This is a genomic window from Bacillus sp. BPN334 (assembly GCF_008368885.1).
Lineage (GTDB): Bacteria > Bacillota > Bacilli > Bacillales > Bacillaceae_G > Bacillus_A > Bacillus_A wiedmannii.
Genome location: NZ_QOZW01000005.1, coordinates 345,817 through 461,159, shown reverse-complemented (window position 1 = coordinate 461,159; position 115,343 = coordinate 345,817). Strand labels below are relative to the sequence as shown.

Below are 115,343 nucleotides of genomic sequence, written 5' to 3'. Positions count from 1 at the left end.
ACACGACTTACTTCGGCAATCATTCCTTTCTCATTCCTTCATCAATGCCACTACATCTCCTGAAACGATACTCTTAATGATTGCAACCTCTACCTCACCGAGATACGAATGAGGATTTAAATATTAAATTAACGTCTTTAAGAGTAACAAATGAATTTTTATACGTCAATGGATATAGTAATAATCAGATTATAGAGAAGAGTTTGTGATTAGGAATGGATAATTATTTGATATAAAAAGAAGCTGATCTAAAACTAGATCAGCTTCTACATATAGGATTAAACTAAGTTTAATACAGTTACTTTTTCACGTGTCATAGACTCAAGGCTCTTACGAATACCTTGTGCGCCCATACCTGAACCTTTTACACCGATGAATGGGAAGTGGTCAGGGCCGCGCTCTGTGCGTCCGTTAATTTGAACAGAACCAGTTTCGATTTTGTTAGCAATTGCAAATGCTTTGTTAATGTCTTTTGTGAAGACACTTGCTTGCAGACCGAACTCTGATTTGTTAGCAATCTCAATTGCTTGCTCATCTGAAGAAACACGGATGATTGGAAGGATTGGGCCGAATGGCTCTTCCCAAGCAACTTTCATTTCTTCTGTTACGTGGTCGATTAATGTTGGATAAATTAAGTTACGCTCACGTTTGTTACCGATAACAATTGTTGCACCTTTTTCAACAGCGTCATCAACTAAACCTTGAACGAAGTCAGCAGACTTGTCGTCGATTAATGGAACGATTGTGCTGTCTTGTTCTGGAGATCCAACTGATAGCTCAGCTACTTGCGCTTTTAATAAGCCAACAAGCTCGTCTGCTACGTTTTCGTGTACAAGTACACGTTTAATAGCTGTACAACGTTGACCAGAGTAAGAGAATGCACCGCTTACGATATGGTTTGCAGCATCTTGTAAGTCAGCATCTTCACGAACGATACCAGGGTCTTTACCACCAAGTTCTAATACAAGTGGAATCATTGCAGCTTTTTTCGCTAAATGTTTACCTGTGTTTGTACCACCTGTGAACGATACCATATTGATACCTTCGTGCTCTACTAAGTAGTCACCAATTACAGAACCGCGTCCTGTAGCTACGTTTACAAGACCTTTTGGAAGGCCAGCTTTATGAAGTGCTTCAACCATTTTAATACCGCTAATTGCACCTTGAGTTGCTGGTTTGAAAATAACAGCGTTACCCATAATTAATGCTGGTGCAAGTTTTGCAGCAGATAAGTTTACTGGGTAGTTAAATGGTGCGATTGCTAATACAACACCAAGTGGTGCGCGTTGGATGATCGCAAGTTTCGATTTCGTTCCGCCAGGGAAGCTATCGCCCATCATGCTTTCTCCGTGCATATGAAGAGCTTCTTCAATTGTGTAACGAATGAAATCAGCTGTACGAACAACTTCTTTCTTCGCATCTTTATATCCTTTACCGACTTCTTTCATAATGATATCGGCAATTTCATCTTGCATATTTACGAGCTCATCAGCCCATTTATATAAATATTTTGCGCGATCTTGTAGAGAAGCTTCCGCCCATGATTTTTGAGCTTCTTTTGCAGATGCAATTGCTTCATCTACTTCTCCGCGAGTAATTGCTTGTACTTGTCCAATTACTTCGTGTAAGTATGGAGATGGAATTTCGATTGTTTCTCCTGAAGAGCTTTCTCTCCATTCTCCGTTTAAATAAAATTTGTACGTATTGCTAGTTGTCATGATTAGTCCTCCTAAAATAGCAACTTGTAAGAGTGAGTATAAGGTGATTGTAGGGTGTTTGATAACATTTTTCAAATGAAATGTTTGTGAAAACGATTTCTTATTCTTTTTTTGTTTTGTATGCCCTTTCTTACAGAATATTCCCTTATTTCAAAATGATGTAGCGTATATTTTTATTCGGTTTGCAAAAAAAATAATTGACAGAATACTCAATAAAGTTGTAAGATTATAAATGGAAAATAAATGAAGGGGGTGTGCGTAATGATTGTAATCGTAAATGTAATGGGCTTAGCTCTGTTAAATGGCAGAAAACATTCATATCATTACGCAACCCGTACGGATATATAGGGCATCTTTGTCTTATGAAAAGCGTATGTTGCGTATATCGTAACGTACGCTTTTATGCATTTTTGTGCATATCGTCAAGCGGCGGTATGCTTTTTTTTTGTTTATTTTCCCTTGTTTGGTTCCGATAAAAAACTTTGGAAGGTGGAAAAATGTGATGAGATTGTATGGGTTACGAAATGTAAATGTGATGGGTCTAGATAGTGGATAAAGAAATGGGAGTGAAACGAGAACGAGAGGGGAGAGGTTACATTGTTATCAGTATTACTAAAGTTAAAATGGTTTTTTAAAGAGCATTGGAAGAGATATAGTATCGCCATTGGAGCTCTTTTAATTGTAAATATAGTTGAAGTCATTCCCCCGAAAGTGTTAGGGGTTACGATTGATAATATAAAAACAGGAACGTTAACGAATGCGGCGATTATACAATTTATTCTTATTTTAATAGGGGTTACGGTAATTGGATATGGTCTTACTTTCGTTTGGCAACATCAGCTGTTTGGGGGAGCATTCGTACTGGAGAAGACGATGCGCTCCAAATTTATGGGGCACTTACTTAAAATGACACCGACGTTTTATCATAAAAATCGTACGGGTGATTTAATGGCGAGAGCGACAAATGATTTAAAAGCAATTGCTATGACAGCTGGTTTCGGTATATTAACGCTCGTGGATTCGAGTTTATATATGCTTACGATTGTCTTTATGATGGGATTTACAATCAGTTGGGAGCTTACATTTGCGGCGCTTATACCGCTTCCGATTATGGCGTATGCGATGAACATATATGGAAAGAAATTGCATGAGAGATTTACCGTTGCGCAAGATGCATTCGGAGATATGAATGATAAAGTACTTGAATCGATCGCTGGCGTGCGCGTTATTCGTGCATACGTACAAGAGAATGCAGATGAGGGAAGGTTTCATCAGTTAGGAGATGACGTCTACGAAAAAAATATGAAGGTAGCAAGAATCGATGCATTATTCCAGCCGACTGTGAAAATGCTTGTCGGTCTTAGTTATTTAATTGGTTTAGTGTACGGCGCGTATCTTGTATTTCAATCAAAGGTAACACTTGGCGAACTCGTTTCATTTAACGTGTATTTAGGGATGATGATTTGGCCGATGTTTGCAATTGGCGAATTAATTAATGTTATGCAAAGAGGAAATGCATCATTAGACCGTGTGAATGAAACGTTAGCGTATGAACCAGATGTCAAGAATCCGAAAAATCCAAAGCTTGTACAAGAGCCGGACTATATTCAGTTTGAGGATGTTTCCTTTTCATATCCTTCATCGACTGGAGAAAATTTGAAAAAGGTTTCGTTTACATTAAAACAAGGGGAAACGCTTGGGGTTGTTGGAAAAACAGGAAGCGGAAAAACGACGCTCGTACGTCAGCTTCTTCGTCAATATCCGCTTGGAGATGGGGATATTGCAGTCTCTGATGTGACGTTAGATAAAATAACGAATGAAAATGTACTCGGGTGGATTGGGTATGTACCTCAGGAACATATTTTGTTCTCCAAAACAGCGAGGGAAAATATTTTATTTGGAAACCGAGAAGCGACGGAAGAAGAACTCGAGAAAGCGATTGAAATTGCGGCGTTTACAAAGGATTTAGAGTTTTTACCAGAAGGGTTAGAAACGCTCGTCGGAGAGAAGGGTGTTTCTTTATCAGGAGGGCAAAAACAAAGGATTTCAATTGCGCGAGCTGTTATTCAAAATCCGGAAATTTTAATTTTGGACGATTCTTTATCAGCTGTTGATGCTCGTACGGAAGCAGCGATCATCGAGAATATAAGAACAGAAAGAAGCGGAAAGACGACGATTATTACGACGCACCGTTTATCTGCCGTACAACACGCGGATTGGATTCTCGTTATGGATGAAGGTGAAGTAATGGAAGAAGGTACGCATGAACAGCTTATTCAAAGCGGAGGCTGGTATGCGGAGCAGTTTGAAAGACAACAAGGGGAAAGTGAAAGTGCGGATAGTGGGGTGAAAATATGAGCGTATCAAAACGATTGTTTCAATATGCGATGAAAGTAAAAGGGACGATTTTTGCAGCGATGCTAATGTTATTTATTTTCGTCATCGCAGAACTTGCTGGTCCTTTCGTCGCGAAAACGATGATTGACGATCATATCGTCGGGATAGAGAAACCTTGGTATGAAACAGAAAAGAGTGAAGAGGCTGTTTCGTATAATGGCGCCTTTTATAAGCGAAGTGATCGCTTCCAGGAAGGTGAGAAAAAAGGAAAAGAAGTACGCGTAATGCAGGTCGGTTTTCAATATTACTTTGTGCCAAATAAAGTGAATGCTGAAGGGTCACGTACTGTAAAAGGTGATATGATTACCGTTCAAAATGGTAAGGCGGTGCAAGTGTATAAAGCGAAAGCATTAACGAAAGAAGAAGTGTTTGCTTTTTATAAACCAGAAATAAACCCCCTATTATTACTTGGTGGTGGCTACTTCGCTTTATTAGTAGTCGTTTCATTATTTGCATACGGAAAGCAATTTTTCCTACAGAAGGCAGCGAACAAAATTATTCAAATTATGAGGGAAGATGTCTTTTCTCATATTCAAACGTTGCCGATTCGTTATTTCGATCATTTACCAGCAGGGAAAATTGTATCACGTGTTACGAATGATACGGAAGCCATTCGTGATTTATACGTAACGGTACTGGCGACATTCGTTTCTAGTATCATTTATATTATCGGGATATTCGCTGCGCTATTTTTACTCGATGTAAAATTGGCGACGTTATGTTTACTTATCATCCCGATTTTAATTGTGTGGGCGATTCTTTATAGAAAGTATGCATCTGTATACAACCATAAAATGCGTTCACGTTTATCTGATATTAATGGAACAGTTAATGAATCCATTCAAGGTATGCCAATTATTCAAGCGTTCCGTCAAGAGCGTGAAACGAAAAAAGAGTTTGAAGAATTAAATGGCGATTATTTTAAATATCAAAATAAAATTTTGAATTTAAATGCAGCAACTTCTCATAATTTAGTGTCTGTATTAAGAAATATAGCTTTCACAGGTGTGATTTGGTACTTCGGTGGCGCTTCATTAAGTGCTTCAGGCGTCATTTCTCTAGGGATACTATATGCGTTCGTTGATTATTTAACACGATTGTTCTCACCAATTACAAATATGGTAAATCAGCTTGCTAACTTGGAACAATCGCGTGTTGCATCAGAACGTGTTTTTGAATTGTTAGAGGAAAAAGGGGAAGCAGTAGAAGAGGAACGTATGCCTCGCTTACAAGGAAATGTAAAGTTTGATAATGTGTCGTTTTCTTATAATGGAAAAGATGAAGTACTAAAAAATATTTCTTTTGAAGCGAAACAAGGCGAGACAGTGGCACTTGTCGGTCATACTGGATCAGGAAAAAGTTCCATTATGAATGTACTCTTCCAGTTTTATGAGTTTGAAAAAGGGAAGCTTACGATTGATGGTCACGATGTAAAAGCGATGCCGAAACAAGCAACGCGTGAACATATGGGAATCGTACTGCAAGATCCGTTTTTATTTAGCGGGACGGTCGCTTCTAATGTAAGCTTAGAGAACGAAAAAATTTCAAAAGAGCGCATCGTAAAAGCATTGCGTGATGTTGGTGCGGAACGGTTTGCGAACAATATAAATGAAGAAATTACAGAAAAGGGAAGCACGCTTTCCACTGGAGAACGTCAGCTTATTTCGTTTGCTAGGGCACTCGCTTTTGACCCAGCCATTTTAATTTTAGATGAAGCAACGTCTAGTATTGATACAGAAACAGAGGCGATGATCCAACAAGCGTTAGAAGTTGTGAAAAAAGGAAGAACGACATTTATTATCGCTCACCGTCTTTCCACAATTAAAAGCGCAGATCAAATTATTGTACTTGATAGAGGAACAATTTTAGAAAAAGGCTCTCATGATGAACTAATGAAAAAGCGTGGGCGTTATTACGATATGTACAAAACGCAAATGGAAGGAAACCAGAGCGCCTAATATGTATGGAGGAGAACTTGCGATTTTTGCAAGTTCTTTTTTTAGTGAATCATGACAGTTAAATAAGAAGTATTGTTTTACCTTTTTATCTATAAATGCTATATTAAAAAATGTTACTTATTTTTTGTATGTAGCGTTATTTTCCCCTTTTGTTTGATTATGAAGAAAAAGGATAAACTAAATAAGAACATTTTCATTGAAAAATTGTTCAAGATTGCATACAATCAATATAGTTTTTAAATTCCTATCAGAATACTTGGAGGATTACCATCATGAAAAAATTATTTTCAGTTCTTGCAGTAACTACTTTAGCGATCGGGATTGTAGCAGGCTGCGGCAAAGAAGAGAAAAAAGATACAGCTAGTCAAGATGCGTTACAAAAGATAAAACAAAGTGGTGAACTTGTAATTGGAACAGAAGGTACATATCCACCGTTCACATTCCACGATTCAAGCAATAAATTAACTGGATTTGACGTTGAATTAGCAGAAGAAGTTTCAAAACGTTTAGGAGTAAAACCTGTATTTAAAGAAACACAATGGGATAGCTTACTTGCTGGTCTAGATGCAAAACGTTTCGACATGGTTGCAAACGAAGTTGGTATTCGTGAAGATCGCCAAAAGAAATATGACTTCTCTAGCCCATATGTTTCATCTTCAGCGGTATTAGTTATTGCGAAGGATAAAGATAAACCTGCTACATTTGCTGATGTAAAAGGATTAAAAGCAGCACAATCTTTAACAAGTAACTATGCAGATATTGCTAAGAAAAATGGTGCGGAAATCACGAATGTAGAAGGATTTAGCCAAGCGGCAGAATTATTAAATACTGGACGCGTTGATTTCACAATTAATGATAAGTTATCAGTATTAAACTACTTAGAAACGAAAAAAGATGCAAAAATTAAAATTGTAGATACAGAAAAAGAAGCGTCACAAAGTGGATTCTTATTCCGTAAAGGTAGCGACAAGCTAGTACAAGAAGTAAATAAAGCGTTAGAAGATATGAAAAAAGATGGTACGTACGATAAAATAGCGAAAAAATGGTTCGGTGAAAATGTATCTAAGTAGTGCGCTGGTTTCAGATCGATTGTCTACTTGGATAGATATTATGCATTCTTCCTTCATGCCTATGCTGAAGGAAGCTGTATTTACGACAATTCCATTAACGCTTATTACATTTATTATCGGGATTATACTTGCGACGTTAACGGCGCTTGCACGTATTTCAGGTAGTCGTATTTTACAATGGATTGCTCGTATCTATGTATCTATCATTCGCGGAACGCCACTTCTTGTACAGTTATTTATTATTTTCTATGGTCTTCCAACTCTTAATATTGAAGTTGAGCCATATACAGCAGCAGTTATTGGATTCTCGTTAAATGTTGGTGCGTATGCATCTGAAATTATTCGTGCTTCTATCCTTTCAATCCCGAAAGGACAGTGGGAAGCAGCTTACACAATTGGGATGACATACCCGCAAGCATTAAAACGTGTTATTTTACCGCAGGCAACGCGAGTATCTATTCCGCCGCTTTCGAATACATTTATTAGTTTAGTGAAGGATACTTCATTAGCATCGTTAATTTTAGTAACAGAAATGTTCCGAAAAGCGCAGGAAATTGCGGCAATGAACTACGAGTTTTTAATTGTTTATTTCGAAGCAGGTCTAATTTATTGGGCAATTTGCTTCTTATTATCTATTGTGCAACAAATATTAGAAAAACGTTCAGAACGTTACACTCTAAAATAACCCTTTCATAAAAGGAGTTTTTGTTTTTATGATTTCAATTCAAAATTTACAAAAAAGTTTCGGAGATAATACCGTACTAAAACATATAGATTTATCAGTTGAGAAGGGGGAAGTTGTTGTTATTATCGGGCCATCGGGATCTGGTAAAACGACATTCCTGCGTTGTCTCAACGTGTTAGAAACGCCGAACGCTGGTAATATTCGCATCGGTAATAAAGAGCTCGACTTCTCTCAAAAAGTATCGAAGAAAGATATTGTCAATCTTCGTACGCAAACAGGTATGGTATTCCAGCACCATAATCTATTCCCTCATTTAACAGCACTTCAAAATGTAATGGAAGGGCTCATTACAGTGAAAAAGATGGGGAAAGAAGAAGCGAAGAAAAAAGCAAACTATTTCCTTGAAAAAGTTGGTCTTGCGGATAAAGTAGACTTATATCCGTTCCAATTATCAGGCGGACAACAACAGCGCGTTGGAATTGCTCGCGCGCTTGCGATGGAGCCGGAAGTATTACTATTTGATGAACCGACGTCAGCACTTGATCCTGAACTTGTTCAAGAAGTTCTGAAAGTAATGAAAGAACTTGCTAAAGAAGGCATGACGATGGTGATTGTAACGCACGAAATGCGTTTTGCGCATCAAATTGCGAACCGCGTTATTTTCATGGATGGCGGTGTCGTTGTCGAACAAGGTACACCAGAAGATGTATTTACAAATCCAAAAGAAGAACGCACGAAGAAGTTTTTACAAATGTTGCAGTAAATGAAGGAAGGTCTCAAGGCATATGCCTTGAGACCTTTTTGCCATATATATTTATTTTTGGAATCCGCCAAGGCTTTGCTCAGCCATTGCAACTAGACGTTTTGTAATTTCTCCACCAACAGAACCGTTAGCGCGAGCCGTAGAATCTGCCCCTAATTGTACACCAAATTCTTGAGCGATTTCGTACTTCATTTGATCGATTGCAGCTGTTGCTCCTGGTACTACTAATTGATTGTAAGAACTTTGGTTTGCCATAGGAATATATCCTCCTTAGAGTTAGAAAAATTTTTTTTGGTTGGACTAGCTGGATTTGAACCAGATTATCGCCCCGTTTGGCGCTAATCCATCGGTAATTAAGTTTGTACTCATAGTATGGATGTTACCTAGAAAGATATACGAAATAATAATTTGTAAATTTTGTAAAAAAATCTTAGTGATTTCGTAAATTATGAAATAAGAGTAATCGTTGTATTTTTTAGAAAGAAGGCTAAACTAAGAGCGATATGAAATATGGTTTTCTTTTTGTATCCCGCTATTGTGGGGCAAATCATTAACTTCTTATTTATGACTTACTAAAATTAAATCGGTAGCAATTTTATAGTTCTATTTTAAGTAGGGGGACAGGACGCTCCTATGCACGGCTAGATGCTCTCTTCAATCTGCTTGTAAATGATAACGTATGGAGGAATCGTGATGGGAATTTGCCCGCTTTGCAACGCATTAGAATCACAAACATATTCTTGTCAAAATTGCCAAGGTATACTCCAAGATTATGGGAAAACTGTAGATTACATAGACGATTATAGTGCGTATATGGATCAAGAATTATTAAGTGCAGTAGATGGTTTAACACATAGTAATTCACAAGAGTACTGCAATCATGTTTTTTATTGCGGGATGTGTAATGTGGAAACAGAGGTTGTAGTGAAACTTGTGTAAATAGAAAACTTCCACCTTATGAATGAGGTGGAAGTTTTTGTTTTCGTATTTGTGAGTGAATCATAGGGGATGGGATATGTTCGGTGTTTGATGGAGTTCCGGATTTTATTTGAGCCATTTTTTCTTTTGCATCGCGCAAAGAATGTTCAGTTAAGTAGATGGCATATTCGTAAAATAATTGGCGCGTCAGTTCACTTTGTTCTTTTAACTTTTCATCTTGGAATACAGTTCGCCCAGGTTTAGAGTTTGCTTCAAAGAGCCACGGGTTTTCTTGCGTGTCTAAACCGATATCAAAACCAATCTCTCCAATATTTCCGGTTACTTGTTCATCGAGCGCGTAACTGATTTGTAAGGCTGTATGTTTTAATTTATTTTCAATTTGAACTTGTTTCGTTGAATCCGGAAAAAGTTCTTGCAGTAATTTTGTATCGCCACCGCTATTTACATGCGTTGTTAAGCTACCTTTGCCAGCAATTTTTGCAACGATTGCACTGACCATCCATTGGCCAAAATGATTTTTATTTGTGTGAATGCGAAAATCAACAGGTTGCCCATCGAAGCGAAGTAAGGAAATACCTTGTTGTACGATAAATTTTTTTAAATCATGTCCTTTTAATACATGGTTCAGAAGCGTTTCTAATGATTGGTACTTTCTTAGTTTATTTTCTTCATTTTCGCGATAACGACAGTAGTAGCAATTCTCTGTTTGAGAGTAAAATATTTGATGAATGTTTCTCCCGAAGCTACCGTGTATCGGTTTCATGTAAACAGATTTATACGTGCCAAGAAAGCGTTCTACTTGTTCGAAATGTTGAAAAGCTTCCGTGTTTGGTAATAAGGGAATAATGGATTCATCTTTCATAAGAAGTTGATGCACTTCCCATTTATTGAAAAAGCCTGGATTAAACCATGGAATAGCATAGTCATGCTCTAATTTTCTTTTTGCTCTTACGATCGGTTTATAATTTTCGGCTTTCCGATTTGGTAATCGATCATAAATGACATTCGGTAAAGGGACTTTTTTCTTAATCCACTGTTCCTCTTGAAAGAAATACCCTTCAATTGTTTCGTCTGCCCAGTTTATATGTTGCACACCAAAAACAAATACAAATGGTCGCAAGGTGAATGGCGGCGTTAGTAACTCACTGAGAGAAGTTGAACGGTTTCCTAAAGGATTAGAAGAGTCATCGTTAAAACCAGTTGTGAAAATCCCGATTAACGGTCCGAAAATAATGGTTTCATTTTGCGTGAATGCATGGATAGTAGTGGAATGAGGAAGTAAAAGTTTCTCTGCAATTTGTTTTCCGATAATGATTTCGCGAGTAAAGGAATAATGAATTTTCACCTCTTCACTTGCAACATGGCGTACGCCGAAGGAAAGAGATGCAATTGGTGGTGTAATGGAAAAAATATAAGGTAAAGTAATACTATTTGGATGCTCATCTGAAATATTTAATGTATATATGTGCTCTTTCAAAATGGTGTTACCTCCTTTCATTATGGTGTGAAGCGACTAAACTTTAGTGGTCCGTGATATATTTTTTCGGCTAGTGCATCACTATGACGAATGTAATGTTCGTACGGGGGAATCGTGTTGACATACATAAGCCAAATTGCCCCTTTTTGATCCATAATGGTGGAAAGCTCTAGCTCGAATAACGAAGAATAAGATTCATCTAATGTTTGAAACACTTCATTTATAATGTCATGTAAAGCGTCTTGTAATAATTGTACACCGGTACTAGATAGTACGTATTTAATTTTTGAAAATGAATGCAGCGAGGAATCATCTGTTGCTGAAAGTAAAAGTTGATTCGGAAATGAGCTTTTTTGTATAAATTGGCCGATAGCAGTCCACTTCTGTTCTTTATTTTTTTGCAAAATGGTTCGAATATGAAGCGGGTATGTTAATTGATTTGGTGGTTGCAGCATTGTATGGGTGATGTAACGTGCTGATCGTATGTTAGATTTGTACCAAGATATAAATTCATCTGTCCGTTTGATTGGAGTAGAAGTATGATAGTCATCATTTATCGTATCGATATGAAACGTTTTATTTTTATAAGCGATCCGGTACAGACTTTCATTGGAATGTGTGTTAGTAGGCCGTATAATAATATCTTTTGTTTTTAATAACAGTTTGAAAATGTTTTGTATCGTTGCTATTTCGAATTTTGGTATATAAGGAGATAATTTTTTATTCGTGAGAAATAAATCATGTAGTTCGCTCAAGTCAATGAGTGTGTTATTTAAAAAGGTAGTGGAAGCACGGTTGTGTAATGAATGAATAATTGATTTTGCTTTGTCGAAGTCAGTTTCCTCGTTAAAAGAAGAACGATCGTAAATATAAGAAGGAATAGGGAATATTTGCTCTTTCCATTTTCCTGTATCTGTATCATAAATCAGACCAGAGACAAGATCTGTTTTAGGATCAATACCAAATGGCGTAAACTGGGCAACGACATTATGATAAAACCGAGCGCGTTTAGCGATTTCGGTGTAATACATTTGCTCATAATGAGGGTGAGAAGTTAAAATACCGAGAACCAACGAAATCACTCCTTTACTAACAAAATGTTGACATAATAGGCATAGCTATATATTGCAAATACGTTTTTATACCATTATACTTTTGTCCGTATGATGATATGCTATAGTTTTGGAGAAGCGAAAGGTTGATTGTAATGAATATATGGTTAAGCATGTTAACGACGACAGGGCTCGGAGCGATTATTGGAGGATTCACAAATCATTTAGCGATAAAAATGTTATTTCGTCCTCATCGCCCTATTTATATTGGAAAGTTTCAAGTTCCATTTACACCAGGGTTAATTCCGAAGCGCCGCGATGAACTTGCTGTTCAATTAGGAAAAATGGTTGTCGAACATTTGTTAACGCCAGAAGGAATCGGAAAGAAATTAACAAATGAAGAGTTTCAAAAAAGTTTAATTCAATGGACACAAGTAGAAGTGGATAAAGTAATTACGAATGAACAGTCGTTACGACAAATGTTAGAAAAATGGAACGTAGCGCATGTAGAAAAAGAAGCAACCGAGAAAATCGAACATGTGATTACAGAAAAAATAGAGGCATTTTTAGCAGAGTATTATACATATACATGGGAACAGGCTTTACCTCATTCTGTTCATGAAAAAATAGAGAATGCGATTCCAAATGTCTCGGCTTTTATTTTAGATCGAGGAATTCGTTTTTTTGAAAGTGAAGAAGGGAAAGCACGTCTTTCAAAAATGATTGATGATTTCTTTGCTTCTAGGGGAACGCTGCTTAACTTAGTCGGAATGTTTTTAGGAAATGTAAGTGTAGTGGATCGTGTACAGCCAGAAGTTATTAAGTTTTTAGGGCAAGATGGCACAAAGCAGCTTTTAACTGATGTACTGCAAAAAGAGTGGGAAAAGTTAAAAGGAAGAGATGTAAAAGAATTAGAAACGTTTGTAGAAAAAGAAATGATTGTAAGCTCCATATTGTCAGCAGTTAAAGTTGAAGAAACAGTGAATAAGTTTTTAAATCAATCTGTGCAGCAAGTATGTGAGCCAGTTCGAGAAACAATTATTGAAAAAGTGCTTCCAAGTGCAGTAACAAAAGGCTTGAAGTGGGGAACAGAAAACGTAGAGAGTATATTAAACAATCTCCACCTTGCGGAAATTGTCCAGCAAGAAGTGTCTACGTTTTCAACAGAGAGACTAGAAGATTTAGTGCTGTCCATTACGAAAAATGAACTGAAAATGATTACGTATTTAGGAGCACTATTAGGCGGGATGATTGGGCTCTTGCAAGGACTGTTACTGTTGTTTCTTAGATAATAAGGTGAGTACATAGAAATAAAAGTGAAATTTCTTCACATCTCTTGCATAGTTTGATATGGTAAGAAGAGGTGCGTATGTAAATGCACTTAAAAGGCAGTGTGAGCGAAAAGCGCTAGCCTTCTAAAGGAGGAAAAATAAAATGACAAAAAACATTCATGATGTTGCATATGAATTACAAAAAGCAATCGCTGAAAACGAAGATTTCCAAACATTAAAAGCAAGCTACGCAGCAGTTCAAGGTGATGCGGCTTCAAAGAACTTATTCGATGAGTTCCGTACAATGCAACTTGGCTTACAACAAAAAATGATGCAAGGTCAAGAAATCACTGAAGAAGATAACCAAAAAGCACAAGAAGTTGTAGCTCGCATTCAACAAGATGCTAAAATCACAAAGTTAATGGAAACTGAACAACGCCTAAATATCGTTATCACTGACGTTAACAAAATTATCATGCAGCCACTTGAAGAATTATATAACGCGCAACAACAAGCGTAATAGTGGAAGACGCTCCTGGTATGGGAGCGTCTTTTTTGTTTGTTATTTGTGGAAATACTCAGTCTCAATCTTCTTTTCCTTTAAAAACTTTTCAATTTCTTTTTGCTTCCTACCATTAACTTGCTCAAAGCGTTTTGTAAAAGAAAAATCAGTTTTGAATAAGTTACCATCTTGCGCGATTTTGTCTAATTCTTGCTCTAGTTCTACTGAAAGTGCCGTAGACGCTGAAATAAAATCATGAATTTCCTTCGAAGGCTGTTTGTAATCATCAGGGATCGTATTGTTACTAATAAAATCATGGAAATTCGCATCATTTTGTTTTGCTAAATCTACTAGTTGTTTTAATTTCTTTCGGTTGGATTCCGTGACTTCCTCGTCAGACATGGCTGATGAAAGTGGAACGATATTTTCGTCTAACTCCCCGCTATAATCTAAATAAGTTTTTATATTTTGTTTCATTTCGTCTTCGTTAATCGTTACATTCTTTTGTGAGGAAGTGAATATAGTTTCTGGAATTTTAATCGTTACATCTTTAATAGATTCTATATCGTTTTCTTCCGTAGGTTGTGCACTGTTTGAACAAGCTGATAGAAATAAAATTGTAAGTAACATGAGTAGATATAAAGTATACTTCTTCATTTTAATCTCCTTTTATATTCATTATTATCTTTGTAAAATAGCTATATTCCATTTCAAATACTTTACTAAAGTTGCGTATAGATGTTTTACCATTTGGTAAGATATGACGGATATGAGCAAACCGCTGCAAAAAGCGATGAACACATTATAAACATCGGAATAACTAATTTGATGAAACCCTTTGGAAAATCCTAATCCTATTAATAAAATAGGTGAAATAATTAATAATGGAGTAGCAATGATAAGTGCTAGAAGGATCGGTAATAAAAAGAGTAATACGAAAAAGGCGATAATGATAAAGGTAAAGTTTAAAACACTTAAGCTCATAACAGAAAATAGTGCAGTTATCATATTTTTAAAGCTTCGTTTATTGTCAGCATTGCTTATTGCATAGGAAACAGTAAGTTCTTTCGCGATCGTTTTAGGGTTTCCTAGTTTTCTAGCAATTTCTTCTTCACATTTCCCATCTTGTTTACCACTGATAAAATGAGTTTCATACTCCGAAATAATATCTTTCTTTTCTACATTAGGCATATTCCGCAGGGAAGAACTAAGTTGTTCCAAAAATTCACTTTTGTTCATAACAATCACTTTCCTTTATAAAATGATGAATTACAAAACACATTCCAATTGCTGGGTATTCCAATATTTACAAATATATCATTTAGTAGTGTTCTTTGCAAGGTACTGTAATGTTTTTAATACTGTGACTAGATGAAAGTTTTTCGTGCATTTTTAGATGAGATATAAAATTATTATTCTAGGATAAACAAAGGGTTGTAAGCGTATTCCTTAATGGTTGTCAAAAAACTGCCAAATTCATATTGTTGGAAAAATAATGCATTTGTAATATAATGATAAATAATACTTCACTACATTAATTAACTAGGTGAAATTAAAAATCTTTATTACACACATTATGAAATAAAGGGATGATTAGTTTGAGTACAGGTGTAAAAGCAAACGACGTGAAAACAAAAACAAAAGGAGCAGATCTTGTTGTTGATTGTTTAATTAAACAAGGTGTGACACATGTTTTCGGTATTCCAGGAGCGAAGATTGACTCTGTATTTGATGTACTGCAAGAAAGAGGACCAGAGTTAATTGTTTGTCGTCATGAACAAAACGCAGCATTTATGGCAGCTGCTATTGGTAGATTAACAGGGAAACCGGGTGTATGTCTTGTAACTTCAGGACCAGGGACATCGAATTTAGCGACAGGTCTTGTTACTGCGAATGCGGAGAGTGATCCCGTTGTTGCTTTAGCTGGTGCAGTTCCACGTACGGATAGATTAAAGCGTACGCATCAATCTATGGATAATGCTGCACTATTCGAACCAATCACAAAATATAGCGTAGAAGTAGAGCATCCTGATAATGTGCCAGAAGCACTTAGTAATGCATTTAGAAGTGCGACTTCCACAAATCCAGGAGCTACTTTAGTAAGTCTTCCGCAAGACGTTATGACTGCGGAAACGACTGTAGAGTCTATCGGTGCGCTTTCTAAGCCACAGCTTGGAATCGCTCCCACACATGAAATTACATATGTAGTAGAAAAAATAAAATCAGCGAAATTACCAGTTATTTTACTCGGTATGAGAGCGAGCACGAATGCAGTAACGAAAGCGGTTCGTGAATTAATTGCTGATACAGAACTTCCTGTCGTTGAAACATATCAAGCAGCTGGCGCGATTTCACGTGAGTTAGAAGATCATTTCTTCGGCCGCGTTGGATTATTCCGTAACCAACCAGGTGATATTTTACTAGAAGAAGCAGACCTTGTTATTTCGATCGGTTATGACCCAATTGAGTATGATCCGAAATTCTGGAATAAACTTGGAGACAGAACGATTATTCATCTTGATGACCATCAAGCGGATATCGACCATGATTACCAACCAGAGCGTGAATTAATTGGCGATATCGCTTTAACTGTAAATAGCATTGCAGAAAAATTACCGAAACTTGTATTAAGTTCGAAATCAGAAGCAGTGTTAGAACGATTACGCGCGAAATTATCAGAACAAGCAGAAGTTCCAGACCGTGCTTCAGAAGGTGTTACGCATCCGCTTCAAGTTATTCGTACACTTCGTTCTTTAATTAGTGACGATACAACTGTGACATGTGACATCGGTTCACATTCTATTTGGATGGCAAGATGTTTCCGTTCTTATGAACCACGTAGATTATTATTTAGTAACGGTATGCAAACGTTAGGTGTTGCACTTCCTTGGGCGATTGCCGCTACTTTAGTTGAACCGGGCAAGAAAGTTGTTTCCGTGTCAGGTGATGGTGGTTTCTTATTCTCTTCGATGGAATTAGAAACAGCGGTACGTTTAAACGCACCGATCGTACATCTTGTATGGAGAGACGGTACGTATGATATGGTTGCGTTCCAACAAATGATGAAATACGGTAGAACATCAGCTACAGAGTTTGGCGATGTCGATCTTGTGAAATATGCAGAAAGCTTCGGTGCAAAAGGTCTTCGCGTTAACACGCCTGATGAATTAGAAGGTGTATTAAAAGAAGCACTAGCAGCAGACGGCCCTGTCATTATTGATGTTCCAATTGACTACCGTGACAACATTAAATTAAGCGAAAAATTATTACCAAACCAATTAAACTAATGGAGGCATGATTGAGATGACTGTTGCACAATTCATTGATATTGATGCAAAAAGAACGAAAACGAGTAATGAAGTATATCAAACATCTACAATGCTTGCGCTATTAGATGGTATATATGATGGTGTGATTAGCTTTGAGGAATTGAAAGAACGTGGTGATTTCGGCATCGGCACATTTGATCAATTAGATGGTGAAATGATTGCGTTTGATAACGAATTTTATCATTTACGTTCAGACGGTTCAGCAGAAAAAGTAGAACCGGAAGAAACAACACCGTTTGCGACTGTAACGTTTTTTGAAAAAGAAATGAGTTATACAGTAGAGCGCCCGATGAATCGTGAAGAAGTTGAGGCATTATTACATGAATTAATGCCAAGTAAAAACTTATTTTACGCTATTCGAATGGACGGTACATTCCGTGAAGTAAGAACGAGAACTGTTCCAAGACAAGAAAAACCGTATACACCGCTCGTTGAAGTGACGAAATCACAACCAATCTTTTCATTTAAACATACAGAAGGTACGCTAGCTGGATTTTGGACACCAGATTATGCGCAAGGTATTGGTGTAGCTGGTTTCCACTTACATTATATTGATGATGAAAGAAGCGGAGGCGGACATGTTTTCGATTATGTGGTAGAAAACTGTACGATCCAAATTTGTCAAAAGGCTCATATGCATTTAGCACTTCCAGAAACAGCTGACTTTATGGCGGCTGAATTATCAAGAGAAAATTTAGAGGATAATATTGCGACTGCGGAAGGCGCGGAGTAAAAAGGGAGAGACTGTTCCATTTTGGAACAGTCTTCTTTTATGAATATTTTTTGTTGAATCGTTTATTTCTTTGAAACAAACGGATGCCCTTCATAATAAAAACGCCACGGATAATGTACAGCTTCTTCTGCATAGTCGATGTTAATACGAGGACCTGCTGTTATTTGATATTGTGATGACATGTGTTCTTCTTCTCGGACGAGTTCAATATGTAATGTGTCACTTTGTAACGATACGCCGCGTTCTTCTAAAGTAATTCCGAGTGCACGGCATAGTTTGCCAGGACCGTTTGTTAAATTTTTATATTGTGCCTTCGTAACGTCTGTTTTGTTGTAACGTGCTAGTTTTATTTCTTCAATCCCGTCTACTGGTTCAAGGGCTCGAATGAGAATGCCTTGCGGGGTGCCAACTGGCGCTGTAATGACGTTAAAACAATGATACATACCGTAAATCAAATATACGTAAGCATGCCCCGGTGCGCCAAACATGACTTCTGTACGGTCCGTTCGTCTGCCGCCGTAACTATGCGCGGCTTTATCATCGGGACCTTTATATGCCTCTACTTCTACAATGATTCCGCTTCGTTTTATTCCATCTACAATATGTACAAGTTTTTGTCCAAGTAATTTCTTTGCTACTTCTAACGTATCGCCTTCATAAAAGGAAGGTGGTGCTTGCATTGTACTATCTCCTTTACTGAGTGTATATGTATATAGTAAACCAAATTTTCAGTAGTAATTCTAACTCGTTCTATTTGCTACATTTATTTCATAAATTATGGATAGAGTACAACAGCGAAGAGGGGGAGTGCGACATGATTTATCGCTTACTAGCTCTTAATATAGATGGGACACTACTATACAACAACGGAAAAATTGCAAAAGGATTAAGAGAAACAATTGAATTTGTGAAAAGAAAAGATGTATACGTTACATTATTTACGAGCCGTAATTTTCAATCCGCTCATAAAGTAGCAAAGGCGTTAAAATTAGATTCTATATTAGTGACACATGGCGGTGCTTTCGTTTCAGCAACTTTAGATAAGCCGTACGTTCAAAGAAGATTATCGGAAGAGAAGACGTTTAACATTGTGCAAGTGTTAGAGCACTTCGATTGTAACGTCCGCATTTCTCATGAACGGTTTTCAATTGGAAATCGTGAGAGAAATACACCAAACTTAATTGCGCGTACTGTATTATCAAGCGCAGATCCGTTATTTTATCCGGTTCAATTTGTAGACTCGTTAGGTGATGCACTTCGTGATCATCCAGTAGCGGCACCAAAAATTGATGTTATTTTCCAAAGTAAAGGTGAAAAAGAACGAGGGATAAATACATTAAGAAAAGCATTCCAAGATATAGAGTATGTTGATTGTGATTCAAAGCGAATAGAAATTTTGCCGCAAAATGTATCAAAATTACGCGGATTACAATTGCTTGGAGAGCATTTAAATATTTCGCTAAACGAAATGGTTGCGATTGGAGATAGTTTAGAAGATCTAGAAGTAATTGAAAATGTGGGGCTTGGTGTAGCAATGGGGAATGCACCTGTAGAGTTAAAACAAGCAGCTGACTGGATTACACGTTCGAATAGTGAGAACGGCGTAGAGTATATGATTAAAGAACATTTCCGTAAGCAATTCCCGCTTCCGTTTTTGAAGAATCATAAAAATACACCGAAACGATGAAAGAAAAACGTAGCTTTTGGCTACGTTTTTTTATTAGTTTTATTCGAAAAATGAAAACGTTTTACCGAATAAATTGTGTCTGAAGTTCATACAATTCACTTGAATCATTTAGAAAATTGTTGTAAAGTGGTTGATGTTGACAAAATAGTTACACCACATGAAATATTCTCCAGATTAATTTTATTGAGCTCCATATGCAAAAATACTTCCGCATGATAGTTTCGTTCACGTATTATCTCAAAAATGAATTGTAGTAATTTTATTGATCAGTTGTAGAGTTTCTTGTTTTTATTTAAATGGATGATTTTAAGTTATTGTGAGTAAGCCTTGGTACATATGAAAGGTGCTTTTTTGTTTGGTTTTAGGAAGTTTAAAAGGGGGAATGAATTTCTTGAGGAAATCATTTAATCAAAAAATAAAAAAATTAAGTAGTAGTTTTATAGTTATGTTACTAGTATGTATGAATTTTTTAATCCATTTACCATATAAAGCAGAGGCAGCTACAACAGAATTAAAAGGTTTAGGTGATGTATCTTATTACAATGCAATCATTTTTGGAGATCATAGTGCAACGAGTGCGGATATTGAGGGTGCGATGGCTGTTCAAAAAAATATGAACGCATCAAGTTATACAGTCTTAGCGGCTGCAACGGGAGCGCATAACTTAGCTGGAGCAACATGGGTAGATGAAGGATATCCATCATTATTACTAGGTGGTCAATTTACGAAAGCGGGAACAGGACAAGTAATTATTCAAGATGGAACAGTGGCAATGACAAAAGACGGTGACCCAGAAGGTGCAATGAAATCATCATATGACCGTATCTCTTATAAAGAGCAAGCGGAGATTGATGCTAAATTTAAAGAATTTAGAAAAGACGTTGATAGCGTAATTGAGGATGCGGGCCAATTACATACGGATAAACCAAAATCGGGTATGACCTTTGGGATCGGTGAAGATGTAAATAATCCTAATATTTATGTTTCTTCCGGACAAAATGGAAAGAAAACATTTGATGTAAAAGACGTTTTTCTTCCGAATGTAAGTAATAAAGACTTTATGGTTATTCATTCAGATGCGGAAGAAGTTAATTTTGGTGGCGGTGCAATCCTGTATGATACAACAGATAAGGGCGGGTTCACATTAGTTAATACATCTCAAGCATATGACCCTAATTCCTTTTTTACTGAGTTAGCTAGTAAAGTCATTTGGGTGTTCCCTAATGCTACAAAGATAACAACTAAAGGATATGGTGTAGTAGGAAGTATATTTGCGCCTAATGCAGTTGTAGAGACAAAGGGTGGTTCAATTAACGGACAAGTCTATGTTGGTGGCTTACATCAAAGAGATGGATTTGAGGTTCATAATTTTAAATTTAATTGGCCAAAGTGGAAAAAGCCGGCAGCTGAAAAGGGAAATTTACAAATTAAAAAAGTTGATGAAAACGATGAAAACATTGTTTTAAAAGACGCAAAATTTGATGTTATAGACAAAGATAATAATGTTGTGGCTACTGTTACAACAAACGAAAAGGGTATTGCGGAAGTTAAAGATTTACCATTTGGTGATTATTTTGTAAAAGAAATTAGTGCACCAGAAGGATATATAAAAGTTGATACACCAGTAAAAGTAACAATTGATAATACAAACATAATTGAATTTGTTATGAAGAATACGAAAAAAGTAGAAAATGGTCAATTTAAATTATTGAAAAAAGATAGTGAATCTGGTCAACTTTTACCAGGTGCAAAATTTGATGTTATAGATAAAGATGGGAACATTGTCGAAACAATTATTACAGATGGTAAAGGTGAAGCTTTATCAAAACAACTTCCAGTTGGAACATATACATTAAAAGAAGTTGAAGCACCAAAAGGTTACGAACTATCATCTAGTTTAGTTCATGTTGATGTAGCTGCTAATAAAACAGTGACTGTAGATGTGTTGAATAAAAAAATTGTTGAAAAAGCTACAGGTCAATTTGAAATCGTAAAAGTGGATGCAGAAGATAAAGCGAAAGTATTATCAGACGCAGAATTTGAAGTGTACAAAGATGGTAAAAAAGTAGAGACGTTACGAACAGATAAAACAGGTAAAGTAATCTCTCAGAAATTAGAGCCAGGAACATACACATTAAAAGAAACGAAAGCGCCACAAGGATATACATTATTAAAAGAAGAAATTGAAGTCGTTGTGGAAGCAAACAAAGTAGTACAAGTACAAGTAGAAAACGCAAAAGAACTAGGAAGCTTACAAGTAATCAAAAAGGATGCAGAGAGTGGAAAAGTTCTAGAAGGCGCAGAATTTAGACTAAAGAACGAAAATGGTCAAGTAGTTGGAGAAGCGAAAACAACGAATAAAGACGGTGTAGTACAATTCAAAAACTTAGTACCAGGTAAGTATACTTTAGAAGAAACGAAAGCGCCGGAAGGCTATAAAGCAGTAGAAGTAACAGTCGAAGTAAACGTAGTAGCAAATGAAGTAGTAAAACAAGAAGTTATGAATGAAAAATTAACAGGTCAATTTGAAATTGTAAAAGTAGATGCGAATGATAAAGCGAAAGTATTATCAGGTGCAGAATTTACAGTATATAAAGATGGTAAAAAGGTAGCGGAACTGAAAACAGATGAGAGTGGAAAAGTGATGTCACCAAAGTTACCATTAGGTGAATATACAGTGAAAGAAACGAAAGCACCAGAAGGTTACAAGCTTTCAAATAAAGAATGGAAAGTAACAATACAAAACGAGAAAGAAGTAGTGAAAGTAGAGGCGGAAAACGAAAGAATCTTAGGTTCTCTACAAATTATTAAGACGGATGATAAAGATCAAGCGAAACGTTTAGCAGGCGCAGAATTTACATTGAAAGATGCGCAAGGGAATGTTGTAAAAGAAGGAATTACAACAGATAAGTCTGGAATTGTTAAAGTAGACGGACTAGTGCCTGGTGAATATACGTTAGAAGAAACAAAAGCGCCAGAAGGTTATGAGTTAACAAAACAAGTAATTCATGTAACAGTTGATGGGGAAAAAGTTATTGATGTAAAAGTAATGAACAGTAAGAGCCTTGGTCAATTTGAAATCGTAAAAGTGGATGCAGAAAATAAAGCGAAAGTATTATCAGATGCAGAATTTGAAGTGTACAAAGATGGTAAAAAAGTAGAGACGTTACGAACAGATAAAACAGGTAAAGTAATCTCTCAGAAATTAGAGCCAGGAACATACACATTAAAAGAAACGAAAGCGCCACAAGGATATACATTATTAAAAGAAGAAATTGAAGTCGTTGTGGAAGCAAACAAAGTAGTACAAGTACAAGTAGAAAACGCAAAAGAACTAGGAAGCTTACAAGTAATCAAAAAGGATGCAGAGAGTGGAAAAGTTCTAGAAGGCGCAGAATTTAGACTAAAGAACGAAAATGGTCAAGTAGTTGGAGAAGCGAAAACAACGAATAAAGACGGTGTAGTACAATTCAAAAACTTAGTGCCAGGTAAGTATACGTTAGAAGAAACGAAAGCGCCGGAAGGCTATAAAGCGTTAGAAGTAACGGTAGAAGTAAATGTTGTTGCAAATACAGTAATAAAGCAAGAAGTATTAAATGAAAAAGTGAAAGAAAAAATTACAGGTCAAATAGAAATTATAAAAGTAGATGCTAATGATAAAGATAAAAAATTAGCGGGCGCAGTGTTTGAAATTTTGAAAGATGGAACAAAAATAGACACATTAACATCAGATGAAAATGGTAAAGCAACTTCGAAAGAATTAGAGCCAGGAGATTATATTTTAAAAGAAGTTCAGGCACCAGAAGGATATAGTTTATCTGATAAGGAAATTGAATTTACGATTTCTAATCAAAAAATTGAAGTAGTAAAACTTCAAATTACAAATGAAAAAGAAACAAGCAAAGGTCCAGAGAATCCAGGTGAAGAAACAGGAACACCGGGTGAAGAAACAGAAAAACCAGGTGGAGAGATAGAAAAACCAGGTGAAGAAACAGAAAAACCAGGTGGAGAAACAGAAAAGCCAGGTGAAGAAACAGAAACACCGGGTGGAGAAACAGAAAAGCCAGGCGAAGAGACAGAGAAACCGGGTGAAGGAATGGTAAACGTAGATAAAGAACAACCAACCTTACCAGAAAAAGGACAAGATGCATCTCATGCACAACGCCTTCCAGCCACAGGACATGATATGAATTATCTTCCATTCGTTGGTTTTGCCCTTGTTTTATTAGGAATACGACTTAGATTTATGATTAAAAATAGTTAATAGTTTTATAAAAGGCATAAGAGAAATGTTATCTCTTATGCCTTTTAGTTTTTTGTTTAAGCTTCAATAACTTTAAGCATTCGATTTAAAAAAGCGGCTGATTCAGCACGTGTTGCTGTGCCTTTTGGTACGAATTCATTACGCTCGTTCCCTTTTACGATTCCGTATGCGTAAACATTTTGTAATGCCTTCTTATCGTATGCTAAATTTTGATCAGTGAATGGTAATTTCATTTCTTTTCTATAAATCCAGTTATATGCTAATGCACGGTCAATCATAATAACAGCTTCATCACGTGTTATTGTAGCGGTTGGATCAAATTTATTATTTCCGCGACCACTAATGATACCTGCGCTAGCAGCACGGTTAATTCCATCTACTAAAGATGGATGCGCTTCGTTTAAATCTGTAAATTTAGCGTTTCCGGCAGGTAATTTTAAAGCTCGCGACATTAAATTCGCAAATTCAGCTCGTGTTACGAGGCGGTTTGGCCAGTAAGAACCATTTCCATCACCGAACATAATTTTCCTAGCTGCTAACTGACGAATATCTTGTTCATACCATCCACCTGTAATGTCGTCTTTTTCATGAGGGACTTCTGGCGGCGGAATAACATCTTTACGGTGTTCATTATAGTAAGCGTTTGTGCCCTTTAAGAAAGCATCCCATTGCCCGCGTTGAATCATAAATGCAGGGCAGTTTTTTCCGCTCCAAAATTGATGCTTTTGCACGTGATCTAGAGATATGTTTAATTCGTTCATTAAAAAAGCAGCTAATTTCCGGGCATTTTCTACCGCTTTCGTATAATTTCCATCACTATTCACAGCAATTTCAATTCCGATAGATTCATAGTTTCCGGTCTTATTTCCAGCATGCCAACCAACTTCATTTAATGGAAGGTGTTGATAAATTTCTTTATCATCGACAGTAAAATGCCAAGATGCTGAACGATCAGTATTTCCGCGGGCTTGACTATCTAAGTACTTCGCATGATTTAACGCGTTAGCACCTTTACTCGTATTAGCAGTTTCATGAATTGTAATGTATTTCGGTTCCATTGCGTATCCAGGACGAATGTTTTCATTCCCTTTTGGAACGATCATTTCTTTAAATGTAACACCATAAACGTTATTTGTAGGCAAATTAGATGGTGTTTTGAAGAAAGTTGCGCTTCTTTTTTCGATAGAACCTGTTTTTTCAAATAATGATGCTTTCGTACCTTCGAATGTAGCTGAAGGAGCATAAATCCATTTCTCAGTTCCGTTCAGTTGAATTTTAAACCAATTTCCAGCTTGTTCAGTAGGAGCTACTGTTTGTGGCTGTAATATCATTTCTTCTTTAAACGATTGGAAAGGGAATGAGTATACTGATGTTTCTTCAGTTACAATTAGTTTTTGATTTGAAAGTTTATGAATCTCTTGTATTTCTAAACTATTATTTTCCTTATTAACCCAACCAGAACCGGATGTAGTTTGTACGTAATATGTATTACCTTTTTTCTTCGTTGCCTTTACTACTCGTTCAGTAATTTCAATATTTGTTTTGGTTTTTAAGTCGTTTGCATCGTATAGTGGAAGTTTTGTTGATAAGTGGAGAAGATATTCACCTGAGATTTCAAGGTCGTTTTCCTCGTCATGTCTATGCTGCTTTGCATGTTCTTCAATGCTTTTTAAAGCTTGTTCATCAATAGACAATTCCGCAGTTTTCTCTATATTTTCTGCGAATGAAAGGGTAGGTGCTACAAATGTTTGTAATGCCAAAGTTAGTGCCAAAATGTTGTAAAACCTTTTTTTCATAGTTGTTTTTTAACACGTTATAGTATCTATGTCGTGTTAACAGTCCTCCTTTAGATGTATTTTAAATTAGTAGCAAGTACTAATACGTTCTAGATTGTAACAAGAGTATATTACAATGTCTATACAACTAAGAAAAGTTCGTGAAAAACCAATATTCAGTTTGTTTTAAATAGGATATAGAAATAAGGTAAAACCTTCTGTATTGACCTACAAACGCCCTTCAAGTAAACTAAAGAGAGTTTGCAAATGAAAAGGTGATAATGTTGTTAATTTCAATTAAAACGTTACAAGATGATCGTTTTTTACGTCCGCTGCAAAATATTGGCGGCTTATTTTTTGAAGATAGTACGATTGGGTTTGAACAAGAGGAAGCAAATCTTATCGTTGATATACACATTGAAGAGAATGTGAAAGCATCTGCTCGTTTAACAGATGTTGCTACTGGAAATGTGTATGAAGAAACATTCGCAAAAGATTTATCTGCTTTCACAGATGAAAAAGAGCGTATGAAGCAAGTGAAGCACGTTGTTTCTTATGTATATCTTTCTGTTCTTCAGCAGTTAACTGGTCTTGAACAAAGCTGGGGCATTTTAACAGGAGTTCGTCCGACAAAACTTCTTCATAAAATGCTTCAAAGTGGTATGTCAAAAGAAGAAGCACACCAAGAACTTCGTGAAAGCTATTTAATTCATGAAGAGAAAATTGAACTTCTTCAGCGTATTGTGGATTGCCAATTAGCGGTAGTTCCGGATTTATACCGTTTGAAAGAGGAAGTAAGTATTTATATCGGTATTCCATTCTGCCCAACAAAATGTGCATATTGTACATTCCCGGCGTATGCAATTAACGGACGCCAAGGCTCTGTTGATTCATTCTTAGGTGGTTTACATTATGAAGTTCGTGAAATTGGTAAGTTTTTAAAAGAAAAAGGTGTAACAGTTACGACGATTTATTACGGCGGCGGTACACCGACAAGTATTACAGCGGAAGAGATGGATATGCTGTATGAAGAAATGTATGAAGCGTTCCCAGATGTGAAAAATGTGCGTGAGGTAACAGTTGAGGCAGGTCGCCCAGATACAATTACGCCAGCAAAACTAGAAGTGTTAAATAAATGGAATATTGACCGCATTAGTATTAATCCGCAGTCATACCATCAAGAGACATTAAAAGCAATTGGACGTCATCATACTGTAGAAGAAACAATTGAGAAGTATCACTTAGCTCGTGAAATGGGAATGAACAATATTAATATGGACTTAATTATTGGTCTTCCAGGTGAAGGGCTAGATATTTTCAAGCACACGTTAGATGAGACAGAAAAGTTAATGCCTGAATCGTTAACAGTTCATACGTTATCATTTAAACGTGCTTCTGAAATGACGCAAAACAAACGTAAATATAAAGTAGCAGGTCGCGAAGAAATTACAGCGATGATGCATGAAGCAGAAGAGTGGACGCAAAAGCATAATTACGTACCATATTACCTATATCGTCAAAAGAATATTTTAGGTAACTTAGAGAACGTTGGTTATGCAATGCCGACGCAAGAAAGTATTTATAACATTGTTATTATGGAAGAAGTTCAATCGATTATCGGACTTGGTTGTGGTGCATCAAGTAAATTTGTTCATCCGAAGACAGGTGCAATTACGCACTTCGCAAATCCGAAAGATCCAAAATCATATAACGATGGCTTCGTAAAATATACAGAAGACAAACTGAAAATTTTAGAAGAGCTATTTGTATAAGAAGAAAGAGGTTGTTCCAATTTGGAACAGCCTCTTTTTTATATTGTTGTGAGTAAGTTGCTATAATTTCATTTACCAAGAGACCACACTGTTTGTAAAACTATGTCGATAATAATCAGAAAAATTAGTCAAATCATTAGAGGACAATGTCTACTTATGGACGAAATGATAGATTTATGAAAGAGAAAAGGGGGAAATTGTTGGCATGTACATGACGATAGGGAGAATATTTGATTTAGCGGTTGGTAAGTATCCAAATAAAGAGGCGTTAGTAGAGCCGGAAAAAAATATTCGCTGGACATATAAACAGTGGGATGAGCAAATAAATAAAACGGCGCAAGCTCTGTTGAAAGAAGGGGTAAGAAAGGGAGATACTGTATCTGTCTACTTATATAATTGCCGTGAATTTGTAAACGTTTACTTAGCCTGTGCGAAAATTGGGGCAATCTTTAACCCGATTAACTTCCGTTTAAAAGCAAAAGAATTATCGTATATCCTTCAAGATGCAGCTTCGAAAGTAGTAGTCTTTGAAAAAGCGGTTGAATCAACTGTTGCTATCATTGAACGCGATTTTCCAAATTCGGCTTTTTGGTATGTAGAAGAAGATACACCTTCCTATGCTAGTTCTTACCATGAAAAAGTTAATGCGGCATCTTCTGAGAAAATAGATATCGAAATTGATGAAATGGATTATTGTTCTATGTTATATACGAGCGGTACGACAGGTCATCCGAAAGGCGTATTGCATCGTCATCGTGAAATGACTGAGCATAGTATGATTTGTACGTATTTCTTAAAATATAATAGAGATAGTGCCGGACTTGTTGTAGCACCTTTATATCATTGCGGCGAGTTAAATGCTGGAATCATTCCGCGCATTCAAGTTGGCGGAAAGAATGTTATTTTGCATCATTTTGATACGGATAGAGTATTACATACGATTCAAGAAGAGAAGATTACGACGTTTTTTGCAGCACCGACGATGTGGAATATGTTACTGCAAAAAGATTTAACACAGTACGATTTAACGTCGATGAAGATTGGTATATATGGCGGAGCGGCGATGGCACCAGCATTAGTGAAGGAATGTAAAGAACGTCTTTATATTGATCTTGTACAAATTTACGGAATGACAGAAATGGGGCCAGTTGTTGCGTTTCTCGTAGAAGAAGATCAAATTACGAAAGCGGGTTCAGCAGGCACGCCATGCTTTAGTCATGAAATTCGCATTGTAAAACCAAGCGAAGATGCACCAGCAGAACCGGATGATGTATTGCCTCCTTATGAAGTTGGGGAGATTATTTTGCGCGGCCCGACTATGATGGCTGGTTATCATAACCGAGAAGAAGCAAATGCAAAATCGATGTATAAAGGATGGTATCACTCGGGTGATTTAGGTTATTTCGATAAAGATGGCTATTTATTCGTCGCAGATCGTGTGGATGATATGGTAATTAGCGGCGGCGTTAATATTTATCCACGTGAAATTGAAGATTTCCTTCATAGTCATCCTGGTGTATTAGATGTTGCAGTGCTTGGAGAGCCAGATGAATTATGGGGAGAACGTGTTGTGGCTGTTATTGTAAAGAAAGATGAAGCGATTACCGACGATGATTTGGAAATATATTGTAAAGAAAGTGATGAATTAGCAGATTATAAACGTCCGCGTCATTATTTATTTGTGGATGAACTGCCCCGTAATGCGAGTGGAAAATTACAGAAGTTTGTGCTTAGAGAGTCTTTAAAAGGAGCAAAAAAATAGAAAGTGGGGGATACCCACTTTCTATTTTTATTTACGTGAAAAACCTTCTTCATCAAGGTATTCCGCAGCTTCTGGATAAGAGTTGAATGTACCGTCTAAGTTTACACCAGCGTACACGTTCCACATATCATCCTCTGAGATAAGAGTAAGGATATGACCGTCTTCGTTATGCCATTCTTCTTCTTTTGCAGGTTCTGCAGGAATTACTACTTCTTCTTGTGAAAGTAATTCAATTGATTGCTCGATTACTGAGCGTAATTCATCTGCTGAAAATTCGCGGATGTTAATCATACCTTTATCATCCGTTTTGTAACCTTTAATACCACTTGCATATACAAAGCCGTTTCCATTTGGATGTAAGTGATAAACAACGTTCTTTTTATCTAAACGACTTTCTTCGAAGTGAAAGTTCACGCGTTTTAATGATACGTTTTTTCTTTCTAATTCAGGGAAAGATTCAATAATCGATAATTTTTCTTCAAAAGTTAGCATAGTGCCTCCAAATATATAATAAAAGATTTAATTTATCTATTATAGCATAGTTATAATAGTTTCCAAAGATGTGATGGGAGCTTACAATTGAATGCGTTTACGTCACGATACTGTAAAAAGTGGACTAACGAATGTATCTTTTTAGGTGTACAATGGAAAATGGACTTAATGTGAAGGTGGTTATTTATATGTTTCAAAAAATAGCAAAGGAATGTTTAGCTGGTTTTACTGTTGCGATTGTTGCGTTGCCACTTGCCATTGCATTTGGTATTGCTGCAACGGGAACGTCTGAGGGAGCACTAGTCGGATTGTATGGTGCGATTTTTGCAGGTTTATTTGCGGCGTTATTTGGTGGTACACCTGGGCAGGTAACTGGGCCAACTGGACCGATTACGGTTATTGCAACAGGGGTTATTGCGACGCACGGGTTAGAGGCGAGTTTTATAGCCTTTATGATGGCGGGACTGTTTCAAGTTTTATTCGGTGTATGTAAGCTTGGCTCTTACGTTCGATACATTCCGTATCCTGTCGTTTCAGGATTTATGAACGGTATTGCATTGATTATTATTTTAGGTGAAATGAAGCATGTGCAAAATAGTTTTCTACTCGTAGTATTAACGATTATTGTAATGATTGTTTCTGGAAAATGGATTAAGGCCATTCCGTCTAGTTTAGTTGCATTAGTCGGTGTAACTGCTTTGCTTCCTTTATTTTCTTCTGCGTTAGAAGGGCTTTCAGTGAAGTTACCGATTATTGGAAATCTGTCATTAAATAAGGTGATTGAAAAGATTGGAATGATTCCAGAAGCGATGCCGACGCTTCATATTCCAACTTTAAGTGGAACAGGGATCGCAGAACTTATTTTACCAGCGCTTAGTATTGCTTTATTAGGATCGATTGACTCGTTGTTGACATCGGTCGTAATGGATAATGTGACAGGTACACGTCATAAAAGTAATAAAGAACTGGTCGGACAAGGTATCGGTAATATGATGAGCGGGTTGTTTGGCGGATTAGCAGGGGCAGGGGCGACTGTACGGTCTATCGTTAATATAAGAAGCGGTGGTAAAACGGCGCTTTCAGCATCTATGCATAGTGTTATATTATTTATTTTCATTATGGGACTAGGCTCGGTCGTACAATACATTCCGCTTGCTGTATTATCAGGTATTTTAATTTTAACTGGTATTGGCATGTTTGATTGGGAAAGCATGAAGAAAATGCATGTAGCACCAAAAGGTGATGTCATTGTTATGCTTGTAACGATGGTTGTCACAGTGAAGTTTGATTTAATGATCGCTGTTGCATTCGGTATTATTCTTTCGTTCCTTATATACATGGTGAAATGTAAAGAACGTAAAGCTTCTATTGTAAAAGAAAAGGAAGGGACGTATAAAATTAAAGGTCCACTTTCTTTCCTAACAGTGGATCGTGTTTTTCATACTTTACAAGACGTAAAGTCTCCAGTTGTTTTACGTATGAAAGATGTACGCTATATGGATGTATCAGGAGCTATGGCGTTGTTAACCTTTGTTGAGCAGTCGGATAAAGCGGGCGCTAGTGTGACGCTGGAACATGTACATCCGCATGTTGAAAAGACGATAGTGACGTTGGCGAGTAATGAGCAGAAAGATAAATTACAGTTTGTAAAAGCTGAGGTTATATAAGGAAATGCCCTCTTATGAGGGTGTTTTTTTATCGCATTTAATATCTCTATATAGAGATATTTTGAGATTATTGACATTTATTAATCTTAGCAGTATAGTAACATCTTAGATTAGCAATGTGCTATTATAAGAAAGTATATGAATTTTGAGATTCCTTTATATTCAGAAGGAAGAGCTTTAAGCTGGAGGGAATATTTGATGTACAAACAGTTACCACATGGAGTGAAGATCGGAATTACGCGATCAATTGTTGTTTCTTTTGAGAAGTATATGAAAGAAATTGAATGGAATGAAGAAAAATTTGATATGCAGCAATTTGTTGAACAGTGGAAACAATATTTATACACAAAATCAACTTGGATTAATAAAGTAGACGAAGAGTTGAAAGGACATCCAGATTTCCATCAAGCATTAGCGATGAAAGTGAATGAAAAAATTAACGAGTTTATTAATGAAAAACCGAGTGAAGAGCAAGTAGAGCATTTAAAGAGGCATGAAATGCAACACGCAGATGAAATGTGCAAATTAGAAGCTGAATATCATATTGAACGTTTATTAGTAACGAAGTAAATTTTACATAAAGAATAAGCCTGTCCAAGGAGGTGTGATGACCATCTTTTTGAACAGGCTTTTTGTATGAAAAAGAATAAGAGAGGCTGCTTTGGAAGCAGCCTCTCTTATTAGTCTTGTGGTACAAACGCTTTCCAAGAAGATAGATCCATATCTTCTTTTAATATAGATGAAGCAGGGAAGACAAATGACCACGGTTTTGTAGTGTTCGCTTTAATTTCAAGATTCGGTAATGTGAAAGCACCTTTCACAACAACTGCACCAGAAGCATCTTCAATATGAAGAGGAAGCTGCTCTAGTTGAATGTTGTCTTTGCAACCGTTACGAATAAGAAGTGTTGTATGTAAATCACCGTTTTCTTTTCTTGCAGCTTGCAGACCTAGGAAGTTAATTTCACCATCATTTGGAGGTGTTAAATTGTCTACGAAATTACGTAAAGCTTCTTTGCTTGCTTCAGGTAACTGAGCTTCCCAAGATGGGTCTAAATCTAATGCATGCTTACTTTCAAGTTCAAACGCTAATTCCCAATCTGTTTGCGATAATTCGGCATCTGTAATTGTTTCTTGCTCAAATGTAAAGATGAATGGCATATTTACATTTGCAGGAATATCTCCTAATGCAGAAAGGTTAAATGTTTTGCGGGCACATAGTTTCTTCTCTTTATTTAGAAGAATTAATGTAACCTCTTCGAAAGAAATTGGTTTCGGAACAGTGCTACGAATAAATACAGCTACGTCATAACCATTATCACGTTTTTCAATCTCAATTCCAGATAAAGAAATTTGATATTCTTGTAAACGTGTTAGTTCTTTATGTAAAAATTGATAAATGTATTTTTGTTCTTGTGCTACTGCACCCCAGCTTGGGTGGAAGTAAAGCGTTGGTTTAACAGTTTTATTTTCAGTATTTGTTTCTTCTTGTCCGAATAATTGATTACTAGAGACAGTCGTATCTTTTCCGCTTTTCTTAGCTCTTTTTAGGAATGATAACATTATCTTTCACCTCGTTATTGTACGTTTTCAGGAACACCTAAATGTCTTGCAACATAGCGGCACATTTCTTTTTCGAAATTACCATATGTGTATAAAAAGATATCTAAACCTTCTTTTTGATACAGACGAGTAGGGTCTTCTTGTTGATATTGTCTTAGCCCGATGCCTTCTTTTAGGTGGGTCATCGCATCTAAGTGATTTACCCAGTTCTGATCTAGGAAATGAAGGGCAACATATCGTAGCGACTGCTGTAAATCAGTATGGCTATTTAGTTCATTTACGCGCTCTTTATAAAGAGATAATGTTTCTTTCAAAACGGATTGTAAATCTTCCGGTGAATGTACATTATTCGCTGATAGTGATGGCATATTTGTTACTGGTAAAATTTCGTTTATATTTTCTGTTAAACGAGCGAAATCCCATTCTTCCGGAAGCATACCTTCTAAAAGATATTGCTTAGAAATGGCTTCTACAGCATGATCAATCATTGGAATAGTAATTTCAATCATATTTATATCTTCCTGTAACAAGTTATTACGTAATTTATAAATAACGTTACGTTGGTCATTTATTACATCATCTAACTTTAAATTGTACTCACGCATTGAGAAATGGCTACCTTCACAAATTAATTGTGTACGGTTCACGAAGTCATGAACTTTAGAAGTTAGAATAAGTCCTGTTTCATTTGTTTTCAGTGATTTATTTAATTTCTCGACTTCTTCTTGTGCGAAACGTTTTAGCATTTCATCTTCTAAAGAAAGGAAGAACTGAGAGCTACCTGGATCTCCTTGACGACCAGCACGACCTTTTAGCTGATTGTCAACGCGTCTTGATTCATGGCGTTCTGTTCCAATTACATGTAATCCACCAATTTCATGGACACCCTCACCTAGTAAAATATCAGTACCTCGTCCGGCCATATTCGTTGCAATTGTAATTTGTCCTTTTTGTCCAGCTGTTGCGATTAAATCGGCTTCTTGTTCTGCACTTTTTGCATTTAATAATTGATATGTAATATGCGCTTCATCTAAGTAACGAGCAACGGTTTCTGATTGTAAAATAGACATTGTCCCAATTAAAATCGGGCGTCCTTGTTTATTGTGTTTTAGAACATCTTCACGTACAGCTTTATATTTAGCATCGGCTGTTACGTACACGACGTCATTTTTGTCTTCACGAATGATAGGACGGTTTGTCGGAATCGGCATAACTTCCATGTTATATACACGGTTAAATTCTTTTTCTTCTGTTTTTGCTGTACCTGTCATACCAGATAATGCTGGATACATACGGAAGAAGTTTTGAATTGTAATGGACGCTTGTGTTTGGTTTTCTTCTGTGATTTCTAAACCTTCTTTCGCTTCAAGAGCTTGGTGTAAACCGTCACTTAAAGAGCGGCCATCCATAACGCGGCCCGTGAAAATATCTACAAGTAGAATTTTTTCATCATGTACAATATAATCAACATCACATTGGAAAGCGACATGAGCTCGTAATGCTTGAATCATATAATGATATAAAGTTTGATGTTCTAAATCATATAGGTTATCGATATCAAATAAATCTTCTATTTTTGTAATACCGTCTTCTGTAAAACTAGCAGATTTCGTTTCTGCATCGTACGTGTAATGAAGAGTATCCTGGAATGATTTAATAACTTTTGCACATAAATAGTGTAAATCAGAGCTGCTTGATTGCTTACCAGCGATAATAAGAGGCGTCTTCGCTTCATCAATTAAAACGCTATCAATCTCATCGATAATAGCAAAATGGTAGGGACGTTGTACCTGCTCATTTTTTGAAGCGGCCATATTATCACGTAGATAGTCAAAGCCAAATTCTGTTCCAATACCATATGTAATATCAGCTTCGTAAGCAAGTTTCTTTTCGGTAGGATCAATTTGAGGAATATTCAATCCAACCTTTAAACCTAGAAATTCATGCACTTGGCCGATTAATTCTTTATCTCGCTTTGCTAAATAGTCGTTTACAGTAATAACGTGAACGCCTTTTCCTTCAAGAGCACGTACGTATGTTGGAAGAGAAGAAACTAATGTTTTTCCTTCGCCAGTTGGCATCTCTGCAATATTACCTTCTAATAGTACAAGGCCACCAATTAACTGCACATCGTAGTGACGTAATCCAAGTACACGCTTTGCAGCTTCACGTACAACAGCGAACGCCTCTACTTTTATATCATCCACTGTTTTTCCATCGTGTAGCATGTTTTTAAATGTGATAGTTTTATGACGTAAGTCTTCATCAGATAAATCAGATAGTTTTTCTTCTAGATTATTAATTGCTTGAACAAGTTGTTCATATTTTTTTAGTTTTCTCTTTTGAGAATCTCCTAACAGTTTTTTTACCGAATTCAGCATGTTGTAAACACTCCTCTTACTGACAATAGCTACATTATAGCACATGTTTATCCTGAATAAGTAGAAGTAGTAAATTGAAGAAAAAACTGGATAAAAATAAGGTGTTATTACATATTATATATTTAAAAGCCATAAAGAAAGAGAGTATTCAATGTATAATAAATTTGGTATGATAGCTAAATGAGATAAAGTGAAATTTTTCTAAAAAGAGAAGAATATAGTTATCTCGTTTTATGATGTAATATGTATGGAAATTATATATTGAAAGAAAAGAGCTAGAAGATGAATAATAAGTTTGTGAAAGGCGCTGCGATTTTAACGATTACAACGTTTCTATCGAAAGTGTTGGGAAGTTTTTTTCAAATCCCATTACAAAATATAGCAGGAGATGAAGTGCTTGGGATTTTTCGCCTTGTTTTTCCTGTATATATGATAGCTTTAACTTTATCAGTAGCGGGAGTACCGCTAGCTATATCACAGTTAATCGCTGAACTTCATGAGAAGAATGATAAAGATGGGATTGCCAAACTATTTACGTCAGCATCTATTATTGGAGTAATATTTGGGGTGCTTGGATTTTCGGTTATTATGATTGGATCAAGTATGTTTGCAAATATGCTTGGTGGACAAGATACGAGACTCCCATTAATTGTCACTTCGTTTGCTTTATTAATCGCACCATATATGGCGGTATATCGAGGGTATTTCCAAGGTTTTGGAGATATGATTCCTACCGGGGTGTCACAAGTAATTGAGCAGTTCATTCGTGTTTTCTTTATGTTAGCAATTGCATTCTTATTCGTATCTTGGAATAAAGATAGTGATGTTATAACAGGCGGTGCAATGATTGGTTCTTGCCTTGGGGTAATTACGTCACTTATCTATTTGAGATTGAAGTATGTAAAAAGTATATATCGTTATAAAAGTAATACATATTCACTGCAAGACTTTAAAGAAAATGCAAAAAAAATACTTCGGGTCTCGATTCCAATTGCGATTGGAGCATTATCGATGCCGTTGTTAAATTTAGTTGATTCTGTAACGATTCCACATATGCTACATGAATCCACTACAACGATTCAAGAACAATTTGGTATATATAGTCGTGGTTTTGCGTTTACACAATTAATTGTCGTGTTTGCAAGCGCGATGGTATTTCCGTTAATCCCGTTGTTAACTGCTGCATTAACAAAGAAAGATATAGCGTTAGCAAAACACACAATTGAACGAACAAATGAGCTTGCTCATATTTTAACAACGCCGATAACAATCTGGCTCATGGCACTTACAGTCCCGTTAAATGTTGGGTTGTTTACAGATGCTAAAGGGAGCGGCATGTTAGCTATTTTAATTGGTAGTTCGTATTTCACATCACTTATGGTATTATCAATAGGAATTTTGCAAGGAATTAACCGTTCTAAGCAAGCGGCGTGGATAGTTGTTGGAGCGAGTTTTGTAAAAGTCATATTAAATATAGTACTCGTAAGTCAATTTGGCATAACTGGTGCGGCTTATAGTACACTTATCATATATATCATGATTTGTATCGTAAATTATATATACATTCGAAAAGAATTGCCTTATTCGATTCGAATGGGGAGATTTTTTGCTGTAATTGGAGTATCTAGTATAGTAGGTATAGGATTATATTTCGCATCTACTGTAATAAATGTGTTAGATTCTAGACTTATTGCAGTAATATATAGTGGTTTAGCATTTTGTGTGGCCTTGTTCATATATGGCATATGCGCATTAAAGTTGAACTGGATATCCAAAAAGCAAATTCCATTTTTACGTAAGTAAATTTGTCTATAAATGAGTATGTCTATGTATATGTTTGTGAAAGAAATCAATTTGAAGTTATCCAACTTTTCTTATTAAAGAGTTGATAGCAATTTGTTGAATGACAAAAAGTTGATTGCGAAATGTTGGAGGAGATTAAGAGTGCGGTTAGTTTTATCAGGATATTATGGTTTTTATAATGTTGGGGACGAAGCAATTTTGCAATCAATTATTAAAGCGCTACATGAAGAGGATCCTACTCTTGAGCTTGTTGTACTTTCGAATGACCCCGACTATACAAGAAAAATGTACGGTGTAGAGGCAGTAAATCGCTGGGATATAAGAGCAATTTATAAGGAAATAAAGAAAAGTAACGGTTTAATTAGCGGAGGGGGAAGTCTCCTTCAAGATAAAACGAGTATTAAAAGCATTTTGTACTATACAGGTATTATGCGGATTGCTCGCTTTTTGAAGAAGCCGTATTATATTTATGCGCAAGGAATTGGTCCAATTACGAAAAGACAAAATCGTTTATTAGTGAAATGGCAAGTATCAAAAGCGGCATATATATCAGTTCGTGATGAAGATTCATTTTTGTATTTAAAAGAAATGGGTATTAAGAAAGATATCGAACTAGTTCCAGATCCAGTATTGGCATGTCAACCAGAAGGAATGAAGTCGGATTGGCTGCGAAAACATTCAATTCAAGGGAAAGTAATTGCAGTTAGTGTGAGGTATTGGGACGCGAAAGAAGATTATATGAAGAAGCTAGCAGATACGCTGAAAAAATTTAAGCGTGAAGGATATCATATTTTATTCGTACCAATGCATGGACCATTTGATCAAAATGCATCACGCGATATTATTAACTTAATGGGAGAAGAAGCCCATATGCTTCCGTATAAGCTGGATATCCATGAGAAAATTTCAATTTTGTCGGAATGTTCACTTCTAATAGGTATGAGACTTCATGCGCTTATATTATCAGCGGTTGCTAATATTCCTATGGTCGGTATTTCATATGATCCAAAGATCGATTCATTTTTACAACAAGTAAATCAGCCGATTATCGGAAACGTAGATGGTGACTGGACGGCTGAAACTTTGTATAACGTGGCAACGAAACAACTAGAACAAAAAGAATATGTACAAGCAACATTGGAACAAAGAGTAGAAGAATTGCGAGAACAAATTTCAACAGCGTCTCGCTACATCATAAGTGACTTGAATTCAAAAGAGTTCGAAAAAAGAGGAATGTAATCTTAACTTAAGAGGACATCCTCTTTTTTTATTATTTGAAAAATAGAAAATGTCGAAAGAAAAGGAATCTTTGTAGAAAAATGTCGAATTTTACAAGTAATTTGAAAGCTATGCTCATAAAAAAAGAAGTTTGAGAGATAAGATGTATGTTTAATAATCCTAACATTATCATATAGAGAATATTAGGATTTGGTGTTTTACTTGGTAAATTATAAGAAAATAGGTTTGGTAATTTTGAAAAATGAGAAGGTAAGAAAAGTGTCGAATTATATAAAAATAAGCTGTCGATTAATGTCGTAATATCTTTATAGTTAAATATTGAAATTGGAATTGTTTTTCTGTTATAGTTGTAAATGGTTATAAGAAGATTGTTGAAAATGTAATTCTGACACGTTTTACTATTTGTTTAAAATATTCTGATTTTATAATCTGGATGTTTTAAAATAAAAGTCGAAAAAAATGATCGTTCAGAATTTCGAAAATTCACTTTTTTGTCGAATTTGAGATTTTAAATTGGATGAAAAGAGTGTATGATTTCTTTAAGATTCTGTAATATAGGATATTCTATTATTCTGTACAAAGAATACGTTAACCACATTTATATCTACTAGTTTCAAAAATAAATAGAATATCTATTTAAAAACTTATGGAACTAGTATTACATTCCTAAGGAGGAAATATATAAAATGGCAAAGACTAACTCTTACAAAAAAGTAATCGCTGGTACAATGACAGCAGCAATGGTAGCAGGTGTTGTTTCTCCAGTAGCAGCAGCAGGAAAATCATTCCCAGACGTTCAACCTGGTTCTTGGAGTGCAGAGTACATTGATTATTTAGTAGCAAAAAAAGCAATCGAAGGTAAGCCAGACGGAACATTCGCTCCAACTGAAGCAATTGACCGTGCTTCTGCAGCGAAAATCATGGCAATTACATTAGGTTTAGACGTTAAAGATGGTGCAAAACCAACTTTCAAAGATGCTCAAGATTCATGGGCTGCTAAATATATCGCAGCTGTTGAACAAGCTGGTGTAATTCAAGGGGATGAAACTGGTAAGTTTAATCCAAACAACCAAATTAATCGTGCTTCTATGGCAACAATGATCGTAAAAGCATACAAATTAGAAAGCAAAGTAAGCGGAGAATTAGAAACTAAATTCTCTGATTTAGAAAAGCACTGGGGTAAAAAAGCTGCTAACATCTTAGTTGCTTTAGATATCACTAATGGTACTGGTAATGGTTGGGAGCCAGATAAAGCTGTAACTCGTGCAGAAGCTGCTAAATTCATTGCTAAGACTGACAAAGAGTTCGGTAACGAAGCAGTAACAGTTGAATCTGCTAAAGCAGTTACAACTCAAAAAGTAGAAGTTAAATTCAGCAAAACTGTTGAAAAATTAACTAAAGAAGACGTTAAAGTAGCTAACAAAGCTAACAACGATAAAGTATTAGTTAAAGATGTAAAATTATCAGATGATAAAAAATCTGCGACAGTTGAATTATATAGCAACTTAGCTGCTAAACAAACTTACACTGTAGATGTAAACAAAGTTGGTAAAGCAGAAGTAACTGTAGGTTCTTTAGAAGCAAAAACAATCGAAATGGCTGATCAAACAGTTGTAGCTGATGTGGCAACTAAATTACAATACAAAGTTACAGATGAAAACGGTACTGAAGTTGTTTCACCAACAGGTATTGAATTCGTAACTCCAGCTGCTGAAAAAATTAATGCAAAAGGTGAAATCACTTTAGCAAAAGGTACTTCAACTACTGTAAAAGCTGTATATAAAAAAGACGGTAAAGTGGTAGCTGAAAGTAAAGAAGTAAAAGTTTCTGCTGAAGGTACTGCAGTAGCTTCAATTTCTAACTGGACAGTAGCAGCAGATAAAGCTGATTTCACTTCTAAAGACTTCAAACAAAACAATAAAGTTTATGAAGGTGACAACGTTTCTGTTCAAGTAGAATTAAAAGACCAATTCAATAACGTGGTGAAAAACGTTAAAGCTGAATATGAGTCATTAAATACAGAGGTAGCTGTAGTAGATAAAGCTACTGGCAAAGTGACTGTACTAGCTGCAGGAAAAGCGCCAGTAAAAGTAACTGTTAAAGATGCAAATGGTAAAGAGCTTGTTTCAAAAACAGTTGAAATCGAAGCTTTCGCTCAAAAAGCATTAAAAGAGATTAAGTTAGAAAAAACTAATTTAGTACTTTCTACAAATGATGTAACTGACTTAGCTGTAAAAGCTCCAGTATTAGATCAATATGGCAAAGAGTTTACAGCTCCTGTAGAAGTGAAAGTATTTGATAAAGATGGTAAAGCAGTTCAAGATCAAAAATTAAAAGCAACTCATGCTAATAAAGAGTTAGTTTTAAATGCAAATGGTCAAGCGGCTGGTAAATATACTGTAGAATTAACAGCTAAATCTGGTAAAACAGAAGTAAAATCTACATTAGCTTTAGAATTAAAAGCTCCAGGCGTATTCTCTAAATTTGAGGTTCGTGGCTTAGAAACTGAATTGGATAAATATGTTACTGAAGAAAACAAAAAGAATGAAATGGTAGTTTCTGTTCTTCCAGTAGATGCTAATGGTTTAGTTTTAAAAGAGAAAGAAGCAGCTACAATTACAGTTACTACTACAGATAAAGATGGTAAAGTAGTAGATGCAACTCCAGGTCAAGTAGCTGTAAATAATACTACTGGCACAATTACTGTAGGAAATGAAGCAAAAGCTGGTGAAACATACAAAGCAACTGTAATAGCAGACGGTAAGCTAATCACAACTCACTCATTCAAAGTTGTTGATACAGCACCAACTGCTAAAGAATTAGCGGTAGAATTTACAAGTACATCTCTTAAAGAAGTAGCTCCAAATGCTGATTTAAAAGCTGAACTTTTAAATATCTTATCTGTTGATGGTGTACCTGCAACTACAGCAAATGCAAAAGTTGCTAATGTAGAATTTGTTTCTGCTGACACAAATGTTGTAGCTGAAAACGGTACAGTTGGTGCAAAAGGTGCAACTTCTATCTATGTGAAAAACCTGACAGTTGAAAAAGGTGGAAAAACACAAGAAGTAAAATTTGATAAAGCTGTACAAGTTACAGTTTCTATTAAAGAAGCAGCAAAAAACTAATTTAAAATCATTCGATACATGAAATGATTAGTAAAGCCTATGAGAAAATAGACAAAAGTCTATGAGTATCATAGGCTTTTTATTTTGATCTTATTTCGTGTACATTTGAAATTGAAAAGAAAAGTTTTATTGAGAAACAAATCGAAAACGTTTTCAAAAATAGAAGAATACCTCATCGATATGTAAATTATTTGTAAATTAAAACCTTTTTTTGTTAAAAAATCATTCGAAAAGAAGAAGAAAATGTCGAAATACAATATTTTTAGTCGGATATAGTCTGAAAATTGTATTTATTGTAAAAAATAATTAAGTGATGAAGTGGAAATATATGCTATAATTCCAATTGTGTATTCGATATGAAAAATATACGAAGCGCAGTGAGGGTGGTTTATAGGAAAACAGTTTGTTCATTTCTATATTTGAGTATTATTAATATAATAATGATACGATTAAAAGACTGAAATATCAGAATATGTCGAATCTTCTTTTGAGAAAGTTCTTGATAACGAATGTTTTTGTATAGTATGATGAACTTGTTTCAGAAAATGGTATTTAAACCTTATATTTACATCTAGCGGTTTGTATCATTTTGTTATGTGAACTACTTTTCATTATAGTATTTTTGTTTGTGTTTTTATTGTTTTATGGTTTTTCTAACTAGCTAGTTTCAAATTTAATATGATATGAAACTAGTAGCATATTCCTGAAGGAGGAAATTTATAAAATGGCAAAGACTAACTCTTACAAAAAAGTAATCGCAGGTACAATGACAGCAGCAATGGTAGCAGGTGTTGTATCTCCAGTAGCAGCAGCAGGTAAATCATTCCCAGACGTTCCAGCTGGTCATTGGGGATTAGATTCTATCAATTACTTAGTAGATAAAGGTGCAATCGAAGGTAAGCCAGATGGTACATACGCTCCAGCTGAAGAAATTGACCGTGCTTCTGCTGCGAAAATTATGGCAATTACATTAGGTTTAAAAGTTGAAGAGGGTGCACAACCATCTTTCAAAGATGCTAAAAATCATTGGGCTTCTAAATACATTGCAGCTGTTGAAAAAGCGGGTGTTGTTAGAGGTGATGGTAAAGAAAACTTCTCTCCAGATAAAAAGATTGACCGTGCTTCTTTCGCTTCTATGATAGTAGGTGCTTATAACTTAAAAGATAAAGTTAACGGCGAGTTAGTTACAAAATTTGAAGATTTATTAGATCATTGGGGTGAAGAAAAAGCAAACATCCTAATCAATCTTGGACTTTCTGAAGGAACAGGCGGAAACAAATGGGAGCCAAATAAATCTGTATCTCGTGCAGAAGCAGCTAAATTTATCGCAGTAGCAGATAAAAAATATGGCAAAAAAGATAATGCACAAGCATATGTAACTGATGTGAAAATTTCTGAACCAGCGAAATTAACATTAACAGGAACTGGTTTAGATAAGCTTGCTGCTGATGATGTAACTCTTGAAGGAGACAAAGCTGTTGCAATCGAAGCAAGTGCTGACGGTACTTCTGCAGTTGTAACACTTGGTGGTAAAGTAGCTCCAAATAAAGATCTTACTGTAAAAGTGAAAAATCAATCATTCGTAACGAAATTCGTATACGAAGTGAAAAAATTAGCAGTTGAAAAACTTACATTTGATGATGATCGTGCTGGTCAAGCAGTTGCCTTCAAATTAAACGAAGAAAAAGGTAACGCTGATGTTGAGTACTTAAACTTAGCAAACCATGACGTCAAATTTGTAGCAAATAACTTAGACGGTTCACCAGCAAACATCTTTGAGGGTGGAAACTCTACTTCTTCTACAGGTAAACTTGGTGTTGGTCTTTCACACGGTGACTATAAAGTAGAAGTACAAGTTACAAAACGTGGTGGTTTAACAGTTTCTAACACTGGTATTATTACAGTGAAAAACCTTGATACACCAGCTTCTGCAATTAAAAACACTGTATTTGCGGTAGATGCAGATAAAAACGGTGTAGTATACGGTAATAAACTTACTGGAAAAGACTTTAAGCTAAATAGCCAAAACTTAGTTGTTGGTGAAAAAGCACAAATTCATAACGTAGTTGCTACAATTGCTGGAGAAGATAAAGTTGTTGATCCAAACTCAATCAGCATTAAATCTTCAAACCACGGTATTATTTCTGTAGTAAACAACTATATTACGGCTGAAGCTGCTGGTGAAGCTACACTTACTATTAAAGTAGGCGACGTTACAAAAGATGTTAAATTTAAAGTAACGACTGATTCTCGTACATTAAAATCAGTAAAAGCTAACCCAGATAAATTACAAGTTGTTCAAAATAAAACATTACCTGTTACATTCGTAACAACTGACCAATATGGCGATCCATTTGGTGCTAACGTAGCTGCAATTAAAGAAGTTCTTCCAAAAACTGGTGTAGTTGCAGAAGGTGGATTAGAAGTAGTAACGACTGACTCTGGTTCAATTGGTACAAAAACTATTGGTGTTACAGGTAACGAAGTAGGAGAAGGTACAGTTCACTTCCAAAATGCTAACGGTGAAACTCTAGGTTCATTATATGTGAACGTAACAGAAGGTAACGTTGCATTCAAAAACTTCGAACTTGTATCTAAAGTAGGTCAATACGGCCAATCACCTGATACAAAACTTGACCTAAATGTTTCTAACACAGTTGCATATCAATTATCTAAGTACACTTCAGATCGCGTATACTCTGATCCTGAAAACTTAGAAGGTTATGTAGTTGAATCTAAAAATCCAGCTGTAGCTGAAGCTAAAATTGTTGGAAATAAAGTTGTTGTTAAAGGTTTAAAACCAGGTAAAGTTGATATCCACTTAACGAAAAATGGTGCAACTGCTGGTAAAGCAACAGTTGAAATCGTTCAAGAGAAGATCGCTATTAAATCTGTAAACTTCAAACCAGTTCAAACAGAAAACTTCGTTGAGAAGAAAATTAATATCGGTACTGTATTAGAACTTGAGAAGAGTAACCAAGATGATATCGTAAAAGGTATTAACTTAACGAAAGATACACAACATAAAGTACGCGTTGTGAAATCTGGTGACGACCAAGGTAAACTTTACCTTGATACAAATGGCAATGCTCACTTCGATTTATTCGATCAAGAGCTTGGTCATGTAACAGTATCTCAAACAAGTGATTCTGCACTTCCAAACTTCAGTGCAGACATCTACAATACTTTAACTACTAAGTACACTGACAAAGGTACATTAGTATTCAAAGTATTAGGTGAGAAAGATGTTCTAACAAGCGAAATCGGTTCACAAGCTGTACACGTGAACGTGCTTAACAACCCAAATCTATAAGTTGATTATAGATAAAATGAAAAATCAGTGGGGATTCATCCCCGCTGATTTTTTTTCATAAATATCGAAAAGAAGCCTCTTGTAAAAATTACAAGAGGCTTCTTTTATTGCTTAAACTTAAACATATCCCCACTCAAATTTGAATCACTATACACGAACAATACCATGTTAATATTGTTGTCTTTCATGTATTGATATACATCTTTTTCGTGATAGTGACGCAGGTCGAGGATAGATGTGTGTTTGAAGCTTTGTGCTAAGTGTGGCACGATTGCGTTTGCGAATGAGTCTTTTAGGACTAAGGCGCGTACTTCATTTGGTGCATTGTTATTTTCGGTGACGATTTCTGGATAGTCGTCCGTGTAATATCCTGCGTATGATGTTGTATCTTTTTGTTTTTCTACGCCGTATATGTCATCTAAGTTTTGATGAACAGTACCTTTCACATCTTTTGCGGTAACGCTTGTGAAGTTGAAACCGCCTTTCGGTGTGTAGTAGCACAATTTTTCACCAGTTGCATCGATGAGTTGGTATAGTTGGTTGTTGAAGCTTCCGACTAAATATTTATTTTGCGCACATGTACGAGTGTAGTCTTCTTTTTTTATTTCTTTTCCTTTATATATAGAAGATTGTTGCCCGATTGTGTTCATTATATATTGGTAGCCTAAGAAGGCACCGTCCATATTCCAATGATGATCTGTTTTGAAATACATGTCCTGTATTTCTTCGTTCGTATAGTTCTGTTTATAGTGTTCCATCAGTTTTATTGGCTTTACGTCAGCTGGAAGTTTTTTTAGAAAGTAATTTAAATTGTCCTGTGCATAAGTGTGAATATGAGAAGGTAATTTAAATGATAATGCATTCGTTTTTGACGGTGGTAAAGCAAAGTAAAACTCGACGTTTTGTTCTTTTAAAAACTGAGATAAGTCGTTTATAGCGGGCATGGATTGATCAATTTCATTATACTTTTTCGTCCACGCTGGATTTTTAAGGAGCCATTTATCATCAGTCAAAATAATGTCGTTAATGAGAGATTTGCCCATATTAATTTGGGCAATTGTATAGCTTTTAATAAATTCATCTCGTCCGATTAGTTGATCATTTGTGTATGTTTCAAAATCTTTAAAAAAGCTACCAGTTAGGAGAGCTTCTTTCGTCAGTGCTGGTTTTTGAGCGAGCGGCCGATTTTCAACTGGTGAAATGGCTCGGTCTGGTTTGAGTAACGATAGTATGCCAAATGAAAAGATAATGGTGAGAAAACCAATTAACAGGATGAGGTTCCCCAATTTTTTCATAATAACTTTTCCTTCCTACATAAGTTAAAACCTGAAATAAATAAATGGATTATATGTTGAGTTAATCAAGTACATAACCGAAATCATAAATAATGTTAGCAATAATATAGGACGTACAAATTGCATCGTGAACATATACGTTTTTGGCGCAAGTTCTAATATGTTTTTTATTCGTTTTAAAATTGGTGTCGCTGCGATAAAGGCAATGAGAAATACGATAATGTATTCATGTACGTATAACATTGTATTGTCATCGCTGAAAGATTGTCCTCCTATACCGAACATCGCTTTTAAGTATTGGAACGAGTAAGCGAAGTTGTCAGCTCGGAAGAAGACCCAGCCAATCATAACGATTATTAATACGTATGCATGTTGCAGCGGTTTCCATAGTTTGTTTAATATTTTTTCGAATCCAGCTTTTTCAATTGAAATAATAAAGCCGTAATATAAGCCCCAGGCGATAAATGTCCAGCTCGCCCCGTGCCATAAACCAGTTAATCCCCATACGATGAAGAGGTTACGATAATTCGCTAGTTTTGAAACGCGGTTTCCGCCGAGCGGGATATATATGTAATCGCGGAACCAAGAACCAAGTGTAATATGCCATCTTCTCCAAAACTCTGAAATAGATTTAGAGATGTACGGGTAGTTGAAGTTTTTTGGGAAATCAAATCCGAACATTTTTCCAATTCCGATTGCCATATCAGAGTACCCTGAGAAATCGAAATAAATTTGGAGGGTGTAGGCGATAATACCAATCCATGCCGTTCCAACACTTATTTCAGATGGTGGTAAGGCGAATATTTTATCGGCGACAAATCCTACTTGGTTGGCGATTAATATTTTTTTTGCTAATCCGAGAACGAAAATTTGAATACCTTCTGTGAATCGTTCAAAAGAATGGATGCGCGTTTTAATTTGCTCAGCGACGATATTGTAACGAACAATTGGTCCGGCAATAAGCTGAGGGAAAATAGATATATATAGCGCTAAGTTAAGTGGATTTTTTTGAACATCCCCATCTTTACGGTATATATCGATGACATAGGACATCGCTTGGAATGTATAAAATGAAATTCCGATTGGTAGTGGAATAGGTTCCACATGAATAGATAAATGTAAAGCGGTGTTTAACATGTCTGTGAAAAATGAAATGTATTTAAAATAAGACAGTAATAAAATATTTCCGACCACAGCCATAATTAAAAATGTGACTTTCATATTTTTTCGTTTATCATAATGATGCACGAGTAGGCCAAAGCAGTAGTTTAATACGATGGAAAAGAGCATTAAAAGAACGAAACGCGGTTCGCCCCATGCATAGAAAATTAAACTAAATGCAAGTAATACGAAATTACGTAGCTCGGCACGCACTATAAAATAGAGAAATAATACGAGAGGTAAAAAGATAAATAAGAAAATCGAACTACTAAATACCAAAGGACTCTCCTCACTTTTTTCGAAATACATTTCGTGCAAAAAAAACCGACATATCTATTATATATTCTTTTATATAATAGTGCCTTTAATATTTTATCATGTTAATAATTCGATTAAAATAATTATTCTATTACTGTAGTAGAAAGAATTAGCACTTTGAATGCTAGAGGCGGTAAAGGGTTGGAGTAGAAAAGAAGCAGCATCCAGATGGATGCTGCTTCTTTTCTATTCTATTTCTAAATCAACAATTAAGTAAGCGAGTATCACAACAAAGAAAATGCTAACGGCTGGTGCTGTTAATACGTGTCCAGACATAAAGCCGATACCGAGCGATAAGACGAGTGTGCTAGCTAGTAGCATATGTTTTACGCTAAATAGTTTCTTGAAGTTTGTGATCAAGCGAATGAATATTTTTATACCGAAATAAAGAAGCGGCAGTAAGTACATAAGGAAGCCAACAATTCCGAATGCGAAGAATAGGTCATGGAAATCCATTTCGACTAACTTCATTTTCGTTGTATAGTTACCAGCGTACCCCATTCCAAATAGTTTTTGAGATAGTGGTGCTTCTTTATAGTATTGTTTATATACTTTTAAAAACTTGTCGCGATCACTGTAAATTAAACTTTTCATTTCAGAGTCTGTTAGTTCGCCTTGCTTATGTTCTTCTTCTGTAACTACTTTTCCTTCTTTCCGGTCTTTTTCTTCTTGTACTGATTTTTTGTATTCATATATTTGTAAATGGATGGTCATGTTTTTTGCGATAGGAGTTTGCGGTGTAAGTACGAGTAACCCTCCTAATACGACAGCAGCAACAACTGTATTTACAAGATATGTGAATCCTTTTCCTTCTTTTTTACGATGTATCATATATTCAATGAATAAGAAGAAAAGGGCGATACCAAGTGTAATAACGATGGCACCATAGCCTACTTTCGTTCCGATCATAATGCTTGCATACATTGCAACTACAGTTGGAATCCAGTAATACGCTTTTGAGAAAGAAGTTGTTTTATGAACTGAGTATAAGACAACGATTGGGAACATAATTGCAAAAATGGAACTTAAATCATTTCCAGCAAAGAACCATCCTCTTGAACCGATCTTTGAGTTCGGATAGCTTGGGAAATCTGTACCAGTTGCCATAGCCGCGATAATTGAAATACTTAAAATTAACGTTGCATATAAGAAATACGTAATGATTTTATGAAATACATATTCGTTATTTTTTAATTCTTTTAGTGCGATAATATATCCAAACAGTAGTACAATTGGATATACACTTTTCAAAATAAATTTCACTTCTTCTCCAAATGAAACTGGAGATTTGACCATTAAATTATTCACAAGGCCAATTGCGAGTACAATGCCAAATAGACATAAATAAAGAATATACTTTTTCGCGCCTTGTTGTTTATGATGAAGAAGTAGATAACCTAATGCAAGAAGCATAAAGGCGAAACGGACTACGATTCCGACTGTTGCGCTCATGTGTAATACATAGATTGAAAAAGATGTTAATAAATCTAAAATTGGTTGAAACACAATGAATAGCAGTAGGAAATGCGGGAAGTAGTTATCCGTCTGTTTGAACTTAGTAACCATATGTTCCTCCATTTCTTCATTCCTTTATTTCAGAACCTCTATATAAATAGGAAGGAGAATGAATTTCTATATTTAATTTTTATATCAGACTTAAGAATACACCATTTCATTGTAATGGTAAATAGATGAAGAGAGGTGATAAACCGACTTTAATTTCTATATTTTTCAACGGAATTGTATGTTTTATACAAGGTCATATACAAATTACGAGATTATTAGACAGAAAATTGAGAAAAAAGAAGGGTTTTTCACCACCTTTCTATAATTATATAAGTATAATCTTTATGTAGAAAAGAGGGGTATATATAATGGAAGTAACAAGTAAAACAGAATCTGTCGTTGTGAAATATGAAGGGCACGTTGCAACGGTTATGGTCAATCGCCCAGAGGTGTTAAATGCATTAGATGAGCCAACATTAAAAGAGTTATTACAAAAATTGAAAGAAGTAGCGGAGAGTTCTGCACACATTGTTGTGTTATGCGGAAGTGGTCGTGGTTTTTCTGCGGGTGGAGATATTAAATCGATGCTTTCAAGTAATGATGAAAGCAAGTTTGATGGCATTATGAATACCATTTCTGAAGTTGTTGTGACTTTATATACGATGCCGAAGCTTGTTATTAGTGCTATTCATGGACCAACTGCTGGTCTTGGGTTAAGTATTGCGTTAACAGCTGACTATGTGATGGCAGATATATCATCCGTTATTGCGATGAACTTTATTGGAATCGCTTTAATTCCAGATGGTGGCGGCCATTTCTTCCTTCAAAAGCGTGTCGGTGAAAATATGACGAAGCAAATTATTTGGGAAGGAAAGAAATTATCAGCAACAGAAGCGCTTGATATCGGTTTAATTGATGAAGTAATTGGCGAGGATTTCCAAACGGCTGTGAAGCAAAAAATTAGTGAATGGTCACAAAAGCCGATTAAAGCGATGATTCAAACGAAGCAAATTTTATGTGAAGTAAATCGCTCCAATTTAGAACAAACGCTGCAACTTGAAAAGCGCGGCCAATATGCGATGAGACAAACAGCGGATCATAAAGAAGGCATTGCTGCATTTTTAGAAAAACGTTTGCCTGCATTTAAAGGGGAATAAAGTGAAATTTGAATTAATGGTAGTTTTACTGCCGGTTAATTTAAGGTAAAGGGGAGAAAGTGCTAACACATTTTAGTATAATTGTGTTAGCACTTTTTTTTAGGAGTAATATATGAAGAAAATTATTGGTGTTATCGGCATGATTGTAATAGTATATTATGCTTTGCATAGTACACCATCTATGGCTGTGCGAACTGCATTGTTTTTTGAAGGACATCCAAGCGTTGCGTTTTCTGGCGAAGTGACGAAAGAAATAGATGTGAAAAAAGAAGCAATTCCAGCTGAGTACGAAACTCTATATGGTAAGGAAGAAGAATTAGAGCACTATTTCTTTCCTCACGTAAGGGCACATGGGTCAGGAATTGATATGCTTAGTGCGTGCGTGAAGAAAAAATGGTTTTTCTATAAAGCAGAGCTCGGATGTTATTAAACATAGGAGGATGAATGATGTCAGCATATAACAAGTTAGTAAGAGATCGTGTTCCAGAGAAGATTTTGATGTCTGGAAAAACATATACAGCACAAAAATTAACAGGACAAGCATACATACAAGCTTTAGCGAAAATTGGAACGGAAGAAATTCGTGAATTTGCTTCTATGAAAGAGCGTGAACATGCGCTAGATTCTCTTGCGGATGCACTGGAAGTAATCATTTCATTAGCGCGTGCAGAAGGTGCAACAATTGAAGATATAGAACGTCTTCGTAAGAAAAAAGAAATAGAGCGCGGTGGATTTGAAAGAGGCATTTATTTGTTGGATGTTTCAGAAGAATAGTTTTGTAAGGGAAGCATAGCGTTAGTGAGTGACGCTATGCTTTTTTGTTGCAATTAAACTAATAATGAAGAAGATAGCTGTTAATACCCAGCCAATGGTAATAGAAGTAGTAGTGTGAACTGCATAAGAAACTTGTAAACAAAATAATGATGCTAAAAACCAAATGAGTGCAATGTGTATATATTTTTTTGATATATTCATATTTTATAACTCCTTTTGTATACTAAAAAGAATTTTACCGCAATTTAGAAAATTAAGCTATATGAGTAGAGGATTTATAGTAAATTCGGTATACTAAATAATAGAGAAAATGAGGAGGGAACGACAATGGCACATCATGCGAAAGAAACGATGGAACTTATTAAGGAGCTTGTCTCTATTCCAAGTCCATCTGGAAATACAGAGAAAATCATTCGTTTTATTGAAAACTATGTAAGTGAGTGGAATGTAGAAACGAAGCGTAACAATAAAGGCGCTCTTATTTTAACGGTAAAAGGAAAAAATGATGCACAGCACCGTTTATTAACGGCACACGTTGATACGTTAGGGGCGATGGTGAAAGAAATTAAGCCTGACGGTCGTCTAAGTCTTTCTATGATTGGTGGATTTCGCTGGAACTCTGTAGAAGGGGAATATTGCGAAATTGAAACATCAAGCGGTAAGACGTATACAGGAACGATTTTAATGCATCAAACATCTGTGCATGTATATAAAGATGCAGGTGAAGCGAAACGCGACGAGAAAAATATTGAAGTTCGTATTGATGAGCGTGTCTTTTCAGCTGATGAAGTACGTGAATTAGGAATTGAAGTAGGAGACTTCGTTTCATTCGATCCGCGCGTTCAAATTACAGAGAGTGGATACATAAAATCACGTCATTTAGATGACAAAGTAAGTGTTGCGATTCTATTAAAATTAATTAAAAGATTACAAGATGAAAACATAACATTACCATATACAACTCATTTCTTAATTTCTAATAATGAAGAGATTGGATACGGTGGTAACTCTAACATTCCAGAAGAAACGGTTGAATATTTAGCAGTTGATATGGGAGCGCTAGGTGATGGACAAGCATCTGACGAGTATACTGTATCTATTTGTGCAAAAGACTCTAGTGGTCCGTATCATTATGCACTGCGTAAACATTTAGTAGAGCTTGCGAAAACGAATCATATTGAATATAAAGTAGATATTTATCCGTACTATGGATCGGATGCATCAGCTGCGATTCGCGCTGGATTTGATGTGAAACATGCATTAATTGGGGCGGGTATTGATTCTTCTCATGCATTTGAGCGTACACATGAAAGTTCGATTGCTCATACAGAAGCACTTGTTTATGCATATGTATTATCAGATATGATTGCAGAGTAAGAAAAGAAATAGGCTACCTCTAGTAGCCTATTTTTTGTTTGTAGAGAAATCGACTTTATTTAACAAAAAGTAAATTAATTGTATTTTATTTTACAATATTAAGAAAGTAGGTTTACTACATAATTCGAGTATTATAGAATGATAGAGGCGCATTAATTTTTTTTGTTCGGATTTATCGAAATTTATATATTAAGATTACGCGTTATTAAAAGGTGATTGTTGAGAGGAGTATTATTTTTTATGAAGTATCGTGCAGTCGCGGCAGGTATTTTAGCCGCAAGTTTATTATCGTCTCCAGTAAGTAGTTTCGCAGCAGCGAAGAATTTTTCGGATGTTCCTACATGGGCGCAAGAATCAGTTGATTATTTAGTAGGAAAAAAAGCGCTTGATGGAAAGCCAGATGGAACGTTTTCTCCATCTGAAGCAGTAGATAGAGGATCAGCTGCAAAAATCATAGCAGTCGTTCTTGGTTTACCGATTGATCCAAAAGCAAAACCATCTTTTAAAGACGCACAGAGCCATTGGGCAGCACCGTACATTGCTGCAGTGGAAAAAGCAGGTGTAATTAATGGAGATGGTACTGGTAAATTTAATCCATTCAATAAAATGAACCGTGCATCTATGGCATCTATGTTAGTACAAGCGTACTCATTAGATAAGAAAATTATTGGAGAACTTCCAACACAGTTTAAAGATTTGGAACCTCATTGGGGTAAGAAACAAGCTAATATTTTAGTAGCCTTAGAGATTTCTAATGGTACGGGAAATGGCTGGAATCCTGAAGGAACTGTAACTCGTGCAGAAGCAGCTCAGTTCATTGCGAAGGCTGATGGAAATAAAACAAATACATCAAAAAGAATGTATATGAACAGAAACTTTATTACATATCATCAACCATCATTATCATCTGGTATTACTGACGTTCAGCATAAGCCACAAATGGTTGAAGTGAAAGAGCAAAGAGCAGACGGCTGGTTGAAAATTGTAACAAGTAAAGGTGAGAAGTGGACACCTCTACAAGAAAAAACAGAGACAATTAACCAAGACTTTACTGCATATGAAACAGCTTCACATAGTTCTAAAGTGCTAGGTACATATAATGCACAAACAGTAACGATTATGGAGGAGAGTGGCAGCTGGATTCGTATCCGCGTAGGCGCTGGTTTCCAGTGGGTTGATAAAAATCAATTAAACCCAGTAAAACAAGAGAACTTCTTAGAAGGTAAAGCAATTATTATTGATCCAGGTCACGGTGGAATTGACTCGGGTAATCCTGGTTATTATGAGAAAGAAAGTGAAACTGTATTAGACGTATCATTACGATTAAAGAAAATATTTGAGCAAAAGGCACCATTTACTGTTATGTTCACTCGTACAGATAATACACGTCCAGGAACAAGTGGTCCTGATTCATTAAAGAAACGTGTAGAATTTGCACAGGAACATAATGGAGATATTTTTGTAAGTATCCATGCCAATGGTTCTGAAAAGAAAAATGGACAAGGTACAGAAACGTTATATTATCAGTCAGCAAGAGCAAAAGTAACGAATCCGCATGTAGAAGACAGTAAGTTATTAGCACAAAAAATTCAAGACCGTCTTGTAGCAGCACTTGGAACAAAAGATCGTGGTATAAGACATCAGGACTTATACGTAACTAGAGAAAATACAATGCCGGCTGTATTAACAGAACTAGCATTTGTAGATAATAAAAGCGATGCAGATAAAATTGCTACACCAAAACAGAGACAAGATGCAGCAGAAGCGATTTATCAAGGGATTTTAGATTATTACGAAGCAAAGGGTAATAAAGTATCTTCTTTCCGTTAAGGAATCAAAAGAGATTGCCAATAGGCAGTCTCTTTTATTTATTAACGTTTCTCTTTATTTCCGGCATGTGATATCATTTAATTTTATATGAAAAAGTATTGTAGTAATTGCAATTATAACGATATAGAGGATGATAATAGATTGAATAATCATAGTAAAACACCTGCATGTATATATACGTATGCATTTCGTGAGGAGGAGCGTGCTTTATGTTACTTGGAGATGCGCTCGTTCTTTGGAATGGAGTCTCACGTTAATATTTTGAAAAGTGATGTCAAAATTGCCCCGAGTAGAAGTGCATTTATTAAAGAGCGCGTTGAGGTTATGTATGAAGGAGACGACTTAGAAAGTATTTTAAAACAAGTAGAACAAATTGATTTGGCGGGGGCGTCATTTAAAGTTATCTTCGTTAAAATCAATGATCTCGGCAAAGAAAATAAAATTGAATATGGGGAAAGACGTCTCATTGAACGCGACCTCGGTATGCATATTGAAGGAGAAGCGGATGTTCGTAATCCAGAGCGTGTATTCGGGATTGTTCCTCTTGGAGGACGCTGGTACTTCGGACACTATGTAGAAAGTGAGCCAGTTTGGTATCATCACATAAAAAAACCGCACAGTTATTCGACATCTCTTAGCACACGTGTTGCGAGATCAGTTGCAAATATCGCTGTACCAAATCCAGATGGAGTACGAGCAATTGACCCGTGCTGCGGTATTGGAACAGTAGTAGTAGAAGCACTTTCTATGGGAATTAACATCGTTGGTAGAGATATAAATCCACTTGTAGTTCTTGGAACGAGAAAAAACATCGCACATTTCGGATTTGAAGGGACAGTAACAATAGGGCCAATTGAGGAAATTACTGAGAACTACGACGTTGCCATTATCGATATGCCGTACGACTTATTTACGCATGCAACACCAGAAGATCAGTTCTCCATTCTTTCAAGTGCGCGCCGCATCGCTAAAAAGGTAGTCGTTGTCACGATGGAAACAATGGACGACATGATTCATGAAGCAGGATTTGAAATTACAGATCGCTGTATTACAAGAAAAGGATCATTTACTAGACAAATTCTTGTTTGTGAATAAGAAAGGAAGGTCACCCGTTTGGGTGACCTTTTTTGTTTGGTATTGATGTGTGATTGGTTGGTAGTGTAGATAGATGAATTAGGGGGATTTGTCGGTAAGTCGATATCCTATGTCGAATCGCCGATATATTCCGAGAATCGACGATATCGTTACATTATTATATTACTGTTCTTTTAATTTCTCTTGTTGTGCAAGTAATAAATTGCGTAAGACGTGTCCGCGGTAACTTTCTAATTTTCGTCCTTCATGATAGCGTACGCCTAATTTTTTTAGTTCGGCTACGTACCATCCTTTTGTTCCGTAGTACATTGGATCACTTCCTTTTTGCTTTTGAACAGTATATGTTGGGGGGGGAAGTAACTTTCCATTGAAAATAATAAGCCTAGTTGTATCAAGGTGTTCCATAAAATAGTTTCCGGACCGTGTATAAAAAAATAGACAGTAGTGTATGCTTTTTTACACAATGTATACAAATTTATACCCTATATATTGGCATGATATTTGCAATGAAAATAGTATCAACATATAGGGGAGAGATAGAAATGAAGGTTAGTAAAGTGTACACGACGATTGATGCTCATGTAGCTGGGGAACCGCTTCGAATTATTACAGGCGGAGTGCCAGAAATAAAAGGAGAAACGCAGCTAGAAAGACGCGCATATTGTATGGAACATTTGGATCATCTTCGCGAAGTTCTTATGTATGAACCGAGAGGACATCACGGTATGTACGGTTGTATCATTACTCCGCCTGCGAGTGTTCATGCTGATTTTGGCGTATTATTTATGCACAATGAAGGCTGGAGTACGATGTGTGGGCACGGCATTATCGCTGTTATTACAGTCGGAATTGAAACGGGTATGTTTGAAGTGACAGGTGAGAAACAAAAGTTCATTATTGATAGCCCTGCTGGGGAAGTGATTGCGTATGCAACATATAACGGGAGCGAAGTAGAGTCCGTATCATTTGAAAATGTCCCTTCATTTGTATACAAAAAAGACGTTCCTATTAAAATAGATGACTATGAATTTCAGGTAGATATCGCGTTTGGCGGAGCCTTTTATGCTGTCGTGGATAGTAAAGAATTTGGTTTGAAAGTTGATTTCAAAGACTTAGCTGCTATTCAAATGTGGGGCGGTAAAATTAAGCGCTACATCGAGAGCCAAATGGAAGTAAAGCACCCACTTGAAGAAGGGTTAAAAGGAATATATGGCGTTATTTTCTCAGATGAACCGAAAGGGGAAGACGCAACTTTACGAAATGTAACGATCTTCGCTGATGGGCAAGTGGACCGTTCTCCTTGCGGTACAGGAACTTCCGCAAGAATCGCAACTCTTTTTGAAAGAGAAGCCTTACAAAAGGGAGAGATTTTCGTCCATGAATGCATTACTGACGGGAAATTCGAGGGGGAAGTATTGTCCGTAACAGCGGTACATACATATGAAGCTGTCGTTCCAAAAGTAACAGGGCATGCATTTATTACAGGATTTCATCAGTTCGTTGTAGACCCGAGAGATGATTTGAACCGGGGATTTTTGTTAGGATAGAAGATAGAAGGGGGAGATGAACAAATATGCTAGTCATAAGCGCGAACGAACAACGAAACTTAGTAAATATGAACGAAGTCATTGAATACGCGGCGCTTGCTTTAAAAGAATTTTCCGCAGAAAGAACAATCACGCCAATTCGCGGCTCATTACCATTTGCGAACGAGAAAAATACGGCATTAATTATGCCTTCAGTAGCGGAAGGACTTGAGGCACTTGGCTTAAAAGTAGTAACAGTAGTCCCTGAGAACAAAAAGATAGGAAAGAAAACGATAAACGGGATTGTTATGCTATCAGACTTTCAAACGGGAGAACCGCTCGCACTTTTAGAAGGATCCTACTTAACGATGATCCGAACAGGGGCCCTATCAGGAGTAGCGACAAAACATTTAGCTCGTCATAACGCAAAAACTTTATGCATAATCGGGACAGGCGAACAGGCGAAGGGAATTGCCGAAGCAGTATTTGCGGTGAGAGATATCGAAAAAGTCATTTTATACAATCGAACAGAAGAAAAAGCGTATGCATTCTCGCAATATATACAAGAGAAATTCAATAAACCTGCTTATGTTCACACAAATGCAAACGAAGCAATAAGCGAAGCAGACATTATCGTCACAACTACGAACGCATCCACACCAGTCTTCTCAGAAAAACTACAAAAAGGCGTCCACATAAACGCCGTCGGCTCATTCAAACCGAACATGCAAGAACTACCATCTCACGCCATCGCGGGCGCAAATAAAGTAGTAGTCGAATCAAAAGAAGCAGCACTAGAAGAAACAGGTGATCTTCAAGTTCCAGTGCGAGAAGGTTTATTCAAAGCAAGCGACATCCACGCTGAACTTGGTCAAATCATTGGCGGGGAAAAAGCTGGTAGGGAGAACGATGAAGAGATTACTATTTTCAAATCAGTTGGTTTGGCAGTAGTAGACATTATCGTTGCGAAGTATTTGTATGAGAGAGCGGTGGAGAGTGGGGTGGGGAATAGGATTGAGTTTTGAGGGACTGCCTTTTGGTGGTCTTTTATTTTGGGGATAAGTTCCTTTATTTGGCGACTTATATATTTTTGTACATGAAAGTGTGTTGAGATTGTGGTGTTCTTTTTGTTTATGATGCGTGTATGCATTTCAAATGTGATGTGTAAGGATTGCGGATAACGGATATTGTACTGTGAATGGCAGCTGGGGTACTAAATATTGGACACAACTTAGTGAGAAGTATAGGGAGTAGTGTTATTGATGTAAGAGGTAATATAAATATAAGGGATGCTAAGCAAGCTCTATTTATGGATAGAAATATGTTTAATGTATTAGCAACAGGTGTTTTTGAGTGTTGTTTTAATGTGCTTTATGCTTTTTTATGTGAATATGAAAAATTTACAGGGTACCAGTCTCCGAAATTTGAGGTTGCTTCTGCAGCTGCTATTTTAGAAAAGGTTAGTCCCTCACTTCACTCCAGCTAAAAACCTCACACCCAAAAACAAAGGGGAACTCAATTGTTCAAACTCATATAAAGTTTCAATCTTGTCTAAGCATCCATTAGGATATACAATTGATCATCTATTTTTCTTTACATAATCTCCAGATACAGTCCATATCAACTATAGATTCTTGTCTTATGCTAAATGTAATCAAAAAGCAAGTAGATAAAGATAATGACTAAAACATTAACTCTAGATACTTTTTTGATGAATATTACAAATAAACAGGAGGTAATGAAAAATGATTAAAACATTATTAGCAGGAGCACTTTTAAGTACAGGATTGGTAGCGGGAGGTACAGTGGGTGCAGATGATGCGAAAATGGACAATTTAAAATCAAATGAAGGTAGTTCAAATCAAGTAATTACCCAGAGTGCAGATGGAACAACGTCTTTCTCACAAGACTTTGATTTACCTAAAGATGCAGTGCCAGCAACTCCTAAAGGAGACGCAAAAACTGTTGAAAGAACAGAAGGTACAGGTTCTCAAGAAGGAAAAATGGTACCAACAAAAGAAGGTACAGATTCTCAATCTGGATTTGAAATGGGAGCCCCTGAAAAACCAGGACATGCAAAAACTGTTGAAAGAACAGAGGGTACAGACTCTCAAGAAGGAAAAATGGTACCAACAAAAGAAGGAAATTAAATAATATATAGTTATAACGAAGAGCATCCAAAAAGTGGTGCTCTTTTTATATTATAGGGATTAACTAGTTTTACTGAATATAGAACTGTAGGAGGAATTGAGGCTAGAATATGGGTTACTGTCTCTTCAAATTATGGTGTTTGAAGCACTAGTTTTGGTGGTGACGTTACAACATAAACATTTTATTAGAGATTTTTTAAATTTACATACACTCTAGATAGACTACATATCAACTTCAGATACTTGTTTTATGATACAAGTAATCAAACAAAAGGAGGGCAATACAAAATGATTACAACAGTATTAACGGGGCACTCTTTTAAGTACAGGAGATTATTAACAGGTGGAGAAAATGTTGAAGATGTACAGACAGATCACAACATATTCCATATGAACAAAATGAATTGCAGCAAACTCTAGAAAAGTACGATTCGAAGAAGTTTGAGTTATAAAAAGAAAATAGATAAATATAGTGAAATAGATAAATTAACAAGAGAAAAGTACTTTGTGTATATCACAGGTGATTTTTATTTTCATTTGGATATAGGACTTGAATCAAACTTTTATACTAAAATATATACGGCAAAAAGGAGGGAGTATATTGCACAAAATTATTTATGGAATATTAATTTTAATGTATACTTTGTATTCATTTTTTGTAAGTGACGGAAGTGAAGTAAGGTTTATTATGTTGTTAACTATAGTACTTATCTTTTCTGTGGTTTTAGAAAAAGGAAATGCAAACAAAACGACTGATTAAGGGTCGTTTTGTTTGCACTTTTTTAATTGGCTATTACAGTCCAGATGTTTTAGGGGGAGCACCAAATTTCATTTTTGGGGCACTATTAAATTTTTAGTTGATGAAAACACCCGCCTAAAATAGAAAACTTTTAATCTATTATCATTTATTCCGTAGCTTTTAAGGTATTTAACACGACCTTGGTTGCGTCTGCAATAAGTTTATCATCGTATTTAGCATCTTCTTTATCATGATTAGAAAGTATAGCAAGAACAATCGGCTTTTTATTTGGTGGCCAAATAATTGCGATATCATTTCTTGTTCCGTAAGATCCCGCGCCTGTTTTATCAGCTACTTCCCATCCTTTTGGTACGCCCGCACGAATCAATTTATCTCCAGTTGTATTTCTCTTCATCCAATCTACTAATAGTTCACGTTTTTCTATTGGAAGTGCAGTTCCTAATGTAAATGATTGAAGTGTCTTAGCTATCGCTTCTGGTGTGCTGGTATCATGTGTTTCTCCTGGATGCACTTCATTTAATTCAGGTTCAAATCGTTCTGAAGTAGTAACAATATCTCCCATTTCTCTCAAGGTTTTTTCAAATTCAGAGGGCCCCCCTAACTGTTTAAGAATCAAATTATGTGCTGTGCTGTCACTATATCGAACAGAAGCATCTGCAAGTTCTTTTAACGTCAGTCCTGTATCAACATGCTTTTCAGTAATTGGATTATAATTAGAAAGATCTTCATGAGTATACGTAATCCTTTGATCAAGAGCTTCTAATGAGTTCTTGCGTAAAAGAGCGCCCACAGCTAATGATTTAGATGTAGATGCAAAGGCAAAACGATCATCTGAATGATAAGCAACAGTTTGATTTGTACCTGTGTCCAGTGCATAAATACCAAGCTTAGCATCATATTCTTTTTCAAGTTTAGCGAAAGATTGGTTACCTGTATTTTCTTGTTTAATTTGATTAGCTTGATTCGTTTGTTTAGGTGGTTCAGATTGAGTGTTACTATTGGAACATCCTATAAGTGATACACATGAAAGTAATACTACAGGCACAATCTTTTTGTAATGTAAAATGTTAAAGAACTTGTTTAAAACGAACATAAATTTTCAACCTCTTTCAAGAATATATGGATTTTGTCTAGGTATTCTAAATACCAATGCAATTAAAGATGGCATAGGGTAACAATACTACTGCAGCTAAATTTTCACAGGTTAAAGGACATCCAAAACGTTTATATGATTGATAAGTCACAGTTTGCGTTATTTCTTTTTTGTTTCCACTTGTAATGGTTCACCTGTGAAAGTATTACAATACATGTTTTTTACTTTTGGGAATAATAAGTCCTTTCATTTTTTTATAATACATAAAAATAGATGTCAAACGGGATATGTTGTATCCAATCTGGACAACTCATATTAGAAATACACTTATTAGACACTCTAAGTAATAAATTTGTTCCACTTCAAGATGAGGAAGAATTTGGGATTTGTAAAATAACAATGGAACAACGTGTTTTTTCGTCATACAAAAACCTCTACATATAAGTAGAGGTTTTTAAATTGCATATTAATGAATTATGCTTTTTCAGATAAACGAAGATTATAGAATACATCATTTTAGCTAGATTTATTATTAACTAATGTATCCCCACCACCAATCTCCGCCTCAATCTGCGAAGTCTTCGATGACTCATCCATACGCCAATATGTGATAAAGCTTATCGCGATACATCCAGCTACGTAGAAGTAGAATAGTGATTCCATCCCAATACTCTTTAGCCATAATGCGATGAACTCAGCTGTTCCGCCGAATATCGCAACAGTTAGTGCATATGGTAAACCTACGCCAAGTGCGCGAATTTCAGTTGGGAAGAGCTCTGCTTTTACAATTGCGTTAATGGAAGTGTAACCAGTAACGATAATGAGACCGACCATCATGAGTAAGAATGCAACAATTGGTTCTGTCGTTTTTTCCATAAAGAAGAAGATAGGTGCTGTTAGTAATGTTCCGAGAATACCGAATGCCATTAATAGTGGGCGACGTCCAATTTTATCGGATAGTAGCCCCGCAATTGGTTGAAGTACGACGAAAATAAGTAGTGCGACAAAGTTAATCCAGCTTACAATTTCTTTCGGAAGACCGACTGTGTTTACCATGAACTTTTGTAAATATGTTGTGTACGTATAGAATGCGACAGTGCCTCCTAATGTTAGGCCGACTACTGTTAATACTGCTTTCGGGTGTTTCATAAGAGCGCGAACAGTTCCTGCGCTTTCGCGTTTTTGTGATTTTATGTTTGCGAACTGTTCCGATTCATCCATCGTGCGACGAAGCCATAATACAGCTACTGCGCCCATCGCTCCAATAATGAATGGAATACGCCATCCCCAAGATTTCATATCTGGTTCGCTTAGTAATTGCTGAAGAACAATTTGAACGCCTAAAGCAACCATTTGTCCAGCAACGAGCGTTACATATTGGAAGCTTGAATAAAAACCACGGCGTCCACTACTGGCCATTTCAGATAAATATGTTGCGGAAGTTCCATACTCTCCGCCGAGTGATAATCCTTGAAGTAAACGGGCAAGAACTAAAATAATTGGTGCCATAATACCGATGCTTTCGTAACTAGGTGTACAGGCGATAATTAAAGAACCACCGGCCATAACCGTAATAGAAAGCGTTAATGCTGCCCGGCGTCCGTGCCGATCTGCATAACGTCCCATTAGCAAACTTCCGATAGGGCGCATTAAAAATCCAACTGCGAAAATAGCGGCTGTGTTCAGTAATTGGCTTGTTGGATCTCCTTTAGGAAAGAACTCTGCTGAGAAGTAAACAGCGAAAGCAGAGTAAACGTACCAGTCGTACCATTCAATTAAATTGCCGACTGAACCTTTGAAAATATTTCCGGCGACTCGATTTGATTTTGCTTGAGCCATAATCATTCCTCCTCTTGCTTAGAAATAAAAGTAAAATATGAAAGCGTTTTTATTGTAGTTGAATTGTACTGTCTATAGAATGAAATCTCAATATTATGACAATTTTATTCTTTTTGTACTTTATGTACATGGAGAGTTTTAATAGTTGCTTCATTATTAGTTTTGTCATAATAATAGAAAAAGGAGATTGATAGTTTAGAATATTTTATCAAAGGATATGAAGCATGAAGAAATCACGCAAAGTGTCATTACAAACAAAAATAGTAAGCTTAATTATTACGTTAATTTTATTTGTCGTTCTCCTATTAGCGGGAATATTTGTGTACATTCAGTCCGTTGATACAAAGCGCCAAGTGGAACAGTTAGCACTGCAGACAGCTAAATCTCTTTCTTTTATGCCAGCTATAAAAGATGCGTTTCAAAATAACGAGCATAAAAGTACGATCCAATCCATTGCGGAACAAGTTCGTGAGCAAGCTAGTGCAGATTATGTCATTATAGAAGATCGCTTTGGGGTTATGTATTCCCATTCTAATTCGGAGTTAATTGGCACAAAGAGTAACAATCCATATAACTATGAAGCACTTACTTTTGGAGGCTATTATACGCTTGAAGGAAATGGTGAAAGTGGTCCTGCTTTAATGGCGAAGGCGCCCATTATTGTTCATAACGGAGACTACGATCAAGTCGTAGGTGTTGTGACAGTAGAGTTTTTAATAAAAGGTATTGAATCTAACATACTGAGCAGAACGAAAGAAATTATACTCTTTTCTTTAGCTGTATTATTAGCCGGCATTGTTGGTGGCATTCTTTTAGCACGTAGCATTCGGAAAGATACACTCGGTTTAGAACCGAATGAAATCGCAGCGCTATACCGGGAACGAAGTGCGATATTACTATCTATAAAAGAAGGAATTATCGCCATTGATCAAAACGGTTTTATTACGATGATGAACACTTCGGCAGAAGAGATGCTTCATGTAAATGGTGATTATATGCAGCAGCACATTTCAAAAGTTTTACCGGAATTTAATATGGAAAGAGTGCTAGAAAACGATCAAGAAATCGCGTTTCAAGATAAAGTGTTTATTTTAAACATGACACCAATACTCGAAAATAACAGTACTGTAGGCGGTGTATGTAGTTTTAGAGATAAAACAGAACTGCAAAACTTAGTGAATACAATATCTGAGGTAAGAAAGTATTCGGAGGACTTACGCGCTCAAACACATGAATTTACAAATAAGCTTTTCGTCTTATCGGGATTACTTCAGTTAGGACATTACAAAGAAGCGATTGAATTTATCCAGCAAGAATCTAATATTCATCAAAGCCAAAACCATATTTTATTCCATCAAATTCATGATGCGAAAGTACAAGCTATTTTATTAGGGAAAATCGGAACGGCATCTGAGAAGAAAATCGATTTTCATATTGAAGAAGATAGTGCGCTTCATCCGTTACCAGACCATATAAAAGTTTCGCACCTTATTACGATCCTTGGAAATATAATCGACAATGCGTTTGATGCGGTGAGTGAGCAAGAGGAAAAGAATGTTTCCTTCTTTGTGACGGATATTGGGCACGATATTGTGTTTGAAGTGATAGATAGTGGAGCAGGGATACCAGCTGAAAAAATCACGACCATTTTTCAAAAAGGATTTTCAACGAAAGGAAATGATCGTGGTTACGGACTAGCAAACGTAAAAGAAATGGTAGATCTACTAGGGGGAACAATTGAAATTCAAAACGAGAAAAACGGGGGAGCTATTTTTACAATTTACCTTCCGAAAACATTGAGAGAAAGTACAAGACAAACAGGGGGATGGGTATATGTTGAAGGTTGCCATTGCAGAAGATGATTTCCGCGTCGCGCAAATTCAGGAAGAGTTTTTATTAAAAATAAAGGACGTAAAAGTGATTGGAAAAGCATTGAACGCGAAAGAAACGATGGAACTACTACAAGGGGAAGAAATCGATTTACTTCTATTAGATAATTATTTACCAGACGGAATCGGCACAGACTTATTGCCGAAAATCCATGCTGATTTTCCAAACGTTGATGTCATTATGGTTACTGCGGCAAATGAAAACCATATGTTAGAAAAAGCAATTCGAAACGGCGTAAGCAACTACCTTATAAAACCGGTCACGTTAGAAAAATTCGTTCGCACAATTGAAGACTATAAAAGAAAGAAACAATTATTACATAGTAACAATGAAGTGAATCAAACACTCATTGATAACTTCTTCGGCATTTCGCAAACACAAGACATGAAAAACTTACCGACAGGTGTCGATCCGTTAACATTGCAAAAAGTGAAAGGGATTATAAAAGGATTCGAAGCGGGCATTACAATAGAAGAAATGGGAGAACAAATGGGTGCCTCCAGAACAACCGCAAGAAGATACTTAGAATATTTAGTAGCGATAAACGAATGCACAGTAGAGTACACATACGGCATTATCGGACGACCAGAACGAAAATATCGCATAGGACGAGGACTATGAAAAAACGATTATTACTATGTATATGGATCATGACAGGAGTAATAGCTGGTTGTTCCGTAGAGAAAACCCACACGAATAAAGTGAAAATAGAAGAAGTAGAAATCGTTGCACCAAACGTTCAAGGAGCAGGATGGGACTTAACGGCGCGAGCGATGCAAAAAACGCTAACAGAAGAAAAAATCTTCACGAAACCAATCACTGTCACAAACAAAGTAGGTGGTAGCGGTGACGTCGGATGGAAATATATGAAACAAAAAGGTGGTCACGTACTGGCGATTAACTCAAGCTTACTCATAACGAACAACCTACTAGGCCACAGTAAACTAACATATAAAGACTTCACACCGCTCGCAACACTTGCGTCAGACTGGGAAGTCGTTGTCGTATCAAACGAATCAAACATAGAAAACGCAAAACAACTAATGGAACAACTAAAACAAAACAAGGAAAACTTCAAAATCGGTGTTGCCCCCGGCCTAGGAAACGACGATCACCTATCCTTCGTACAAGTAAGCAAAGCATTCGACATAAACCCTGCCGAACTACAATTTTTTGTCTACGAAAACAAAGAAAAAATCATAAACGCCCTAACGAACAAACAAATCAGCGCCGCAACCATGACCCTATCCGAAGCCGAAAAGCAATACAAAGCCGGCAAAATAAAAATACTAGCCGTATCCGCACCAAAACGGCTAGACCGCCTACCAGAAATCCCAACATGGAAAGAACAAGGAATCAACGTCATATTCCAGCACTGGAAAGGAATTATGGGTCCGAAAGATATGACGGAGGAAGAGGTTGCTTATTGGGATAGTATTATTAAGAAGATGGTTGAGAGTGATAGTTGGAAGGGGATTTTGAGGGAGCGGGGTTGGAATTCTTATTATAAGGATAGTGGGGAGAGTAGGGGGTTTTTGGAGGAATGTGATTTTAGGTATGAGGAAATGGTGAAAAAAGGGGCTTAAGAGGGAAGTATTCAATCAGGCTTTATTTTTGTAGTTACTTCTATATAATATAAAAGAGATGAGAGTGTTAGGCTAATTGCATTAAAAGGCTAGATAGGGATAGATAAAATCTAGCTTACTGATTAAAAATATATTAGTCGTTAAAAGATATAAAAGGCATTTTTCAGTCTATAAAGTGTGGAACCATAAAGTATAGAGTTTCTGCGAGATTTAAGGAGGAAATAATGAAGAAAAATATTTATGTTGTTGGAGCAGTAATTGTTCAAGATGAGAAAATTTTATGTGCACAAAGAGGACCATCTAAATCGCTACCTCTTATGTGGGAATTTCCAGGTGGGAAAATAGAAGAGGGGGAAACACCTCAAGAGGCGTTAAAGCGTGAAATTGATGAAGAAATGCATTGTAGCGTGCAGATTGGTGAGCAAATTGATTATACAGCCTATGAGTATGATTTTGGTATTGTTCATTTGAAAACTTTTTATTGTAAGCTTGTTGAAGGAAGTCCGGTTTTAACTGAGCATGTAGCAATTAAATGGTTATATCCAAATGAACTAGCAGCTTTAGAGTGGGCACCTGCGGATATCCCAACTATTGAGAAGTTATCAAAAGAATCGCTTGTAAAGTAATTTGATAAAAAACTATCCGGTTTATGCGGATGGTTTTTTATATTGTAATTGCACTTTAAATCAGTGAGTAATACAATTAATATAAAAAATTGTCATAAATGGTGATCATATGGAGAATTTTATTCAAAAATTAGAGGGGTCTTTATATAAAGGGTTTATTGATCAAAAACATAGTCATCCCGGAATATATAAGCCTAAATTATTAGTAAACAATACGAAAAAAAATGAAAATGTTTTAAGCTCATTGTTGGAGGAGCTAGAAAATAGTACATCCTTTATTTTCTCAGTAGCTTTTATTACGGAAAGTGGACTGGCGACTTTAAAATCGCATTTCCTTGATCTTAAACAAAGAGGGGTTAAAGGACGTATATTAACATCTACATTCTTAAATTTTAATACACCAAAAGTGTTTAGAGAGTTAATGAAACTTGAAAATGTAGAAGTGAGATTAACAAATTTATCTGGTTTTCATTCAAAGGGATACATATTTGATAACAAAACACATTGTTCATTAATTGTCGGTAGTTCAAATCTGACTGCGCATGCTTTGAAGGTAAATTATGAATGGAATGTTAAGTTAACATCGCATGAAGATGGAGAGATAGTACAGCATTTTAAAAATCAATTTGAAGAAGTCTGGGAACATTCTCAAGTATTAACTGAAGAGTTGATAGTGAATTATGAAACAATATATGAGCAAGTTGCAGAAAATAAGTTACTAGATCGAGTTATAGAATTACCTGGTCAATATCATAATTCAATTGAAGAAGCGTTGAAAATTACTCCAAATAAAATGCAACAAGCTGCGTTAAAAGAAATACAAGCTATTCGAGACGCTGGAAAAGAAAAAGGATTAGTTATTTCTGCAACAGGAACGGGAAAGACATATCTTTCAGCATTTGATGTCAGAAATTTTGCACCTAAACGGATGCTATTTATTGTTCATCGAGAGCAAATATTAAATAAAGCGAAATCAGATTTTCAAAAAGTTCTTGGTGGAGCAGATGAGGATTTTGGAATTTTATCAGGATCAAATAAGCAAATGAATGCTAAATATTTATTTGCGACGATCCAAACCATTTCAAAAGAGGAAACTTTGCATCAATTTGATCCTGGGGTATTCGATTATATTTTAATAGATGAAGTTCATAAAGCAGGTGCTAGTTCTTATCATAGAGTTATTCATTATTTTAAACCAAAATTTTTAATGGGAATGACCGCTACACCTGAACGTACAGATAATTTTAATATTTATGAGCTATTTGATTATAATATTGCTTATGAAATTCGTTTGCAAGAAGCACTTGAAGAAGATATGCTTTGTCCTTTCCATTATTTTGGAGTAACTGATTTTGAATATAATGGTGAAAAGATAGATGACACTGTAGTTTTATCTAAACTTGTTACAGAAGAACGAGTAGATCATATAGTTGAAAAAGTAAAATACTATGGTTTTTCTGGTGAAAAGATAACCGGATTAATGTTTTGCAGCCGAAAAGATGAGGCTGAACAATTATCACATGCTTTAAATAATAAAGGTTTTCGCACATTTGCATTAAATAGCGATCATTCCCAACAGGAAAGAGAACTGCGTGTGAACCAATTAGAAAATGGAATACTTGATTATATTTTAACAGTAGATATTTTTAATGAAGGAATTGATATTCCAAGTGTGAACCAAGTTGTTATGTTGAGACAAACTCAATCAAGTATTATTTTTATACAGCAACTGGGGCGTGGACTTCGAAAACACGATTCGAAAGATTTTGTTACGATCATTGATTTTATTGGTAATTATAAAAACAACTATTTAATTCCGATTGCCCTTTCAGGAGATAGATCACAAAATAAAGATAATATACGCAGATATACAAATGACACGAGTTATATTAAAGGTATTTCAACAGTTAACTTTGAAGAGATAGCGAAAAAACAAATCTTTAAAGCGATTAATAATAGTAATTTAACAGCAATGAAAGTATTGAAGGAAGCTTTTGCTGAGTTGAAAAATAGAATAGGGAGAATTCCATATCTATATGACTTTATAGTAAACCATTCTATTGATCCAGTTGTACTTGTGGAAGGGTATTCGAACTATTATCAGTTCCTATTGAAAATGAAAGAAGATGTCCCTGCATTAACAGAGTACGAAAATAAAGTTTTAACGATGTTTTCATTGGAAGTATTGAACGGAAAACGTAAAAACGAAATTGTTTTATTAGAATTGTTACTAAAGCAAGAAAAAGTTGATAAAGATGAGTATATAAAACAACTTGAAAAATTTAATTGCTTAGCAGATGATGATACGATTACGTCTGTGCAGCGGGTTTTTGAGTTATCTTTTTTCACACAGAATAACCAGAAAAAATATGGTGAAAAGCCAATTCTCGTATTGCAAGAAGATAATACGTACATGTTTAATGATCTAATCCGAGAAAGTTTAGAAAAGAATGAATACTTCAAGTATATGGTAATGGACATCATTAAAAGTGCGAAAGAAAAGAACAAAAACTATGAGTGTGATAGTAACCTTACTATATATAAAAAATACTCAAGAAAAGATGCATGTAAACTTTTAAATTGGCACATTGATGAGACTTCAACTATGTATGGCTATAAAACCAAATACTCTACTTGCCCAATATTTGTCACATATCATAAAAACGATGAGGTAGAATCCAGTGTGAACTACGGTGATGAATTCCTTAATCAAGATGTTCTTAAATGGTATACAAGAAGTAATAGAACATTAAAGTCAAAGGAAGTTCAAACAATTATTGATGCTAAAGAAAATAATATTGATGTCCATATTTTTGTGAAAAAAGATGATGACGAGGGAAGCGACTTTTACTATTTAGGAAAAGCGAGACCTGATAAAGCAAGTGTAGAACAAACTGAAATGCAAGATAAAAGTGGAAAAAAACTACCGGTTGTTACGATGAATATGATTATGGAGAAACCAGTTGATAATAAGCTCTATGATTATATAAAGGATGGTAATGTTTTGTAGGTAGATTTGATTTTTAATACCTTTATGCCCCTAAAATGATTAAAGGGATAGTAGTATTAGTAGATAAGATAAGGCTGTATCAAAATGACATCGTAGTATGTTTTTGATACAGCCTTATTTATTGGATTAAAATGTATTGTTTAAGTAGCTATCGCATGCAAACAGAAAGAAAAGCACTAAATCTTATATGGTATAATTAGAGAATTAAAACCCTGATCCTGGAGGAATTTAAATGCCAATCTACAACAAATTAGTAAGAAATCGCATACCAGAAATTATCGAGAATAACGGGAAAACATTTACAACTAGAATACTAGATGAAAAAGAATATATAGAAGAAGTGAGCAAGAAAACACAAGAGGAGTTAGCTGAGTATTTAGAAGCCGAAAGTAAAGAGCATAAAGTAGAGGAATTAGCGGATCTGTTAGAGCTAGTGAATGCATTAGCTCAATATGAAGGTGTGACGTTAGAAGATGTGGAGAAAGTGCGTAAACAAAAAGCAGAAAAACGCGGTGGTTTTCAGGAGAGAATTTTTTTAGTTGAGGTACATGATGACTAATGTTCAGCTTGTTACGAATAATTTAATCCATAAGTTAGAGCGATATATGGATGATGCAAAATCGATTTACATTTTAACTTCGTTTGTTATGAAATCGGGGGTAAATGTGTTAGCCCCTCTCTTGAGGGGAGCAGCAGAAAAAAATGTGGATATTAAGATTTGTACAGGAGATTATTTGTATATTACACAGCCAGATGCTTTAGAGAAATTGTATCAAATTCATCCTGACATTGAGATTCGATTATGGAAGAGTGCGGGGAAATCATTTCATCCGAAGGCTTATTTATTTGAGCGTGAGAGCGATGGGGTTATGATTGTTGGTTCTTCTAATATGTCTCGTTCTGCATTAACAAGTGGTGTGGAGTGGAGTTTGCTTGTAAAAGAGAGTGTTGGAGAGGAAGCTTTTTCAGAGGCAATTGATCAATTTTTACATATTCATATGAATGAAGCAACTCAGTCTATTAATGTAGAAACAATTAAACAATATCGTAAAGAGTACGAAGGATTTCATACAACTCATTCGAATTTGATCCGAACTTGGACAAAGCAAGAAGAGATTGAAATGATGATGCCGTCTGGACAAGAGGATTATTCTGCGAGTTCAGGAGTAGAAGTTGAATTAGAGGAATCTGCTGTATATGAAACTAAGATTGCGCCACGCTTTGCACAAATCCCTGCGTTAGAACAATTAGAGAATGTACTGGAAGAAGGATACAACAAAGCGATGGTTGTTATGGCGACAGGGCTTGGCAAAACGTATTTAGCGGCTTTCTTTACGGGACGTTTTAAACGAGTTCTATTTATTGCACATTTAGAAGAAATATTAAATCAGGCAGAAAGGTCTTTTCTGCGTGTAATCGATAATAAGACTACAGGAATTTATAATGGAAAGAAAAAAGAGGGCGAGAAGGATGTTGTTTTTGCATCTATTCAAACGTTGAGTAGAAAGCGCCATTTAGAAAACTTCTCTCCTAATGATTTTGACCTTATTATTGTAGACGAGCTCCACCATGCGGCAGCAAATAGTTATCAAAGAGTACTAGATTATTTTAAACCTAATTTTTTATTGGGAATAACGGCAACACCAGATCGTAATGACTTTCGAGATATTTATTCAATTTGTGATGGGAATGTTGCATACCGTATTGATTTTATGGAGGCGATTCAACGTGGGTGGTTATCTCCGTTTCGTTATTATGGAGTACATGATGAGACTGATTATTCGCAAATACGTTGGATAGGTAATAAGTATGATCGTGAGGAACTTGCACAAGTTCAGTTAAGAGAGGAACTAGCCTTAAACATTTTAGAGGCTTGGAAGAAATATAAGAAAACGAGAACTATTGTCTTCTGTTCAAGTATTAGGCAAGCAGTCTTTTTATCTACATACTTTAATGAGAATGGATATAATACAATCTCGCTTCATTCGGAAACAAAAGATATTTCGAGAGAAGATGCAATTAAACGGCTGGATAGTAATGAGCTAGATGCTATTTTCACAGTAGATTTATTTAATGAAGGTGTTGATATTCCATCTGTTGATACACTTTTATTTGTGCGTCCGACAGAATCATTAACGATTTTTACACAGCAAATTGGTCGTGGATTACGATTACATGAACAAAAAGAGTCCTGCGTTGTAATAGATTTAATTGCTAATTACCGAAATGCAGATATAAAAATGCAAATGCTTCGAGTTGATGATGGAAAGACAAGAGGAAACGGCACACAAAACATATTGCCAGCTGGATGTACAGTAGAGTTTGAATTGGAAGCAAAGCAGTTATTAGATGAATTGATGAAAAAGAAAATGCCGAGAAAAGAAAAACTGCAGCATAGCTATCAAACTGTAAAAATGGATCTTGGACGTAGACCGACATATTTAGAACTACATAAGCTTGGTACAGAAGAAAGTAAAGAATATCGCCAAGAGTTTAAATCATATGTCGGCTTTTTAGCATGGAATGATGAACTAACAGCACAGGAAAAAGCAGTATTTTTACATTATGAAGCGTGGTTACAAGAAGTTGAAAAGACAGGAATGGCAAAAAGCTATAAAATGCTGTTACTGTTAGCGATGTTACAACGCGGGAAAGAGAGCTGGTACCATCCTATTTCACCAGGAGAAGTTGCACCATTCTTCCATCAGTTTTTAATGGAAAAAGAATACCGTAAGCGAATTGATTTTAGTGATAAGCAGGCACAGCGTATGTGGGATTATGATGAAGAAAAAGTTAGTAAATTAATTACTACAATGCCAATGACAAAGTGGAGCGATAGTTCGAAAGGTTTACTATCATTTGATGAAAACTCATTTTCTCTAAATATGGATATTCGAAAAGCAGACGAAGAACTTTTATTTGAATGGACGAAAGAGATATGTGAGTATCGTCTTCATACATATTTTGAAAGAAGGACAGCAACGTTGAAGTAGGCGTTGCTGTTTTATTAACTGATAAAATCTAAATAATATGGATGGCACTGTTTTTTCGAAAAAACAGAATAGATTACAGTATTGAGTAGAATTTTAAGATTTCTTATTGATGTTCACTAGTATTGTATGTTCTTGATGCTTTTTAATAGAAGTGGAAAATATTTTTTTGGGAGGGGTGGATGAAGGAGGAGGTAATCCAATTTTATTAGAAATTATTTTTATTTTTCTTTGTAAATCTTTCTTTTGTACGGGAGTAAGGTGATTAACAAAGTTATGACAGCAACTATCTATTACTTTATCGAATAGACGGAGAACTTTATCAAATACATATTGATGTACTGAGAGAGTGTATTGTTGTTTTAATGATCTTGTAAAAACAATATCTTTCAGTCTTTCGTTATTTAAACTTTCATCGCCGATCATATCGTTAATACAGTCTCTTTGAAAATTCTTTGAGGATTTATTAAATTCATCTAACTTGGTAAGTGTTTTTATACTTTCTACATTGTTAGCATTTATTTTGCGTTTAATATAAATATCAGCTACGTATTCTTTATTTTCAGGATGTATATTTGTTAAATGATGGATCTCAGTTAACCCATGTATTCCAGCTCTAGATTGCTCTGCTCTACTTTTCCAATGAGTGTTAACATCTTTTCCGTTAATGTATTTTCTTACAGTCTTTTTTTGTATGTTACATTGCTTAGCAATACCTTCTTCTGTATAACCATTATCAAGTAGAAAACTAATCATTCGTTCTACCTCATAACCTGTTTTTTTCTTGGATTTTAATTCAACACGGAGACGTTTTAGAACCCTAGAGTCTTTTGAGGTGAGTTGTTCCACTTTGCATGTTACGAATGGAACATTTAAATGTTTTAAAGCCCAAAAACGACGATAACCCTCGACCAGTATAAAACAATTTGGATTTTTTTCTTCTACAATAAGTGGTTCTATTAATCCATTTTGTTTAATGCTTGTAGCAAGACTAAAATCCTCTAAATTCTTTCGGAATGCATCTTCTAGTTTAATATATTCTAAAGAGATATTTTTAAATTTCAAAATAAACCACCCACTTATTTTAGGTTGTTATTAATGGATATTCAAAAGGTAATTTGTACGATTACTTAACTTATAAATTTATTGTTGCAGGTAGTACAAAGAGAGCGAATAAGTTTAAGATACTAAAAAGAAGAACGAAGCACCTTCCAAAACAGAACTCTCCTAATCAAACTAGCCCCTCATAAGCCCCTTACAAGCCCCTACCAAGTAATAAATCACTAAGAAAAAACACAACAAAACAAAAACACCAACAAACACCGTAGTAGGAGTCGAAAAAAATTTTGAAATAACACGCCAAAAACCCGGCCCTCCTTCCTATATATAGTACAAAGAGGAAATTTTCATTTTTGAATGAGAATGGGAGGAATTGGGATGGCGGTGTATCGTACTGTGCAGGTGAATTTTTGGCAGGATGATTTTGTTTTGGATTTGACGCCGGAGGAGCGGTATTTTTATGTGTATTTGTTGACTTGTTCGAAGACGACGCAGTGCGGGATTTTTCCTTTTCCGAAGCGGTTAGCTGAGATGGAGACTGGTTATAATCGGGAGACTGTTGATAAGCTTGTGCAGCGCTTTGTTGATTATGGGAAGATTCTTTATGATGCGGATACGCGGGAGTTATTCGTTTTAAATTGGCTTCGTTATAATCCTGTGACGAATACGAATGTGGAGAAGTGTGTGCTTCGTGAGCTTAAGGGTGTGAAGAATAAGGAGTTTGTACATATGTTTCTTCAGAAGTGCGTAGAGGAGGAGCTGAATGTTCCGATGCTTTTAGCGCATTTCAGTATGCCTGGTGATTTGGCTGTGGATGATGTAGAGCCGGTTTGTGAGAAGGCAGAGGAAGAAGAGGTTATAGAGGAAGAATCGGGAAGTCGCGTGTTTTCTTTTTATGAGCAACATTTTGGTAGTTTGTCTCCGCATACTGTGGAGGAATTGAGTGCGTGGATGGAAGATTTGTCAGAGGAGCTTGTGCTGAAGGCTCTTCAAATTGCGTTTGAGAATAATAAGCGGACGGTTGCTTATGTGAAGGGGATTTTGAGGGGCAGGCACGGGAAAGGATTTACGAAAGTATGTGAGGTTGAGGCGGATACGGCGAGCTTTAGGAAGAAGGATTCGTCTGTTAGTACGGGGGAGACAGAGGAGTTTTTGGCGAGGTGTGAGGAGTGGGAGAAGAATGCGCCGTCTGAGGAAGAGTTGCAGCGCTTTTTAGCGGAGCGCGGGTGGCGTCCATGAGTATTCAAAATGTGGAGGCGGAAAAGACGGTGTTAGGTTCTCTATTACTTGATGGAGAGCTTATTAAGGAGTGCCGTTTGACGGAGCAGTATTTTTCTCTGTCAGTGCATAAGTCTATATTTCAGTTAATGCGAAAAATGGAAGAAGAGGGGCAACCGATTGATCTTGTGACGTTCATTTCTAGGGTGGATCCGAAGTTTTTAGAGGGGATCGGGGGAATGGAGTATTTTATAGGGTTAATGGATGGTGTGCCTACAACTGCCAACTTCTCTTATTATGAGGGGCTTGTTCGAGGTGCCTGGAAAATGTATCAGGCGGGTGTTCTCGGGCACAAGATGGGGGAGCGTCTTATTGCGGAGAAGAATGAGAAAATTATTGGTGAGACGATTACGGCACTTTGTGAGTTAGAGGAAAAGGACTGTGTATGTGAGTTTGATTTGAAGGATGCGTTAGTTGGTTTGTATGAAGAGCTTCATCAAGATACGAAAGAGAATACTGGTATTGAGACTGGTTATATATCGTTAAATAAGATGACGTGCGGATTGCAGGAAGGTGATTTTGTTGTCCTTGGTGCGCGTCCTTCTATGGGGAAGACTGCGTTTGCGCTAAATGTAGGACTGCATGCGGCGAAGTCTGGAGCGGTGGTTGGATTGTTTTCATTAGAGATGAGTAGTAAGCAACTGCTGAAAAGGATGGCGTCTTGCGTGGGCGAAGTGTCAGGAAGTAGGTTGAAAAATCCGAAGCATCGTTTTGCATTAGAGGACTGGGAAAAGGTGAGCAAGGCGTTTGCGGAGATTGGGGAATTACCATTTGAAATTTACGATAACGCAGGCATTTCGGTGCAAGATATTTGGATGCAAACTCGTAAGTTAAAGAGGAAGCATGGGGATAAAAAGCTTTTAGTTATTGTAGATTACTTGCAGCTTATTACGGGCGATCCGAAGCATAAGGGCAATCGATTTCAAGAGATTAGTGAAATTTCTCGTAAGCTTAAGGTATTAGCACGTGAATTAAATGTTTGTGTAGTAGCGTTGTCGCAATTATCTCGTTCCGTAGAAGCACGGCAAGATAAGCGTCCACTTTTATCTGATTTAAGAGAGACAGGACAAATTGAGCAAGATGCGGATGTCATTATGCTTATGTATCGTGCAGATTATTATGATAAGGAAACAATGCAAAAAGAGATGACGGAGATTCATGTGGCGAAGCACCGGAATGGGCCTGTGGGGAGTTTTAAATTGAGATTCTTGAAGGAGTTTGGGCGGTTTGTGGAGGGGAAATAGTTAAAAGACTTGAGCATCACTTTGTAAATAAAATAAAGCATAAGTGTTCCATTTCATTCACTTATGCTTTATTTTTTGATCCTTTGAATATGTTTCTTATTTCCCCATAAAGAAGGATTTTCTCTCTGTAGTAATCCATTGTTCCAAATCGTCTTGGCTAAGTCGGACAAGTCGGTTCACTAACACATCATGCCACACATAATCCTCTAATAGGTATATATGAACCGGATCATCTGTATAAAAGGCAACATTACGCTCTTCAAGTGATGGTCCATAAATCATCTCTTTAGAATCTATGGATAAAATAAACCAATGTTCTGTAGACAGAGTTTCTGTATAGGGTGTGATACGATGGGCTTCTAAATTTTTAATTGGATTTTCAACATGTAGGGTAATACCTTGTATTGTAACTTTATCAGCTACCGCAGATAGTTCCTCTTTTAATGCTTCATACATCTCATCCCACATTGAAATGACAATACGTTGTTCTGCTTTTTTTATTAATGTCTGACAATAGCTAATGATTGTTTTATTGTCTTTTAAAGTAATCACTCGATTATCCGCTTTTTCCTCGGAAGTTTCTAGTTTTTTTAATGAGTCACTGATTCCTTCATACGTAGACTGCCATTCTGATTGAGCCTTTTGTAAAAAGATTTCAACAGGTAGAGGTGAATAGCGAGTGGTGTCATTTATTTCTTCCTTCATGACAATTCCTTTTTCTACAAGGTTACCTAAAATCTCATAAATTCGTGCTCTTGGGATACCTGAATCCTTACTCACTTGGTAGGCTGTGACAGGCCCTTGTTTAACAAGAGATACATAAGATTTAGCTTCATATTCATTAAAACCCATTTTTTTAAGCTGTTGCACTATGTAGTCCACTTTTTTCGTCCTCCGATGTTTGCTTTTATATTTCAACGTTACAATAACTGTTTACATTTAGCAAATTATTAGTTACTATTCTGATAGTGACTAAACGGGAGGTTAATAGTATGGAGTTTTCTTTAGACCCATCAGTATTAATTATTTTGATTGCTTTTGGATTTTTAGCTGCATTTATTGATTCAGTTGTAGGAGGTGGTGGACTGATCGCCTTACCCGCTTTATTATTTACAGGACTGAATCCAGCAAGTGCAGTAGCAACGAATAAACTAGCGTCTACAATGGGGTGTGCAACTAGTAATATTGTGTTTTATCGTTCTGGTAATCTTGATTTGAAATCGGCGTTTAAATTAGTTCCACTAACTTTCATAGGTTCCATAATAGGGGCATGGACCGTTCATTTAATGAACCCAGAAGTACTGAAGCCATTGATGCTGATCATGCTTGGTGCGGTGGCTATTTATACGATATTCAAAAAGGATTGGGGTAGTATTTCCACTCATAAGAAATTGTCTGGTCGACACGTCATTATTTTTACTTTTTTTGTTTTTGTTATTGGTTTTTATGATGGATTTCTAGGTCCTGGAACAGGTTCGTTTTTAATGTTTTCTCTTTTATTTATCGGGTATGATTTTTTAAAAGCAGCAGGTAATGCGAAGCTTCTTAATTTAGGAAGTAATGTTGGGGCATTGTTGATGTTTATGTATGTAGGGCAAGTAAACTATGCGTATGGTTTTATAATGGGGATTGCTCAAATTGCTGGAGGGATTGTTGGCTCCAAATTTGCTATAAAAAAAGGTAGCGGGTATGTTCGTGCTCTTTTCATTACAGTAACTTGTTTATTGTTAGCGAAAAATCTGTATGACTATGTGCAGTAAGTAATGTAGAAAAGGTTAGCTATGCAGGCTACATAAATATAATAATTCTTTGTAACATATTTTAGATGCTACCTTATTCAAAGATAGCATCTAAAAAAATTAAGGTAAGAGGATGAAAATAATACAAACGAATATTTTCGGGGTATGTTTATGTACTTTAGCGAAATAACTATTCCATATTCTTCTTATAATTAACCCGCAACAACCCCTTAAAATCCACCTCAGCAATCAATACACTCACTAATATAAGCGTCGCCCCTAAATATCCTTTTCCAGTGAGCGTTTCACCTGTGAAAACGAAAGCGAAGCCTGCGGAAAAGACAGGTTCTAATGAGAAGATAAGTCCTGTATGTGTAGGCGTCGTGTATTGCTGGGCGATTACTTGCACGATGAATGCGACTGCGGTGCAAAATATGCTTAAGGCTAGGATGATGAGCCATGAGTTGGTTGTGCTAGGCAGTTTTGGCGTTTCGATAATGAATGAAAAAATAAGACTAAATAGGCCGACGAAACCGAGTTGTATGACTCCAAGTGCAATGGAGTTCACATGTTTTGTTACGCTACCAGTAATGATGACGTGAATCGCATAAAATAAGGCAGACAATATGCAAAATATATCGCCATTACCGATCTTGAATTCGCTAGTTAATGTTAATAAGCCGATTCCTATTATCGTTAAAATGATTCCTATTATAACTTTCTTTTCCGGAATGTGTTTTAAAAATATAGCTGATAATATCGGAATGAAAATGACTGTGAGACATAGTAAGAAACCAGCGTTAGAAACACTCGTATACTTTGTGCCGAATGTCGCGAAAATGTAAACGATAAATAAAACAGAAGCGAGTATAAATGCATATTTTACCGTTTTAAAATCGAATTTGAATAAATGTTTGTAAAATATTAAACCTGATAAAAGAAAGGCGATAATAAATCGTAATGCGATTAAATTGTATTCTTCGATGCCTTCAAGTCCAACTTTTGTAAGTAAGATGGATGCACCCCAAAAGAATGTAACTAGTAGTAGCCCTAAATCCGCTTTTAATTGTAGTTTCATTTCTATTCCCTCGTTATGTATAAAATTTATAATCCCATACCCCTATCCCCATTTTTAATTTTAATATTAATTCTGAATATTTGTAACTTAAATTTATCGACGTTTTATTTCATTGATGAAGCCTTTTCATCCACTTTTGAAGAAAATCGGTATGTAGTATGTACAAAAAACGCCTATTTCATATAGGCGTTTTTTTGATGGTGAAGTTATTCCTCTTCAAACTGAAAAATATCCCTGTTAATAAGTTGGTGGAGATACCTATCCATTTCATCAGCAGAAACGCTTCTTTCATTTTTAAACCACCATGCGCTTAATGAGGTGATTGCCCCGGAATAAAATTCAATGATTAAATCATTTGGCATTGTATGGTTTTTGCAAAGTTGATGTAACGCTTCTATTTCTTGTTTTCTCGTTTCGTGACTTAAATACTGTGTCCGGCTAATAAATTGTTCATCAGACATTTGCGTCTCTAATATTTTACCGATTTCTTCATGGTGTAGAAATTGTTCCATTACTTGAAATGGTTTGCTTAATCGATCTGAAACCGGTATTCCCGCAATCATCTTGCTGTATCGTTTAAATCCAAAGGCTAATAAAGCATCTTTATCTTCAAAGTGTTTATAAAAGGTTGTTCGGTGTACCATCGCGCGGTCACATATTTGATTAATCGTGATGGTACTATATTTCTGTTTTGATTGCGTCATTAATTCAAATAAGGAATCCCACAATAATTTATGTGTACGTCTAATACGTAAATCAAGTTGTTTTTCACTATCGTTCATCTACAATTCTCCTTTTTTGTAGATTAAATATACAATGGCTGAAAATTGATTCTCCCTTTTTAATCTACATATGTATATTATATTACATGTGTTCGGGTTTATTTAAAGCTTTTTAAGTAAGAAATAGGAGGAGAATTTGCATATGAATATGACAACTAAGAGCCCTGTAAGTGGCAAAGTTGATACTTCTAATATGAAACATACCCCGATTTTAATTGCATTACTTTTAGGGGCAATGGTTGCATTATTAAACGAAACGTTACTTGGTAATGCGTTAACCGTATTAATGAAAGAATTTGGCGTAACGGCTTCAACGATTCAATGGCTGTCTACAGCTTACATGTTAGTAGTTGGTGTTTTAGTCCCGATTACAGCGTTACTTCAGCAATGGATCACAACGAGACAAATGTTTTTGATCGCTATGGTAACGTTTTTAGTCGGTACATTAATTGCGGGATTTGCACCGACATTTTCCGTTTTATTAATCGGCCGTATCGTCCAAGCTGTAGCGACGGGGTTAATTTCACCGTTATTAATGAATACGATTTTACTTATTTGTCCGCCTGAAAAACGTGGTGCCACAATGGGATTAATCGCACTTGTCATGATGGCAGCTCCAGCAATTGGTCCTACATTATCTGGAGTAATCGTAGACTCACTCAATTGGCGCTGGTTATTCTATATTGTTATTCCTATCGTGATCATTTCCATTATGATTGGAATGAAGTACATTCAAAATGTTTCAGAGTTAACAAGACCAAAAGTAGATTATCCATCTATCGTTTTATCGACATTAGGATTTGGCGGACTTGTGTATAGCTTTAGTGCATCGGGTGATTTAGGATGGTCTGATGCGAAAGTGTATGGCACTTTACTTGTTGGGCTTATCTCATTATGTATGTTTGTCGTTCGACAATTGAAAATTGAGAATCCAATTTTAGAATTACGAGCATTTAAAGTTCCGATGTTTACAATATCAGTTGGATTGATCGTCATTGTGATGATGTCGTTATTTTCAACGATGACTTTATTACCGATGTTCCTGCAAACAGTTTTACTCGTTACAGCTTTTAAATCAGGAATCATCATGCTTCCAGGAAGTATTATTAGCGCCATAATGGGACCAATCGCAGGTAAACTATTTGATAAATTTAGTCCGAAAGTTATTATCGTTCCCGGCATTGTGTTAGTAGGAATTGCAATGTTCTTATTTAAAGGCATTACTCCTGATACATCAATGGTACAAATTATTGTCATGCATAGCGTATTAATGGTTGGACTCATGTTTGTCATGACAGTACAAACATACGGTTTAAATCAATTAACACCAGATTTATATCCGCACGGAACGGCAATGTTTAATACGTTACAACAAGTAGCTGGCGCAATTGGAACGGCTATCTTTATTTCAAAAATGTCTTCAGGAACAACTCAGTATATGGAAAGTTCCGCAAATCCAATGGACCCAGTGGAGAAGTTAAACGGTTTAACTTCAGGGTTCCAAGGTGCATTTACACTAGGGTTAATCTTTATCATTGTTGCGTTTATCGTATCGTTGTTTTTAAAAGAAGAGAAAAAGGGAGTAAAGGCAGCGAGGGTTTTACAGAACGAGAATTAAGGTTTATATAAAAAAGACATCTTTAAGAGATAAAGATGTCTTTTTACATTTCTTTTGTAACATCATACCTTAGCAACTGTCCCTGATCATAAAACCTCTCAAAAATAAGCCCCATTACATAAAAGAATACTAGCCCGAAACCAATATGAATGAGTGTAAAAGTAGCTCCAAATGAAGAAAATTCATACACGAGAATTGGCAATTTCGCAGTTGTCCAAACGCCTAAGAAAAATACGATGTACCGAATGCTTGCACCTTTCTTTAGGAGTAGTGCTGCAATTGGGAAGGCAACGTAGAGAGGACCCGCTGCAATGCCGCCTAATAATAAAGAAAATAGGATTCCGTATATACCGGATTTTTCGTCCATATATTTCATGAGCGTTTCTTTCTTCACCCACTGATCAAGTAATCCTACAAATAGTAGGACAGGGGGGAGGAGAAACAACATATCTAAAATGCTATTCCCTGTTAATTGTAATGCGCGCCATCCTAAAGATTGATTTATAAAAGTTAATACAATGAGCCCCAGTAGTAAGATGAAAAAGAAGCGATATTTTTTTAGTTCCTTCATACCATCACCACCCAAATGATATAGGAGAATAGGAGAGACATGAGCAGAGCAGATGCATTACGTGCGTAAGCAAAGCTTCGTCCGAATATTTTTTGTTCCATCGGTAATGTTGTAAGCCCTACTGACATGAGTGTAGACATAAGTGCTGCAACTTGAGGAAGGCCTGCGCCGTGTTGAATTAATGTATTACCGAGAGGAAATACGACGAAGCTTGGAATAAGTGCAACGGAGCCGAGTATCGCTGAATAAACAATGCCGATAAATCCGGACTGTTCTCCAATGATGGAAGAGATGAAAGACGGCGTTAATATAGAAAGCGATAAGCCAACGAAAAGCATGATGGAAAGCATGGCGGGTAGAAGATTGCGAAACATTTTCCATGACTTCATTAGAGCAGCTTTCGTTTTCGTGCGGTCCTTCATAAAAGAAATCCCCGTAAGAATAATGGCTAAAGTGTAAAGGATTACGCCGTTAATCATGATCAGATTCCTTTAAGTCTTTATATTTATCTATGAAAAAGGATAAGTTCTTCATTTTTTCTTCAATATCCATTTGGAAATCTGCCAATTGTCCTTTTCCAACAGGCGTAATTTTGTACATCTTTCTCGGTTTGTCTTGATGATCTGTACTTACATAAGATTCGATTGCACCTTCGTTCTCTAATTTTTTTAGCGTGCGATATAAAATGGCGCTATCGATTGGATTGACGGGAAGTTCTTCTTCGCACTTTTGCAGTAATTGCCCGCCATAGTTATCTCCTTCTGCCAAAAATAACAAAAGAAATGCACCTGTATGTCTTCCTGTATGTTTCATGGATATACCTCCTTGAATGAATTAGTATTTATACTGTTAATGACAGTATACTGTTGTTAACAGTATATGGTGCATGAGGTGTTATGTCAATTTTAAAATGTGCGAATTTCGAGGGGGGAATTACAAGGATACTATTTTTTAACTATTACCGTTGATAAACTACCAATGAGAAGGGGTTGTACATCCAAAAACAAAAAAAAGACACTCTCAAGAGTGCCTCTTATTAGCAGCCGAATCCGCCGCCCCAACAGCTAGCTCCTACGATGATTAATAAGATAAAGAGTACAACAAGTAAAGCGAATCCGCCACCGAAACCGCAGCCTCCACCACAACTACCGCCATATCCCATATTAACTCCTCCTTCCATAAAGACCATTTAATTAATGGATTTAATTTACTTTATGTTTTTACGGATAAACTTGAGCAGGTCCTTTTGAAAAATAAAAGATACTTAGATTTTATAAGAATTGACGACCTTATTTTTGTCACGGGTATTATGCTGATGACATATTGTATTTTATTCTGTGTATTGGGGGAAGGAGGATCTTTATGGCCAATTCTGAAATGATTTTACGATTACTTACGGATTTAAAGATTGAACAGCAAGCTTTAAAAGAGCAGTTGGAAAAAATACAAACAGCTGTGACTACTCTTGAAGAAAAATCAGCGATTGTGGAAGAGAAACCAACGACTATTGAAGAAAAACCAGCTGTTGCTGCTGCAAAGCAAAGAGCTCATTCTGGACACCCGACATCTTTTCGTGCTTGGAGAGCATCTGCTCAAAAGAATTCATAAAAATATAAGAAAAGAAGACATCGATTACGATGTCTTCTTTTGCTTGTACAATCCAAATGAGTTAAGAAGGTATATCCATATTGCTTTAAAAATAAGAAGAAAATAACGATTGTCGACTCCTTTTTTAGTATAGCATGTAATAATAAAGATTTTTTATGTAATGTTGCATATATATAGATTATATGATGTTAATCTTGTATATTGTAGTTGTCTGTTATTTGTTTTAATTCATTTACTTATATTATTTTTTGAGCGCCCCATTGATGGGGCCTTTTTTTTATAATTGTTTTAAGGGGGAAACCCCTGAAGCATTATGAGGGGTTTCATGACTAGGAAAAAGATTATTGGTGCTTAATGAGGTGAAGACCCGGATGTTGTATCTGAATTTCTTCTAAATGGATTACTATTAATTTTTAAGCTGTTCCCCATAAATGATAAACCATGCCGATAACAAAAAATGCTAGTCCTACAAACAAAACGGTTAAAGCAAGCATTCCATTTTTATTATGTTCCATAAAGTTAGCTCCTCTTTGAGTTATATACAAAAAGCCTTTAGTCGTAATTATGGCTAAAGGTTTTGCTCTTCATACTTTGTAGTTTATAAAAAAGTTGCACTTCTGTATTAATTTGGAATATGATTGTTTAAAGAGTAGGTGATGAGTACATGCAGGAAAGAAAGCAATTCCCGCTTATATCTGGAAATCTCTCATTAGATTTAGTGAATACAGAGTTAGTTAGGCGTGGACAACGTTATGATTTATTAATAACAGATGAAGATGTATTAGAATGGCTACATGTAATAAAGGTTAATCTTCCTTTCTGGAATGAAAAAACACTTATAGGAATTCAAAAGCGAATGAATCAAGTTACATCTAGCATACTGGAGCTAAGAGAATTACTGAGAAAACAGTTTGAGGCAATTGCCGATCAGCACGAAATCTCTGATGATTTTATTACGTATTTAGAAAAACAAATTGAGAAGGCACCATTTACATATAAAGTTATTGAACAGAGTTTAGTACCTATTCCAGTTGGAGAAATTGAGGATGTACTTGTATCGTTAATTGCATTTGATGCTTTAACGTTAATAGTAGAAAATGAGCTTATTTCTCTTAAAAGGTGTTCAAACCCTGACTGTGTTTTATTATTTATAGATAAAAGTGGAAAGCGAAAATGGTGTTCTATGAAAATATGTGGGAACCGAAAAAAGGTAGCAAAATTTCAGGTTCGAAAATCTGAAGAAGTTTAGGGAATCAACTTATAACAGTTGATTCTTTTTTTCTGCGTCTTTAAACTAACCTCTAAAATCAATGTTGACCGGTTAGTTTGTTCGGGATATAATTATTGGTAAATAAAGGAGGAGAATGATGAGTAATATAACAGCAGCTAAGCAGAAAGAGGATCAACCAATAAGTGTACGATATTTTGCAAAAATGAAAGGGAAAGGAAGAAGTCCATTACAAGTAAATATAAAGGACTCTTTAACGGGATTATTAGGAGGATTTTTAACGATTCTCACCTTAACATATTTAACGAGTATAACTTCTACAGAATTATTAATGGCTCCATTTGGAGCGAGTTGTGTATTAGCGTTTGGAGTTTGGAATGCACCGCTATCTCAGCCGCGTAATATTATTGGAGGACATTTGATTTCAACTTTCATTGGTCTATCAATATATCATTTGTTTGGAAATGAATATTGGACAATTGCTTTAGCAGTTGGGATGTCGATTGCTATTATGATGTTAACAAGAACAACGCATCCTCCGGCAGGGGCTGATCCCATTGTCGTTATTTTAGGAGCATACAGTTGGAGTTATTTAGTAACACCGGTTTTAGTTGGTTCCCTTGTTATTGTAGTTATTGCTTTATTTATTAATAATATGAGTAGTAAAAGGAGCTATCCAACTTTTTGGATATAATTTATAAGGTGAAAAACCATTTGAGTAAGTATCCCATTTTTACTATGTTTTCATTTCTCATACTTTTTTAGTTTACAAAGAAAAGACACCCATATAAGGGTGTCTTTTCCAATAGTTTTTTAGCAGAAGCAAGAAGCTCCAACGATGATTAATAAAATAAACAATACAACTAATAGTGCAAATCCTCCAGAAAAACCGCAGCTTCCACCGCAACTACCACCAAATCCCATAATAGTTCCTCCTTTAATAAGAGGGGAAAACAAAGGGTCACTCGTGTTTTTTAACGGATTCCATTTACTTTATGTTTTGAAGTATAAACATGAGCAGGTCCTTTTGAAAATAAAAAAGACACCTTGAGGTGCCTTTTGTCCAATGTAATTTCATTAATATTCGTTAGCATAAAACTCTTTTATTAGTTTTATTTCATTTGTATTCGGGTCAAACTTAAATATTTTAATTTGATTAGATTCGTCTTTATAGGCAAATGTATTATCGCCAACTGGGGTCATATTGCTCGTGTTTACGATAGGATCACTACCTTGATCAGTGATTTCCACAGTTTTCTCACGATCCCAAAACGCAATGACAATGATCAAGATAATAAGGCATATACGTATGTTACGTAGTTCTCTCGATACAGTATTCTCCATTCGATAGTCTCCTTTGTTGTTTAATAGATTTTGTTAATAAAAGAGATAATTCTTATGAAAATAAATAAAAAAGACACTGTAAAGTGTCTTTTTTATTTGAGTTATGCGCATTGCTTAATAAGACGCTAGTTCCTCAGTTTGAATATGAGTAACTATGTAGGGTAATTTTATTATAACATTTTAACCATTACTGGGTCTATATGGAATTTTATTAATGATTATGTTTGATTATTCAGGATGGTAAATATGGTAAAATACGTAAGTTATCTACGGTAATTGTAAAATATAATGATGTATATATCTAGTCTTGTAATGAATGCAAGCAACAGCTGATCGATTGTTAGTATTTTTCTTTGTAAAAAAATATTCAATAATTTATTATTGCAACCGCTTACTCTTTGTGTATAATAAAGGTAAGTTAATAAGTAAAAGGATTGTTACTGTTCGGCAGGCAAAACCTAAATTGATCTAGAGGCTACGGGTGTAGTGTGGCTTTTGGAATCAGTTTAGGTTTTTTTATTACCTTTTGTGACTTTAAGAAGAAGAAGGCGGAACAATATGAGAATCCATAAAATCTTAAATAACAATGTTGTTTGTACGATGAAGGATAATGAGACAGAAGTTGTACTGATGGGCAGAGGTTTGGGATTTCAGAAAAAAGTTGGCGATGCTATTGATGAATCTAAGATAGAAAAGACCTTTGTGCTAGAGACAAAAGAATTATCAGAGAAACTTGCTAGGTTGCTAACTGAAATTCCTGTCGAAAATTTAGAGATTACAGAGAGAATTATTCAGTTTGCTAAGACAGCTTTGCCGGGGACTTTAAGTGATTATATTTATCTTACATTAACGGATCACTTAAGTTTTGCCTTAACGCGGCATAAAGAAGGAATGGATCTCAAAAATACTTTGCTTTGGGAGATTAAGAGATTTTATCAGAAAGAGTTTGAAATTGGTCTACAAGCTTTGAACATAATTGAAGAAGAGACTGGGCTTACACTTTCTGAAGATGAAGCAGGGTCAATTGCACTACATTTCGTGAATGCGCAGCAAGGAGAGCCGGCGATGCAACAAACGATAGCGATGACGAAAATCGTCCAAGATATTTTAAATGTTGTAAAGTACCACTATAAGATGAACTTAGATGAAAGTTCATTTAATTATAGTCGGTTTGTAACGCATTTACGGTATTTTGCGCAGCGTTTAATGCAGAAGGAATTGAACTCGGCCGATGATGATTTTTTATACGAGCAAGTGAAAAGTAAGTATGAAGAGGCATATTGTTGTACAGAAAAAATTGAAGCATACTTACGAAAAGCACATAATAGTCATCTTTCAAAAGATGAAAAAGTGTATGTAACGTTGCACATTCATCGTGTAACGAAACGCAATGAATTATGTAATTGAATAAACGGGATTGTTACTGTTTGGCAGGCAAAACCTAAATTGACTTGTAATGGAGTGATTCGTATGTATCACGCCGTTACGGTTAGTTTAGGTTTTTTCTTTTATCCCGTATTAACGGGCAGTAAGACTCCCACCTTAAAATTGGCTGTGGCAAAGAAGTTAGGTGGAAGATCAACTGCCCGTAAAGACCCGATTGGTTCAACTAATAATCAGTGGGGGATGAACAAAACCCCCACTGATTAAAGTTTCACTTTATAAAAATAAAAAATGGGATGATTGTAGGGAGGGAAAGTTACTATGAAATATGAAAAATTAGCAAAAGACATACTGAAGAATGTCGGCGGGAGAGAAAATATACATAGCGTTGTACATTGTATAACTCGCTTACGGTTTCAGTTAAAGGATGAGGGGAAAGCAAATACAGAAGTACTGAAAAGTATGGAAGATGTTGTGACTGTTATGAAAAGCGGCGGACAATATCAAGTTGTAATTGGTAACCATGTATCTGACGTATACAAAGCGGTTATTGCTGCTGGAGGGTTTCAAGAAGCTGAGGAAGAAAATACGAGTGAGAAGAAAAAGAGTAGTCTTATAGATATTCTTTCTAGCATTTTCACTCCTATTTTAGGAGTGTTAGCTGCAACTGGGATGATTAAAGGATTTAATGCATTATTTGTAGCGTTAGGCTGGTTAAGTACACAGTCAGGAACGTATCAAATATTAAATGCAGTTGGCGATTCGTTATTTTATTTCTTCCCGATCTTCTTAGGATATACAGCAAGTAAGAAATTCGGGGGATCACCATTCATCGGTATGGCAATTGGGGGGGCTTTAGTCTATCCAGCTTTATCAGGTTTAAAAGCCACTGAGCCATTATATACGTTATTTGCAGGAACGATGTTTGAATCACCAATTCATATTACGTTTTTAGGCATACCAGTTATTTTAATGAACTATGCATCATCTGTTATTCCAATTATTCTCGCTGCTTATTTTGGAGCGAAAGTAGAACATTCTTTAAAGAAAGTTATTCCGGATGTTGTGAAAACATTTTTATTACCATTCTTCACATTATTAATCGTTGTACCAGTTACATTTCTCGTTATTGGTCCAATTGCGACCTGGGCAGGGCAGTTTTTAGGACAGGCAACGCTTTGGGTGTATCATGCAAGCCCATTAGTAGCAGGTGCTTTACTCGGTGCTTTCTGGCAAGTGCTCGTCATATTTGGCCTTCATTGGGGCGTCGTTCCGATTGGCTATAACAATTTAGCAGTAAACGTTGTTGATCCGATACTAGCACTTATATTTGCTGCCTCATTTGCTCAAATTGGTGCTGTGCTTGGCGTTTGGATGAAAACGAAAGATAAAAAATTAAAAACACTTAGCATTCCAGCTTTTATTTCAGGTATTTTCGGCGTTACAGAGCCGGCGATATATGGGATTACACTTCCTCTTAAAAAGCCGTTTATTATGAGCTGTATCGCTGGGGGAATTGGCGGCGCAATACTTGGCGTATTTGGTACACAAGCTTATATGACAGGCGGACTTGGTATATTTACGCTTCCGACATTTATTAGTCCGAAAGATGGGATTACAGCTGGATTTTGGGGCGCAATTGTTTCAATGGTTGTTTCTTTAGTAGTAGGTTTTATTTTGACTTACTTATTTGGTTTTACGAAAAAGAAAACATCTACAGAAACAGAGGAAACAAGTAATAAAATTGCTGCATCAAACGATGATGAAGTAATCTTTAGTCCTTTCCATGGCGCTGTTATGCCGCTTCAAAATATTGACGATGCTGCATTTGCATCAGGTGCGTTAGGTGAAGGAGTTGCGATTGAGCCTTCAGAAGGAAAGTTGTTTTCACCAGTTTCAGGTACGATTGCTGCGCTTTTCCCGACGAATCATGCAGTAGGAATTACGGCGGATTCAGGTGCTGAAATTTTAATCCATATTGGAATGGATACTGTGAAATTAAACGGCGAATTTTTCTCTTCTCATATTGAACAAGGAACGAGAGTAGAAAAAGGGCAATTACTGATTGAGTTTAATATAGCTGAAATTCAAAAGGCGGGTTATATTGTGACAACACCAGTTGTTGTTACAAATTATGATAAATATAGCATCAAAAAAACTGAAATAGAAAAGATTCAAGCAGGAGATTCTTTACTAAAGTTAGGAGTTAAATAGTAGTTACATTTCATACAGGTTCAAACGAAGAAAGGTATTCTTTAAAACTTACAATAGCTTTCTTCGTTCATTCTTATATAAAGGAGTTTTTCTATATGTCTAAAGTTAATTTTCCAAAAGGATTTTTATGGGGTGGAGCAACTGCAGCCAATCAAGTTGAAGGCGCATATGTAGAAGACGGAAAAGGGTTAACGACGGTTGATTTATTACCAACTGGTGAAAACCGTTGGGATATTATGAAAGGAAATATTCATTCCTTTACACCGGTAGAAGGAGAGTTTTACCCTTCACATGAGGCGATTGATTTTTACCATCGTTATAAAGAAGATATCGCTCTTTTTGCAGAAATGGGATTTAAAGCGTTACGTGTATCGATTGCGTGGACGCGTATTTTCCCAAGTGGTGAAGATGAAAAGCCAAATGAAGCAGGATTACAGTTTTATGATAATTTGTTTGATGAACTGTTAAAGCACGGTATTGAACCAGTTGTTACGATGGCTCACTTCGATGTACCTGTTCATTTAGTAGAAAAGTATGGAAGTTGGAGAAGTAGAAAACTTGTAAACTTCTTCGAGACGTACGCAAAAACTATTTTTAATAGATATAAAGATAAAGTGAAATATTGGATGACGTTTAATGAAATTAATATGCTTTTACATTTACCTTTCATGGGAGCAGGTCTAGCGTTTAAAGAAGGGGATAACAAAAAACAAATTCAGTATCAAGCAGCGCATCACCAACTTGTCGCAAGTGCGTTAGCTGTAAAAGCATGTCATGAAATCATTCCAGATGCAAAAATCGGTTGTATGCTTGCTGCGGGTGCAACGTATCCGTACACATGTAATCCAGATGACGTTCTTCGTGCGATGGAACAAGACCGTGAATCATTCTTCTTCATTGATGTACAAGCAAGAGGAGCATATCCTGGATACGCAAAACGCTTCTTTACAGATAACAATGTAACAATTGAAATGGAAAAAGAAGACGAGGAAATTTTAAAAGAGCATACAGTTGATTATATTGGCTTTAGCTACTATTCAAGCCGAGCAACAAGTACAGATCCAGAAGTGTTAAAAAGCATAACGAGTGGGAATGTATTCGGTTCTGTTGAAAATCCATATCTTGAAAAATCAGAGTGGGGATGGACAATTGATCCGAAAGGCTTCCGTATTACAGCGAACCAACTGTATGATCGTTACCAAAAACCGTTATTTGTTGTTGAAAATGGTCTCGGTGCAATTGACCAATTAAATAGTGAAGACGAAGTGAATGATGAATACCGTATTGATTACTTGCAAAAGCATATGATTGAAATGTCCGAAGCAATCCAAGATGGAGTAGATATTATTGGATATACAAGCTGGGGCCCAATTGACCTTGTAAGTGCTTCTACTGGAGAAATGAAAAAACGTTACGGATATATATACGTTGATAAAGATAATGAAGGAAAAGGGTCATTAAAAAGATCGAAGAAGAAAAGTTTTGATTGGTATAAGGAAGTAATTAAGACGAATGGTAAGAGTTTGGAGTCTTAAGTATGAAAGGGAGACATCTTAATGGATGTCTTCTTTTTTTCATTGTGAATGATGGAGCGACATTTCCCTTTACACGAACATAAAGGTATAATATAGTTTAGTTAAGTGAACTAAACTATTAGAAAACGAAATAACAGCATGGAGGAAGAATGCTATGACTAAATCGTATAAAGAAGTAATTAATGAAATGAATCGAGCCTACACGGAACTCTACATTTTACTATTTCAAGATTTAAAGGATGAGTTCGGTCTTACTGGGCAGCAAGAGAGCATGCTATTTCATATTCATTTAAATGAAAATACGACAGCAAATAACATTGCGAGTACGTTTAATATAACGAAAAGTGCGGTGAGCCAAGTTTTATCGAAATTGGAAAAGCAACAGATGATTTCAAAACAAGTTAATCCTAACAATAAAAGGGAGTATTTCCTTACAATTGGTCCAAACGGTAGTAAGTATATAGAGCAATTGGCAAAGTTAGATGATGTATTAATTGAAAAATACTTCTCAAAAATTGATATCAATGCCTTAGAGCAAATGACGGATACGTTAACAAAAATAAATAAAGTGATATTGGAAGAAAAGCAGAAGGATCTTGAGTCTAATGAGTAAGAAGCAAGATGAAGCAATTAGTAGAAAGGAGGAGAAGCGTGTGATGAGTTACATACCAAATATGATTACGATAGCAAATTTTGTGTGTGGGCTTTTGGCTATTCACGCTGTTTTCGTTCATGATATGTATGGTGCAGTTATGTTCATTATTACAGGTATGGTATTTGATCTGTTTGATGGTATGGTCGCTCGGAAACTAGATTCTGTTTCGGAAATGGGCGGTGAATTAGATTCATTTGCGGATTTAGTGACCTTTGGTGTGGCACCGTCTATTCTTGCATATAGTGTCGCTTTAAAAGATTTGCAGTTTATTGGGATGATAGGTGCCCTTGCGTATAGTATTTGCGGAATGCTGCGGCTTGCGAGATTTAATACACAACAAAGCAAACTCCCAACATTCATCGGAATGCCCATTCCATTTGCGGCAATGTGTCTCCTCATTTTATGCCTCCTACATAATCCAGTTTCCGTGGCATTGGGCACATGCGTACTCGCTTATTTAATGGTGAGCAAAATCAAATTCCCCCATTTTAAAAAGGATATATCGGAAGGTTTGAAGTCCGAAAGATGGGATTGATGATACGGTATTACAATGAGAAAGATAAAGGAGCATAACATGATTCGTATCGCATTAAGATCATTCAACATACAAATATATTGTTTGCTAGGCGTGATGTTATTGGGATGGTTGCTGACACCTTTTTCAGCCCAGTTTGTAGGGATAAGCGTTGGCCTTTTAGTTAGTATGTACTGCGCCTGGATCTTAGGAAGGCGTATTGAAAAGTTCGGAAATAGCATCGTACAAAAAGAAAAAGCACCAATGCTTGGCATGATGAATCGGTTTGCAGCCGCCATACTCGGCGCAGTTATTATGTATGAAATTGAACACCGTGAGTACATGTGGACATTTGCAGCTGGAATTATGGGTGGGTATTTCTTGGTTATTATTAATTTGGGGTATTATAGTATGAGAGATGCGGAGAAATAGATTAGTATATTTTAAATTAGAAATTAACCTCCACCTCAAGCATGGAAAGATATACTTGAGGCGGATTATTAACACTTACAATAAATTTCTCCCAAAATAAAACAATGAAAGCAAGTACTCCATTTTGAGTATGTTCTATAAAACTAGCTCTTCTTATTTTTTATTTTTTTAAACATAAATTTGTAAATTAACCATGTAATAATGATTACCACAGGAGTAATTAATGCACCGTTAAACATTTTTTGATATATGTATAAAACATTTAAAATTAATAAAGAAACTATTGTAATAATCATATTATATTTTGAAAAGATTTCTACGAATTTAGAATGTGCAAATAACTTTTTGTATATAAAGTAAAAGATTACAAAAAGGATTGTTGTTACTAAACTAAAAACACTAATTTGAAGATAAAATATAACTATTAAATTTGTTATTGCTATTATCATTAACCAAAAAATTATAAAAAAATTAGATAATACTTCTACACTTACTAATAGAGCTCCTAGCGCCGCAATAAAAGCAGCAATTTTATTTGAGGAATCACCTTTGTTATTAGAAGAATTTTGTCTATTCATGAATAAAAATCAGCTCCAATTTAATTTCAGCGATTGTTAAGTAATTGATTTATTTTTTGCTCAAACAGGACATCATTGAGGTTCGTTAATGATAATGTTCCATCATTTTGTTCATTTTGAGAAAATAACCATTGTTTTCCTTTGGTTTCAATAATAAAGAAGCCATTATCAGAAGTAATTTCTTTATTATCTTTTGTTTCAAGTTTTATTACGCTATATATATTTTTTGTTGTTTTTAGGTCTTGTAGGAATTTTTCTGCAGATTTTATATCAAAATCATGAGCAGTTAAAATTTTAATACTTTCTTGAGAGGGTAGTGTTATTAGTTTTTGAATGTTTTTTATTAAGTCAGTAGATATTGATCCATACTTTTTATTTTGCAAATGATCTTCTTTAATTGTAAGTTGTAAAAGAGTCTTTGATTCTACATATAATTGCTCATTGTTTATTTTTTGTATTTGATGGGTAATACCATTTAAACTTTGATATCCAATGATTGTTTTATTACTAAAATAGATATTTCCAGTTGTTGTTGTTGTTGTTGTTGTGATTGCTCTTGTGCACTTTTAAATTTATTTGCTGTTTCTTCTAATAGCTCAGGTGTTACTAAAATTTTCAAATTTCTTTATCCCCCTTAAATAAGATAGCTATGTATATGAAAAAAATTCCATATAGAAATGATTATCTATTTTATATTATCAGAATTTCGTTTTGTGTGGTTGTTAGGATTTTTTTAACTAGGTGCATATAAAAAACAAGATGGGAACCTAGAGTCCCACCTTGTTTTATCACCAATTACCCACTCCAGCATCGGACTTCACCCACTTCACCCAATCCAAATCCTCTACCTTAAGCAAACTGAGCGAAACACCTTTCATATCTAAAGAAGTTAGAAGGGTAACAACTTTTACGAATGTAACTTGTAATCCTTCAAGCTCACATAAACGGCGAATATGGTTTGCGAAAATGTATTGTTCCATTAATGGCGTTGTGCCGAGTCTGTTAATGAGGATGGCTAAGTTGTCCCCTTTTCTCCAGTGATAAATGCTTTTTAGTTTATTCATTAGTTCGATTGCTAATATTTCAGAAGAGGACAGCGCTTCTTTACAGTAATCTTTTTCAACACGAATACCGACAACGCAAAAGACTTTATCAGCGTTTTTAAAAGCAAGGAAAGTAGCTATTTCAATAGCTTTTGTGTTGTATGAAATTGAACACCATGAATTCATGTGGACATTTGCTGCTGGAATTATGGGTGGGTATTTCTTGATTATTGTTAATTTGGGGTATTATAGTATGAGGGATGCGAAGGAATAAAGTGCTGTGTAAATCACTAATTTGGATGTGAAAACCTTCCTTTATAGAGAGCTTTTTATTACAAAGAAAAGACACCCATATAAGAGTGTCTTTTCCGATAGTTTTTTAGCAGAAGCAAGAAGCTCCAACAATGATCAATAAAATAAACAATACAACTAGTAAAGCAAAGCCGCCGCCACAATTACTACTACAACTACCACCAAATCCCATAATAGTTCCTCCTTTAATAAGAGGGGAAAACAAGGGGTCACTCATGTATTTTAATGGATTCAACTTACTTTATGTTTTTTACACAATAATGGAGCAGGTCCTTTTGAAAATAAAGAAAAGACACCTTAAGGTGCCTTCCTCCGACTTGAACCATCTTAATTTTAATAATATTGGACTCCCGTCCGAATATTATTTTACCATGTTAAGTTGTTTTTGGAAATATTTCATATCGATAATTGCAATACACGTTTTAGTTTTTGAATTATGTATCTGTCTAAACGTTGAAATTAATAAAGGAACGACATACTTGAGGGTTTTTATGAGTGATGACAATCATACCATTAATAAGAACCCCATAAATGATAAACCATTCCACTAACAAAAAACACTAATCCTAAAAATAAAACAATTAAAGCAAGTACTCCATTTTGATTATGTTCCATAAATTTAGCTCCTTTTAGAATTATTTTTATATACAAAAAAGCCTTTAGTCGTAATTATGGCTAAAGGCTTTGAGCATTATACTTTTTAGTTAATAAAATCTTATAAGAAGAATTTATAATGTTTTTTATCGAATTTGGAACTGAAAATGTACTAGCTTGATAATGAAGCCTGGCTATTAGAATTGAAAAATTTTAGTTTTATTATAATTAATAGAAATGAGAGTAGTGTGAATATAAATCCGCACCAAATAAGCTGGTGAATACCTAAGTTTGAAATGAACCAGCCTCCAATAGTAGTTCCTAAAGTAATTCCGAGATTTGAGAACGAAACGAATAGACTGTTACCAAATTCGGGTGCTTCTTTAGCTTCACTTATTAACCATGTTTGACCAACAATTAATCCACCAGCATGTACGATTCCCCAAATGAATACTATAAAAATCATGGGAACAAGGTAGGAACCTAAATAATAAACCAATATGTAAACAATAGAATATAGAATAGGGAATGATATTACAGTGTTTATTATGCTTTTTTGCAGAAGACCACCAAATAAATGATTACCTAAAATCATAACTATACCAAATATGAATAGCATGATACTGATGAGAGATCCATTCATGGAAGTTACTTTTGCAAGGTACTCAGCGAAGTAGCTGTATACGGAAAACATGGCTGCAAAAAGGAATGTGACGGTTAAAATATTTAACCATAATCCTGGTTTGCCGAGTATACGAATTTGTTTGCCGAAAGACATTTTTTCTTTAACAGGCATAGAAGGAAGTAGGAGTAGTATTCCAATGAATGCAACAGTGTTAACGAATGCTCCGAATAAGAAAGCCATTTCGAGTGAAAATTGGTCTGCAAGGTAAGAGGTTAGTGGTACACCTAAAGCAAAGCCAACAGTAATTCCCATGAAAACTTTTGTAACCGCTTGACCGCTCTTTTCTGGAGGGACAAGTTTAGCTGCTGTTACAAGAGCGATTGAAAAGAAGAGTGGATGAAGCGCTGCCGGTAAAATACGAAAAATAAGCATGATTTCAAATTGCGTTGTATAAGCGTAGATTAAATTTGAAATAACAAATATGAAAATTGCTGTTAATAAAATTATTTTGCGATTCATACTAGAGACGAGCAGAATTAAGAACGGACCAGAAATAGCAACAACTAGTGCAAATATACTTACTAAAAATCCAGCTTGTGTAGTTGAAATTCCGAATTTTTCAGTGATTTGTGGTAATACGCCGACAATACCCATCTCGGTAGTAATAATTCCGAACACACCTATTGCGAGTGTCAGAATAAGTAAAGGATTTACTTTTTTCATTTATAAAACTCTCCATTCGTATCAGTATTTTGAAAGTAAATTCATTAACAAAGAAGCATTATTATAAGCATGATTGGATGCCAATATGATCAGGCGTATGTAATTTTAAATACAATAACAGATATCTAAATAACTAGATATGATATGTTAAAAAAATTTCTCCTTTCGATGTTTCTTGCTTTTATAGGCAGTGCAATTTATACAAAAGTCATTGGATACCTGTAAAAAGCAGAATGTATGAAAGCTAATAATCAATTAGTATGTTGATTATTAGCTTTCATTTTATAATTCGTTTTGGACGTATTCAGAAAACTTTCGTATTGTTTTTTCATTTCGACGATAGTAGGTCCATTTTCCAATTCGATCAGACTCTAGTAAGCCTGCTTTTTTCATAATTAATAAATAACTAGAAATAACCGATTGGGCTAAGCCAGTTTTAAGCTGGATATCTCCTACACATACGCCAACTTGAAAGTTAAGGCCTTGTTCTAGATAAGGTTTTTCATCGAAATGGTTTTCTGGATTTTTCAACCATGATAAAATTTGACATCTTGTTTCATTTGACAATGCTTTATAAATTAATAAAGGTTCCATAAGGATATTATATCTACTTTTATAGATTTGTAAATGGGTTTTAGTGATTTTAAGGAAATAAGGTATAGTTGATCCCCTTGAATAGGAATAAGGTGCTCTTGATCTGTACCCTTTGTAAAGGACATTCTAAAAAAGTTAGGCAACCTAAAAAAGATGATTTCTGTATGCAAACAGGAGTCATCTTCTTTACATTCTATTGATAGAAAGAGTGATTATAGTACTTCATATATTTCTTAATTTCATGTTTTAACTGAACAAACGATTCACATGGTTATATACTACAAGGGTTGCATGTGAAGATTTAAGAAAAATTTTATATTTACCCCACTTTTTATTTTAAAAGTTTTTCCTATCCTATAAACAAGTTACATCAAGAAGGATACTAAAAACGACAAAGTCATAGATGAAATTGTAAAGTTAGGGGATTCCACATGCATACAGAAGTTTGGATGAGTTATTTGTATACTTATTTCTTTACTATTATGTTTTGTATTGTGTTTCAAATTGGATGTTATTTTAAAGCGAAAAACAATATATCTATTCTGCATTTTCTATGGGTATATGTTTTTCTATTCTACCTTTCGCTAGTGTATAAGGTGACGCAAATCGCGACTGTATGGGATATAAGTAGATATGAAACGTGGATTCGTGTAAATCAAATTAACTTGACTCTATTTGATACGGCAGGTAGTACGACGTATCTTTTGAATATTGTACTGTTTATGCCGTTCGGTTTTTTATTACCGGCTATTTGGCCACAGTTTAGAAAAATGAAAAACACAGTATGTGCAGGATTCTTTTTTTCATTGGCAATTGAGTTAAATCAATTACTAAATAATAGAATTACAGATATTGATGATCTATTTACGAATACCCTCGGGGCAATTGTTGGGTATGTAATATATAGAGTTTTATTTAAAATGTTTAAAATGATATGTAAAAGAGAGGGAAAAAAGCTTGATACGAACTCTTCTTTAGTCATAAAATACGAAGCTATTTTTTGTTTAGTGTGTTCATTTGTAGGTGCGATGTTCATTTATTATCCTGGAGACCTGTAAGCTTCCAATAAGATGGTTGCGATCTCGTTTATAAAATGATTCTAGTATTTCTTCCAATCAGCACAAGATTCTCTCTATACGCTATTAAGCTATTCAGCAGACTGTAAGATTGTCAGTAATCGTACTGGTGGGATTGAAATAAAAGCGGACAGTTTCTATCCAAGCTTTTCATTTATGTATGATGCGCAAGAATTATTTATTATTGGTGGAGAAGAGAAATGGTCTGATACCTATTATATAAAAAGGTTTTTCCATCTTGAGCAGATTACAGATGAGCTAATTATTGATTTAAGAAAATGAGAGACGAGAAGGAATAAATGAATAAACCCTCAAGTATAGAACGATATACTTGAGGGTTTTTATGTATGAAGAATGCTTTTCTATTTTTCCCTAGAATGAACAGTAATGTATAATCTAATTACTTAATGTAATAAGGAGGCAGTAAAATTTGAACAGGAAAATTTGGTTTGTATTTACTTTTTTTGCTCTTTTAGTAACTGGCTATGTTGTTGTCCAATATTTTATTATGGATGGATTTCAAACAGGGCTTGTAAAAGCGAAGCTTATGTTTGGATCTAAATTAAGTGCGTTCTGGTATATGATGCTATTTATACATATTACAACTAGTATAGTAGCATTAGTAACTGGCCCTTTTACATTATCCACTAAATTTAGAGAAAAGAATATCAACCGTCATCGAATAGTTGGGAGAATCTATATGTTTGGTATATTATTAGGAGGCGTTTCTGGACTGTACCTATCCTTTTATGCTACGGGAGGGTTGGTAGCGAAGTTAGGTTTCGGTTTGTTATCCGTATTTTGGCTAACATCAGCATATCAAGCATTAAATAGAGTTAAGAATAAAAAAATTAAAGAGCATCGGAATTGGATGATTAGAAATTATTCTTTAACCTTTGGAGCAGTTACATTAAGAATTTGGCTACCGTTGTTTATCGTTCTATTTGGAATAGAGCGGTTTGAACTTAGTTACGCTATTATTGCTTGGTTAGCGTGGGTACCCAATTTAATTGTTGCAGAATTATTCATAAGAAAAAGATTTAATAAAGGAAAGTACGAAGGAAATGAGGATTTACATTTTTGATATAAATTTGCTGTAATATTGAGGACAGAATTTTTTTTATAGCTGAATTACATACAAAAATAGGATGGCCCATTGAAGCCATCCTATTTTTATTTGTATTACCAACTAGCAGTTTCCGTATTTTCCTTCAACCACTTCACCCAATCCAAATCTTCTACCTTAAGTAAACTGAGCGAAACACCTTTCATATCTAAAGAAGTTAGCAGCGTACCAACTTTTACGAATGTAATCTGTAATCCTTCCAGCTCACATAAACGGCGAATATCATTTGCGAAAATGTATTGTTCCATTAATGGAGTTGCGCCTAGTCCGTTAATGAGAATGGCGAAGTTGTCACCTTTTCTCCAGCGATAAATGCTTTTTAGTTTGTTCATTAGTTCGATCGCTAATATTTCAGAAGAGGATAGTGCTTCTTTACGGTAGCCTTTTTCGCCGTGGATACCGACGCCATAAAAGGCTTCATCGTCGTTTAATGTGAATGAAGCTTTTCCTTTCACTGGATCGTTTGCAGGTGAAAGGGCGACGCCTAAAGTGTGTAAGTTTTCGGCGATAGAATGGCCGAGTGTTGTTAGTTCATCTAAAGAGTGACCTGCAAGAGCGGCCGCACCGAGTATTTTTTGAACGAAAACAGTACCAGCGACGCCGCGTCTTCTTTTATTAAACGAAGCATCATCTTCAATTGAAACGTCGTCATTTACGATGATGTGGTCAATTTGTCTTCCTTCTTCTTTCGCGATTTGTTCTGCTGCTAGAAAATTTGCTACGTCATCTTTAAAGTTTTTGATGATGAATAAAATACTTTTATCTTTTGGCATGAGGCGAGTTGCTGCAATAATTTGTTCCACTGTAGGTGGAGTGAAAATACTGCCGTTTACTGCCGCCGTAAGCATACCTTTTCCTACATAACCAATATCAGCTGGTTCGTGTCCGCTACCACCGCCGCTTATGATGACAACGTTTTGCTTCATTTTTTCGATATCTTTCACATAAATGATGTTATTTGTTTCGTCGTAATTTACTTTGTCGTTATGTTCAAAATAAAAGCCATGCATCATATCTTGAACGATATGTTGTACATCATTCATAATCTTTTTCATTGCTTTTGCCACCCTTTAATTACTTTGCTGATTGCTCCAGTAATAGTAGTAATTGATTGTTTATCATATTTTTCATGAGAGAAGACATAATGGATGGATCTACTTCGCACTTGCTTTCAATCCAATCTTTAATCGTGCCAACGAAGCCGTGGCTATAAAAAGAGGCAATCGTATTTTTCGTCTCATCAGAAAGGCTGAATCCACAGCTCATCGATAGTTCATCAATAATCTTCATATATAAGTTTTTCGTATGCTCAAATAAATAGTGATTAAACGAGTTTTGCTCAATGACTTTAAAAGCATTTCGGTAAAATTTTTGATTTTCATAAAAGTAATCAAATAATAAATCGAAAATATTTTCCCACGTTTCATAGTCGAGAAAGTCGATAATGTTTTCTTTCGTTTCTTCTCTATAAATCCAGCTTAATAGCTCAAATTTATCTTTAAAATGATAATAAAAAGTTTGCCTACGCATTTGACAGTGTAACATAATATCGCTCACTGATATTTTATGAAACGACTCTGTTTCCATTAAATACTTCAATGAATTTGCGATTATCTTTTTAGAAATTATAGAAGAGGTCATCTGAATCATCCCTAGAGTGTTAGTAATATGAAAATCCTACCTACAAATGAGAGCGGTGTCTTTAGACAGATTGTCCATTTTGTCCGTTTACTATAAAACGCTTTCATTTTAACATGGATAGTAAGAAGAAGATTTCAAATATATCACAATATATTAAAGGAATTGAGGGAGAATCACAATGAAAAAGATTATAAACAAACCAGAAACATTAGTAATGGAAATGTGCAACGGAATGGTTATGGCTCATCCAGAGCTTGAGCTTTTGAAAAAATATAAAGTCATTAAGAAGAAAGAAATGAACGAAAATAAAGTAACGTTAATTAGTGGCGGCGGTAGTGGTCATGAGCCAGCACATGCAGGATTAGTCGGAAAAGGAATGTTAGATGCGGCAGTGTGCGGAGATGTGTTCGCGTCGCCTTCACAAATTCAGGTGTATCAAGCGATTAAAGAGACAGCTAGTAAAAAAGGTACGTTATTAATTATTAAAAATTATAGCGGCGATATTATGAATTTCAAAAACGGAGCACATTTAGCGACGGAAGATGGAATTGAAGTTGACTACGTAAAAGTGGATGATGATATTGCGGTAGAAGATAGTCTATATACAGTAGGACGCCGCGGCGTTGCGGGCGTTATTCTCGTTCATAAAATTGCTGGCGCAGCAGCGGAAGCAGGTATGGATTTAGGAGCGGTGAAAGCTGTCGCAGAAAAAGCAGCGGCTAACGTGCGTACAATCGGTTTAGCGTTGACGTCTTGTACAGTTCCAGCGAGCGGATCACCTACTTTCACACTTGCGGAAGATGAAATGGAATACGGCGTAGGTATTCACGGCGAACCAGGAATTAAACGCGAAAAAATGTTGTCAGCGGATGAATTAGCTAACCGTATGACAAATGATTTAATGAAAGATTTAGGAGTAAAAGACGGCGAAGAAATTGCGCTTTTAGTTAACGGTTTTGGCGGAACACCACTGCAAGAACTTTACTTATTTAACAACGCAGTTACGAGAGAACTAGCTGCTAGAAGCATTAAAATAAACAGAGTATTCGTTGGCAACTATATGACGAGTATCGATATGGCTGGTATGTCTTTAACAGTAATGAAACTAGATGATGAGCTAAAAACATTACTATCGAAAGAATGTAATACACCAGCGTTTAAAGTAGATGGACCAGTTGAAAGTGTAGAGTACGTGAATGTACTTGAAGGTGTAGAAGAGAAAGAAGTTTCCTTCGAAATAGAAACAGCGGAAGAGCATGCTGTTATAAAAGATAATGTCATTACATTAAACAACATGATCTATCTCGTTGATAAAATGAGTGACGTTATTATTAAAAACGAAGTACCGTTCTGTGAGTTAGATACACATGCGGGTGACGGCGACTTCGGAATGAGTGTTGCAAAAGGATTTAAGCAACTAAAACGTGAGTGGCATTCTATTGTAGATCAAGAGAACGTAACGATCGGATCATTCCTTGACGGCTGTTCAATGATTATTATGGAACATTGCGGCGGCGCATCTGGTCCAATTTGGGGCGGAGCATTCCGCGCAGCTAGTAAAGCAGCAGGCGAAAAACGTGAGTTAACAGTGAAAGAATTCGCTGAAGTGTTGCAAGCAGCACTGCAAGGCATACAATCTATCGGTGAAAGATCATTCGGTAGAGGAGCAGTAGTTGGTGACAAAACACTTGTTGACGCACTTGCTCCATGTGTAGACTCTTGGTTAGCTAGCGCTTCAAACGAAGAAGATATGAAAATTGCCTTTGAGAAAGGAGCAGAAGCAGCAGTTAAAGGAGCAGAGTACACGAAAGAAATCGTTGCTCGCATGGGCCGCGCCGGTACAGTTGGTGAAAGAAGTTTAGGCTACCCAGATGCAGGTGCACATGCACTTGGAGTTATCTTTACGGAGATTGCGGGTAGTTTGAAATAGAAATGTGAATATCCCCTCTGCCTTGTGGTGGAGGGGATATTTATAGTTGATATGTAGAACATTTCTTTCGGTGCTCTCTCTGTAAAATATGAGTTTGTTAATATTTTTGATAAAATCTTATTTCAAAACTACAACTAATATTTCTCAACATTAATATATTGAAAATAGTTAGAATATTTAAGGTAATCATTTATGAAGCAATATATTATAAAAAAAGGGGGAATTTATTTTGTTACGTCGCTTATCTATTTGTACTTTATTAACAGCTTTTATGTTTACTTTGTTTACATTTAACAGCTCTGCTTTTGCGGCTACGAATACTACTGAAAATAAAACTGTAGTAGCAGCTTGTGCAAAGGGAGGTACGGTAGGTGTATATGGTGCAAAGATGCGCAGTGGTTACACTGTTGGATCACCTGTCTTACATACATTTAATGATGGTGCGAAAATTACTGGAACATGGGTAACTGGTGAATATGTTCAAGGTCATTACAGTAATTCTAAACAGTGGTTAAAAGTTACATATAAAGGGATGACAGGTTATGTATCCCATACAACATTATATAACGTTTGCTCATAAAACTATGTACTATAATAATAACTCTGGATATATTGAACTAATCTCTTTTAGGGATTAGTTCTTTTTATCCCTTTTTGAAATATCCATATTTAACCAATTCTGTGTATAGATAACCATTTTTTTCTAAGTATTTATTGGATTAATAGTTTTAATGTTAGTTGTTAATTAGTATGGGGAAATTTATCATGCAATGAAGAGTGAGAAATCAAGAATTATAAAAAATTATAGTATCTTTGATTTATATGTTTATTTTTTATATAGAAACGAATAAGGGACAGAAAAAGTTATAAGTTTAAAGAGTTGAAATGGTGAAAGTGTATTGAGAAATTTTTTTGAAACAATAATATTCAGAAAATTAAATGTTTTATAGGTTTATTTTTGTTATTATGTTAGTAATCTATAGACAAAGGAGAAGGATCTATATGAGTGTACATGCAATAAAAAAGGAAGAAATCACTTTACTTTTACATGAGTGGTATCGAGAAATTCGTTCACAGAATTTCGTTAAGGCAAAGGAATTAAAACAAAGTATTGATACAAAAATTAATAGTATGGAAGAAGATCAAAAGAATACAGAGTTTTATTCACTTTTAGATTTTAGATTTAAAATGTTAAGTGCAGAGTTTTATCCCCATCAATCTGACATATCTAAGAATGATCTAAGAAAAATGAAGTTAGATGAAGCGCCATCAGATGAATCTCTATTATATTATTACCATTTCTTTAAGGCTTCTCATGCTACGGTAAACGGTGATTTTAAAGTGGCTGAAAAGCATTATGGAATAGCAGAATCTTTATTGGAAAATATTCAGGATCCAATCGAAAAAGCAGAATTTAACTTTAAGCTATCTAGCTACTATTATCATGTTTGCCAGCCTATTTTAGTTATTCAATATGCAACTAGAGCAAGAAATACATTTGAAGGGCTGTACGGGTATAGTAGGAAGGTCGCAGCATGTGACAATGTTCTTGGGTTAGCATGTGTAAAGCTAAATGAATTTGAGCAGGCAGAAGTTTATTTTATGTCGTCTCTGGATATTTTGAAAAAGCAAAATGAAGAGGAGTTAATGTTACGAGTTCGACATAGTTTAGGGGTTATGTATGCAGAGCAAAACCTATCTGATTTAGCACTTCGTTATTTATCAGAAGTATCACAAAAAATCCCGAATCACTTTAGAGCGATTTTTTTGGAAGCTAGAGAGAATTTAAAGTTAGGAAAAACAAAGCTTGCAGCGTCTTTAATTGAAAAAGGATTAGTAATCTGTAATGAACTAGAACAAACAGAATATGAACATCATTTTAAAATTCTAAAGGGAATGAATGAGAATGTTTCTGCTGAAGAATTAGAGTTAGCTATTTCTAAAGGAATTTCTTTCTTTAATGAAGTAGGTTTATGGCAATATGTCCAGGAATATGCTGAAAAGTTAGCGGTTAAATATCATAAAGAAGGAAATTCAATAAAATCTAGTGAATACTTCTATTTAGGATATAAAGAAAAAGAAAAAGGTTTTCAGAAAGGGGCTTTAAAATGAAAAGAATCATAAGCAGCTCAATTGGATTAATAATTACGGTCATACTATTAAATGGAGTAAATGCTCCAACAGACCAATCAAAGGTTAATACAACAAACGTTATACAATATACGCATGGAGAGCCGTGGGGCTGATGGAATATTGAAGTATAAAGAGTTGTTAGATCAAAGTGAAGAAAAAGTAATTATTAGGTATTATATAGATGAAACGCTCAAATGAGCGTTTTTTTATTTTATAATCAGATGATTTATTTTCATATGTACCGCAGTAAAAACTTATTCCTGACTTAAAAAAGAGCCTCACCGGAATGGTGTTTTTTATCCGATTATCTATTCTTGGATATTATAAATAGCATCTATATGAACTTATTTTTTATTAAAAATAATAGAGTTTTTCAACAAGGTATTTCCTTTGTGGGAGAAAATGGTCCCAAATTCTTTTAGTTAAAAGCTCATGTCTTAAATCGATTCATATTTGAGGTATGACGAATGCGAAAAATGAAAAACACGAATCCAATCGTGATAAAAGTTTGGAACTAGATAATGAATAAGACACATAAAGAAAAGGTACCCATATATAGGTACCTTTTCTAATAGTTTTTTAGCAGAAACAACTACATCCGATAATGATTAATAGAATAAATAATACAACTAGTAAAGCAAATCCTCCAGCGAAACCGCAGCCTTCGCCGCAACTACCACCATATCCCATAATAATAGTGCCTCCTTTAGATAAGAGGGGAAAACTAGGGTTCATTCCATAGATTTTAATGGGTTCACTTTACCTTATGTTTTAAAGAATGAATTGAGCAGGTCCTTTTGAAAATAAAGAAAAGACGCCATTAAGCGCCTTCCTGTTAGGTAGATAAGACTTTAGTTTTCCAATCTAAAGAAATTTTGTATCAGCTCTTTGTGAGTATATCATAATATCTGATTGATTTATTATGCATTGTTACATACTTTTCTAATACCCTCTATTTTCCATTTGATAAAATAAAATCCCAATATTACCAAAAAATAAATAAATATTTCTACATATTCAAGATATTTACAAAAATTACAAAAGTGATACATTTAAGTTGTAAGCTATAAAAACTATTAAAGGGGGATTTATTATGTTCAAGAAATTAGTAGTGGGAGCATTGGCAACTGGTATTGCATTAACAGGAGGAATTGGGGCAGCTTCGGCTGATACGCAAAAAGCTGTGAACTCTCCGAAGCAAGCAGCATGCTCAATTCCTTATGAGTATTCTAATGGTAAATTCAAAAGAACTCTTTATTACTCAAATGGAGTATATGCTAATAGTTTTAATGAAAATGTTTGTGGCGGGACGATTACGTGGTATTTAAAACATGTTCAAAATGGAGTTGCTTTTTACGAAGGTAATTTAAAATAGTAGATTTTTTGAACCTCATTTATTGAGGTTCTTTTATTTTTAGTTTTTAAACTGATTCTCCATAAAAAAAGGCACTCAAAGGTTCTTTCCTCCGATTGAATATTATTTTATTATGTTAAACAATATGGGACATTGAGCAATATGATTCAATCCTATTATTAATCAACTTTATAGAAAGGTATGTTCAAGCGTTGTCATAAAGGCTAGGGGATTTATTAAATAGAAATAATTAGTGGTAATATAAAGTGTTTTTTACCTAATAAACCTTTTGAATTCTAAATATTAACTCCAAAGTAATTCATTTCATAAATTTTAATTTTTTGCTAACGCTGTTATTATTTTATATATTATTATTCCAATAAGTGTTGTGTTAATTAGTTATTTTCTGATAATATCTCTGTGTGTTTTACTCTAATAATTATAAAAAGGTGGTGTTTTCTTTATGTCAAACATGTTTCATAAAATTGGTGATGCGATTGAAAGGAGTATGTATTTTAAATCTTGTTTTTATATCTTAACAGGGGCTCTGCTTATTTATATTGGTTACATTGTAGGTAAGTGGGTGGGTTCTGCTGTATTTTAGAGTGAAAAATGGAATTTAATCAAGAAAAAAGAATTTTTTCAAAAGGTGTATTAATATAAAATTAACATTAATTAAACGTAATATAATTAACTTAAGAATAATAGATATCGTTATGAATTCAGTATTAAAAAAAGAAATGCCTAATTTAGCAGTATTAAGTAATGAGGAATTAAAAAACATTGATGTTCATGGTGTCTACAGCAGTTTTTTTACTGGTCACTTTACTGTGTATTACGTTATATTTTAAAACACACGATAAACGTTTTATGTATCTTGGATATGTATCATTATTTTTAACTTTTTTTGTTATTGGTACTTTTTCATAATTAAATGTCCAGTGGTTTATCACAAATTAAATTAAGAAGAGCATATATAAGAGAGAAAAGGCATTCATAAGAATGCCTTTTCTTTATCAATAGCCCGAGGAGAAGAGAATATACAGATTTTGATGTGGTACTTCTTGAGCAAATAGTTGTAATTCATCAGATACAGAAATAGACATACAAAAACGCCATCTTTTCCTATGATTCTACAGAAAGAATTAGGATAGAAGTAAAGCAATTTGGTTATAAATGATATTTTCGACATGATACAATAGACCCTTTTATATATCCGCAAGTAAAACAACATAATATTAATACGGAAAAATATAATAATATGAGTTTTTGCATATTTCGAAACTTAATATATCCTTCAAAAAATTTTAATAGTATAATATGTTTTGTCATATTATTTTAGATTTTTCGACAAAATATAAAAATAGAGAACGTATTGGGAGAAGGAATTATGTACACAAAACTATTAAAATCAATTACATCATTAACACTTATTGGTGGCGCTTTATTATATACAAATGGCAGTGATGTGAAAGCTGCTGAGGCAGGTATTTTTTCTGATGTTCCTACATCGCATTGGTCGTATCCCGCGATTAAAGATTTAGCGAGTAAAAATATTATTTCCGGTTATGGAAATGGAATATTTGGTTTTGGAGATGTTGCGACGAGAGAGCAAGTTGCAGCTTTAATTTATCGTGTGTTAGTACCGAATAAGCAAGGTGGTACGTTCAGTAATGAAGGTGCTCGTTACGTATTAAAAGATGGATCTACTTTAAATAATCCGTATCGAGATATTCGCTCAGGTTCAACATTGTTTCCAGAAGAGGTTTTAACGTTAACGAAATTAGGGGTTTTTAAAGGTGATGCAAACGGTGGATTTAGACCGAAAGACTCTGTTAGCCGCGCAGAAATGGCACAAATTCTTACAAACGCTTTCCATCTTTCTGCGAAACAAAAGCATACATTTAATGATGTTCCAAGTGGTTATTGGGGTGAAAATGCAATTAGTGCGGTGCAATCAAACGGGATTGCTTCTGGTACAGGCGAAGGGGGATTTGAGCCATATAGCACGGTAAAACGTGAACAATATGCACAGTTTTTATATAATACTTTGAAATATAAAAAGCCTGAAGTTGCGGTGCAAGATACAGGAGATGCGGCATTATTAGCGGCTTTTAAAGATGAAGTGCAAAAGCGTATTAATGCGTATGAAACGAATATTACACTTCCATATAAAACGAAAAATAGTAATCATGAAGAAGTAATGAAGACACTTTTCAACGCCTATAAAGAAGTCGCAAGTAAAAATGAGTATACAAATTATAATAGATCGAATGTTTCATATGGAATTTCTGGATCACCTGGAAATTATACGTTTACGTTAAAGATTACATATCGTGAAACGAAAGAACAAACGGAATATGTAATGAAGCAAGCAAAGGCAATTGTTTCTTCTATTACGCAAGTTGGAATGGATGATCACGAAAAAGTGAAGGCGATTCATGATTATGTCGTAAAGCATATTTCTTATGATACGTCTTATAAAGCTTACACAGCATATGAAGCACTCGTAAATCGTTCTGCAGTTTGCCAAGGTTACGCACTATTAACCTATCAATTATTAAAAGAAGCTGGAGTTGAGAATCATTTTGTAGTAGGAACTGGAGATGGTCAGCCTCATGCTTGGAATTTAGTGAAAATCGAAAACAAATGGTATCACCTTGATACAACATTCGATGATCCGATACCAGATGAACAAGGCCGCGTAACATATTCTTATTTCAACTTATCAGATGAGCAAATCGCAAGAAATCATGAGTGGAACAGAAGTGATTATCCGCAAGCTACAACAAATTATTATAGTACATTAACAAATAAAATTGCGGCAGGTAGTACGAAAATCCCTGCATATCAGCAAATATTAAAAGATACAAAGTTAAATTATTTAGGAAATGAATACATCGCAAACAACTATAATGAATTCAAAAATAAAATGCAGCAACGTTATAACGAAAAGTCACCAAAGATTGAAATTCTTTATAAACAATCAATGGATGGCGCATTGCAAGATGTGAAAAAAGTAATTGGAGAAATTGGTTATCCGCAAGGGGCGAACCGTGTTTCTTATAAAGCTGAGCCGTATAATGCGAAAGAAGGATATTCTTTAGTGACGATTACGTTTATGTAGTGAGAATGAGAAAAAGCATCTGTTTCAGATGCTTTTTTATTATTTTAGTTCGACAAAATATGACAAAGGAACATAGCTACATCTGTTATGATGACTTTGGTAATTTTACATTTTGGAGGATTAATAATGAACAAAAAGAAGATTTTAGCTGCGTTAATAGGAATCATAGTGTTACTTGTAATTATTAATGTAGTTATTGCGAAGGGAAAAACGACATCAACTAGTGAAAAAATGTACACTGAGAAAGAATACAATAAATTAGTAGATGAACATTATGAAGAAATGCAAAAGTTAAAAAGTGATATGGGTGTATTAGAAACTGAAAAAAAATCTCTTGATGCGCAAGTTAAGAAGTTAAAAGATGAATTAGCGAAAAAAGAGCAAGAAGTAGTACAACAGCCAGTTCAACAAGAACAACCTAAGCAACAACCAGCCCCAGCTCCACAGCCGGAAACGAAAGAAGAGCCGAAACAAGAACAGCCTACAGGGGCATTCGCAAACCCTGTGAAAAGTATAAATAAAACAGATGCAATGAACAAAGTGAAAGAAAAAGCGAAGCAAGACTTTCAAGATGATTATATGACGCAAAACTTTGTTGCGGATGAACAATCAAAAGCATTTGATTTCTTAAACGGAGTAGAGATCAAATCACAAGAAGAATTGAACGTGATGAAGAAGGCATTGGGAGATTTTCCTAACGATTTTATGACCGCAAAGTTTGTTTATGAAGAGCAAATGAAAGCAAAGAATAAGCAAGGGTAATACAAAAACGCTATCTTTTTAAAAAGGTAGCGTTTTTGTTATGGGTTATAAAGTCGTTCCTGCATTTTACATATACAGTCAAACTGTATAAAATCAAACTTTGATATAAATAAAAACAATCTTAAAATAGATATAAGCGTAGAGAAGCAAAATTCTAGTAGTGATCTAATGCGTGTTAGAATCCACAATTAAAAAGAGGAGTGAAATTTCACTCCTCTTTTACTTTTTATGTATAGTGACTATGACTAAAGTTAATAAAAATTGCTTCTTTTAAAAGAAGCAATTTTATAGAGCATGCCTACAATTTAGAATTTACCACATACATTGTCGTGAATATGTATAATTACATAAAAATTCAGAGGAAAAGAGAGTATACTTTCTTATTGTGTAATAAAGATAAGGCCCGCCTACGGAAATAGGTGGGCTTTTTTAATGTACAAAGAGAAGACATCTTCTAAGATGTCTTCTTAAAAAAATCCTTCATCATTTTAACATCTTCAATATTCAACATCACACCTTCAACCTTATCTTTCTTCTCATCTTTAGCAATCGTAATTTGCTTCTTATTATCAACCCACACAAGAAACTCTTCTTTTGCGTCATCTTTATATGTAACGGTAATAGTAGAATGTGCTGATTCTCTCTTTTTTTTGATCTAGTGTGATTGTTTTAGGTGTGCCTTTTTGAACTGCTGAAACGATAGATTGTATCATTTCTTCGTTGTCTGTTTGAGATTTTGAAACGTTGTTATTTATTGTGCTAAGTATTTCAATATCTGTAATATTTGCGGAGTTTAATTGAAAGGTAGTTTGTGTATGTTCTTGCTTAGCTTGTGAAGCTTTATCTGTAGCTGAGGTGCTTGTACATCCTATTAAAGTGAAAGATAGAGCGGTTAGAGCGCATATAGATATGATTTTTTTCATAGTATCCCCCTTTACCTTAAATTATAACAATTTTCTGTTAATTTAGGTAGTTATTGTAAGTAGATTTGTTCTACTAGTTTTAGGATAGAAAAAATTCACATAACTTTTTTCATATTTTATGTTTAACATTTCGAAAATGGGTGTACTACATATAATATAACAAATAATTCATTTTAGAGGAGGAAGTTAAAGATGGAAACGAAGTATAGTAAACCTTTTGTATATGAATTTATTACGGAGAAAGAGGTCATGAATGCGGCGAATGATCTAGTGAAGAAAGGGATAGACCAAAAAGATATTTACGTATTAACACATGAGAAAGAAAGGACAGATAGAATCGCAGACAATGCAGACGTGAATACAATTGGAATAAAAGAGGAGGGACTTGGGACAAGCATTATTAACGTCTTTCAAAAAACGGGAGATCAGTTAAGAAATAAGATGCAAGAGTTAGGACTTAATGAGGAAGAAGCTAACTTTTATGAAGAAAAACTGGATGAAGGAAAAATCTTGTTATTCGTTAAGGATTTAGAAAGAATCGGTGAATGGTTACAAGAAAGAAGATGCACGTATTCTATTTAAATTTGTATCCTTTAAATCTATAAATCTATTACGAAAAGGAGATTGGAAATATGAGTGAGAGCGGGCTAAAAGAACAAATTACCGGTAAAGTTGAAAAGAAAAAGGGGCAAGTAAAAGAAGGAATTGGTGAAGTTACAGAAGATAGAGAGTTGAAAAATGAAGGGAAGTGGGAGAAGACGAAGGGAACTGTAAAAGAAAAAGTCGGAAAAGTGAAACAAAAGATAAGTGATGGATTGGATAACAAAGAATAATACATGTTTATCAAGCTTTGGTTAAACGCCAAAGCTTGATAAATCCATTATAAAATAATATAGGAGGTCTAATTATGGGACTTATTATTACGTGTATTGTAGGTGGACTTATTGGTGCATTAGCTGGAATGATTACGGGAAAAGACTTTCCTTTAGGTATAGTTGGTAATGTTATTGCCGGATTAATCGGATCTTGGGTAGGTAGTGCCTTATTTGGTCACTGGGGCCCTGAATGGGGAGGTATCTTTATTCTTCCAGCTTTATTAGGTGCAATCGTCTTTATTTTAATCGTTACATTCTTTTCTAGAATGCTACGGAAAGCGTAAGTATGATAATGAATAGTAATCTTAATTTTGTTATATATAGCTATAAGGTTAACGAACTGATAAATATACATAAAAAAGCATCCAATTAAACTAATTTGGATGCTTTTTTATGTATTTTACATAGGAATGAGTGGAGGATGAAGAACCCCCACTCATTAAAATTATACTTTCTAATATGTATTAAACCATTGTTACTTTTTCACAATTATTTATTCTTACGACCTGCCTTGGTTCTATATGAGATAAGTCCTCGCTATTACCTATATCAACTACAATTGTATTCGTTAGTATGTTAATAATGGAACCAATTAATTTTGTAGCATGATCGTGTCGATAAGAAAATTGAACAAAATCTCCCTTTTTAAAGCTGTGCTCTTCCATAGATAGATCCCCCTAAAAATAATGTTTATACATTATACATACACAAATTTATAAGGTTTAAACATTTGGTAGTATTTTTTTTAGTGTTAAGCTGAGAAAGGTGTAGAAAATTTATTTATAATTAAAATGAAAAAATATGTTTAAAACTAATTTTTATGGGTAATTAAATAGTAGTAGTTTGAGATAAGGGGGCGGAAATGATGAATTTGGCAATAAATATTTTGCAAAGTGATTTAGGCTATACAGTACAACTTAATGGTGAGATTGATGCGTATACGGCATCAGATTTAAAAAATAAGGTAATGCCTATTGCAAGCGAAAAAGAGGTTCATATTGTAGTAGATTTTACTGAGGTAGAGTATATGGATAGTACAGGCTTAGGCGTATTTATAGCTCTTTTAAAAACAATTAAGAAAAATGATGGCAAGCTAGAATTTATTGGTGTCTCTAAAAGACTAAAAAGATTATTTGATATTACAGGACTAACAGAAATATTAAATTTGAATTCCGATTTTGAAAAAGTAGAAAGAAGGTGACTAGGGATGATGGAGAAATTTGAAAAGATAGAAATGAAAATTCCTGCAAAAGCAGAATATGTGGCTATTATTCGTTTAACAATGGCTGGTGTTGCGAATCGAATGGGCTTTGCTTATGACGATATAGAGGATATGAAAATTGCTATTAGTGAAGCATGTACAAACATTGTACAACATGCGTATAAGGAAGACATTGGAGAAATTACAATTGTCTTTGGTCTATATGAAGATCGATTAGAAATTATGGTTGCGGATAATGGAGTTAGCTTTGATTTTAGCACTTTAAAAAGGAAAGTTGGTCCGTATGATATTAATAAACCAGTAGAACATTTGCCGGAAAATGGTCTAGGTTTATATTTAATAAATACGTTAATGGATGATATACAAATTATGCATGATGAGGGCATGACAGTTTTAATGACAAAATATATACAAAGAGAGCAGGTGGAGAATGATGGAAATCCAATCTCAACCTACAAATCTTACTAAAGAAGACGTTATTAAACTAATTGCAGAATTCCAACAAAACCAATGTGATGAAGCGCAGGAAAGATTGGTTAATCATTATAAAAATCTCGTATATTCCATTGCATATCGCTATTCAAAAGGTGGGCCAATGCATGAGGATATTATACAAGTAGGAATGTTAGGGCTCTTAGGCGCAATAAGAAGGTATGATTATTCGATAGGGAATGCTTTTGAGCCATTTGCAATACCTACGATAGTAGGTGAAATAAAGAAGTATTTACGTGATAAAACTTGGGGTATTCATGTTCCAAGGCGAATTAAAGATTTAGGCGGGAAAATTAAACTTGCGATAGAGGAGCTAACAGATCACCTGCAACGTTCACCGAAGATTATAGAGATTGCAGATCATTTAGGACTATCCGAAGAGGAAGTGCTAGAAATTATGGATGCGAAAAATAATTATCGAGTATCTTCCTTAGATGATGTAGTTGAAAATTCATCTGATGGAAGTTCGGTAGCGAGAATTGAATCTGTAGGTGAAGTAGAGCAAGGATATGAAGAGACAGAAAGACGTCTCGTTTTAAAGGATATTTTTAACGTATTAAATGATACGGAAAAGAGTGTTATTCATTATATATTTGGTGAAAATTTAAATCAAAAGGATACAGGGGAACGGTTAGGTATTTCACAAATGCACGTTTCTCGTATTAAAAGACAAGCGATAAATAAATTGAAGCAAGCAGCGTTTTTAGATACATAAAAATTTTAAAAAATTATGTTTAAAACATGAGAAAAGGGGTAGTTATTAAGTATAGGAGGAGATATTAAAATGTCACACGATGTGAAAGAACTAATCGAAGGATTGAACGAAGATTTAGCAGGAGAATACTCGGCAATTATAATGTATAACCATAATGCAGCTACAGTTTCTGGTATATATAGACAAGTGTTAAAACCTTTCTTTGAATCTGAAATTAGTGATGAACAAGGACATGCCTTATATTTAGCGGAGAAAATTAAGACGCTAGGTGGTACACCTACTACGATCCCTTTACCAGTGAAACAAGTAGAAGATGTTAGAGAAATGTTAGAAGAAGCTAGAAAAGCAGAATATGAAACAATTAAGCGCTATGAAACGAGAAAAGAACAGGCAGCGAAATTAAATATGACAGAGTTAGTTGTAAAGTTAGAAGATATGATCGCAGATGAAACAAATCATATGGAAGAATTAGATCGTCTTTTAAAAGACAAAGC

The 115,343-nt window shown here is 35.3% G+C and carries 107 protein-coding genes, 5 pseudogenes and 1 riboswitch (2 of these 113 only partly in view); of the genes and pseudogenes, 71 read left to right on the top strand and 41 right to left on the bottom strand.

What is annotated here, in order from left to right:
• A riboswitch (Lysine riboswitch) is annotated at positions 1 to 100 on the bottom strand (it extends 82 nt beyond the left edge of the window).
• A 178-nt stretch (positions 101 to 278) separates the two neighbouring features.
• Complete coding sequence (gene gapN / locus DN393_RS06595; RefSeq protein WP_000213622.1) at positions 279 to 1,718, bottom strand: NADP-dependent glyceraldehyde-3-phosphate dehydrogenase; 1,440 nt, start codon at positions 1,716 to 1,718, stop codon at positions 279 to 281.
• Positions 1,719 to 2,315: 597 nt separating this feature from the next.
• Here gapN and DN393_RS06585 point away from each other — a divergent pair.
• The 5 genes from DN393_RS06585 to DN393_RS06560 all read left to right on the top strand — a co-directional run bounded on the left by DN393_RS06585 (position 2,316) and on the right by DN393_RS06560 (position 8,591).
• Complete coding sequence (locus DN393_RS06585) at positions 2,316 to 4,076, top strand: ABC transporter ATP-binding protein (RefSeq protein ID WP_088047952.1); 1,761 nt, start codon at positions 2,316 to 2,318, stop codon at positions 4,074 to 4,076.
• Positions 4,073 to 6,073 carry an ABC transporter ATP-binding protein gene (locus tag DN393_RS06580; protein ID WP_064473847.1) on the top strand — a complete coding sequence of 667 codons (2,001 nt, stop codon included), beginning with the start codon at positions 4,073 to 4,075 and terminating at the stop codon, positions 6,071 to 6,073. The genes DN393_RS06585 and DN393_RS06580 overlap by 4 nt, the downstream gene beginning before the upstream one ends.
• A gap of 272 nt (positions 6,074 to 6,345) precedes the next feature.
• Complete coding sequence (locus DN393_RS06570; protein WP_000732853.1) at positions 6,346 to 7,143, top strand: amino acid ABC transporter substrate-binding protein; 798 nt, start codon at positions 6,346 to 6,348, stop codon at positions 7,141 to 7,143.
• Positions 7,130 to 7,828 (top strand): amino acid ABC transporter permease, encoded by a 699-nt coding sequence (locus DN393_RS06565; protein ID WP_088047951.1) that lies wholly within the window; start codon positions 7,130 to 7,132, stop codon positions 7,826 to 7,828. The genes DN393_RS06570 and DN393_RS06565 overlap by 14 nt, the downstream gene beginning before the upstream one ends.
• Before the next feature lie 28 nt (positions 7,829 to 7,856).
• Positions 7,857 to 8,591 carry an amino acid ABC transporter ATP-binding protein gene (locus DN393_RS06560; RefSeq protein WP_088047950.1) on the top strand — a complete coding sequence of 245 codons (735 nt, stop codon included), beginning with the start codon at positions 7,857 to 7,859 and terminating at the stop codon, positions 8,589 to 8,591.
• A gap of 51 nt (positions 8,592 to 8,642) precedes the next feature.
• On the opposite strand, the gene sasP is transcribed toward DN393_RS06560, so the two are convergent.
• Positions 8,643 to 8,846, bottom strand: coding sequence for a small acid-soluble spore protein, SasP family (gene sasP, locus DN393_RS06555; RefSeq protein WP_000013349.1), 204 nt, complete (start codon positions 8,844 to 8,846; stop codon positions 8,643 to 8,645).
• 438 nt (positions 8,847 to 9,284) lie between these two features.
• On the opposite strand from sasP, the gene DN393_RS06550 reads away from it, so the two are divergent.
• Entirely contained in the window at positions 9,285 to 9,530 is a 246-nt protein-coding gene (locus tag DN393_RS06550) for a hypothetical protein (protein ID WP_000510463.1), read from the top strand.
• 16 nt (positions 9,531 to 9,546) lie between these two features.
• Here DN393_RS06550 and DN393_RS06545 read toward each other — a convergent pair whose 3' ends face one another.
• Both DN393_RS06545 and DN393_RS06540 read right to left on the bottom strand, forming a co-directional pair.
• Positions 9,547 to 11,007, bottom strand: a complete 1,461-nt coding sequence (locus tag DN393_RS06545; protein WP_064473845.1) for a YheC/YheD family endospore coat-associated protein — start codon at positions 11,005 to 11,007, stop codon at positions 9,547 to 9,549.
• A 20-nt stretch (positions 11,008 to 11,027) separates the two neighbouring features.
• A complete protein-coding gene (locus DN393_RS06540; protein WP_000242701.1) occupies positions 11,028 to 12,080 on the bottom strand; it encodes a YheC/YheD family protein in 1,053 nt (350 codons plus the stop codon).
• A 134-nt stretch (positions 12,081 to 12,214) separates the two neighbouring features.
• Between DN393_RS06540 and DN393_RS06535 the strand changes: the two genes are divergently transcribed.
• Positions 12,215 to 13,351: a DUF445 domain-containing protein gene (locus tag DN393_RS06535; protein WP_142289396.1), complete on the top strand. Its 1,137-nt coding sequence runs from the start codon at positions 12,215 to 12,217 to the stop codon at positions 13,349 to 13,351.
• Positions 13,352 to 13,493: 142 nt separating this feature from the next.
• A complete protein-coding gene (locus DN393_RS06530) occupies positions 13,494 to 13,850 on the top strand; it encodes a YlbF/YmcA family competence regulator (RefSeq protein WP_064473844.1) in 357 nt (118 codons plus the stop codon).
• A 42-nt stretch (positions 13,851 to 13,892) separates the two neighbouring features.
• On the opposite strand, the gene DN393_RS06525 is transcribed toward DN393_RS06530, so the two are convergent.
• Positions 13,893 to 14,489 carry an NDxxF motif lipoprotein gene (locus DN393_RS06525; protein ID WP_088047948.1) on the bottom strand — a complete coding sequence of 199 codons (597 nt, stop codon included), beginning with the start codon at positions 14,487 to 14,489 and terminating at the stop codon, positions 13,893 to 13,895.
• A gap of 24 nt (positions 14,490 to 14,513) precedes the next feature.
• The gene (locus tag DN393_RS06520) at positions 14,514 to 15,071 is read right to left on the bottom strand and encodes an HAAS signaling domain-containing protein (protein ID WP_088047947.1); all 558 of its coding nucleotides are present in this window, start codon (positions 15,069 to 15,071) and stop codon (positions 14,514 to 14,516) included.
• 359 nt (positions 15,072 to 15,430) lie between these two features.
• Between DN393_RS06520 and alsS the strand changes: the two genes are divergently transcribed.
• Positions 15,431 to 17,119, top strand: a complete 1,689-nt coding sequence (gene alsS, locus DN393_RS06515) for an acetolactate synthase AlsS (protein WP_088047946.1) — start codon at positions 15,431 to 15,433, stop codon at positions 17,117 to 17,119.
• A 16-nt stretch (positions 17,120 to 17,135) separates the two neighbouring features.
• Positions 17,136 to 17,894, top strand: a complete 759-nt coding sequence (gene alsD, locus DN393_RS06510; protein ID WP_088047945.1) for an alpha-acetolactate decarboxylase — start codon at positions 17,136 to 17,138, stop codon at positions 17,892 to 17,894.
• Positions 17,895 to 17,956: 62 nt separating this feature from the next.
• Here the strand turns inward: alsD and DN393_RS06505 are convergent, their stop codons facing one another.
• Positions 17,957 to 18,574 carry a DNA-3-methyladenine glycosylase gene (locus DN393_RS06505; RefSeq protein ID WP_088047944.1) on the bottom strand — a complete coding sequence of 206 codons (618 nt, stop codon included), beginning with the start codon at positions 18,572 to 18,574 and terminating at the stop codon, positions 17,957 to 17,959.
• Between the two features lie 134 nt (positions 18,575 to 18,708).
• Between DN393_RS06505 and DN393_RS06500 the strand changes: the two genes are divergently transcribed.
• Together DN393_RS06500 and DN393_RS06495 are read left to right on the top strand one after the other, a co-directional pair.
• A complete protein-coding gene (locus DN393_RS06500; RefSeq protein WP_088047943.1) occupies positions 18,709 to 19,581 on the top strand; it encodes a Cof-type HAD-IIB family hydrolase in 873 nt (290 codons plus the stop codon).
• A 391-nt stretch (positions 19,582 to 19,972) separates the two neighbouring features.
• Positions 19,973 to 23,845 (top strand): SpaA isopeptide-forming pilin-related protein, encoded by a 3,873-nt coding sequence (locus DN393_RS06495; RefSeq protein ID WP_149173381.1) that lies wholly within the window; start codon positions 19,973 to 19,975, stop codon positions 23,843 to 23,845.
• A 56-nt stretch (positions 23,846 to 23,901) separates the two neighbouring features.
• Here the strand turns inward: DN393_RS06495 and DN393_RS06490 are convergent, their stop codons facing one another.
• The gene (locus DN393_RS06490) at positions 23,902 to 25,641 is read right to left on the bottom strand and encodes an S-layer homology domain-containing protein (RefSeq protein ID WP_149173380.1); all 1,740 of its coding nucleotides are present in this window, start codon (positions 25,639 to 25,641) and stop codon (positions 23,902 to 23,904) included.
• Between the two features lie 260 nt (positions 25,642 to 25,901).
• Between DN393_RS06490 and DN393_RS06485 the strand changes: the two genes are divergently transcribed.
• Positions 25,902 to 27,392 carry a coproporphyrinogen III oxidase gene (locus DN393_RS06485; protein WP_002007015.1) on the top strand — a complete coding sequence of 497 codons (1,491 nt, stop codon included), beginning with the start codon at positions 25,902 to 25,904 and terminating at the stop codon, positions 27,390 to 27,392.
• A 205-nt stretch (positions 27,393 to 27,597) separates the two neighbouring features.
• Positions 27,598 to 29,154, top strand: a complete 1,557-nt coding sequence (locus tag DN393_RS06480) for a fatty acid--CoA ligase (protein ID WP_064473717.1) — start codon at positions 27,598 to 27,600, stop codon at positions 29,152 to 29,154.
• A 27-nt stretch (positions 29,155 to 29,181) separates the two neighbouring features.
• Here the strand turns inward: DN393_RS06480 and DN393_RS06475 are convergent, their stop codons facing one another.
• Positions 29,182 to 29,646, bottom strand: a complete 465-nt coding sequence (locus DN393_RS06475) for a hypothetical protein (RefSeq protein WP_064473718.1) — start codon at positions 29,644 to 29,646, stop codon at positions 29,182 to 29,184.
• 188 nt (positions 29,647 to 29,834) lie between these two features.
• Between DN393_RS06475 and DN393_RS06470 the strand changes: the two genes are divergently transcribed.
• Together DN393_RS06470 and DN393_RS06465 are read left to right on the top strand one after the other, a co-directional pair.
• Positions 29,835 to 31,313, top strand: coding sequence for a SulP family inorganic anion transporter (locus DN393_RS06470; RefSeq protein WP_064473719.1), 1,479 nt, complete (start codon positions 29,835 to 29,837; stop codon positions 31,311 to 31,313).
• Positions 31,314 to 31,511: 198 nt separating this feature from the next.
• Positions 31,512 to 31,883: a hypothetical protein gene (locus DN393_RS06465; RefSeq protein WP_064473720.1), complete on the top strand. Its 372-nt coding sequence runs from the start codon at positions 31,512 to 31,514 to the stop codon at positions 31,881 to 31,883.
• A gap of 110 nt (positions 31,884 to 31,993) precedes the next feature.
• Here DN393_RS06465 and DN393_RS06460 read toward each other — a convergent pair whose 3' ends face one another.
• Positions 31,994 to 32,875 carry an accessory Sec system S-layer assembly protein gene (locus tag DN393_RS06460; protein WP_087979592.1) on the bottom strand — a complete coding sequence of 294 codons (882 nt, stop codon included), beginning with the start codon at positions 32,873 to 32,875 and terminating at the stop codon, positions 31,994 to 31,996.
• Between the two features lie 14 nt (positions 32,876 to 32,889).
• On the bottom strand, positions 32,890 to 35,256 hold the full coding sequence (gene secA2 / locus DN393_RS06455; protein ID WP_064473722.1) for an accessory Sec system translocase SecA2: 2,367 nt from the start codon (positions 35,254 to 35,256) through the stop codon (positions 32,890 to 32,892).
• Positions 35,257 to 35,538: 282 nt separating this feature from the next.
• Here secA2 and DN393_RS06450 point away from each other — a divergent pair, with 282 nt between their 5' ends.
• The 4 genes from DN393_RS06450 to DN393_RS06435 all read left to right on the top strand — a co-directional run bounded on the left by DN393_RS06450 (position 35,539) and on the right by DN393_RS06435 (position 44,739).
• The gene (locus DN393_RS06450) at positions 35,539 to 37,059 is read left to right on the top strand and encodes a putative polysaccharide biosynthesis protein (protein WP_064473723.1); all 1,521 of its coding nucleotides are present in this window, start codon (positions 35,539 to 35,541) and stop codon (positions 37,057 to 37,059) included.
• A gap of 141 nt (positions 37,060 to 37,200) precedes the next feature.
• Complete coding sequence (gene csaB / locus DN393_RS06445) at positions 37,201 to 38,298, top strand: polysaccharide pyruvyl transferase CsaB (RefSeq protein ID WP_064473724.1); 1,098 nt, start codon at positions 37,201 to 37,203, stop codon at positions 38,296 to 38,298.
• A 686-nt stretch (positions 38,299 to 38,984) separates the two neighbouring features.
• The gene (locus DN393_RS06440; RefSeq protein WP_088047940.1) at positions 38,985 to 41,426 is read left to right on the top strand and encodes an S-layer homology domain-containing protein; all 2,442 of its coding nucleotides are present in this window, start codon (positions 38,985 to 38,987) and stop codon (positions 41,424 to 41,426) included.
• A gap of 724 nt (positions 41,427 to 42,150) precedes the next feature.
• Positions 42,151 to 44,739: an S-layer homology domain-containing protein gene (locus tag DN393_RS06435; RefSeq protein WP_064473726.1), complete on the top strand. Its 2,589-nt coding sequence runs from the start codon at positions 42,151 to 42,153 to the stop codon at positions 44,737 to 44,739.
• A gap of 104 nt (positions 44,740 to 44,843) precedes the next feature.
• On the opposite strand, the gene patB1 is transcribed toward DN393_RS06435, so the two are convergent.
• The 3 genes from patB1 to DN393_RS06420 all read right to left on the bottom strand — a co-directional run bounded on the left by patB1 (position 44,844) and on the right by DN393_RS06420 (position 49,079).
• Positions 44,844 to 46,034: a secondary cell wall polysaccharide O-acetyltransferase PatB1 gene (gene patB1, locus DN393_RS06430; protein WP_149173379.1), complete on the bottom strand. Its 1,191-nt coding sequence runs from the start codon at positions 46,032 to 46,034 to the stop codon at positions 44,844 to 44,846.
• 24 nt (positions 46,035 to 46,058) lie between these two features.
• Positions 46,059 to 47,474 (bottom strand): MBOAT family O-acyltransferase, encoded by a 1,416-nt coding sequence (locus tag DN393_RS06425; protein ID WP_088047937.1) that lies wholly within the window; start codon positions 47,472 to 47,474, stop codon positions 46,059 to 46,061.
• Between the two features lie 225 nt (positions 47,475 to 47,699).
• A complete protein-coding gene (locus tag DN393_RS06420) occupies positions 47,700 to 49,079 on the bottom strand; it encodes an O-antigen ligase family protein (RefSeq protein ID WP_088047935.1) in 1,380 nt (459 codons plus the stop codon).
• 308 nt (positions 49,080 to 49,387) lie between these two features.
• Here DN393_RS06420 and DN393_RS06415 point away from each other — a divergent pair, with 308 nt between their 5' ends.
• The 3 genes from DN393_RS06415 to DN393_RS06405 all read left to right on the top strand — a co-directional run bounded on the left by DN393_RS06415 (position 49,388) and on the right by DN393_RS06405 (position 50,950).
• Positions 49,388 to 50,176, top strand: a complete 789-nt coding sequence (locus DN393_RS06415; RefSeq protein ID WP_088047934.1) for an enoyl-CoA hydratase — start codon at positions 49,388 to 49,390, stop codon at positions 50,174 to 50,176.
• A gap of 112 nt (positions 50,177 to 50,288) precedes the next feature.
• The gene (locus DN393_RS06410) at positions 50,289 to 50,606 is read left to right on the top strand and encodes a hypothetical protein (RefSeq protein WP_149173378.1); all 318 of its coding nucleotides are present in this window, start codon (positions 50,289 to 50,291) and stop codon (positions 50,604 to 50,606) included.
• A 17-nt stretch (positions 50,607 to 50,623) separates the two neighbouring features.
• Positions 50,624 to 50,950 (top strand): nucleoside triphosphate pyrophosphohydrolase, encoded by a 327-nt coding sequence (locus DN393_RS06405; RefSeq protein WP_064473732.1) that lies wholly within the window; start codon positions 50,624 to 50,626, stop codon positions 50,948 to 50,950.
• 21 nt (positions 50,951 to 50,971) lie between these two features.
• Here DN393_RS06405 and DN393_RS06400 read toward each other — a convergent pair whose 3' ends face one another.
• A complete protein-coding gene (locus DN393_RS06400) occupies positions 50,972 to 51,151 on the bottom strand; it encodes a hypothetical protein (protein WP_063263308.1) in 180 nt (59 codons plus the stop codon).
• Between the two features lie 126 nt (positions 51,152 to 51,277).
• Between DN393_RS06400 and DN393_RS06395 the strand changes: the two genes are divergently transcribed.
• The 3 genes from DN393_RS06395 (at position 51,278) to DN393_RS06385 (ending at position 55,252) form a co-directional block, all read left to right on the top strand.
• On the top strand, positions 51,278 to 52,327 hold the full coding sequence (locus DN393_RS06395; RefSeq protein WP_088047932.1) for a M42 family metallopeptidase: 1,050 nt from the start codon (positions 51,278 to 51,280) through the stop codon (positions 52,325 to 52,327).
• A gap of 240 nt (positions 52,328 to 52,567) precedes the next feature.
• On the top strand, positions 52,568 to 54,157 hold the full coding sequence (locus DN393_RS06390) for an N-acetylmuramoyl-L-alanine amidase (RefSeq protein ID WP_088047931.1): 1,590 nt from the start codon (positions 52,568 to 52,570) through the stop codon (positions 54,155 to 54,157).
• 141 nt (positions 54,158 to 54,298) lie between these two features.
• Entirely contained in the window at positions 54,299 to 55,252 is a 954-nt protein-coding gene (locus DN393_RS06385) for a TRM11 family SAM-dependent methyltransferase (protein WP_088047930.1), read from the top strand.
• Between the two features lie 162 nt (positions 55,253 to 55,414).
• Here DN393_RS06385 and DN393_RS06380 read toward each other — a convergent pair whose 3' ends face one another.
• On the bottom strand, positions 55,415 to 55,657 hold the full coding sequence (locus tag DN393_RS06380) for a YflJ family protein (protein ID WP_141478163.1): 243 nt from the start codon (positions 55,655 to 55,657) through the stop codon (positions 55,415 to 55,417).
• Positions 55,658 to 55,746: 89 nt separating this feature from the next.
• Here DN393_RS06380 and DN393_RS06375 point away from each other — a divergent pair, with 89 nt between their 5' ends.
• From DN393_RS06375 to DN393_RS31435, 5 genes are all read left to right on the top strand, one after another.
• A complete protein-coding gene (locus tag DN393_RS06375) occupies positions 55,747 to 56,799 on the top strand; it encodes a proline racemase family protein (protein ID WP_149173377.1) in 1,053 nt (350 codons plus the stop codon).
• A 26-nt stretch (positions 56,800 to 56,825) separates the two neighbouring features.
• The gene (locus tag DN393_RS06370) at positions 56,826 to 57,803 is read left to right on the top strand and encodes an ornithine cyclodeaminase family protein (protein WP_149173376.1); all 978 of its coding nucleotides are present in this window, start codon (positions 56,826 to 56,828) and stop codon (positions 57,801 to 57,803) included.
• Positions 57,804 to 57,976: 173 nt separating this feature from the next.
• Positions 57,977 to 58,264: a hypothetical protein gene (locus DN393_RS06365; protein WP_098537929.1), complete on the top strand. Its 288-nt coding sequence runs from the start codon at positions 57,977 to 57,979 to the stop codon at positions 58,262 to 58,264.
• Between the two features lie 259 nt (positions 58,265 to 58,523).
• Positions 58,524 to 58,928, top strand: a complete 405-nt coding sequence (locus DN393_RS06360) for a hypothetical protein (RefSeq protein ID WP_064473739.1) — start codon at positions 58,524 to 58,526, stop codon at positions 58,926 to 58,928.
• Positions 58,929 to 59,529: 601 nt separating this feature from the next.
• Positions 59,530 to 59,688: a hypothetical protein gene (locus tag DN393_RS31435; RefSeq protein ID WP_002159080.1), complete on the top strand. Its 159-nt coding sequence runs from the start codon at positions 59,530 to 59,532 to the stop codon at positions 59,686 to 59,688.
• A gap of 145 nt (positions 59,689 to 59,833) precedes the next feature.
• Here the strand turns inward: DN393_RS31435 and blaIII are convergent, their stop codons facing one another.
• Both blaIII and DN393_RS06345 read right to left on the bottom strand, forming a co-directional pair.
• A complete protein-coding gene (blaIII, locus tag DN393_RS06355) occupies positions 59,834 to 60,781 on the bottom strand; it encodes a class A beta-lactamase BlaIII (protein WP_088047922.1) in 948 nt (315 codons plus the stop codon).
• 516 nt (positions 60,782 to 61,297) lie between these two features.
• Positions 61,298 to 62,620: an MFS transporter gene (locus tag DN393_RS06345; protein WP_149173375.1), complete on the bottom strand. Its 1,323-nt coding sequence runs from the start codon at positions 62,618 to 62,620 to the stop codon at positions 61,298 to 61,300.
• 224 nt (positions 62,621 to 62,844) lie between these two features.
• Between DN393_RS06345 and DN393_RS06340 the strand changes: the two genes are divergently transcribed.
• From DN393_RS06340 to DN393_RS06310, 7 genes are all read left to right on the top strand, one after another.
• On the top strand, positions 62,845 to 64,482 hold the full coding sequence (locus DN393_RS06340) for an ATP-binding protein (protein ID WP_149173374.1): 1,638 nt from the start codon (positions 62,845 to 62,847) through the stop codon (positions 64,480 to 64,482).
• Positions 64,454 to 65,131, top strand: a complete 678-nt coding sequence (locus DN393_RS06335) for a response regulator (RefSeq protein WP_064473743.1) — start codon at positions 64,454 to 64,456, stop codon at positions 65,129 to 65,131. Before DN393_RS06340 ends, DN393_RS06335 begins: the two co-directional genes overlap by 29 nt.
• A complete protein-coding gene (locus DN393_RS06330; protein ID WP_142315404.1) occupies positions 65,128 to 66,096 on the top strand; it encodes a tripartite tricarboxylate transporter substrate binding protein in 969 nt (322 codons plus the stop codon). Before DN393_RS06335 ends, DN393_RS06330 begins: the two co-directional genes overlap by 4 nt.
• Positions 66,097 to 66,320: 224 nt before the next feature.
• Positions 66,321 to 66,722 (top strand): (deoxy)nucleoside triphosphate pyrophosphohydrolase, encoded by a 402-nt coding sequence (locus DN393_RS06325; RefSeq protein WP_000739609.1) that lies wholly within the window; start codon positions 66,321 to 66,323, stop codon positions 66,720 to 66,722.
• Between the two features lie 109 nt (positions 66,723 to 66,831).
• Positions 66,832 to 69,732 (top strand): DEAD/DEAH box helicase, encoded by a 2,901-nt coding sequence (locus DN393_RS06320; protein WP_088047917.1) that lies wholly within the window; start codon positions 66,832 to 66,834, stop codon positions 69,730 to 69,732.
• Between the two features lie 232 nt (positions 69,733 to 69,964).
• The gene (locus DN393_RS06315) at positions 69,965 to 70,291 is read left to right on the top strand and encodes a nucleoside triphosphate pyrophosphohydrolase (RefSeq protein WP_088047916.1); all 327 of its coding nucleotides are present in this window, start codon (positions 69,965 to 69,967) and stop codon (positions 70,289 to 70,291) included.
• Positions 70,284 to 72,725, top strand: coding sequence for a DEAD/DEAH box helicase family protein (locus DN393_RS06310; protein WP_098111572.1), 2,442 nt, complete (start codon positions 70,284 to 70,286; stop codon positions 72,723 to 72,725). The genes DN393_RS06315 and DN393_RS06310 overlap by 8 nt, the downstream gene beginning before the upstream one ends.
• Before the next feature lie 93 nt (positions 72,726 to 72,818).
• Here DN393_RS06310 and DN393_RS06305 read toward each other — a convergent pair whose 3' ends face one another.
• Positions 72,819 to 73,787 carry a ParB/RepB/Spo0J family partition protein gene (locus DN393_RS06305; protein ID WP_088047914.1) on the bottom strand — a complete coding sequence of 323 codons (969 nt, stop codon included), beginning with the start codon at positions 73,785 to 73,787 and terminating at the stop codon, positions 72,819 to 72,821.
• Between the two features lie 372 nt (positions 73,788 to 74,159).
• Between DN393_RS06305 and DN393_RS06300 the strand changes: the two genes are divergently transcribed.
• On the top strand, positions 74,160 to 75,020 hold the full coding sequence (locus tag DN393_RS06300) for a DnaD domain-containing protein (protein ID WP_098111571.1): 861 nt from the start codon (positions 74,160 to 74,162) through the stop codon (positions 75,018 to 75,020).
• Complete coding sequence (dnaB, locus tag DN393_RS06295; protein ID WP_098111570.1) at positions 75,017 to 76,303, top strand: replicative DNA helicase; 1,287 nt, start codon at positions 75,017 to 75,019, stop codon at positions 76,301 to 76,303. The genes DN393_RS06300 and dnaB overlap by 4 nt, the downstream gene beginning before the upstream one ends.
• Before the next feature lie 96 nt (positions 76,304 to 76,399).
• On the opposite strand, the gene DN393_RS06290 is transcribed toward dnaB, so the two are convergent.
• Positions 76,400 to 77,185 (bottom strand): TrmB family transcriptional regulator, encoded by a 786-nt coding sequence (locus DN393_RS06290; protein WP_098111569.1) that lies wholly within the window; start codon positions 77,183 to 77,185, stop codon positions 76,400 to 76,402.
• A 110-nt stretch (positions 77,186 to 77,295) separates the two neighbouring features.
• Here DN393_RS06290 and DN393_RS06285 point away from each other — a divergent pair, with 110 nt between their 5' ends.
• Positions 77,296 to 78,063 (top strand): TSUP family transporter, encoded by a 768-nt coding sequence (locus tag DN393_RS06285; RefSeq protein WP_149173373.1) that lies wholly within the window; start codon positions 77,296 to 77,298, stop codon positions 78,061 to 78,063.
• Positions 78,064 to 78,232: 169 nt separating this feature from the next.
• On the opposite strand, the gene DN393_RS06280 is transcribed toward DN393_RS06285, so the two are convergent.
• Positions 78,233 to 79,120 carry a DMT family transporter gene (locus DN393_RS06280; protein WP_149173372.1) on the bottom strand — a complete coding sequence of 296 codons (888 nt, stop codon included), beginning with the start codon at positions 79,118 to 79,120 and terminating at the stop codon, positions 78,233 to 78,235.
• 206 nt (positions 79,121 to 79,326) lie between these two features.
• Positions 79,327 to 79,902, bottom strand: a complete 576-nt coding sequence (locus DN393_RS06275; protein ID WP_098111566.1) for a TetR/AcrR family transcriptional regulator — start codon at positions 79,900 to 79,902, stop codon at positions 79,327 to 79,329.
• A 142-nt stretch (positions 79,903 to 80,044) separates the two neighbouring features.
• Here DN393_RS06275 and DN393_RS06270 point away from each other — a divergent pair, with 142 nt between their 5' ends.
• On the top strand, positions 80,045 to 81,520 hold the full coding sequence (locus DN393_RS06270) for an MDR family MFS transporter (protein WP_098111565.1): 1,476 nt from the start codon (positions 80,045 to 80,047) through the stop codon (positions 81,518 to 81,520).
• Between the two features lie 43 nt (positions 81,521 to 81,563).
• Here DN393_RS06270 and DN393_RS06265 read toward each other — a convergent pair whose 3' ends face one another.
• From DN393_RS06265 to DN393_RS06250, 4 genes are all read right to left on the bottom strand, one after another.
• Positions 81,564 to 82,091 (bottom strand): permease, encoded by a 528-nt coding sequence (locus DN393_RS06265; protein ID WP_149173371.1) that lies wholly within the window; start codon positions 82,089 to 82,091, stop codon positions 81,564 to 81,566.
• The gene (locus DN393_RS06260) at positions 82,088 to 82,570 is read right to left on the bottom strand and encodes a hypothetical protein (RefSeq protein ID WP_000607003.1); all 483 of its coding nucleotides are present in this window, start codon (positions 82,568 to 82,570) and stop codon (positions 82,088 to 82,090) included. Before DN393_RS06260 ends, DN393_RS06265 begins: the two co-directional genes overlap by 4 nt.
• Positions 82,563 to 82,904 (bottom strand): PadR family transcriptional regulator, encoded by a 342-nt coding sequence (locus tag DN393_RS06255; protein WP_098111564.1) that lies wholly within the window; start codon positions 82,902 to 82,904, stop codon positions 82,563 to 82,565. Before DN393_RS06255 ends, DN393_RS06260 begins: the two co-directional genes overlap by 8 nt.
• A 223-nt stretch (positions 82,905 to 83,127) precedes the next feature.
• The gene (locus DN393_RS06250) at positions 83,128 to 83,253 is read right to left on the bottom strand and encodes a YjcZ family sporulation protein (RefSeq protein ID WP_000540377.1); all 126 of its coding nucleotides are present in this window, start codon (positions 83,251 to 83,253) and stop codon (positions 83,128 to 83,130) included.
• A 200-nt stretch (positions 83,254 to 83,453) separates the two neighbouring features.
• Between DN393_RS06250 and DN393_RS06245 the strand changes: the two genes are divergently transcribed.
• From DN393_RS06245 to DN393_RS06235, 3 genes are all read left to right on the top strand, one after another.
• Positions 83,454 to 83,699, top strand: a complete 246-nt coding sequence (locus DN393_RS06245; RefSeq protein WP_000013675.1) for a hypothetical protein — start codon at positions 83,454 to 83,456, stop codon at positions 83,697 to 83,699.
• A gap of 664 nt (positions 83,700 to 84,363) precedes the next feature.
• Positions 84,364 to 84,948, top strand: a complete 585-nt coding sequence (locus tag DN393_RS06240; protein WP_064473765.1) for a CGNR zinc finger domain-containing protein — start codon at positions 84,364 to 84,366, stop codon at positions 84,946 to 84,948.
• 118 nt (positions 84,949 to 85,066) lie between these two features.
• Complete coding sequence (locus tag DN393_RS06235) at positions 85,067 to 85,621, top strand: HPP family protein (RefSeq protein WP_000065737.1); 555 nt, start codon at positions 85,067 to 85,069, stop codon at positions 85,619 to 85,621.
• 119 nt (positions 85,622 to 85,740) lie between these two features.
• On the opposite strand, the gene DN393_RS06230 is transcribed toward DN393_RS06235, so the two are convergent.
• Both DN393_RS06230 and DN393_RS06225 read right to left on the bottom strand, forming a co-directional pair.
• Positions 85,741 to 85,851 carry a YjcZ family sporulation protein gene (locus tag DN393_RS06230; RefSeq protein ID WP_000505686.1) on the bottom strand — a complete coding sequence of 37 codons (111 nt, stop codon included), beginning with the start codon at positions 85,849 to 85,851 and terminating at the stop codon, positions 85,741 to 85,743.
• A 153-nt stretch (positions 85,852 to 86,004) separates the two neighbouring features.
• Positions 86,005 to 86,271, bottom strand: coding sequence for a YmzC family protein (locus DN393_RS06225; RefSeq protein ID WP_064473767.1), 267 nt, complete (start codon positions 86,269 to 86,271; stop codon positions 86,005 to 86,007).
• Between the two features lie 558 nt (positions 86,272 to 86,829).
• On the opposite strand from DN393_RS06225, the gene licT reads away from it, so the two are divergent.
• From licT to DN393_RS06190, 7 genes are all read left to right on the top strand, one after another.
• Positions 86,830 to 87,678: a BglG family transcription antiterminator LicT gene (gene licT / locus DN393_RS06220; RefSeq protein WP_064473768.1), complete on the top strand. Its 849-nt coding sequence runs from the start codon at positions 86,830 to 86,832 to the stop codon at positions 87,676 to 87,678.
• A gap of 63 nt (positions 87,679 to 87,741) precedes the next feature.
• Positions 87,742 to 87,921, top strand: a complete 180-nt coding sequence (locus DN393_RS06215; protein WP_064473769.1) for a hypothetical protein — start codon at positions 87,742 to 87,744, stop codon at positions 87,919 to 87,921.
• 54 nt (positions 87,922 to 87,975) lie between these two features.
• A complete protein-coding gene (locus tag DN393_RS06210) occupies positions 87,976 to 89,868 on the top strand; it encodes a beta-glucoside-specific PTS transporter subunit IIABC (protein WP_149173370.1) in 1,893 nt (630 codons plus the stop codon).
• Positions 89,869 to 89,963: 95 nt separating this feature from the next.
• Positions 89,964 to 91,403 (top strand): 6-phospho-beta-glucosidase, encoded by a 1,440-nt coding sequence (locus tag DN393_RS06205; RefSeq protein ID WP_098111562.1) that lies wholly within the window; start codon positions 89,964 to 89,966, stop codon positions 91,401 to 91,403.
• Between the two features lie 154 nt (positions 91,404 to 91,557).
• Complete coding sequence (locus DN393_RS06200) at positions 91,558 to 92,016, top strand: MarR family winged helix-turn-helix transcriptional regulator (protein ID WP_064473772.1); 459 nt, start codon at positions 91,558 to 91,560, stop codon at positions 92,014 to 92,016.
• Positions 92,009 to 92,593, top strand: coding sequence for a CDP-diacylglycerol--serine O-phosphatidyltransferase (gene pssA / locus DN393_RS06195; protein ID WP_098111561.1), 585 nt, complete (start codon positions 92,009 to 92,011; stop codon positions 92,591 to 92,593). The genes DN393_RS06200 and pssA overlap by 8 nt, the downstream gene beginning before the upstream one ends.
• A gap of 39 nt (positions 92,594 to 92,632) precedes the next feature.
• Positions 92,633 to 93,004, top strand: a complete 372-nt coding sequence (locus tag DN393_RS06190) for an ATP synthase subunit I (protein ID WP_064473773.1) — start codon at positions 92,633 to 92,635, stop codon at positions 93,002 to 93,004.
• A gap of 143 nt (positions 93,005 to 93,147) precedes the next feature.
• Here the strand turns inward: DN393_RS06190 and DN393_RS06185 are convergent, their stop codons facing one another.
• From DN393_RS06185 to DN393_RS06175, 4 genes and pseudogenes are all read right to left on the bottom strand, one after another.
• A complete protein-coding gene (locus tag DN393_RS06185; protein ID WP_064473774.1) occupies positions 93,148 to 93,582 on the bottom strand; it encodes a hypothetical protein in 435 nt (144 codons plus the stop codon).
• A gap of 26 nt (positions 93,583 to 93,608) precedes the next feature.
• Positions 93,609 to 93,965, bottom strand: a complete 357-nt coding sequence (locus DN393_RS06180; protein ID WP_081257056.1) for a hypothetical protein — start codon at positions 93,963 to 93,965, stop codon at positions 93,609 to 93,611.
• Positions 93,966 to 94,057: 92 nt separating this feature from the next.
• Complete coding sequence (locus tag DN393_RS31430) at positions 94,058 to 94,201, bottom strand: hypothetical protein (RefSeq protein ID WP_154131894.1); 144 nt, start codon at positions 94,199 to 94,201, stop codon at positions 94,058 to 94,060.
• A 169-nt stretch (positions 94,202 to 94,370) separates the two neighbouring features.
• Positions 94,371 to 94,742 (bottom strand): annotated as a pseudogene (locus DN393_RS06175) (dihydroxyacetone kinase subunit DhaK); the annotation flags it as partial.
• Between the two features lie 37 nt (positions 94,743 to 94,779).
• On the opposite strand from DN393_RS06175, the pseudogene DN393_RS06170 reads away from it, so the two are divergent.
• Positions 94,780 to 94,899, top strand: a pseudogene (locus tag DN393_RS06170) (ATP synthase subunit I); the annotation flags it as partial.
• A gap of 105 nt (positions 94,900 to 95,004) precedes the next feature.
• On the opposite strand, the gene DN393_RS06165 reads toward DN393_RS06170, so the two are convergent.
• The 4 genes and pseudogenes from DN393_RS06165 to DN393_RS06150 form a co-directional block, all read right to left on the bottom strand.
• Positions 95,005 to 95,109: a YjcZ family sporulation protein gene (locus DN393_RS06165; protein WP_075310385.1), complete on the bottom strand. Its 105-nt coding sequence runs from the start codon at positions 95,107 to 95,109 to the stop codon at positions 95,005 to 95,007.
• 594 nt (positions 95,110 to 95,703) lie between these two features.
• Positions 95,704 to 96,879, bottom strand: coding sequence for an MFS transporter (locus DN393_RS06160; RefSeq protein ID WP_064473776.1), 1,176 nt, complete (start codon positions 96,877 to 96,879; stop codon positions 95,704 to 95,706).
• Between the two features lie 282 nt (positions 96,880 to 97,161).
• The gene (locus tag DN393_RS06155; protein WP_149173369.1) at positions 97,162 to 97,473 is read right to left on the bottom strand and encodes an ArsR/SmtB family transcription factor; all 312 of its coding nucleotides are present in this window, start codon (positions 97,471 to 97,473) and stop codon (positions 97,162 to 97,164) included.
• Positions 97,474 to 97,666: 193 nt separating this feature from the next.
• A pseudogene (locus tag DN393_RS06150) lies at positions 97,667 to 97,744 on the bottom strand (TetR family transcriptional regulator); the annotation flags it as partial.
• A 160-nt stretch (positions 97,745 to 97,904) separates the two neighbouring features.
• Here DN393_RS06150 and DN393_RS06145 point away from each other — a divergent pair.
• The 3 genes and pseudogenes from DN393_RS06145 (at position 97,905) to DN393_RS06135 (ending at position 99,633) form a co-directional block, all read left to right on the top strand.
• Positions 97,905 to 98,531: a VanZ family protein gene (locus DN393_RS06145; protein ID WP_064473778.1), complete on the top strand. Its 627-nt coding sequence runs from the start codon at positions 97,905 to 97,907 to the stop codon at positions 98,529 to 98,531.
• A gap of 45 nt (positions 98,532 to 98,576) precedes the next feature.
• Positions 98,577 to 98,831, top strand: a pseudogene (locus DN393_RS06140) (hypothetical protein); the annotation flags it as partial.
• Between the two features lie 148 nt (positions 98,832 to 98,979).
• Positions 98,980 to 99,633, top strand: a complete 654-nt coding sequence (locus tag DN393_RS06135; protein WP_088047900.1) for a DUF2306 domain-containing protein — start codon at positions 98,980 to 98,982, stop codon at positions 99,631 to 99,633.
• Between the two features lie 98 nt (positions 99,634 to 99,731).
• Here the strand turns inward: DN393_RS06135 and dhaQ are convergent, their stop codons facing one another.
• Positions 99,732 to 100,730 (bottom strand): DhaKLM operon coactivator DhaQ, encoded by a 999-nt coding sequence (gene dhaQ / locus DN393_RS06130; RefSeq protein WP_149173368.1) that lies wholly within the window; start codon positions 100,728 to 100,730, stop codon positions 99,732 to 99,734.
• Positions 100,731 to 100,749: 19 nt separating this feature from the next.
• Complete coding sequence (dhaS, locus tag DN393_RS06125) at positions 100,750 to 101,316, bottom strand: dihydroxyacetone kinase transcriptional activator DhaS (protein ID WP_000204216.1); 567 nt, start codon at positions 101,314 to 101,316, stop codon at positions 100,750 to 100,752.
• 178 nt (positions 101,317 to 101,494) lie between these two features.
• Between dhaS and dhaK the strand changes: the two genes are divergently transcribed.
• From dhaK to DN393_RS06100, 4 genes are all read left to right on the top strand, one after another.
• A complete protein-coding gene (gene dhaK, locus DN393_RS06115; protein WP_064473780.1) occupies positions 101,495 to 103,246 on the top strand; it encodes a dihydroxyacetone kinase subunit DhaK in 1,752 nt (583 codons plus the stop codon).
• Positions 103,247 to 103,475: 229 nt separating this feature from the next.
• A complete protein-coding gene (locus tag DN393_RS06110; RefSeq protein WP_064473781.1) occupies positions 103,476 to 103,826 on the top strand; it encodes an SH3 domain-containing protein in 351 nt (116 codons plus the stop codon).
• A gap of 422 nt (positions 103,827 to 104,248) precedes the next feature.
• Complete coding sequence (locus tag DN393_RS06105; RefSeq protein ID WP_064473782.1) at positions 104,249 to 105,358, top strand: response regulator aspartate phosphatase; 1,110 nt, start codon at positions 104,249 to 104,251, stop codon at positions 105,356 to 105,358.
• Positions 105,355 to 105,492, top strand: coding sequence for a Phr family secreted Rap phosphatase inhibitor (locus DN393_RS06100; RefSeq protein ID WP_000821340.1), 138 nt, complete (start codon positions 105,355 to 105,357; stop codon positions 105,490 to 105,492). Before DN393_RS06105 ends, DN393_RS06100 begins: the two co-directional genes overlap by 4 nt.
• Positions 105,493 to 105,958: 466 nt before the next feature.
• Here the strand turns inward: DN393_RS06100 and DN393_RS06095 are convergent, their stop codons facing one another.
• Entirely contained in the window at positions 105,959 to 106,069 is a 111-nt protein-coding gene (locus DN393_RS06095; protein WP_000540371.1) for a YjcZ family sporulation protein, read from the bottom strand.
• Between the two features lie 403 nt (positions 106,070 to 106,472).
• On the opposite strand from DN393_RS06095, the gene DN393_RS06090 reads away from it, so the two are divergent.
• The 4 genes from DN393_RS06090 to DN393_RS06075 all read left to right on the top strand — a co-directional run bounded on the left by DN393_RS06090 (position 106,473) and on the right by DN393_RS06075 (position 110,622).
• Positions 106,473 to 106,754 carry an LCI fold-containing protein gene (locus tag DN393_RS06090; RefSeq protein ID WP_064473783.1) on the top strand — a complete coding sequence of 94 codons (282 nt, stop codon included), beginning with the start codon at positions 106,473 to 106,475 and terminating at the stop codon, positions 106,752 to 106,754.
• Positions 106,755 to 107,196: 442 nt separating this feature from the next.
• Complete coding sequence (locus tag DN393_RS31425; protein WP_170957612.1) at positions 107,197 to 107,337, top strand: hypothetical protein; 141 nt, start codon at positions 107,197 to 107,199, stop codon at positions 107,335 to 107,337.
• A 786-nt stretch (positions 107,338 to 108,123) separates the two neighbouring features.
• The gene (locus DN393_RS06080) at positions 108,124 to 109,860 is read left to right on the top strand and encodes an S-layer homology domain-containing protein (RefSeq protein ID WP_064473784.1); all 1,737 of its coding nucleotides are present in this window, start codon (positions 108,124 to 108,126) and stop codon (positions 109,858 to 109,860) included.
• A gap of 126 nt (positions 109,861 to 109,986) precedes the next feature.
• Positions 109,987 to 110,622 (top strand): hypothetical protein, encoded by a 636-nt coding sequence (locus DN393_RS06075; protein WP_064473785.1) that lies wholly within the window; start codon positions 109,987 to 109,989, stop codon positions 110,620 to 110,622.
• A 454-nt stretch (positions 110,623 to 111,076) separates the two neighbouring features.
• Here DN393_RS06075 and DN393_RS06070 read toward each other — a convergent pair.
• Positions 111,077 to 111,545, bottom strand: a pseudogene (locus DN393_RS06070) (hypothetical protein).
• A 192-nt stretch (positions 111,546 to 111,737) separates the two neighbouring features.
• Between DN393_RS06070 and DN393_RS06065 the strand changes: the two are divergent.
• The 3 genes from DN393_RS06065 (at position 111,738) to DN393_RS06055 (ending at position 112,704) form a co-directional block, all read left to right on the top strand.
• Positions 111,738 to 112,127 carry a YflT domain-containing protein gene (locus DN393_RS06065; protein ID WP_000448807.1) on the top strand — a complete coding sequence of 130 codons (390 nt, stop codon included), beginning with the start codon at positions 111,738 to 111,740 and terminating at the stop codon, positions 112,125 to 112,127.
• 50 nt (positions 112,128 to 112,177) lie between these two features.
• Positions 112,178 to 112,378, top strand: a complete 201-nt coding sequence (locus DN393_RS06060) for a CsbD family protein (RefSeq protein ID WP_000004264.1) — start codon at positions 112,178 to 112,180, stop codon at positions 112,376 to 112,378.
• Positions 112,379 to 112,452: 74 nt separating this feature from the next.
• Complete coding sequence (locus tag DN393_RS06055) at positions 112,453 to 112,704, top strand: GlsB/YeaQ/YmgE family stress response membrane protein (RefSeq protein ID WP_000522902.1); 252 nt, start codon at positions 112,453 to 112,455, stop codon at positions 112,702 to 112,704.
• A gap of 180 nt (positions 112,705 to 112,884) precedes the next feature.
• On the opposite strand, the gene DN393_RS06050 is transcribed toward DN393_RS06055, so the two are convergent.
• Positions 112,885 to 113,085, bottom strand: a complete 201-nt coding sequence (locus DN393_RS06050) for a hypothetical protein (protein WP_064473787.1) — start codon at positions 113,083 to 113,085, stop codon at positions 112,885 to 112,887.
• 197 nt (positions 113,086 to 113,282) lie between these two features.
• Between DN393_RS06050 and DN393_RS06045 the strand changes: the two genes are divergently transcribed.
• From DN393_RS06045 to DN393_RS06030, 4 genes are all read left to right on the top strand, one after another.
• Positions 113,283 to 113,621, top strand: a complete 339-nt coding sequence (locus DN393_RS06045) for an STAS domain-containing protein (protein WP_149173367.1) — start codon at positions 113,283 to 113,285, stop codon at positions 113,619 to 113,621.
• Between the two features lie 6 nt (positions 113,622 to 113,627).
• On the top strand, positions 113,628 to 114,110 hold the full coding sequence (rsbW, locus tag DN393_RS06040; RefSeq protein ID WP_088047893.1) for an anti-sigma B factor RsbW: 483 nt from the start codon (positions 113,628 to 113,630) through the stop codon (positions 114,108 to 114,110).
• The gene (gene sigB, locus DN393_RS06035; RefSeq protein WP_149173366.1) at positions 114,073 to 114,849 is read left to right on the top strand and encodes an RNA polymerase sigma factor SigB; all 777 of its coding nucleotides are present in this window, start codon (positions 114,073 to 114,075) and stop codon (positions 114,847 to 114,849) included. Before rsbW ends, sigB begins: the two co-directional genes overlap by 38 nt.
• A 69-nt stretch (positions 114,850 to 114,918) precedes the next feature.
• Positions 114,919 to 115,343: the 5' portion of a ferritin-like domain-containing protein gene (locus tag DN393_RS06030; RefSeq protein WP_149173365.1), read on the top strand. It continues 16 nt past the right edge of the window; only the first 425 of its 441 coding nucleotides appear in the window; its start codon is at positions 114,919 to 114,921; its stop codon lies off the right edge, out of view.

Coding starts and splice junctions, on each gene's coding strand:
- gapN (WP_000213622.1), bottom strand. CDS start 1,718: ATGACAACTAGCAATACGTACAAATTTTATTTAAACGGAGAATGGAGA.
- DN393_RS06580 (WP_064473847.1), top strand. CDS start 4,073: ATGAGCGTATCAAAACGATTGTTTCAATATGCGATGAAAGTAAAAGGG.
- DN393_RS06570 (WP_000732853.1), top strand. CDS start 6,346: ATGAAAAAATTATTTTCAGTTCTTGCAGTAACTACTTTAGCGATCGGG.
- DN393_RS06565 (WP_088047951.1), top strand. CDS start 7,130: ATGTATCTAAGTAGTGCGCTGGTTTCAGATCGATTGTCTACTTGGATA.
- DN393_RS06560 (WP_088047950.1), top strand. CDS start 7,857: ATGATTTCAATTCAAAATTTACAAAAAAGTTTCGGAGATAATACCGTA.
- sasP (WP_000013349.1), bottom strand. CDS start 8,846: ATGGCAAACCAAAGTTCTTACAATCAATTAGTAGTACCAGGAGCAACA.
- DN393_RS06550 (WP_000510463.1), top strand. CDS start 9,285: ATGGGAATTTGCCCGCTTTGCAACGCATTAGAATCACAAACATATTCT.
- DN393_RS06535 (WP_142289396.1), top strand. CDS start 12,215: ATGAATATATGGTTAAGCATGTTAACGACGACAGGGCTCGGAGCGATT.
- DN393_RS06530 (WP_064473844.1), top strand. CDS start 13,494: ATGACAAAAAACATTCATGATGTTGCATATGAATTACAAAAAGCAATC.
- DN393_RS06525 (WP_088047948.1), bottom strand. CDS start 14,489: ATGAAGAAGTATACTTTATATCTACTCATGTTACTTACAATTTTATTT.
- DN393_RS06520 (WP_088047947.1), bottom strand. CDS start 15,071: ATGAACAAAAGTGAATTTTTGGAACAACTTAGTTCTTCCCTGCGGAAT.
- alsD (WP_088047945.1), top strand. CDS start 17,136: ATGACTGTTGCACAATTCATTGATATTGATGCAAAAAGAACGAAAACG.
- DN393_RS06505 (WP_088047944.1), bottom strand. CDS start 18,574: ATGCAAGCACCACCTTCCTTTTATGAAGGCGATACGTTAGAAGTAGCA.
- DN393_RS06500 (WP_088047943.1), top strand. CDS start 18,709: ATGATTTATCGCTTACTAGCTCTTAATATAGATGGGACACTACTATAC.
- DN393_RS06490 (WP_149173380.1), bottom strand. CDS start 25,641: ATGAAAAAAAGGTTTTACAACATTTTGGCACTAACTTTGGCATTACAA.
- DN393_RS06485 (WP_002007015.1), top strand. CDS start 25,902: ATGTTGTTAATTTCAATTAAAACGTTACAAGATGATCGTTTTTTACGT.
- DN393_RS06480 (WP_064473717.1), top strand. CDS start 27,598: ATGTACATGACGATAGGGAGAATATTTGATTTAGCGGTTGGTAAGTAT.
- DN393_RS06475 (WP_064473718.1), bottom strand. CDS start 29,646: ATGCTAACTTTTGAAGAAAAATTATCGATTATTGAATCTTTCCCTGAA.
- DN393_RS06470 (WP_064473719.1), top strand. CDS start 29,835: ATGTTTCAAAAAATAGCAAAGGAATGTTTAGCTGGTTTTACTGTTGCG.
- DN393_RS06465 (WP_064473720.1), top strand. CDS start 31,512: ATGTACAAACAGTTACCACATGGAGTGAAGATCGGAATTACGCGATCA.
- DN393_RS06460 (WP_087979592.1), bottom strand. CDS start 32,875: ATGTTATCATTCCTAAAAAGAGCTAAGAAAAGCGGAAAAGATACGACT.
- secA2 (WP_064473722.1), bottom strand. CDS start 35,256: ATGCTGAATTCGGTAAAAAAACTGTTAGGAGATTCTCAAAAGAGAAAA.
- DN393_RS06450 (WP_064473723.1), top strand. CDS start 35,539: ATGAATAATAAGTTTGTGAAAGGCGCTGCGATTTTAACGATTACAACG.
- DN393_RS06440 (WP_088047940.1), top strand. CDS start 38,985: ATGGCAAAGACTAACTCTTACAAAAAAGTAATCGCTGGTACAATGACA.
- DN393_RS06435 (WP_064473726.1), top strand. CDS start 42,151: ATGGCAAAGACTAACTCTTACAAAAAAGTAATCGCAGGTACAATGACA.
- patB1 (WP_149173379.1), bottom strand. CDS start 46,034: ATGAAAAAATTGGGGAACCTCATCCTGTTAATTGGTTTTCTCACCATT.
- DN393_RS06420 (WP_088047935.1), bottom strand. CDS start 49,079: ATGGTTACTAAGTTCAAACAGACGGATAACTACTTCCCGCATTTCCTA.
- DN393_RS06415 (WP_088047934.1), top strand. CDS start 49,388: ATGGAAGTAACAAGTAAAACAGAATCTGTCGTTGTGAAATATGAAGGG.
- DN393_RS06410 (WP_149173378.1), top strand. CDS start 50,289: ATGAAGAAAATTATTGGTGTTATCGGCATGATTGTAATAGTATATTAT.
- DN393_RS06405 (WP_064473732.1), top strand. CDS start 50,624: ATGTCAGCATATAACAAGTTAGTAAGAGATCGTGTTCCAGAGAAGATT.
- DN393_RS06400 (WP_063263308.1), bottom strand. CDS start 51,151: ATGAATATATCAAAAAAATATATACACATTGCACTCATTTGGTTTTTA.
- DN393_RS06395 (WP_088047932.1), top strand. CDS start 51,278: ATGGCACATCATGCGAAAGAAACGATGGAACTTATTAAGGAGCTTGTC.
- DN393_RS06390 (WP_088047931.1), top strand. CDS start 52,568: ATGAAGTATCGTGCAGTCGCGGCAGGTATTTTAGCCGCAAGTTTATTA.
- DN393_RS06380 (WP_141478163.1), bottom strand. CDS start 55,657: ATGGAACACCTTGATACAACTAGGCTTATTATTTTCAATGGAAAGTTA.
- DN393_RS06375 (WP_149173377.1), top strand. CDS start 55,747: ATGATATTTGCAATGAAAATAGTATCAACATATAGGGGAGAGATAGAA.
- DN393_RS06370 (WP_149173376.1), top strand. CDS start 56,826: ATGCTAGTCATAAGCGCGAACGAACAACGAAACTTAGTAAATATGAAC.
- DN393_RS06365 (WP_098537929.1), top strand. CDS start 57,977: ATGGCAGCTGGGGTACTAAATATTGGACACAACTTAGTGAGAAGTATA.
- DN393_RS06360 (WP_064473739.1), top strand. CDS start 58,524: ATGATTAAAACATTATTAGCAGGAGCACTTTTAAGTACAGGATTGGTA.
- blaIII (WP_088047922.1), bottom strand. CDS start 60,781: ATGTTCGTTTTAAACAAGTTCTTTAACATTTTACATTACAAAAAGATT.
- DN393_RS06345 (WP_149173375.1), bottom strand. CDS start 62,620: ATGGCTCAAGCAAAATCAAATCGAGTCGCCGGAAATATTTTCAAAGGT.
- DN393_RS06340 (WP_149173374.1), top strand. CDS start 62,845: ATGAAGAAATCACGCAAAGTGTCATTACAAACAAAAATAGTAAGCTTA.
- DN393_RS06335 (WP_064473743.1), top strand. CDS start 64,454: ATGTTGAAGGTTGCCATTGCAGAAGATGATTTCCGCGTCGCGCAAATT.
- DN393_RS06330 (WP_142315404.1), top strand. CDS start 65,128: ATGAAAAAACGATTATTACTATGTATATGGATCATGACAGGAGTAATA.
- DN393_RS06325 (WP_000739609.1), top strand. CDS start 66,321: ATGAAGAAAAATATTTATGTTGTTGGAGCAGTAATTGTTCAAGATGAG.
- DN393_RS06320 (WP_088047917.1), top strand. CDS start 66,832: ATGGAGAATTTTATTCAAAAATTAGAGGGGTCTTTATATAAAGGGTTT.
- DN393_RS06315 (WP_088047916.1), top strand. CDS start 69,965: ATGCCAATCTACAACAAATTAGTAAGAAATCGCATACCAGAAATTATC.
- DN393_RS06310 (WP_098111572.1), top strand. CDS start 70,284: ATGACTAATGTTCAGCTTGTTACGAATAATTTAATCCATAAGTTAGAG.
- DN393_RS06300 (WP_098111571.1), top strand. CDS start 74,160: ATGGCGGTGTATCGTACTGTGCAGGTGAATTTTTGGCAGGATGATTTT.
- dnaB (WP_098111570.1), top strand. CDS start 75,017: ATGAGTATTCAAAATGTGGAGGCGGAAAAGACGGTGTTAGGTTCTCTA.
- DN393_RS06285 (WP_149173373.1), top strand. CDS start 77,296: ATGGAGTTTTCTTTAGACCCATCAGTATTAATTATTTTGATTGCTTTT.
- DN393_RS06280 (WP_149173372.1), bottom strand. CDS start 79,120: ATGAAACTACAATTAAAAGCGGATTTAGGGCTACTACTAGTTACATTC.
- DN393_RS06275 (WP_098111566.1), bottom strand. CDS start 79,902: ATGAACGATAGTGAAAAACAACTTGATTTACGTATTAGACGTACACAT.
- DN393_RS06270 (WP_098111565.1), top strand. CDS start 80,045: ATGAATATGACAACTAAGAGCCCTGTAAGTGGCAAAGTTGATACTTCT.
- DN393_RS06265 (WP_149173371.1), bottom strand. CDS start 82,091: ATGAAGGAACTAAAAAAATATCGCTTCTTTTTCATCTTACTACTGGGG.
- DN393_RS06260 (WP_000607003.1), bottom strand. CDS start 82,570: ATGATTAACGGCGTAATCCTTTACACTTTAGCCATTATTCTTACGGGG.
- DN393_RS06255 (WP_098111564.1), bottom strand. CDS start 82,904: ATGAAACATACAGGAAGACATACAGGTGCATTTCTTTTGTTATTTTTG.
- DN393_RS06250 (WP_000540377.1), bottom strand. CDS start 83,253: ATGGGATATGGCGGTAGTTGTGGTGGAGGCTGCGGTTTCGGTGGCGGA.
- DN393_RS06245 (WP_000013675.1), top strand. CDS start 83,454: ATGGCCAATTCTGAAATGATTTTACGATTACTTACGGATTTAAAGATT.
- DN393_RS06240 (WP_064473765.1), top strand. CDS start 84,364: ATGCAGGAAAGAAAGCAATTCCCGCTTATATCTGGAAATCTCTCATTA.
- DN393_RS06235 (WP_000065737.1), top strand. CDS start 85,067: ATGAGTAATATAACAGCAGCTAAGCAGAAAGAGGATCAACCAATAAGT.
- DN393_RS06230 (WP_000505686.1), bottom strand. CDS start 85,851: ATGGGATTTGGTGGTAGTTGCGGTGGAAGCTGCGGTTTTTCTGGAGGA.
- DN393_RS06225 (WP_064473767.1), bottom strand. CDS start 86,271: ATGGAGAATACTGTATCGAGAGAACTACGTAACATACGTATATGCCTT.
- licT (WP_064473768.1), top strand. CDS start 86,830: ATGAGAATCCATAAAATCTTAAATAACAATGTTGTTTGTACGATGAAG.
- DN393_RS06215 (WP_064473769.1), top strand. CDS start 87,742: ATGTATCACGCCGTTACGGTTAGTTTAGGTTTTTTCTTTTATCCCGTA.
- DN393_RS06210 (WP_149173370.1), top strand. CDS start 87,976: ATGAAATATGAAAAATTAGCAAAAGACATACTGAAGAATGTCGGCGGG.
- DN393_RS06205 (WP_098111562.1), top strand. CDS start 89,964: ATGTCTAAAGTTAATTTTCCAAAAGGATTTTTATGGGGTGGAGCAACT.
- DN393_RS06200 (WP_064473772.1), top strand. CDS start 91,558: ATGACTAAATCGTATAAAGAAGTAATTAATGAAATGAATCGAGCCTAC.
- pssA (WP_098111561.1), top strand. CDS start 92,009: ATGAGTAAGAAGCAAGATGAAGCAATTAGTAGAAAGGAGGAGAAGCGT.
- DN393_RS06190 (WP_064473773.1), top strand. CDS start 92,633: ATGATTCGTATCGCATTAAGATCATTCAACATACAAATATATTGTTTG.
- DN393_RS06185 (WP_064473774.1), bottom strand. CDS start 93,582: ATGAATAGACAAAATTCTTCTAATAACAAAGGTGATTCCTCAAATAAA.
- DN393_RS06165 (WP_075310385.1), bottom strand. CDS start 95,109: ATGGGATTTGGTGGTAGTTGTAGTAGTAATTGTGGCGGCGGCTTTGCT.
- DN393_RS06160 (WP_064473776.1), bottom strand. CDS start 96,879: ATGAAAAAAGTAAATCCTTTACTTATTCTGACACTCGCAATAGGTGTG.
- DN393_RS06155 (WP_149173369.1), bottom strand. CDS start 97,473: ATGGAACCTTTATTAATTTATAAAGCATTGTCAAATGAAACAAGATGT.
- DN393_RS06145 (WP_064473778.1), top strand. CDS start 97,905: ATGCATACAGAAGTTTGGATGAGTTATTTGTATACTTATTTCTTTACT.
- dhaQ (WP_149173368.1), bottom strand. CDS start 100,730: ATGAAAAAGATTATGAATGATGTACAACATATCGTTCAAGATATGATG.
- dhaS (WP_000204216.1), bottom strand. CDS start 101,316: ATGACCTCTTCTATAATTTCTAAAAAGATAATCGCAAATTCATTGAAG.
- dhaK (WP_064473780.1), top strand. CDS start 101,495: ATGAAAAAGATTATAAACAAACCAGAAACATTAGTAATGGAAATGTGC.
- DN393_RS06105 (WP_064473782.1), top strand. CDS start 104,249: ATGAGTGTACATGCAATAAAAAAGGAAGAAATCACTTTACTTTTACAT.
- DN393_RS06100 (WP_000821340.1), top strand. CDS start 105,355: ATGAAAAGAATCATAAGCAGCTCAATTGGATTAATAATTACGGTCATA.
- DN393_RS06095 (WP_000540371.1), bottom strand. CDS start 106,069: ATGGGATATGGTGGTAGTTGCGGCGAAGGCTGCGGTTTCGCTGGAGGA.
- DN393_RS06090 (WP_064473783.1), top strand. CDS start 106,473: ATGTTCAAGAAATTAGTAGTGGGAGCATTGGCAACTGGTATTGCATTA.
- DN393_RS31425 (WP_170957612.1), top strand. CDS start 107,197: ATGTCAAACATGTTTCATAAAATTGGTGATGCGATTGAAAGGAGTATG.
- DN393_RS06080 (WP_064473784.1), top strand. CDS start 108,124: ATGTACACAAAACTATTAAAATCAATTACATCATTAACACTTATTGGT.
- DN393_RS06075 (WP_064473785.1), top strand. CDS start 109,987: ATGAACAAAAAGAAGATTTTAGCTGCGTTAATAGGAATCATAGTGTTA.
- DN393_RS06065 (WP_000448807.1), top strand. CDS start 111,738: ATGGAAACGAAGTATAGTAAACCTTTTGTATATGAATTTATTACGGAG.
- DN393_RS06060 (WP_000004264.1), top strand. CDS start 112,178: ATGAGTGAGAGCGGGCTAAAAGAACAAATTACCGGTAAAGTTGAAAAG.
- DN393_RS06055 (WP_000522902.1), top strand. CDS start 112,453: ATGGGACTTATTATTACGTGTATTGTAGGTGGACTTATTGGTGCATTA.
- DN393_RS06050 (WP_064473787.1), bottom strand. CDS start 113,085: ATGGAAGAGCACAGCTTTAAAAAGGGAGATTTTGTTCAATTTTCTTAT.
- DN393_RS06045 (WP_149173367.1), top strand. CDS start 113,283: ATGATGAATTTGGCAATAAATATTTTGCAAAGTGATTTAGGCTATACA.
- rsbW (WP_088047893.1), top strand. CDS start 113,628: ATGATGGAGAAATTTGAAAAGATAGAAATGAAAATTCCTGCAAAAGCA.
- sigB (WP_149173366.1), top strand. CDS start 114,073: ATGATGGAAATCCAATCTCAACCTACAAATCTTACTAAAGAAGACGTT.